The organism is Paenibacillus ilasis, assembly GCF_043195395.1.
In the GTDB taxonomy this organism is placed as follows: domain Bacteria; phylum Bacillota; class Bacilli; order Paenibacillales; family Paenibacillaceae; genus Paenibacillus_AQ; species Paenibacillus_AQ lautus.
This window is the reverse complement of sequence record NZ_JBHDJG010000001.1, coordinates 793,178-908,520: the sequence shown is the minus strand read 5'-3', so window position 1 is coordinate 908,520 and position 115,343 is coordinate 793,178. Positions and strand designations below refer to the sequence as shown.

The 115,343-nt window shown below is 51.4% G+C and carries 93 protein-coding genes and 1 pseudogene (1 of these 94 cut by a window edge); 29 read left to right on the top strand and 65 right to left on the bottom strand.

Annotation, left to right across the window (positions count from 1 at the left end; genetic code table 11):
• Positions 1 to 105 precede the first annotated feature (105 nt).
• Both ACETK5_RS04355 and ACETK5_RS04350 read right to left on the bottom strand, forming a co-directional pair.
• Positions 106 to 1,137: a Gfo/Idh/MocA family protein gene (locus tag ACETK5_RS04355; RefSeq protein ID WP_394054367.1), complete on the bottom strand. Its 1,032-nt coding sequence runs from the start codon at positions 1,135 to 1,137 to the stop codon at positions 106 to 108.
• A 23-nt stretch (positions 1,138 to 1,160) separates the two neighbouring features.
• Complete coding sequence (locus ACETK5_RS04350; protein WP_127591604.1) at positions 1,161 to 2,048, bottom strand: sugar phosphate isomerase/epimerase family protein; 888 nt, start codon at positions 2,046 to 2,048, stop codon at positions 1,161 to 1,163.
• A 219-nt stretch (positions 2,049 to 2,267) separates the two neighbouring features.
• Between ACETK5_RS04350 and ACETK5_RS04345 the strand changes: the two genes are divergently transcribed.
• The gene (locus tag ACETK5_RS04345; protein ID WP_394054366.1) at positions 2,268 to 3,173 is read left to right on the top strand and encodes a helix-turn-helix transcriptional regulator; all 906 of its coding nucleotides are present in this window, start codon (positions 2,268 to 2,270) and stop codon (positions 3,171 to 3,173) included.
• Here ACETK5_RS04345 and ACETK5_RS04340 read toward each other — a convergent pair.
• The 22 genes from ACETK5_RS04340 to ACETK5_RS04235 all read right to left on the bottom strand — a co-directional run bounded on the left by ACETK5_RS04340 (position 3,159) and on the right by ACETK5_RS04235 (position 36,558).
• On the bottom strand, positions 3,159 to 4,364 hold the full coding sequence (locus ACETK5_RS04340; protein WP_394054365.1) for an aminotransferase class I/II-fold pyridoxal phosphate-dependent enzyme: 1,206 nt from the start codon (positions 4,362 to 4,364) through the stop codon (positions 3,159 to 3,161). The two genes, ACETK5_RS04345 and ACETK5_RS04340, sit on opposite strands and share 15 nt — an antisense overlap.
• A 6-nt stretch (positions 4,365 to 4,370) precedes the next feature.
• Entirely contained in the window at positions 4,371 to 5,288 is a 918-nt protein-coding gene (locus ACETK5_RS04335; protein ID WP_394054364.1) for a D-alanine--D-alanine ligase, read from the bottom strand.
• Positions 5,289 to 5,607: 319 nt separating this feature from the next.
• Positions 5,608 to 7,062, bottom strand: coding sequence for an aminotransferase-like domain-containing protein (locus tag ACETK5_RS04330; protein ID WP_394054363.1), 1,455 nt, complete (start codon positions 7,060 to 7,062; stop codon positions 5,608 to 5,610).
• Positions 7,063 to 7,437: 375 nt separating this feature from the next.
• Positions 7,438 to 9,102, bottom strand: coding sequence for a DUF4091 domain-containing protein (locus ACETK5_RS04325; protein WP_394054362.1), 1,665 nt, complete (start codon positions 9,100 to 9,102; stop codon positions 7,438 to 7,440).
• A 191-nt stretch (positions 9,103 to 9,293) separates the two neighbouring features.
• Positions 9,294 to 10,718: an alpha-L-fucosidase gene (locus ACETK5_RS04320; RefSeq protein ID WP_394054361.1), complete on the bottom strand. Its 1,425-nt coding sequence runs from the start codon at positions 10,716 to 10,718 to the stop codon at positions 9,294 to 9,296.
• Positions 10,719 to 10,738: 20 nt separating this feature from the next.
• Positions 10,739 to 12,367: an ABC transporter substrate-binding protein gene (locus ACETK5_RS04315; protein ID WP_394054360.1), complete on the bottom strand. Its 1,629-nt coding sequence runs from the start codon at positions 12,365 to 12,367 to the stop codon at positions 10,739 to 10,741.
• Between the two features lie 138 nt (positions 12,368 to 12,505).
• Positions 12,506 to 13,402: a carbohydrate ABC transporter permease gene (locus tag ACETK5_RS04310; RefSeq protein WP_100538546.1), complete on the bottom strand. Its 897-nt coding sequence runs from the start codon at positions 13,400 to 13,402 to the stop codon at positions 12,506 to 12,508.
• Positions 13,403 to 13,412: 10 nt separating this feature from the next.
• Positions 13,413 to 14,384 (bottom strand): ABC transporter permease, encoded by a 972-nt coding sequence (locus ACETK5_RS04305; protein ID WP_394057324.1) that lies wholly within the window; start codon positions 14,382 to 14,384, stop codon positions 13,413 to 13,415.
• Between the two features lie 264 nt (positions 14,385 to 14,648).
• A complete protein-coding gene (locus ACETK5_RS04300) occupies positions 14,649 to 16,895 on the bottom strand; it encodes a helix-turn-helix domain-containing protein (RefSeq protein ID WP_394054359.1) in 2,247 nt (748 codons plus the stop codon).
• A gap of 225 nt (positions 16,896 to 17,120) precedes the next feature.
• The gene (locus ACETK5_RS04295) at positions 17,121 to 17,630 is read right to left on the bottom strand and encodes a DUF4188 domain-containing protein (RefSeq protein WP_100538549.1); all 510 of its coding nucleotides are present in this window, start codon (positions 17,628 to 17,630) and stop codon (positions 17,121 to 17,123) included.
• Between the two features lie 6 nt (positions 17,631 to 17,636).
• Positions 17,637 to 18,278, bottom strand: a complete 642-nt coding sequence (locus tag ACETK5_RS04290) for a TetR/AcrR family transcriptional regulator (RefSeq protein ID WP_326092620.1) — start codon at positions 18,276 to 18,278, stop codon at positions 17,637 to 17,639.
• A gap of 167 nt (positions 18,279 to 18,445) precedes the next feature.
• Positions 18,446 to 19,618 carry a glycoside hydrolase family 88 protein gene (locus ACETK5_RS04285; RefSeq protein ID WP_394054358.1) on the bottom strand — a complete coding sequence of 391 codons (1,173 nt, stop codon included), beginning with the start codon at positions 19,616 to 19,618 and terminating at the stop codon, positions 18,446 to 18,448.
• 36 nt (positions 19,619 to 19,654) lie between these two features.
• Positions 19,655 to 22,021, bottom strand: coding sequence for a helix-turn-helix domain-containing protein (locus tag ACETK5_RS04280; protein ID WP_394054357.1), 2,367 nt, complete (start codon positions 22,019 to 22,021; stop codon positions 19,655 to 19,657).
• Between the two features lie 154 nt (positions 22,022 to 22,175).
• Positions 22,176 to 23,876, bottom strand: a complete 1,701-nt coding sequence (locus tag ACETK5_RS04275; RefSeq protein WP_394054356.1) for an alpha-L-fucosidase — start codon at positions 23,874 to 23,876, stop codon at positions 22,176 to 22,178.
• 10 nt (positions 23,877 to 23,886) lie between these two features.
• Positions 23,887 to 24,765 (bottom strand): carbohydrate ABC transporter permease, encoded by an 879-nt coding sequence (locus ACETK5_RS04270; RefSeq protein WP_326113786.1) that lies wholly within the window; start codon positions 24,763 to 24,765, stop codon positions 23,887 to 23,889.
• A gap of 15 nt (positions 24,766 to 24,780) precedes the next feature.
• Positions 24,781 to 25,728 carry an ABC transporter permease gene (locus tag ACETK5_RS04265; protein WP_100538555.1) on the bottom strand — a complete coding sequence of 316 codons (948 nt, stop codon included), beginning with the start codon at positions 25,726 to 25,728 and terminating at the stop codon, positions 24,781 to 24,783.
• Between the two features lie 80 nt (positions 25,729 to 25,808).
• Positions 25,809 to 27,416, bottom strand: coding sequence for a type 2 periplasmic-binding domain-containing protein (locus tag ACETK5_RS04260; RefSeq protein WP_394054355.1), 1,608 nt, complete (start codon positions 27,414 to 27,416; stop codon positions 25,809 to 25,811).
• Between the two features lie 231 nt (positions 27,417 to 27,647).
• Positions 27,648 to 30,947, bottom strand: coding sequence for a M60 family metallopeptidase (locus tag ACETK5_RS04255; RefSeq protein WP_394054354.1), 3,300 nt, complete (start codon positions 30,945 to 30,947; stop codon positions 27,648 to 27,650).
• A gap of 165 nt (positions 30,948 to 31,112) precedes the next feature.
• Positions 31,113 to 31,682, bottom strand: a complete 570-nt coding sequence (locus tag ACETK5_RS04250) for a helix-turn-helix domain-containing protein (protein WP_100538557.1) — start codon at positions 31,680 to 31,682, stop codon at positions 31,113 to 31,115.
• Positions 31,683 to 31,715: 33 nt separating this feature from the next.
• On the bottom strand, positions 31,716 to 32,684 hold the full coding sequence (locus tag ACETK5_RS04245; protein WP_100538558.1) for an NAD-dependent epimerase/dehydratase family protein: 969 nt from the start codon (positions 32,682 to 32,684) through the stop codon (positions 31,716 to 31,718).
• 16 nt (positions 32,685 to 32,700) lie between these two features.
• Complete coding sequence (locus ACETK5_RS04240; protein ID WP_394054353.1) at positions 32,701 to 33,891, bottom strand: glycine C-acetyltransferase; 1,191 nt, start codon at positions 33,889 to 33,891, stop codon at positions 32,701 to 32,703.
• 165 nt (positions 33,892 to 34,056) lie between these two features.
• Positions 34,057 to 36,558, bottom strand: coding sequence for a M60 family metallopeptidase (locus ACETK5_RS04235; RefSeq protein ID WP_394054352.1), 2,502 nt, complete (start codon positions 36,556 to 36,558; stop codon positions 34,057 to 34,059).
• Between the two features lie 198 nt (positions 36,559 to 36,756).
• Between ACETK5_RS04235 and ACETK5_RS04230 the strand changes: the two genes are divergently transcribed.
• The gene (locus tag ACETK5_RS04230) at positions 36,757 to 37,590 is read left to right on the top strand and encodes a helix-turn-helix transcriptional regulator (protein WP_394054351.1); all 834 of its coding nucleotides are present in this window, start codon (positions 36,757 to 36,759) and stop codon (positions 37,588 to 37,590) included.
• A gap of 262 nt (positions 37,591 to 37,852) precedes the next feature.
• Here ACETK5_RS04230 and ACETK5_RS04225 read toward each other — a convergent pair whose 3' ends face one another.
• Positions 37,853 to 38,755 carry a LysR family transcriptional regulator gene (locus tag ACETK5_RS04225; RefSeq protein WP_119847051.1) on the bottom strand — a complete coding sequence of 301 codons (903 nt, stop codon included), beginning with the start codon at positions 38,753 to 38,755 and terminating at the stop codon, positions 37,853 to 37,855.
• A gap of 183 nt (positions 38,756 to 38,938) precedes the next feature.
• Between ACETK5_RS04225 and ACETK5_RS04220 the strand changes: the two genes are divergently transcribed.
• The gene (locus ACETK5_RS04220; RefSeq protein ID WP_394054350.1) at positions 38,939 to 40,474 is read left to right on the top strand and encodes a methyl-accepting chemotaxis protein; all 1,536 of its coding nucleotides are present in this window, start codon (positions 38,939 to 38,941) and stop codon (positions 40,472 to 40,474) included.
• Between the two features lie 86 nt (positions 40,475 to 40,560).
• On the opposite strand, the gene ACETK5_RS04215 is transcribed toward ACETK5_RS04220, so the two are convergent.
• From ACETK5_RS04215 to uvrA, 3 genes are all read right to left on the bottom strand, one after another.
• The gene (locus tag ACETK5_RS04215) at positions 40,561 to 40,950 is read right to left on the bottom strand and encodes a tautomerase family protein (RefSeq protein ID WP_394054349.1); all 390 of its coding nucleotides are present in this window, start codon (positions 40,948 to 40,950) and stop codon (positions 40,561 to 40,563) included.
• Positions 40,951 to 41,047: 97 nt separating this feature from the next.
• On the bottom strand, positions 41,048 to 42,811 hold the full coding sequence (locus ACETK5_RS04210) for an ABC transporter ATP-binding protein (protein ID WP_394054348.1): 1,764 nt from the start codon (positions 42,809 to 42,811) through the stop codon (positions 41,048 to 41,050).
• Between the two features lie 29 nt (positions 42,812 to 42,840).
• Complete coding sequence (gene uvrA, locus ACETK5_RS04205; protein ID WP_394054347.1) at positions 42,841 to 45,342, bottom strand: excinuclease ABC subunit UvrA; 2,502 nt, start codon at positions 45,340 to 45,342, stop codon at positions 42,841 to 42,843.
• Between the two features lie 295 nt (positions 45,343 to 45,637).
• On the opposite strand from uvrA, the gene ACETK5_RS04200 reads away from it, so the two are divergent.
• The 3 genes from ACETK5_RS04200 to ACETK5_RS04190 all read left to right on the top strand — a co-directional run bounded on the left by ACETK5_RS04200 (position 45,638) and on the right by ACETK5_RS04190 (position 48,163).
• Positions 45,638 to 46,264, top strand: coding sequence for a CGNR zinc finger domain-containing protein (locus ACETK5_RS04200; protein ID WP_394054346.1), 627 nt, complete (start codon positions 45,638 to 45,640; stop codon positions 46,262 to 46,264).
• Between the two features lie 204 nt (positions 46,265 to 46,468).
• Entirely contained in the window at positions 46,469 to 47,341 is an 873-nt protein-coding gene (locus ACETK5_RS04195) for an alpha/beta fold hydrolase (RefSeq protein ID WP_394054345.1), read from the top strand.
• A 120-nt stretch (positions 47,342 to 47,461) separates the two neighbouring features.
• Entirely contained in the window at positions 47,462 to 48,163 is a 702-nt protein-coding gene (locus ACETK5_RS04190; protein ID WP_394054344.1) for a MerR family transcriptional regulator, read from the top strand.
• A gap of 179 nt (positions 48,164 to 48,342) precedes the next feature.
• On the opposite strand, the gene ACETK5_RS04185 is transcribed toward ACETK5_RS04190, so the two are convergent.
• Together ACETK5_RS04185 and ACETK5_RS04180 are read right to left on the bottom strand one after the other, a co-directional pair.
• The gene (locus tag ACETK5_RS04185) at positions 48,343 to 49,254 is read right to left on the bottom strand and encodes a DUF4097 family beta strand repeat-containing protein (protein ID WP_394054343.1); all 912 of its coding nucleotides are present in this window, start codon (positions 49,252 to 49,254) and stop codon (positions 48,343 to 48,345) included.
• Positions 49,255 to 49,425: 171 nt separating this feature from the next.
• The gene (locus ACETK5_RS04180; RefSeq protein WP_394057322.1) at positions 49,426 to 50,346 is read right to left on the bottom strand and encodes an NADP-dependent oxidoreductase; all 921 of its coding nucleotides are present in this window, start codon (positions 50,344 to 50,346) and stop codon (positions 49,426 to 49,428) included.
• Between the two features lie 132 nt (positions 50,347 to 50,478).
• Between ACETK5_RS04180 and ACETK5_RS04175 the strand changes: the two genes are divergently transcribed.
• Positions 50,479 to 51,354 carry a LysR family transcriptional regulator gene (locus tag ACETK5_RS04175; RefSeq protein ID WP_100538572.1) on the top strand — a complete coding sequence of 292 codons (876 nt, stop codon included), beginning with the start codon at positions 50,479 to 50,481 and terminating at the stop codon, positions 51,352 to 51,354.
• A gap of 519 nt (positions 51,355 to 51,873) precedes the next feature.
• Here the strand turns inward: ACETK5_RS04175 and ACETK5_RS04170 are convergent.
• From ACETK5_RS04170 to ACETK5_RS04145, 6 genes and pseudogenes are all read right to left on the bottom strand, one after another.
• Complete coding sequence (locus ACETK5_RS04170) at positions 51,874 to 53,016, bottom strand: glycerate kinase (protein WP_326114687.1); 1,143 nt, start codon at positions 53,014 to 53,016, stop codon at positions 51,874 to 51,876.
• 60 nt (positions 53,017 to 53,076) lie between these two features.
• A complete protein-coding gene (locus tag ACETK5_RS04165; RefSeq protein ID WP_100538574.1) occupies positions 53,077 to 54,345 on the bottom strand; it encodes a GntP family permease in 1,269 nt (422 codons plus the stop codon).
• A gap of 156 nt (positions 54,346 to 54,501) precedes the next feature.
• Positions 54,502 to 55,662: a sugar diacid recognition domain-containing protein gene (locus tag ACETK5_RS04160; RefSeq protein ID WP_394054342.1), complete on the bottom strand. Its 1,161-nt coding sequence runs from the start codon at positions 55,660 to 55,662 to the stop codon at positions 54,502 to 54,504.
• A 430-nt stretch (positions 55,663 to 56,092) separates the two neighbouring features.
• The gene (locus ACETK5_RS04155; RefSeq protein WP_100538577.1) at positions 56,093 to 57,454 is read right to left on the bottom strand and encodes an ABC transporter substrate-binding protein; all 1,362 of its coding nucleotides are present in this window, start codon (positions 57,452 to 57,454) and stop codon (positions 56,093 to 56,095) included.
• A gap of 73 nt (positions 57,455 to 57,527) precedes the next feature.
• Positions 57,528 to 58,352 (bottom strand): carbohydrate ABC transporter permease, encoded by an 825-nt coding sequence (locus ACETK5_RS04150; RefSeq protein ID WP_326114682.1) that lies wholly within the window; start codon positions 58,350 to 58,352, stop codon positions 57,528 to 57,530.
• Positions 58,349 to 59,209: pseudogene (locus ACETK5_RS04145) on the bottom strand (carbohydrate ABC transporter permease); the annotation flags it as partial. The gene ACETK5_RS04150 and the pseudogene ACETK5_RS04145, both read right to left, overlap by 4 nt.
• A gap of 392 nt (positions 59,210 to 59,601) precedes the next feature.
• On the opposite strand from ACETK5_RS04145, the gene ACETK5_RS04140 reads away from it, so the two are divergent.
• Positions 59,602 to 60,204, top strand: coding sequence for a TetR/AcrR family transcriptional regulator (locus ACETK5_RS04140; RefSeq protein WP_394054341.1), 603 nt, complete (start codon positions 59,602 to 59,604; stop codon positions 60,202 to 60,204).
• A 158-nt stretch (positions 60,205 to 60,362) separates the two neighbouring features.
• The gene (locus tag ACETK5_RS04135) at positions 60,363 to 60,917 is read left to right on the top strand and encodes an HXXEE domain-containing protein (protein WP_394054340.1); all 555 of its coding nucleotides are present in this window, start codon (positions 60,363 to 60,365) and stop codon (positions 60,915 to 60,917) included.
• Between the two features lie 86 nt (positions 60,918 to 61,003).
• Here the strand turns inward: ACETK5_RS04135 and ACETK5_RS04130 are convergent, their stop codons facing one another.
• The 7 genes from ACETK5_RS04130 to ACETK5_RS04100 all read right to left on the bottom strand — a co-directional run bounded on the left by ACETK5_RS04130 (position 61,004) and on the right by ACETK5_RS04100 (position 67,776).
• Positions 61,004 to 61,666: a class II aldolase/adducin family protein gene (locus ACETK5_RS04130; RefSeq protein WP_394054339.1), complete on the bottom strand. Its 663-nt coding sequence runs from the start codon at positions 61,664 to 61,666 to the stop codon at positions 61,004 to 61,006.
• Positions 61,667 to 61,742: 76 nt separating this feature from the next.
• Positions 61,743 to 63,023 (bottom strand): TRAP transporter large permease, encoded by a 1,281-nt coding sequence (locus ACETK5_RS04125; protein WP_100538582.1) that lies wholly within the window; start codon positions 63,021 to 63,023, stop codon positions 61,743 to 61,745.
• Positions 63,023 to 63,523, bottom strand: a complete 501-nt coding sequence (locus ACETK5_RS04120; RefSeq protein WP_100538583.1) for a TRAP transporter small permease — start codon at positions 63,521 to 63,523, stop codon at positions 63,023 to 63,025. Before ACETK5_RS04120 ends, ACETK5_RS04125 begins: the two co-directional genes overlap by 1 nt.
• Positions 63,524 to 63,553: 30 nt before the next feature.
• Positions 63,554 to 64,540 carry a TRAP transporter substrate-binding protein gene (locus tag ACETK5_RS04115; protein ID WP_100538584.1) on the bottom strand — a complete coding sequence of 329 codons (987 nt, stop codon included), beginning with the start codon at positions 64,538 to 64,540 and terminating at the stop codon, positions 63,554 to 63,556.
• Positions 64,541 to 64,615: 75 nt separating this feature from the next.
• Positions 64,616 to 65,641, bottom strand: a complete 1,026-nt coding sequence (locus ACETK5_RS04110) for a zinc-dependent alcohol dehydrogenase (RefSeq protein ID WP_127591653.1) — start codon at positions 65,639 to 65,641, stop codon at positions 64,616 to 64,618.
• Between the two features lie 54 nt (positions 65,642 to 65,695).
• Positions 65,696 to 66,352 (bottom strand): GntR family transcriptional regulator, encoded by a 657-nt coding sequence (locus tag ACETK5_RS04105; RefSeq protein WP_100538586.1) that lies wholly within the window; start codon positions 66,350 to 66,352, stop codon positions 65,696 to 65,698.
• 35 nt (positions 66,353 to 66,387) lie between these two features.
• Positions 66,388 to 67,776 (bottom strand): four-carbon acid sugar kinase family protein, encoded by a 1,389-nt coding sequence (locus ACETK5_RS04100; protein ID WP_394054338.1) that lies wholly within the window; start codon positions 67,774 to 67,776, stop codon positions 66,388 to 66,390.
• Positions 67,777 to 68,017: 241 nt separating this feature from the next.
• Between ACETK5_RS04100 and ACETK5_RS04095 the strand changes: the two genes are divergently transcribed.
• From ACETK5_RS04095 to ACETK5_RS04080, 4 genes are all read left to right on the top strand, one after another.
• Positions 68,018 to 69,211: an oxalate decarboxylase family bicupin gene (locus ACETK5_RS04095; RefSeq protein ID WP_394054337.1), complete on the top strand. Its 1,194-nt coding sequence runs from the start codon at positions 68,018 to 68,020 to the stop codon at positions 69,209 to 69,211.
• A 190-nt stretch (positions 69,212 to 69,401) separates the two neighbouring features.
• Positions 69,402 to 69,854, top strand: a complete 453-nt coding sequence (locus ACETK5_RS04090) for a MarR family winged helix-turn-helix transcriptional regulator (protein WP_100538589.1) — start codon at positions 69,402 to 69,404, stop codon at positions 69,852 to 69,854.
• Positions 69,851 to 73,021: an MMPL family transporter gene (locus tag ACETK5_RS04085; RefSeq protein WP_394054336.1), complete on the top strand. Its 3,171-nt coding sequence runs from the start codon at positions 69,851 to 69,853 to the stop codon at positions 73,019 to 73,021. Before ACETK5_RS04090 ends, ACETK5_RS04085 begins: the two co-directional genes overlap by 4 nt.
• A 331-nt stretch (positions 73,022 to 73,352) precedes the next feature.
• Entirely contained in the window at positions 73,353 to 76,412 is a 3,060-nt protein-coding gene (locus ACETK5_RS04080) for a hybrid sensor histidine kinase/response regulator (RefSeq protein ID WP_394054335.1), read from the top strand.
• Between the two features lie 167 nt (positions 76,413 to 76,579).
• Here the strand turns inward: ACETK5_RS04080 and ACETK5_RS04075 are convergent, their stop codons facing one another.
• Positions 76,580 to 77,260, bottom strand: coding sequence for an O-methyltransferase (locus ACETK5_RS04075; protein ID WP_394054334.1), 681 nt, complete (start codon positions 77,258 to 77,260; stop codon positions 76,580 to 76,582).
• A 130-nt stretch (positions 77,261 to 77,390) separates the two neighbouring features.
• On the opposite strand from ACETK5_RS04075, the gene ACETK5_RS04070 reads away from it, so the two are divergent.
• Positions 77,391 to 78,278, top strand: coding sequence for a LysR family transcriptional regulator (locus tag ACETK5_RS04070; RefSeq protein WP_394054333.1), 888 nt, complete (start codon positions 77,391 to 77,393; stop codon positions 78,276 to 78,278).
• Between the two features lie 162 nt (positions 78,279 to 78,440).
• Here the strand turns inward: ACETK5_RS04070 and ACETK5_RS04065 are convergent, their stop codons facing one another.
• The 5 genes from ACETK5_RS04065 to ACETK5_RS04045 form a co-directional block, all read right to left on the bottom strand.
• Positions 78,441 to 79,370 carry a carbohydrate ABC transporter permease gene (locus ACETK5_RS04065; RefSeq protein ID WP_100538594.1) on the bottom strand — a complete coding sequence of 310 codons (930 nt, stop codon included), beginning with the start codon at positions 79,368 to 79,370 and terminating at the stop codon, positions 78,441 to 78,443.
• Positions 79,370 to 80,281 carry an ABC transporter permease gene (locus ACETK5_RS04060; protein ID WP_100538595.1) on the bottom strand — a complete coding sequence of 304 codons (912 nt, stop codon included), beginning with the start codon at positions 80,279 to 80,281 and terminating at the stop codon, positions 79,370 to 79,372. Before ACETK5_RS04060 ends, ACETK5_RS04065 begins: the two co-directional genes overlap by 1 nt.
• 10 nt (positions 80,282 to 80,291) lie before the next feature.
• Entirely contained in the window at positions 80,292 to 81,911 is a 1,620-nt protein-coding gene (locus tag ACETK5_RS04055) for an ABC transporter substrate-binding protein (protein WP_100538596.1), read from the bottom strand.
• Positions 81,912 to 82,240: 329 nt separating this feature from the next.
• The gene (locus ACETK5_RS04050; RefSeq protein ID WP_100538597.1) at positions 82,241 to 84,514 is read right to left on the bottom strand and encodes a helix-turn-helix domain-containing protein; all 2,274 of its coding nucleotides are present in this window, start codon (positions 84,512 to 84,514) and stop codon (positions 82,241 to 82,243) included.
• A gap of 146 nt (positions 84,515 to 84,660) precedes the next feature.
• The gene (locus ACETK5_RS04045; RefSeq protein ID WP_100538598.1) at positions 84,661 to 85,005 is read right to left on the bottom strand and encodes a winged helix-turn-helix transcriptional regulator; all 345 of its coding nucleotides are present in this window, start codon (positions 85,003 to 85,005) and stop codon (positions 84,661 to 84,663) included.
• A 200-nt stretch (positions 85,006 to 85,205) separates the two neighbouring features.
• Here ACETK5_RS04045 and ACETK5_RS04040 point away from each other — a divergent pair, with 200 nt between their 5' ends.
• Both ACETK5_RS04040 and ACETK5_RS04035 read left to right on the top strand, forming a co-directional pair.
• Positions 85,206 to 86,381 carry an MFS transporter gene (locus tag ACETK5_RS04040; protein WP_100538599.1) on the top strand — a complete coding sequence of 392 codons (1,176 nt, stop codon included), beginning with the start codon at positions 85,206 to 85,208 and terminating at the stop codon, positions 86,379 to 86,381.
• Between the two features lie 156 nt (positions 86,382 to 86,537).
• Positions 86,538 to 87,428 carry a cupin domain-containing protein gene (locus tag ACETK5_RS04035; protein ID WP_394054332.1) on the top strand — a complete coding sequence of 297 codons (891 nt, stop codon included), beginning with the start codon at positions 86,538 to 86,540 and terminating at the stop codon, positions 87,426 to 87,428.
• Between the two features lie 90 nt (positions 87,429 to 87,518).
• On the opposite strand, the gene ACETK5_RS04030 is transcribed toward ACETK5_RS04035, so the two are convergent.
• The 4 genes from ACETK5_RS04030 to ACETK5_RS04015 are packed head-to-tail and all read right to left on the bottom strand — an operon-like array spanning position 87,519 to position 92,148.
• Positions 87,519 to 88,172, bottom strand: coding sequence for a metallophosphoesterase (locus ACETK5_RS04030; RefSeq protein ID WP_100538601.1), 654 nt, complete (start codon positions 88,170 to 88,172; stop codon positions 87,519 to 87,521).
• Positions 88,169 to 89,248, bottom strand: a complete 1,080-nt coding sequence (locus ACETK5_RS04025; RefSeq protein WP_100538602.1) for an ABC transporter ATP-binding protein — start codon at positions 89,246 to 89,248, stop codon at positions 88,169 to 88,171. The genes ACETK5_RS04030 and ACETK5_RS04025 overlap by 4 nt, the downstream gene beginning before the upstream one ends.
• 53 nt (positions 89,249 to 89,301) lie before the next feature.
• Positions 89,302 to 91,014 carry an ABC transporter permease gene (locus ACETK5_RS04020; RefSeq protein WP_100538603.1) on the bottom strand — a complete coding sequence of 571 codons (1,713 nt, stop codon included), beginning with the start codon at positions 91,012 to 91,014 and terminating at the stop codon, positions 89,302 to 89,304.
• A gap of 9 nt (positions 91,015 to 91,023) precedes the next feature.
• The gene (locus ACETK5_RS04015; protein WP_100538604.1) at positions 91,024 to 92,148 is read right to left on the bottom strand and encodes an extracellular solute-binding protein; all 1,125 of its coding nucleotides are present in this window, start codon (positions 92,146 to 92,148) and stop codon (positions 91,024 to 91,026) included.
• Positions 92,149 to 92,310: 162 nt separating this feature from the next.
• On the opposite strand from ACETK5_RS04015, the gene ACETK5_RS04010 reads away from it, so the two are divergent.
• Both ACETK5_RS04010 and ACETK5_RS04005 read left to right on the top strand, forming a co-directional pair.
• The gene (locus ACETK5_RS04010; protein WP_394054331.1) at positions 92,311 to 93,240 is read left to right on the top strand and encodes a LysR family transcriptional regulator; all 930 of its coding nucleotides are present in this window, start codon (positions 92,311 to 92,313) and stop codon (positions 93,238 to 93,240) included.
• 95 nt (positions 93,241 to 93,335) lie between these two features.
• Positions 93,336 to 94,697, top strand: a complete 1,362-nt coding sequence (locus ACETK5_RS04005) for a dipeptidase (protein WP_100538605.1) — start codon at positions 93,336 to 93,338, stop codon at positions 94,695 to 94,697.
• A 317-nt stretch (positions 94,698 to 95,014) separates the two neighbouring features.
• On the opposite strand, the gene ACETK5_RS04000 is transcribed toward ACETK5_RS04005, so the two are convergent.
• Positions 95,015 to 95,224: a hypothetical protein gene (locus ACETK5_RS04000; RefSeq protein WP_394054330.1), complete on the bottom strand. Its 210-nt coding sequence runs from the start codon at positions 95,222 to 95,224 to the stop codon at positions 95,015 to 95,017.
• 561 nt (positions 95,225 to 95,785) lie between these two features.
• Between ACETK5_RS04000 and ACETK5_RS03995 the strand changes: the two genes are divergently transcribed.
• Positions 95,786 to 96,925, top strand: coding sequence for a zinc-dependent alcohol dehydrogenase (locus ACETK5_RS03995; protein ID WP_394054329.1), 1,140 nt, complete (start codon positions 95,786 to 95,788; stop codon positions 96,923 to 96,925).
• A gap of 237 nt (positions 96,926 to 97,162) precedes the next feature.
• Here ACETK5_RS03995 and ACETK5_RS03990 read toward each other — a convergent pair whose 3' ends face one another.
• Positions 97,163 to 97,534, bottom strand: a complete 372-nt coding sequence (locus ACETK5_RS03990) for a hypothetical protein (RefSeq protein WP_100538607.1) — start codon at positions 97,532 to 97,534, stop codon at positions 97,163 to 97,165.
• A gap of 89 nt (positions 97,535 to 97,623) precedes the next feature.
• Positions 97,624 to 98,544 carry an aminoglycoside phosphotransferase family protein gene (locus ACETK5_RS03985; protein WP_326119195.1) on the bottom strand — a complete coding sequence of 307 codons (921 nt, stop codon included), beginning with the start codon at positions 98,542 to 98,544 and terminating at the stop codon, positions 97,624 to 97,626.
• 213 nt (positions 98,545 to 98,757) lie between these two features.
• Between ACETK5_RS03985 and ACETK5_RS03980 the strand changes: the two genes are divergently transcribed.
• From ACETK5_RS03980 to ACETK5_RS03970, 3 genes are all read left to right on the top strand, one after another.
• Entirely contained in the window at positions 98,758 to 99,255 is a 498-nt protein-coding gene (locus tag ACETK5_RS03980; RefSeq protein WP_326114646.1) for a DinB family protein, read from the top strand.
• A gap of 62 nt (positions 99,256 to 99,317) precedes the next feature.
• Positions 99,318 to 100,310, top strand: coding sequence for a helix-turn-helix transcriptional regulator (locus ACETK5_RS03975; RefSeq protein WP_326114644.1), 993 nt, complete (start codon positions 99,318 to 99,320; stop codon positions 100,308 to 100,310).
• Positions 100,311 to 100,315: 5 nt separating this feature from the next.
• Positions 100,316 to 100,618, top strand: coding sequence for a putative quinol monooxygenase (locus ACETK5_RS03970; RefSeq protein WP_100538611.1), 303 nt, complete (start codon positions 100,316 to 100,318; stop codon positions 100,616 to 100,618).
• Between the two features lie 64 nt (positions 100,619 to 100,682).
• Here the strand turns inward: ACETK5_RS03970 and ACETK5_RS03965 are convergent, their stop codons facing one another.
• Positions 100,683 to 101,510 carry an AraC family transcriptional regulator gene (locus tag ACETK5_RS03965; protein WP_100538612.1) on the bottom strand — a complete coding sequence of 276 codons (828 nt, stop codon included), beginning with the start codon at positions 101,508 to 101,510 and terminating at the stop codon, positions 100,683 to 100,685.
• Between the two features lie 119 nt (positions 101,511 to 101,629).
• Here ACETK5_RS03965 and ACETK5_RS03960 point away from each other — a divergent pair, with 119 nt between their 5' ends.
• The 3 genes from ACETK5_RS03960 to ACETK5_RS03950 all read left to right on the top strand — a co-directional run bounded on the left by ACETK5_RS03960 (position 101,630) and on the right by ACETK5_RS03950 (position 104,879).
• Positions 101,630 to 102,979: an alpha-L-fucosidase gene (locus ACETK5_RS03960; RefSeq protein ID WP_100538613.1), complete on the top strand. Its 1,350-nt coding sequence runs from the start codon at positions 101,630 to 101,632 to the stop codon at positions 102,977 to 102,979.
• A gap of 227 nt (positions 102,980 to 103,206) precedes the next feature.
• Positions 103,207 to 104,094, top strand: a complete 888-nt coding sequence (locus ACETK5_RS03955; RefSeq protein WP_326114642.1) for an ATP-binding cassette domain-containing protein — start codon at positions 103,207 to 103,209, stop codon at positions 104,092 to 104,094.
• On the top strand, positions 104,091 to 104,879 hold the full coding sequence (locus ACETK5_RS03950) for an ABC transporter permease (protein ID WP_326092566.1): 789 nt from the start codon (positions 104,091 to 104,093) through the stop codon (positions 104,877 to 104,879). Before ACETK5_RS03955 ends, ACETK5_RS03950 begins: the two co-directional genes overlap by 4 nt.
• Before the next feature lie 436 nt (positions 104,880 to 105,315).
• Here ACETK5_RS03950 and ACETK5_RS03945 read toward each other — a convergent pair whose 3' ends face one another.
• The 4 genes from ACETK5_RS03945 to ACETK5_RS03930 all read right to left on the bottom strand — a co-directional run bounded on the left by ACETK5_RS03945 (position 105,316) and on the right by ACETK5_RS03930 (position 107,955).
• Complete coding sequence (locus tag ACETK5_RS03945; RefSeq protein WP_100538616.1) at positions 105,316 to 106,113, bottom strand: TetR/AcrR family transcriptional regulator; 798 nt, start codon at positions 106,111 to 106,113, stop codon at positions 105,316 to 105,318.
• Positions 106,114 to 106,257: 144 nt separating this feature from the next.
• Positions 106,258 to 106,617, bottom strand: coding sequence for a VOC family protein (locus tag ACETK5_RS03940; RefSeq protein ID WP_394054328.1), 360 nt, complete (start codon positions 106,615 to 106,617; stop codon positions 106,258 to 106,260).
• A 271-nt stretch (positions 106,618 to 106,888) separates the two neighbouring features.
• Complete coding sequence (locus ACETK5_RS03935) at positions 106,889 to 107,626, bottom strand: SDR family oxidoreductase (protein ID WP_394054327.1); 738 nt, start codon at positions 107,624 to 107,626, stop codon at positions 106,889 to 106,891.
• A gap of 65 nt (positions 107,627 to 107,691) precedes the next feature.
• Positions 107,692 to 107,955 carry an Atu4866 domain-containing protein gene (locus tag ACETK5_RS03930; protein WP_100539491.1) on the bottom strand — a complete coding sequence of 88 codons (264 nt, stop codon included), beginning with the start codon at positions 107,953 to 107,955 and terminating at the stop codon, positions 107,692 to 107,694.
• A gap of 198 nt (positions 107,956 to 108,153) precedes the next feature.
• Here ACETK5_RS03930 and ACETK5_RS03925 point away from each other — a divergent pair, with 198 nt between their 5' ends.
• The gene (locus tag ACETK5_RS03925) at positions 108,154 to 109,083 is read left to right on the top strand and encodes an AraC family transcriptional regulator (protein WP_100538619.1); all 930 of its coding nucleotides are present in this window, start codon (positions 108,154 to 108,156) and stop codon (positions 109,081 to 109,083) included.
• A gap of 107 nt (positions 109,084 to 109,190) precedes the next feature.
• On the opposite strand, the gene ACETK5_RS03920 is transcribed toward ACETK5_RS03925, so the two are convergent.
• From ACETK5_RS03920 to ACETK5_RS03910, 3 genes are all read right to left on the bottom strand, one after another.
• Complete coding sequence (locus ACETK5_RS03920; protein WP_098748258.1) at positions 109,191 to 110,024, bottom strand: carbohydrate ABC transporter permease; 834 nt, start codon at positions 110,022 to 110,024, stop codon at positions 109,191 to 109,193.
• A 16-nt stretch (positions 110,025 to 110,040) separates the two neighbouring features.
• Positions 110,041 to 110,931, bottom strand: coding sequence for a carbohydrate ABC transporter permease (locus ACETK5_RS03915; protein WP_100538620.1), 891 nt, complete (start codon positions 110,929 to 110,931; stop codon positions 110,041 to 110,043).
• A gap of 98 nt (positions 110,932 to 111,029) precedes the next feature.
• Complete coding sequence (locus tag ACETK5_RS03910; protein ID WP_394054326.1) at positions 111,030 to 112,430, bottom strand: ABC transporter substrate-binding protein; 1,401 nt, start codon at positions 112,428 to 112,430, stop codon at positions 111,030 to 111,032.
• Between the two features lie 402 nt (positions 112,431 to 112,832).
• Between ACETK5_RS03910 and ACETK5_RS03905 the strand changes: the two genes are divergently transcribed.
• From ACETK5_RS03905 to ACETK5_RS03895, 3 genes are all read left to right on the top strand, one after another.
• Entirely contained in the window at positions 112,833 to 113,318 is a 486-nt protein-coding gene (locus tag ACETK5_RS03905) for an anthrone oxygenase family protein (protein ID WP_100538622.1), read from the top strand.
• A gap of 284 nt (positions 113,319 to 113,602) precedes the next feature.
• On the top strand, positions 113,603 to 114,289 hold the full coding sequence (locus ACETK5_RS03900; RefSeq protein WP_394054325.1) for a G1 family glutamic endopeptidase: 687 nt from the start codon (positions 113,603 to 113,605) through the stop codon (positions 114,287 to 114,289).
• 83 nt (positions 114,290 to 114,372) lie between these two features.
• On the top strand, positions 114,373 to 115,260 hold the full coding sequence (locus tag ACETK5_RS03895; RefSeq protein ID WP_394054324.1) for a DUF2268 domain-containing putative Zn-dependent protease: 888 nt from the start codon (positions 114,373 to 114,375) through the stop codon (positions 115,258 to 115,260).
• Positions 115,261 to 115,334: 74 nt separating this feature from the next.
• Here ACETK5_RS03895 and ACETK5_RS03890 read toward each other — a convergent pair whose 3' ends face one another.
• Positions 115,335 to 115,343 carry the end of an amidohydrolase gene (locus ACETK5_RS03890; protein WP_100538625.1) on the bottom strand. It continues 1,218 nt past the right edge of the window, so 9 of the gene's 1,227 nt are visible here — the last part of the coding sequence; its start codon lies beyond the right edge, outside the window — the gene reads right to left on this strand; the stop codon is at positions 115,335 to 115,337.

Below are 115,343 nucleotides of genomic sequence, written 5' to 3'. Positions count from 1 at the left end.
GGCTATTGCTTGATACGCAGCCGTGACTCATTAACGAAACAAGGCCAATCAGGCTATTCCCTGATTGGCCTTGTTTCTATTGGTTTTACTCTAAAGTAAGTAAAATTAAGAGACCACCTGTTTCCCCGATACGGCCTCCAAAGCGCCGTTCGCTCTCGCGGAACGAATCTCGGCTTCAATAATTTCTAGCGATCCGGCAGCGCTTTCTGGCGTACATACCGTTACCGGCTCTCCTTGTGCTACATGCTCAATGAAATACCGGAGTTCACGGTAATAGCCAGAATCCCCGGACAGCTCAGCCGTAAAGCCTGGAGCGTCTTCAGGATACACCATCAGTTCATTATTCTCGAACACCAGCGTAGCCTCCTCGAAATTCACCCGATATCCCATATAAAAACCGTGTTCGCCGTGCAGTGTCCAATCCGCATGAGCGTTAATCACTTTGCCATCCGGGAAACTGTAGTGGGTGGATACGATATCGTACGAGCTCCCTTTAATCATCGTTTTGGCGAATGTTGATACCCGCTCCGGTTTGCCCATAAGCCAATGGATCATATCCACGTCATGCACATGCATGTCCGTGATACAGCCACCGCTCTTGTCTCCTTCCAGGAACCAGCCTTGAGGCGGCTCCGATCCCCGGAAGAATTCGCCTGCAACGATGCTTCCATAACGGCCGTCCTCCACGCATTCTTTTAAATATTCATAGGCTGGCCAAAAACGCAGGCATTGTCCGATCATGAGCGTTTTTCCTGCGCGCTCGGCTGTTTTCACCATGCGCCAGGCTTCCTCGGAGCTGCCTGCGACAGGTTTCTCGCACATGACGTGAATGCCCCGCTCTAACAGCATGCAGGACATGTCCGCATGCAAATAAGTCGGCAGGCATACATCCACAATATCCAGCTCTTCATGCTCCAGCATTTTGTCCACATGGTCATAAAGATGATAGGGCTCCAGGTCGTATACATCCCGTTCGGTCGCCATATTGCCGTTGGCTTTGCTGTCCTTAAGCTCATCGATACGCAGGTCGCAAATCGCCACCAGCTGGATGTCCGCACCCTCTTCGGCTAGTCGAACATAATTGTCAAAATGCATGCGGCCCATGAAACCAAATCCCAAAATTCCGATTTTCAGCATCCTTATTCCCTCCGTATCCCTTATTATGATTGGCCTTGATGCTCGCGTGCATCTGGCTTGCGCAAAGATGGCGTACGCCCAAGAATCGCATCCATTGCATTGGATGTATTAAATATGATCTGCTCCGAATAGTGGGTATACGCCGGGATCATCTCTGCCGTAACATAGTTGTCATAGCCGATCAAACGCAGCGCTTCAACGACGGCCGGATAATTAACGTCCCCTGCCAACAGATCGACAAAACCGTGCAGCCCGCCTGCCTGTCTGCGGTAATCTTTGAAATGGACTTTTTTGATCCGCTCACCCAAAATCCGAATCCAGTGCTCCGGATAACCGTTATTCACAACATTGCCTACGTCGAAATAGGAGCCGACATATTCGGAACCGATCTCATCGATGAAGGTCCGCAATTCCAGTGGTGACAGCAGGAATTTATTCCATACATTCTCGATCGCGATGGCAACGCCGGCGCTTTCCGCGTAAGGAACCAGCTTGCGAATGGATTCTTGAGCCCGCTCATAGGCATATTCGTAATCGATGACGGCTGAACCAGGAACAAAATCGACCCCGACCGCCCCTGGGATCACAAGTATGGCATCCACTCCGAAAGCAGACGCAAGTTCCAGCTGCTTTTTGCAAATATCCATGGCCTTCTCACGGACAGCCGGATCATCACTTGTCATCGGATATTCCCAATACAAACCTGTCGCCAAACCCGCGATATCCAGGTCCGCTTCTTTCAGCTGTGCCGTTATGGCCTGTACTTCTTTATCGCCAGCCTGCAGCCCGAGCTCCCCTGTTTGGTTTAGTGACAATTCGATTCCTTCAAACCCGGCTTCTTTTGCCAATCGGATGCAGTCGGAGATGGAAGCATCTCCCGGGAACGACCAGATATTAATCCCTTTCTTCATCGTGAATCCCTCCTAAAATCAATAGGTTGATGTTGTAACACTCGTTTTCTGAAACGCATCATTTGACTTTTTCCGTCAAGTTGTAAATAAACCTTTAGGATGTAATAATACTAATATAATAAATAAATTTTCCGCCAATTGATTTAGATAGAAAAGTGATTATTTGGACAAATCCGTTCTATTTACCATCTCTTAAAAACTTTTGGGAGTGAGCATACAATGGTCGATATGGACCTCGATTTTCCGATACAACGCGAAGCGCCTTTTCGCGAATGGTCACCCTGCATTCACTATGCGCAGTTTCAACGCATGGCAACGGGATCACTCCCGCAGCGCAGGTTATACGATTTTGAGCTGCTCTATGTATACCAAGGGGAAGCCGCTACAACGATGTACGGGAACCGCTATCGCATCGAGGCCGGTCAGCTGATTTTTCTGCCGTCCGGTGTTTACCACCAGAATGAGGTGGTTTCCCATCCTGACGCGCGGTTTCTGGGGATTCATTTTGATTTTTTTGATGAGCTGGACATTCAGACCGAAGCGGACATGATTGTGAATGAAGCCGTGCTGGATACGGATAAATTCGCGCATGAAGCGGTGTCCTCCGAATTTCCCCCACTCTCTTCCCGTGTCATCTACACGCCACCATTGCCTTGTGTTCAGATGATGGAACGAATCGTGGAGGAATTTACCCTGCGTCCCGCCGGCTATGAGCTTGCTTGCAAAGGGCTGATGCTGGATGTGCTGGTGCAACTGCTTCGGACGCATCCTTCCCAGGCCTTGACGGAAACGTCACCGCACGATGCCAAATTGATTGAACTGATGTCTCAAATCGAAAAAACTCCAGCCAAAGACTGGAGCAACAAAGTGATTGCGGAGCATTTGATGTTAAGCCCGGATCATACCGCCAAATTGTTTAAACGCTTTGCCGGGATGCCGCCAAGTGAATTCGTGCAAACCGTTCGTCACCGGGAAGCACGTCGGCTTCTCCGGGAATCCGACATCTCGATCGAGGCGGTTGGCGAAGGGGTCGGATACCCGGATATTCATTATTTTAGCCGAATCTTCCGCAGACTGGAGGGGATTACCGCTACCGATTACCGCAAACTCTCAAGAATTCTGTAAGGTGGGCAGACCATGGTCAGCACCTACATGCGTTCGAAGCCAGCGATCCATTCGATCGAGTGCTTCGCTCAATTGATCGGACGAAGTTGCATACGAGCAGCGAATAAAGCCTTCGCCCCCGGCGCCAAACACATGACCGGGTACAACGGCGACCTTTGCCTCCCGAAGCAATCGCTCCGCAAACTGCTGCGAGCCCAGACCCGTTCCGGTTATGCTGGGGAAAGCGTAGAAAGCACCCTGAGGATCGCGGCAGCCTAGGCCGATATCGGTCAGACCTTGCACAAACATCCTTCTGCGTTCATCATAAGCCCGCTTCATTACGTCCCGATCCTCGAGTCCATTCCTTAAACATTCGAGAGCCGCAATCTGCCCCATGATAGGTGCGCAGAGTGCAGTATATTGATGAATCTTGACCATAGCGCTCACCAGTTGGGAATCGCCGCAGAGGTATCCGACCCGCCAGCCCGTCATGGCAAAGGCTTTGGAAAATCCGCCGATGACGATGGTGCGCTCCCGCATTCGAGGCAGCGAAGCAATGCTGGTATGCGTGCGGCCATAGGTAAGTTCGGCATACATCTCGTCTGAGATCACCACCAAATTGTGCGTAACCGCAAGACGTGCAATCGGAAGCCAATCCTCATAGGTCATAACGGCGCCTGTCGGATTGCTCGGAAAGTTAACAACGATCGCTTTCGTCCGGGGTGTAATCACCTTCTGCAGCGCGTCCGCCGTCAATTTGAAGTCATGCTCTGCGGAGAGCTCCAGTTCGACGACAGTTCCTCCGTTCAATTGCACAAGAGGAGCATAAGCGACATATCCCGGCACGGGAATAATAATTTCATCCCCCGGCGAGATGAGCGCCCGCAGCGTAAGGTCAATCGCTTCGCTGCCGCCAACCGTGACCAGTATCTCGCTCGTCGGTTCATATTGCAGCTGGAATCCGGCAACCAGATATTCCGCAATCCCTTCCCTTAGCTCCGTTAGCCCTTCATTCGGCGTATACATCGTGCGGCCATGCTCCAGAGCTCGTTTGCAAGCCTCAATCGCACACGAGGGCGTCACAAAATCCGGTTCACCCACGCCGAGAGAAATGACGTCACCATCCGCTTCCGCAGCATTAAAAAATTGCCGGATGCCGGAAGGCGGCATGACTTGCACCGTTGATGTTAGAAAGCTGCTCGTTGTATTCATATGCTTCTACTCCTTGCCTTCGCTTTTTCGTTCCGATAATGAAGTTTCAATAATGGCATCCAGAAGTCCGCTGAACGAATAACCCGCCGCTTCCGCGCTTCTTGGCAGCAGACTGTTCTTCGTTAAACCCGGGAGCGTGTTGACCTCCAAAATATAAGGAGTATCGTCCTTCAGGATGATATCGATCCGGGCGTACACCCTGCACTTCAGCGCCTTATAGCATTGAAGCGCAGCCGCGCGCACTCGCTGCTGAAGTTCAAAGGGAAGCTCTATCACTTGCTCATCCGCTTCGCCATCTTCGTATTTGGATGTATAATCGAAAAACTCGGATTTCGGCTTGATGGACACAATCGGGAGCATCTCGCCATTCAAGACCGGGCAAGTAATCTCTTCTCCCTCGATCAGTTGCTCGATCATCACGGAGCGGTCCCACCGCAATGCCTCTTCAACCGCGGATGCTAGGGCATTCGCATCACGCACGATCCGAGTGCCGACGCTGGACCCGCCTGCGTTCGGCTTCACCACGACAGGAAAACCGAGTCCCTCCACGTCGGCGGCGGCCAGCTCCTCCATACTGTTGACCATGATCCAATCGGCTGTAGTCAATCCCTCGTACCGCAGCAGCTTCTTGCTCAGGTCTTTATCCATGCAGACACTGCTGGAGAGAACGCCGCTTCCGGTATACGGAATGCCCAGGGAGTCGAGGGTGCCTTGCACCGTCCCATCTTCCCCGTATTGTCCGTGCAGGGCAAGCAAAGCGATATCGATGCCTTCGGTTTTGCTGATCAGCTCGCGTTTATCGTTAATCTCGATCGGATAGACCTCGTAGCGGCTTTTATCCAGATGAGCCATCATCTCTTTGCCGGTCATTAGCGAAACTTCCCGCTCGGATGATACGCCTCCCATGATGACGCCAACCTTCATGATGCAGACCTCCTAAAAATAAGCTAAACTCTTACCGTTTGATTACCTTAAAAAAGCTCGATTTGTAAGCAGAAACTACCTTTTGTAAGCTAATCATCACTACACATGCGGATTATTCTTCCGATCTCTGTTGCCCTCAGATTTCTACTGATTTGATTATTCGTAGTTGAAATCCGACGGCAAAGGAGAACGCTCCGCTTCTCCAGAATAATTCCGCCTTCTTCGTTGAAGTCAGAAGATCTTTTTCTCAAAGAAGCATTCCTTGGATGCTAATCATCACTCCGCGCGGATTATTCTTCCGACCTCTGTTGCAGTCCGATTACATTAGCTTCCTTGCCGCCTCGCCGATGATCCGAATCCCCTGCTCGATGTTCTCGTCGGAGACGCGGGAGAATCCGAGACGCATGGTGTGATGGCCCCCGCCATCGGTATAGAAAATGTCACCTGGCGTGAACACCACGCCCTGGGCGGAGCAGGCTTCCAGCAGCTTGCGGGTTCGGAATTCGGGACCGAATTCGACGAACAGGTGAAGCCCGCCGTCGCCGGACAACCTTTCCATCGGGATCCACTCCTCGCAGCAGCGGATCGCAAGCTCATATTTTCGCTTGTACTCGGCCTTCGCCCTCTTTAAATATTTCTCGAAGTTGCCGTTGTACAAATATTGAAAGAGCAGGGATTGATCCAGGGTCGATGTGTGAATGCTGCGGGCACGTTTCACGCTCTCCAAATAATGAATCAGGGTCTTGTCGGCAAGCACCCAGCCCACTCGCAGGCCGGGAAACAGGATCTTGGAGAAGCTGCCCAAATAGATCACGCTGTTGTTCTCGCCGCCTGCACATGCAACGAGCGGCGCGATGTGCGAGCCCGAATAGCGCAGCTCTTCGTTGAAACCATCTTCGATAACGGGAATCTCGTGCTCATTCAGCAGCCGCAGCGCTTCCAGCCTCTTCTGGTGGGACATCACGATTCCTGTAGGATTATGATAGGAAGGCACGAGGTAGGCCATGTCGTACGTCCGCTCCGACAGCTCGCGCGCGAGCTCTGTCAGGCTGATGCCGTCATGCTCCATCTCAACGCCGGTAATGGCGTACCCGTGCATTTTAAAATTTTTAATGGCTGTATGATGGGTGGGATTCTCGCACAGGATGCGGCCATGCCCTTTGTTCAAGGCCGATAACACCAGACTTAAGCCTTCCGTAAAACCGCTGGTGATCAGCATATCCTTACCCTCCATATTCACGCCCTTGTTCTCCATGTAACGGAGAAGGTAATCAATAAGCGGTTTATAGCCCTTGGCGTAACCATAGTTTAGAAGTACATCGCCTTCAAGCGACATCCGGTCCAGGAATGCACGCTTGACATTTTGCAGGTCGAACAGCTTCTCATCGGGAGCGATGCTTGTAAAAGATATAGAGCCCTTCTCGGCTCGAATACCGTGCTTCATCAGATCATGCGCTTCCGCAAGCCTGGCGTATTCGTTCAGACGAGGACCCCAGTCCAGCCGTTTGCCTTCGGGCTGCAGCGAAGCTCCGCTGATCGAAGGGGTAACAAAGTGCCCCTGCCCTTTGACCGCATAGATGTAGCCTTCGTCCTCCAAATCCGAGTACGCGCTCAGCACCGTATTGCGGCCCACTCGAAACAGCGCGCTTAGCTCACGCGTGGAGGGAAGCTTCTGATCGACTTGCAGCGCGCCGGTCGTCATCAAGCGCTTCATGTAATCTTTGACTTGAATATAGGCCGGCCGGTCATTCGCCAACTTGAAATCCAAATACATCGTCCGTTCCCCCTTGCTCTTATGATGGCATATTTTCGGAGATACCACTAGAACCACGGCAGACCTCTTTCGCCTCGGGCGTGGTTTACCCGGTAACGGCTAAACGTTCCCAGTACCCCAAACATCTTATCTCTATGATCGGTCTACCCTTGACATCGGTATACTTTAGAAACATGCCATCTTCCCTAACCATGGAACCATAAGTGAACTCGCCTAAGCAAGTATGCATCCTGGAAGAAACCATCCGGGCGAGGAAAAAGCAGCCGTTATGCAAATCAAAAACTGCCCCACCTTCTCTAAAGAAGATGGGGCAGTTTTACGGATGATTCATGCGGCCTAAATCGCCTGATTAGTCTAAATAAGCTGCCAGCCCGCTTACTTCACAACCAAACTTTCCTTAATCTTATCGTTGATCCACTTCCGCTTCGACAGCAGCCATTCCTGATCCCTCGGGTACGTCTTGAAGGTGATCGGCTCTTCGAGCCCTTCCTCCAGCGCCTGCAGCACAGCCTCCCTGCCGATCTGTGTCTCCAGCAGTTGAAGCGCTCTCAAATCTTGAAGCGCTTCCTGGAATACCTTCAGCCGAATGGATTCAATCGGTCCTTCTTCACCAGGGTATACCACAAAAGCATCCCCGGAAGGAAAACCGCAATCCGCATCCGTCACCTTGAACGGATCAATGGCGCGTTTCGAGTATTGCGAATTCCAAAAGTTATACCCCCAATGGAGAAATCCCTCGATATTAAACTTATACAGCTGAATCCCGATGATCCGGTTTCTTGCCGAAGGCAAATTGAAGAAACGGTTGGACACTTCCTTGTACTGGGAACAGCAATAATAGGTCCACAGTGGCGTTACCTGTTGATCCAGAAAAGGCTCAATGTGATTGCTGGCCGGAATCGGACGCTTCACCAGCCCCTGCTCATAGAACGAAATATCGGAGAGCGCGTCAATGATCGGGTAATCCGGCAGCAGCTCGTTCATCAACCGGCTTGCATGACCGTAAGCCTCCAGATGGGACTCGGATGGCTCATCGGATACATGGAAATAACAGCGCTGCTCAAGTCCCCGGCTTTCAATCCAACCGGTGAGGGCCGGTATGAATTGCCGGATGAAGGCATGATACGCTTCTCCGGTTGCATCCGTCTCCCATCCGAACAGCTTCTCAGGCTTTCCGTTCACGTTAGCGATAATCTTCGGCGCATGCCCGGCTCCCCACTGGGTGAAAAGATGCGAGAATTCCAGGTACTGAATCCCATTAGAATTACACAGGTCTGCCCAGCGGTCCAGCTTATCAAACCCAAACGCATACGTTCCATCCTGGGTAACAGCCACGTCAACCAGCTGCACCGTTGGCCGTTCTCCGCCCACTTCCGTATCCAGCGGAGGCGTAAACAATGGGGTCAGGATCATATTGATGCCATGCTGAGCGGCGGTCCGCATAAATTGACCGATTAACGTCCAGTGCCGTTCACTAAAAATCTCCACCTCGTAGTAGTTCGCCAAGCAATCGGCATGAAACCATTCCGTATGAATCAGCGTCTGGTCCGGCAAGGTTGCCGGAATCACCTCCAGTGTAAATACCTCTTCCCCAAGCGACTCCCCCGATTCCGCTTCAAAACGAAGCCGGATTTCATATGTACCGCCCTTAATCTCACCCTCAGGCTGTACCGTAATCCATAAACTTCTCCACTGGTTCGGGCATCCGGTTACAACAGACTCTGATGCCAAAGGCAGCAACGGGTCCGGATACAGCCCGGGAGCAGCTCTTAAGATAAACTCGTCATGATCATGGTACGTGGGCAGCTCCGATGGAACCAGGCCTACAGAACGGACGGTAATCCGTTCGCTCAACGCGGATTGCAGATGAACCCGGATGTTTTTCAACAAGCGATTGGAACGGTAAGCAACTTGAAACGAGAACGTCTCATTGCCAAACGAAGACCCTTTGTCATACGAGGCTTGGGACAGTTCTTCATCGGCAAATACTTTGGTCAAAGAGCTCAACAGCCGGGTCTCAAAAGATACGGAATGGCTCATGCAGGTTACATCCTCTCTACAATGAAATGGGGTGCTTTCACGTACATCTTACACTAATCTGGGTGGAACGGAAGGTAAAATTTACGTTTTCGAAAAAAAGGAGCCACCGCCCTTTTGCGATGGCCGCCTTATCATGGCATTCCATAGCGGAATTCCATACCGGATATCCGCCAGATGTTAGAATGCTCCCATCAATCCTTCGAGCTCCGGTATACTTCAAAGCCCGACAGGCGCGGACACCATCTCGATTCCAAAATGGTAAGCCGGATATATTGAGTCCGCACAGCGGGAAAACGGCAGATGCGTTTGCGCCCGATCACCGTCCCGGATTGGATTGCGTGCCAGTTCCCATTTTCCATATATTCAAGCTCGAAGCGCTCGATCCGCTGCCCGTACCGGTATTCAGCCAATACGATATGATCGAAATCGATCGCTTGCCCGAGGTCCAACTCAATCACGGCGTATTCCGTACCCTCCTCGGGACTCCAATACGTATTCTTGCTGCCATCGACCATATTTCGTGCATCCGATCCGGCTTTCGTCTCGGATGCCGTAATATCCGCACCGGCAGCCAGATTGGTATCAAACGTTGTTCGAATGGCGTCCCCGAGTTCCTGCAGACGCTGCAGATCGAACTCATGAACCAATCCGCGGGTATCCGGCGGAATATTGAGCAGAAAAGTGGCATTGCCGCCAACCGAGCCGTAGTAAATATGCAGTAATTCCTCCAGTGACCGGACCTTATCGTCTTCGGACGCATGATAGAACCAGCCGGGACGGATCGAGGTATTGACTTCGGCCGGATACCATACCAGCTCCTTCTCGCCCTGAATGACGCTCCGGCTGCCAAGATCCTCTTCACTCGATTCATAGCGGCGCGCAAACGCCCGGTCATCGGTTTGCTGCGACTTTTCCTGGATCGCTTCATTCTGGCGCAGCGACGCAGGAACGACGCTCCACTCCGACTCCCTGCAATGCCCCGCCTCATTCCCGCACCAGCGAATATCCGGTCCGCATACCGAAATGGCGGCATTCGGCTGCAATTCCCGAATCAGGGCATAGTACGCTTCCCAATCGTATTCCTGACGCTTGCCGTTCGGGCCTTCGCCGCAGGCTCCGTCAAACCAGACGCAGAATATCTCGCCGTAGCCGGTCAGCAATTCTCTTAATTGGTTCAGGAAAAATTGATTATACCTCGGCGAATCGCCATATGACGGTTCATGCCGGTCCCACGGGGATAAGTAGATGCCAAACTTGATCCCCGCTCTCCTGCAGGCATCGGCAACCTCCTTCACCACATCCCCAAGCCCGTTTCTCCAAGGGCTGCTCTTCACGGAGTGCTCCGTATATTGACTCGGCCATAAACAGAAGCCGTCATGATGCTTGCAGGTCAGGATCAAGCCGCGCATCCCGGCGCTGACACAAGCGCTGACCCATTGATCCGCATCCAGCTGCGCCGGATTGAACAGCGCAGGATCTTCTTTTCCCGTGCCCCATTCCATATCCGTGAACGTATTGATGGTAAAATGAAAGAATGCGTAGAACTCCATCTCCTGGACGGCTAATTGACGTTCGGAGGGCTTAATATTGGCAGCGTATTCAATGAAATTGTGCAAGCGATAAACCTCCTATACCTCTATCCTTGGTTGTCTAATGCTTTCTGATGAATCTCCAGATACTTATCCAGCTGCAGTCCCTTAAATCCGCTGACATAGGCATCCCAATCCTTCTCGATGTCCTTGCTGCCGGTTACAAATTGTGCCAGATTCGATTTCACGTAATCCTGAATCGTCTTCTGAATCTGTGCGATGAAGGTGGCGTCTTTCGGATCGATGAACACATCCGTCGGGTACACCAACTCCGGTTTGGCAAAAGGCTCGTATTTCTTCGCAGCCAGCCACAAGCGATACTCATAAGCTCCGTTGCCAAGCGGATCTTCCGGAGCGACAAAGGATTCCCGGAGGGAGTTCACCATCAGCATCGTTCCAAGCTGCCACCAGGTTACGTCAAGTGATCCCTCGGGTACATCCCGCTTCAACGCTTCGTATGCGGCCGGCTCGCCATTGTAATCAAGCGCACCGGACTCCGCCTTCCGCCATCCATCTCCTTCAAAGCCCCAGGAGGTCATCACGGTGCCTTCTTCGGAGAACAGGTAATCCGCCAGCTTGATTGCCGCGATCCGCTGCCCCTCCGTCGCTTTGTTCGTAATGACAAACGATCCATCCCCTGCTCCGACGCTATAACCTGCAAGCTGCACGCCATTCGGTCCTTTCAGCGGGGGTACGACATCATATTCCTTATGGCGGGGCTTGGCATCGGTTGGTTCCAGCACGCTGCTGATCAGCGCATAACCAACGGCGCCGACCACATTGTCCGCTTTGTTGCCGAGCTGCTTGACGGCATCGCCGTTTTGGGTAAACGCTCCTTTGTCGATCAGACCTTCGCTGTACAGCTTGTTGAGATATTTTAAACCTTCCTTCCACTCGGACTCAGCCGCGGACAAAATCACCTTGCCATCCTTCACGCTTAAATAAGTCGTGCCATTGTTATATATAAAAGCATTCATCAAAAAGGCATCAACTCCTCCTCCCCACACATCGAGCGAAGTGGTCATCGGAATTTCGTCGGCCTTTCCATTGCCGTTCGGATCCTGCTCCTTAAAGGCTTTCAACACTTCATAGAACTCATCGGTTGTGGTTGGCATCTCTAGACCTAACTTCTCAAGCCAGGTTGTATTGATCCACATCCGCTGTCCATACGTACAGTGCAGGCACTCATTCACCTTCGGAAGCGCATAAATATTGCCGTCCGGCGCGGTCATCGCCGATTTTAAATAGGAGACTTCCTCCATCGCCTTTTTAATGTTAGGTGCATGCTTGTCGATTAACTCATTCAAGGGGATAAAGGCCCCTTGCATACCGTACTTGATCTGATCCGCCTTGGATATGCCGGCATTCATAATGAGCGCCGGATAGTCTCCGCTGGCCAGCATCAGCAGTTTCTTGTCGTTGAATACCGCGTCGGGCGTCGTATTCCATTTGAACGTAATCCCCAGCTTCTCTTCGATATGCTGGGAGAACGGATTGACATCGAGGCTCTCGATGCCGGCGGACTGAGGAGCGAATACCGATAGTTCAACAGGTGCCCCTGACTCCGGAGGGCTTGCCGGACCTTCAGTTCCTGTTTCACTTGTCTTGCCGCAAGCGGATAGAGCCAGTACTGCCACGAGAACCAGACTTAAACCTAATCCAGTGAACCTTTTCAAATCAATTCCTCCCTAATATGGAATACCTGCCCGTACTTCGTAAGCGAAACCGTATTTTTGCATATACCCCCTATATGTCCGAACATCGGAAATACCCTATTCTATAATGCCGGCCCCACCTCCTTCACGAAATAGGAATCACCCTTTCAAGGATCCGATCATTACGCCTTTGACAAAATATTTCTGCACAAACGGGTAAATGATCAATACCGGGGCGCTTGCCACCACGATCAGCGAATACTTCAGCAAATCCTTCAGCCCTTCGCGGACCAGCAGCTCATTCACGTTGGTCACCATCTCGGCGCTGACGGAATTCAGGATCAGAATATCCCTCAGGAAGATCTGAAGCGGAAACAGGCTGCTGTCCTTCAAATAAATCAGGGCATTGAAATAGGAGTTCCAATGGCCGACGGCATACATCAGCCCGAGCACGGCCAGAATGGGCTTCGAAAGCGGAAGGACGATTTTAAGGAAAAAGGTAATGTCGCTGCTCCCATCCATTTCCGCCGCTTCGGCCAGTTCATCGGGGATCGTCGTCTGAAAAAAAGTCCGGGCGATGATGACCTGGAATACAGCTAGCGCACCCGGTATAATCATGGCCCAGCGCGTGTCGAGCATGCCGAGCGACTTCACGAGCAAATAGTTCGGTATGAGCCCACCGTCAAAAAACATTGTGAACACCAGCAGCATCATAATGATGTTGCGAACGTAAAACGTTTTGCGGGCGAGCGGATAGGCAAGCATCACCGTGAATGCAACGTTTACGATCGTGCCGACAACGGCATAGAACAGCGAGTTGCCAAACCCGATCAGAATGTTGGAATTCTGGAACACCGCTTTGTAGCCGATCAAGGTCACATCCACCGGCCACAGCCACACTTTGCCCGAGGACACCGCACCCGGGGAGCTGAAGGATGCGCTTACAATATGGAGCAGCGGAAACAGAATGACGATCAGAACGACGGATAAAAACAAATACACGATTCCAAGGAAAATCCGGTCTGCAGCGGACTCCCGTACGGTTGACCTGCTCATGCGATTCCTCCTACCATAGACTTGTGGATGAGACTTTTCGGGATACGTAATTGACGATAACCAACAGAATGAAATTGATGATGGAATTGAACAGGCCGATGGCGGCAGAGAAGCTGAAATTTGCTCCGAGCAGACCGACCTTGTACACATAGGTGGAGATGACCTCGGACGTGTTCTGATTGAGCGGGTTTTGCATGAGATAAATTTTCTCAAAGCCCAGGCTCATCAGGTTCCCCAGATTTAATATGAGCAAAATGACGATGACCGGAAACAAGCTGGGGATATCGATATTGATGATTTTTTGAAGCCGGGTTGCCCCGTCCACTCTTGCCGCCTCGTACAGATCGGGATTGACTCCAGCCAAGGCCGCAATATAGATGATGGCGCCGTAACCGGTGAACTGCCACACATCGGACCAGACATAAATCGACTTGAACAGTTCCGGCACGCCAAGGAAATCAACGGTCTCAAGCCCGAGCGCCCGGAACAGATTGCTCATCAGCCCCGTATTGGGCGAGAGGTTCACGATCAGAATCGAAACGATGACCACCGTTGAAATGAAGTACGGCGCGTATGTCACCATCTGGACGGTTTTCTTGAAGCGGCCGTTCCTGATCTCATTCAGTGCCAGCGCCAACAGAATGGGTGCAGGGAAACCGACCAGCAGGCCGTACAGGGAAATTTCTAGCGTGTTGCGGACATACTGCCAGAAGAACGGAGCATCGAATAATTGCCGGAAATAATCGAATCCTACCCAGGGACTGCCGAATATCCCCTGTACGACGTTGTATTCCTTGAATGCAATCAAAACGCCGAACATCGGAACGTATTTGAAGAGGATGATGTAGACTAACGGGAAGAACACGAGCAGGTAGAACTGCCAGTGCTTCATCAGCTTCTTCCTCGTTCGGTTCATGGGCTTGTTCGGTGGTAGATTCGTTGGTGCCTGTGCATCTGCAGGTACTGGGATTGCGCTGCTCATACGAGCCAATGGGGTCACCCTCCTTCGCTTTGTGTTGATCCCAAGTCTAGAGCGGACGGCTGCATCCGATCAATAAACAAGATTCTCCGAATCAACGTATTTCCGCGGGCAAGGTGTAATTTTAGGGCTGCCAGGCCGTGAGGCCGATAAACCTTTTTCCGTCGCTAAACCAATCTCCGCTTACAGCAAAAAGGCCCGCGGGACGGTTCATCCGCAGGACTCTCTACTTGGTTCATGTAGGCATGGATGGGCTCAGAACGGTTGTTAGTTCCCGTAATTCTGCTGCCTAAAAACAGCTTGCTCACGGTAATCCCCCGGCGACATTCCCATCAGCTTTTTAAACATCCGGCCAAACGAAATGACATTGGAATACCCGACTTCGGTGGCGATATCCTGTACGGGCAGCAAGGTTTCTTCCAGTAGTCTCCGGGCGTGGTTCATCCGCAGCTCAATTAAATAATCCACGAATTTCTGGCCGGTTTCCTCCCGGAACAGCTTGCTCAGCGTCTTCCAGTTCATATTGAAGCGTTCGCTTAAATAGTTAAGGGACAGATCCGGGTTGCTCGAGTTTTGTTCCATAAACCTCCGCACCTTCAGAATCGTGTCCGCATGGTTTCTGCCCTCCATGAGAGCAAGCATGCTCTCGAACAGCTTGGATAAAGCTTCGCCAAAGTCCTGTTCCAGCTGCTCCAGCGTATCGGACGATTGAAGGGCATTCCGTAAGGCAGGTTGTCCCTCTGTCAGCCACAAATCCTGAAATTCTTTTGCCATGCATGACATTTCCCGTCCCAACGAGTACACCATGTAATCCGCCAGGTTCACCACGCCGTCCCGGTCCAGCATGTTTTGTCCGATGTTATGGATGAGGGTGTTGTACTTCTCCTGCCAATCCTTATTGACGAGTCGGAACGATTGGGCCATCGAACGAATGAGGTTCAGAAAATCGAATGCATGGCCCCTCTCCTCCCCGGATACTTGGGCGTAATGAATGATTCGGTTCTCGCCGAGGATCATTTTGTATTTCAATGCGGTGAGTGCCTGCTCATAGGATTCCGGGATCTCCGTGTATCGCTCCGCTTTCTCCCCTATGCCCACGGTTATGGTCAGCTTCAGATGCTCCTCCACCCACTGGCGTGCTTGCTCCAGCAGCGTGGCTACATGCTGATTCGGATTCTGGTCTTCCGCCGCCGCGAGAACTCCGAGCTTCGAGGCTGAGATCCATTCCGTCCAAAGCATCGTATCCTGCCCGGCTGCGATTTCTTGAACGACGCTTTTTAAGGCAAATTTGATCAAATACTGGTCCTGCTGCGGGTACTGCTCGCAAAACAATGGATATTTATCGATTTCGATGACATTGACGATCTGGGATGTGGACAAGTCCGGCAGTCCCATGGCATCGCGCTGCTCATTCCACTGCTCCATATGGGATGGGTACTGCCCCTCCATCAGCTGCTGGAACAGGTACGCTTTGCGCAGCAGCAAATCCTCACGATGCTGCTGCTGAAAGCTGCTCGCCTGTTCCAGCATGCTTTCCAGTGCCGATTCGATAAATGCGAACTCATCCTGTTTACTGTTATGGATCAGCGCGCTCGTTTTGGACTGCGAATAGTTATGAATCCGGGATACAATGGCTTCAATTGGTTTATAGTTTCGGCGTGTAACCAATACGATCCAGACGACCCCGGCAACGCACATGAGCAAGCCGACGATAAACCAGACATTGTACAGCTGGCTGACGATACCAACCACTCTGCCTTGGGTTAGTCCTCCCTCATATACCCACCCGGTATATGGCGACACCGCTTGGGAGACAAGCTCCCCGCTTTCGACTATTGAGGTGTCGGGGATCATGGACCGCCCCTGCGTATCCTTCATATGAATGAAACTAACATCGGGATTAACCATGCCCTGAATCATGTTATGTATGGCGTCCACCTTGATGTTGACGGCAATAACGCCTTTGCCATGGGTAACGAAGGGCGCATCTCGTACCAGGGTTACCACATGCTGCATGCTATTGAAGCTGAATTCCCGGAAATTCCGTACAGTACTCCATTTGGCCTCACTATTGACCTGGCCCAAATAAGGCTTAAGAAAGTCATAATCCGCATAATCCTGTAAGTTAAATGAGGACGAAGTACTCAGGACGAACTCATCCTGGGTCCGCACGAGCACCATGGAATCGACCAGTGGATTGGACACCTTGAACTGCTTCATGGCCTTCACCGCCTGCATGTTCAAATAGACGTTGTCCTGATCCTCTTGATTGAAAAATCCCGACATATCGGGGTTGAACAGCAATTCCTGCACCAGCATCTGATCGATAGCCTTCAGCGAATTATCCACCGATCGCATCGCCTGCTGAATCATCGTCTCATTGGCCTGAATCGCCCCCTTCCGCGACTGCTCACCGAGCATTTGAAAAAAGACAAAAAACACAAAGGAAATCACGATAAAGAAGACCGGCATATACGATAAAAGCTGACGGTAAAACCATGCTTTTCTTCCCATAGGCATCCCCCTAAAGCGAACTAATTCCTTATCTCATCGCCGATTTGAAGTAATATCATCATAGAAGAATAAACGGGGATTACCAACCCTTTTTTGGAGCGTGGAAGAAAAACATGTCTAAAGCCTCACGACTTTCACAGCATTTACCCCGCCCATGACCTATGGTAATTATCCTTTGTCATAAGCTGCGGCAGCAGAGGGAGATCAACCGACTATAGACCGGAACTACGGATTTGGAGGAGTCGGCACTGCCGGTTCTCCCTCGCGGCCAAGCCGCCGGCTTGCCGTTTCCCTGCGTCCCGTCGCGGGGACATGGGCTCCCGCTTTTGCCAAACCGAACCTCGGCATATTGTTGTATAGACATTCATATTGTCCTTCCGGAACCAAATAGGTTTCGTGGAATATCCCTACGTCCCCTCCCGTTCCAATCTTGCGGTTGAAATCCCGCCATGCCTTCAGGTGATTGGCTCCGTGACGGGCATAATGCTCCAGGTGTTCGAAACTCCTCCAATATTGAATAAGAGTGAGTCCCTTGCCGGAAAAATGATAGGTACCGTCCATGAAGCCAAGCTCCTCCTTGTTCCGGTACAGCTCCTGAAGCATCGGGGACATGGCATTCATGACAGGCAGCCACTTATGGACCGCCCACCACTTGTTAATCCGAAACCCGATCACGAATACAACGAAGGATCCTTCCATGTGTGCGGTATATCGACCTGGAATGACTTTGCTCATACCTGTTCACTCCTCTTCCTTTATTTCTAGCAGACCAAGATGCGTTTCGTAAAAGCGACCGATTTCGGTTGAATTGTATAATTGCGCCGTCAGAAACGCGCCATAAAAAATGGTGAAACAGATCTGTACGGCTTGCTCCAAGGTAAGAGCTTGGTTCAGCCTCCCGGCTTGATCTTCTTCCTTCATGAACTGCTGGAATAAAGCATACATGTTGGGCGATTGGCTCCCCGCTTCTTCGTGACCGGGAAAAAGCAGCGATACTTCGGCAGGGCTCAGCTCCGGCATGCAGGGCTGCATGTTCTGCTCCGCGAGAAAGGAGATCAGGCTCGGCATCATGCCCGGCCTCACTTGATGCTCCTTAGCCACTTGGGACAACAGATGCCGGAACGCCTGAAACCCTTTTTTCCCTTCCGTGTCGATCTCGATAACCCGCTCAGTCAGCCATACCCGCATAAAATAAATCAGCAGATCCTCTTTGCGTTGATAAAACTTAAAAAAAGTGACTTTTGATATTTCGGCTCGCCTGCAAATGTCCTCCAGCATAACCTGGCTGAACATCCGGTCCTTCATTAACGATAGTGCCGCCTCATACAGTGCGATTTTGTTCTTAGCTTTCTTTAATTCCCTTAATGAGATATCCGGATCCATTGTGTTAGCACCTCTTTAAAGTTAACTTATGTAAATAAATTAACACAAGTTAATTTATTTTGTCAACATAACCAAACAGACAGACAAAACACCCCTAACATCAGCCACGCTGATGCAGGGGTACCGCATACATTCACTTTTGTCTTTTGAATATGAATCCTCTTCATTTACCAGTACATATCCCAATCTTTATAGACCCTTACCAAAGCTTCAAAATAGAAATAGTCCCCCCAAATGCAGCATTCGTCGATTCCGTTGCCGAGCGGCTTTCCGTACACCGCATGCTGCAGAATGCCGTTGGATCCTGGGAGCGATACCGTCGTATAGCGATCGCTTAATGCCCCCAAAACGCGCAGTGCCGCGTTCTCGTACGTACGGCGCCGCGGGTGTGAGAGCGGCAAATGCTTTGCCAGTTCCAGCATTCCGCATACCGAAATGGCGGCGGCCGAGCTGTCTCTCTCTTCCAGCCCTTCGGTGAATATCAAATCCCAATAACACACATAATCCTCAGGCAGCCGATTCAAAAAGTAATTCGTTACCCGCTCCGCATCATGCAGCAGCGATTCTTCCTTCATATATGCATAACTGAGCGGTAAACCATAAATGGCCCAGGCCTGACCGCGGGACCAGCACGAATGATCCGAATATCCTTGGGACGTTTGCCCAAACCTTGGTTCTCCGCTCTCGACATCCATATAATACGTGTGATACGTTGAGGAATCCTCACGGATCAAATAACGAGCGGATTGCTGTGCATGGCTTATGGCGGCACGACGATACTCCGGTTTGCGGGTTTCCTCCGTCGCCCAATAGAGCAAAGGCAAATTCATGCAGCAGTCGATGATCATTCGGCCGCGCTGTGACGGTTGGTCCAACTTACCCCAAGCCTGAATGATACCGGCTTTCTCGAAATACCGCTCCATTAATAGGTCTGCTGCGGCCAAGGCAATCCGTCTCGCTTCTGTATTCCCGGTCAGCTTATATGCGGCAACGCAGGACAATGAATACAAAAATCCCAGATCATGCGTCTCCGTGGCGATTCGTTTCTCCACGCGCTCCTTATAGCTGTGGAGCTGAAGCTCCGCAGTCGACCGGTACTTGGCATCTCCCGTGACTTCATAAGCCAGCCACAGCATTCCGGTCCAGAATGACGAGGTCCATTCCGTGTTGCCGATTGTCTCGTAGATATTATTGCGGCTGGCAGGGGACGGAAACCGATTGGAGAACATGTCTAAATTCTGATCGATCCGATGAAGAACGAATTCGATGGCGGCTTCGGTCCTTTGCTGCGTCCATGTCGTTACCTCGCCGTATTTTAAAGGTTCCTGAATCGCTTCCATTTCTGATTGGCCACTCCTCTCTCGCGTTCAACATTATTATCCGCTAGCGCTCGCCCGATATTTGCCGGGGGTGACCCCCTCTAACTTCTTGAAGGCCCGGATGAACACAACATCATTGGTATAGCCAACCAGTTGGGCCAACTGCGCATTGGTCAGTTCCGATTGCTCCATCAATGTCTTCGCTTTCTCAATCCTCGCGCGGGTAATATAGTCGGTGATATTGCATCGATTCATCTTCTTAAAGAAACTCGAGATATATTGAGGCGTCATGCCGAAATGATCGGCAATCATACCGAGTCCTAAATTATAGTCGGTTAAATTCCGATCGATGAATGCCATAATATCCCGTTGCAGCTGGATACTATGATCGCTGTGCTCCGTATGAAAGAGACGGGTCAGCTTTTCATACAAACGTTTCGTCTCAGCCTGCATTTCATCACTTGTGGCACAACCGAATATATGCTTTACAGGGTCAAAGTTCGGGCCCAGCAGGCTTTCATGATCCGTGTTCGTCAAATTCAGTATTTTCAGAAATGTGCTTATGATATTGAAGAACAAGCATCTGCCCAGTTCAGGGGTCATGCCCGCCGAGTTAAAATTCATCGTATAAATATTGTCCAGCAGCTTAGCGACGTTCTCCTTGTCTCCGCCTCTCACATGGTTGACAAGCTGCGTCTCGAATTCGATCGGATAGTAATAATGATGCTTAATGTCCCGCACATGACCGAAGTGAATGATGGAATTTCTTCCGCTGAACATTCGGTAATCCAGAGCGGCCATGGCTTCGAGATAAGCACTGCCGATTGTTCCGTTTCCTGTGTGTATGCTGCTAACGGCAATCGTCACGGAAATATGGAAACGATCCTCCAGTACCCGGAGAAATCGTTCGGCAAATTCATGAAGGAAGAGCTGAGCCTCCCCGCTCTCAACTGGATGGAAATTGACCAGGAACGCTACCCGGTCGCGTTCCATATCGACGGCGAATCCCTGGTGGCCCGAATTCGCAATGTCCGTGCCGATATTCGAGACAATAAACCGGATTTGCGTCCAATCTTGCTCCGATGGTTCCGGCGACAGCCTTGTAATATCCACTGCCTGAACGATGATGACTGCAAACATATCGGACCGGAAGTGGATGCCCATGGTCGTTAAAGACGGCCCTCCCTCCTTCCCTGCATGATCCGGATCGATGTAACCGCGAATGAGCCTTGACAGAAAATCGGCTCGGATGACGGGGCTTTGCCGGAACAATCGCTCCCTCAGATCCCGCTCCTCTACAAATGATCCTTCGATCGTTTGCAATATGAAATCATATTCGTTGGTGGCTGGTTTACCCTGAATGGGCTTTCCCTGGAGAATGGCATCAACCACGCGTTTAATGGGGCTATACTGGCGGTACCCAAACCAACATGCGACGCCTGCTCCTGCGAGAAGTGATGCGATAAACACCGACAAAGCCATTCTTTTCAGCTGCGTCACTCGCTCCATGAGACTATCCATCGGCATGACGGACACGTAATGCCAGCCCGCCTCCTTGGATTCCGTAAATGTTATCATGCTGTCCGTACCGTTCAGCATTTCTTTAAACAATCCCGATGGTCCGGCAAGCCTTTCCGTCACCTGTTCGGACAGTTCCGTGCCCGAGGAGCTTGCGATGACTCTGTGTTCCCCGTCGACTATATAAATCTCGCTGTCATTTGCGGACTCGATTTGCCGGAACATCTCCTGAACCTGCTGCCCATCGATCATGATAACGAGCGTTCCCCGGATATCGGACACATCATGGACCGGAAGTGATTGCGCGTAGGTGATCACGTCCGCCGGGTTGCCGTTACCTTGGTTCGGACTCTGCAGCAGCACATCGGAGGGCAGGAATGACATGTTGTGGTAGCGGCCAAGCATGCTCTGCTTCCAAGTTTCAAAATCCATATTTTCAAATCGGTAATACTTGTCGTAGAAGGCTCTTGCATCGGTTCGCATGCCTGGCTTCAAGATGACGTCTCCCGACTGCAGGTGAACATAGAAATCCTTTACGAATCCGCTTACAAATGTTTGATAACGGTTCAGGTAATCGCGGACGAACTCCACCTGACGATACGATTCCCCTTGATCATGCCGATCAAGGTTCAGCAGATTAGCCAGCTTGGGGTTAAACATGATTTGCTTCGCCAATATATCCACTTCTTTGAGCTTGCTGTCCATGGAAAGCCGCAGCTGCTCCAGCATCGCCGAATTTGAACGCTCCGCATTGTTTTCCATCACGTTTTCCACCCGTTCATACAGAAACAGTCCAACGGTCATTGGCAGCAAAAGTATGAACATATACGAAACGATCATGGTTTTCAAGACACGTCCCCGGCTGCTTTTGCGCTTGCCGGGCAGAAGGCTGGGTATCGAGATCATGACGCATTCCTCCAAGAAAATGTATGGAAACCTATCATCTTGAATCCTTCGCCAAACTGCCTTCCTAACCCTTTAAAATCCGATCACAAAAGATAAGTGCAAACCTCCCGTTTGACGGCATACGTGAAGCCTATAGGCTGGGTACAGCAAGGTTCTACACCTGAACCAATCGCACCGAACGAAGCTTCACGGACGCCGCCTGCCAAATTTCCGGTCCGTTCGGCTTGGGCTTGGCAAGCTTCGTCGATAACGTCAACGCATAAGTGCCCGGTTGCTCAATCACGATGCGACCGATCGACGAGTGAACCTCGGTATACGGATGCTGACAGGATATGGAGTCGCTGACGACCACATCCTCTTTGGGAACGCAAGCTGCCGTCTGCCCTGCTGCCCGGACGGTAACTTCATGGTCATATTCTTTTTCCCAGACGGCACCGGATTTTTTGAAATTAACGAGCACGACTTCAAACACGCCGGGCGATGCTGCCTTAAAGGTCCACCGGGCCTCGTTCATCCCGCTGCCTGTCGTTATTTCCGATAGTACCAAATCCAGTTTAATGGCGTCCTGTGCCTGTTGAATAAATCCCCGGTCTACATCAAGCCCGCCTTCGACCTCCAATGCGACAACCGACACATAATCTTCCGGGGGAAGGTCCGGCAGCCGGATCCGCATCCCATAATGATCCGTTTCCAGGTGATAGCTCTGCTCCACAGGGAGGCCACTGGCGTTCCCGTCCGCCAGCAGGTAAGCTTTTTTAACTTTGTTTTTCACTCCGTTCAATACCAGTTCTTCAGCAGGCCAATAGTGATTGAATACATGAAGGTAAACCATCTCCCCTTTCACCGTAACGGCCCCCCATTCCAGTTCATAGGGGAACGGGCTTGCACTGGTGCCGTATACCGCCTCGCCATTTCGCTCAAGCCAGGCACCCACTTCCTCCAGACGTTCAACCGACTTTGACGGAATCACGCCTGTTTCTGTCGGACCGACATTGAGCAGCAGATTCCCGCCCTTGCTGACGATGTGCACCAGCTTGCGGATTAAAGCATCCGCCGATTTCCATACTTGATCCTTGGTGCTGTACCCCCACGATTGGTTAAGGGTCATCGGCGTTTCCCACTCCCTGGTTTCCTCGCCATGCATCGGGATTTCGTTATCTCCCTTGGATTGATAATCCCCGAAATCAGGCCAATGGCTCACTCTGCTGTTGATCAGGCATTCGGGCTGAAGCTCGCGGATCATGCTCACGATAGCTTCACTTTCCTTCTTCGACAATCCCCCGGACGTGTCGAACCAGAGCAGGCCGATTGGGCCGTATTCCGTCAGCAGCTCGCATATTTGCCCCTTCGCTTTATGGTTCCAATAGCTGAAGAACGCTTTTTTCTCCAGCTCGTAGTCCCATAGATTGTTGTACGTGTCATGGATCGCGTGCGGATGATGCCAATCAATCACATGGGAATAATAAAAGCAGAGCCGGATTCCTTCCACCCTGCAGGCTTCGGATAATTCCTTCAAGGGATCTCGGCCGAATGGAGAAGCGTCGACGATATTAAACGGATCCGTCCGTGAATGGTACATGGCGAAACCGTCGTGATGCTTGGCCGTGATGACGATATATTTCATGCCGGCCCTTTTAGCGCAAGCCACCCATGCCTTGGCATCAAACTGTTCCGGATTGAATTCCGCGGCAAGTTTCTCGTATTCCTTGACCGGAATTTTGGAGAAGTACATGACCCACTCCCCTTGCCCCAGCAGAGAATAAACGCCCCAGTGGATGAACATGCCGAATTTGGCCTCCTTCCACCACTGCATCCGGTTCTTTCTTTCCAATGCGGTTTCCAATGAGTCCGTCATCGCTCTCCTCCTATTCCTTAATGGCGCCGATCAAAACGCCCTTGACGAAATATTTTTGCAAAAACGGATACAGCAGCAGAATGGGCAATGTCGATACGATAATCGTCGCATATTTAATTGTATCCGCGATAGCGATCCGGTCTCCCGAGGCTTCCGTCATCATGCTGTCGGTTGTATTGGTAATCAGGATTTCGCGCAGCACGAGCTGAAGCGGGAACAACTCCCGGTCCCTTAAGTAGATGAGCGCGCCGAAATACGAATTCCAGTGCCCCACGGCATACCATAAAACCATGACCGCGATGACGGGCATGGACAGTGGAATGATGATCCGGAACAGAATAATCAGATCGCTTGCACCGTCGATTTTCGCCGATTCCTCAAGACTTATCGGGACGGACTGAAAGGCGGTCCGCATAATGATCATATTAAACGTCCCGATCATCCCCGGGATAAGCATCGCCCAGATCGTGTTCAGCATCCCTAGATTATTGATCAGCAGATAAGTCGGAATCAGGCCGCCTCCGAAAAACATGGTGATGACGATCAGCATCATCAGTAGGTTTTTGAAGTACAAATTTCTGCGGGACAGCACATACGCGCCGATAGCGGTAGCCACCAGATTGATGACCGTGCCTACAGCGACGTAGATCAGCGTGTTGCGGTAACCCGTCGTAATCATCGGATTTTCAAACACCGCCTTATAGGCGTCGAAATTGATATGGAGCGGCATCAACAGCAGCCCGCGGTGCTGGGCCAGGGAAGCGGGATCGCTGACCGAAGCGAAGGCAACATATACGAATGGGTATAGGGTGACGAAACACAGGCTTATCATGATCAGCGCGTTGAAGCAGGTGAATATTTTTTCTCCGGCGGATAATTTGTTTGCCATGACCGACGCCCCTTTCTACCAAAGTTTATGTTCGCTGACCCGCTTGCTGATCGAGTTTGCCAGAACCAGCAAGATAAAGCTGACCACCGAGTTAAATAATCCGACGGCGGTCGTAAAGCCGTAATCCGTCTCCAGAACCCCTCTCCGGTATACAAAGGTCGAGATCACGTCCGCCGTTTCATAGGTAAGAGGGCTGTACATCAGCAGCACCTTCTCGCTGCCCACACTGAGCATGGAGCCCATATTGAGAATAAAAATGATGATGATGGTCGGCAGCATGCCCGGCAGCGTGATGTGCAGCATCTGCTTCCAGCGCCCTGCCCCGTCCATCTTGGCTGCCTCGTACAAGGTCGGATCGATGGTGGCGATCGCCGCCAGATAAATGATCGATCCCCAGCCCACGCCCTGCCAAATGCCGGAGCCGACATATAGGGGCCGGAACCAGCCCGCTTCACTCATGAACGGGATCGATTCTATACCGAAAAAGCCCAGGAGCTGATTAATCAAGCCGTCTCTTGCGAGAAAATCGAACATGATGCCGGTCACGACGACGATGGATACGAAATGCGGCAAATAGGATATCGTCTGGACCGTACGCTTAAACAGGCGGCTGCGGATTTCGTTCAGCAGCAAGGCCAGGATTATCGGTGCCGGAAACGCAAAGATGAGCTCGTAAACATTAATCAGCACAGTATTGCGCAGAAGGCGTTCGAAATAATAGCTGTCGAAGAAATTGCGGAAATGCTCAAAGCCAATCCACTGGCTTCCCCAAATGCCGTCAGCGATGCTGAAGTCTTTGAAAGCCATCAGCAGGCCGTACATGGGGCCGTAGTGGAAGACGGCATAGTACAGAATGACGGGTATCGCTAGTATGTAAACGAATTTGTTCCGTCTCAAATCTTTAACAATCGTTGACCATTTCCCTTTGCGATGCTCAAGGAGATAATCCTGCGCAGCAGACAATCGAATCCCTCCCTCCAAAAATAAATTGCACGCCAAGAGCGGCTGAGACAGAAGGAATGTTTCCGCCGCTCCAGGGCGATCTACCGTTGTCCGTAACGCTCCAAGGCTTTCTGCTGTATTTCAAGCGCTTCTTTCAGCCCCATGCCTTCAATCGTTTTAACGTACTTATCAAATTGATCCAAAGGCTCGGCACCCATAACGAACTTCAAATACATCTCGTCCTTGTATGTGTTGATATCCGTCATAATGGAGGCATAGCGGCTGCTCTCGGATTGGGTCGGCGTTGTGCGTGGCATTTTCTTCTCCATGGTCGGCTCGGCCCAGATGATCTTGGATTCCAGCTGATCCGGCTCGGTGGTATATTGTTCATCAAACCGAATATCGAGCATGAACGGTCCGCTGAAAGTGGCGCGGTTATGCTTGGACATGGACTGGATCAGCGGCAGCCCGGCCTTGTCGTTCAACACTTCCGGCTTAAACACCGGCTTGCCGTCCTCCATCGTGTAGCTGACGCCCTCTTTTCCGAAGTTGAACAACAGGGTGCCTTCCTCGGAATATCCGTAATCCAGCCACTTGACGGTTTCGATCGGGTTTTTGTTGCTGGTCGTTATCGCCGCCCCGACCCCGGTAAATGCGTGGTCTTTATAACCCCAAATCTGCTTGTCGCCTTTGTTCATCACAGGGTAAGGGGCTGCCACCAGCCTAAAGCTCGGATCCTTATCCTTCATCAGCGTTCCATACTTGCCGATCCCACTGCCTGTGTATAGAATGGCGGAGCCGATCTGCCCGCCGGTGATCTTCGCCTCCAGCATTTTCGCATCGGTCGTGGCAAAGTCCGGATCAAGCAGTCCCTCCTTATACCACTGGTTCATGAGCATTAAAAACTCCTTGAATCTCGGATCCGTCGGACCGTATTTTACTTCCCCGTCTTCTTGGTAAAATCCGGCATTGATTCCCCATGCGCCGAGAAATGCTGTCGTTGTATCGACATCGCCCTTTGCCAGATACAGCGGAATCTCATCCGCCTCACCATTGCCGTTCGGATCCTGCTCCTTAAATGCCTTCAGCACGGCGTACCATTCATCGATGGTGGTTGGCATCGAAAGTCCAAGCTTATCAAGCCAATCCTGCCGGATCGTCGGTCCCAGAAATACCTTGAGCCTGTCGTCGGTGCGCAGGAAAGGGAACGCGTATATGCTGCCGTCATCGGTCATGATTTCTTTTTTCCATTCCGGATTATCCTCAAGCACCTTTTTAAAATTCGGGGCATATTGATCGATCAAATCGTTGAGTTTAATAATTTTGCCGTCCTTGATCGCCTTCTCCGGTCCGCCAGGGTAGCCGGCCCATGAATACTCGATCACGTCCGGAAGCTTATCCGAGGTCATCATGAGGTTGAACTGCTCCGTAGCCTGCTGGCCCTGCGGCGGATGCTGAAAATCCACCTTCACGCTGGTTACCTTCTCCAGTTCCTTATACGCCTCGATATCGTTGTAACTTTTCATCGTGGCGGATACCTGACTGACCATCTGCACCCAATAATTTAATTGGGATAAAACCGGCGGGGATTCCGGGTCTTCGGTCGCCACCGGTGGATTCTTGGCCGGGCCGCCGCATCCTGCCGCTGTTATAGCCATGGTGGCGGCAAGCAAAACGATCCAGAATACTTTAAACCTGTTGACCTTCATTATCATTTGCCTCCCTTTTCATTTGCTTGTTTGCGTGAACTTCTGGTTTGTTAAGCACCACCTTACTGAACATTTTGGCGATTGAACACTGCCGTGTTTTCTAATTGTGCAATATATTTTTAAGGCAGTACATTGTCTATATTTAATCTTGGCCTGATTAATTTAATGATGGATGATCATTACAGAAATGAAGGACAGCCGAAACGGCCGCCCTTTCATCAATGTAAGCTGCTAGGTAGCCGAGCTGCGGCTTCGGATGAAGTCAATGTCTCCAAGAAGAAGCTCCGCGAAGCCTGCATCGATATGCTTGCCCTGCTGTGCTTTGATGGCGTGCTCCAGCGAAGTCAGCGCATCTTCGGCGGCTTCGCTTCCGGCCGGGTGCTGCTGGAAATCCGCGATTTTGGCCAATAAGCTTTGGGAGATGCCATGGTTGTCGATCCAGCCCTTCTCTTCCCCTGCTCTCACGATATCGTCGAGCTGTTGCTGATCGACAACGACTTCGAATGGGTATTCGCGAGCCGTGATATTCCCGGCTGCATCTTCGGCCGTAATCCGAAGAGTGTGCGGTCCGGCCGTTAGCGTTAACGGGTCTCTAACCAGCGTTTCTGCAGCTTCCTTGCCATCCAGTTCCACGATGACGCCGGATACACCGCTTAATGAGTCCGTGATTTGAGGTGAGATGGTGAACCGCTCGGTCTGGTATACGGACTGGGTCACGTTTGCCCTAATTTCCGGCCCGGTCCGGTCGATCTTCACCGTTTTGGAAGCCTCGTCGCTTGTCACGCCCGACATCGCGGCCGCCCGGGCATGTATCGTTGTCTCGCCTTCCGCTTCTACAAGTATGGGAGCCGTGTAATCCGTCCATTTGCCCTCGGATCCAATCTTGTACTGGCTTCGCATGCCCGCCGCTTCGGCTTCCGCTGTCATGGCAACGGTGAGCTTCACCGATTCACGGTTCCATTCGGCTTCCATGTCGGCCTTGATCTCGGGAGGAGCGTTCAGCGTATGCGTCTCCCGAAGCCGCCACACCTCCTGCGAAGGCATCGGGAGATTCAGGGCGTCAACGCGGGAACGAACTTCTTCTTTGGAATACGGCAGCGCCCATTGGTCAAAGAACTCCGTCAGATTCTCACCTGCGATGGTGGATGCCATGATCACAAACGTATCGATCTCCTCTTGGTTCGTCGCAGGCAGCTGCGATGCTGGCAGCTCCCGGTACGCCTTATGAAGCTCAGCGTAGAAATCCCACCCGTAAGCTAGCGACAGCTGACGGAACATCACGAGATAACCGAAGAGATCCAGCTGGCCCGAGCTGCCGAACGACTTGTTTGGTATGTCGCTTTCGATATAATCAAATGCGCGGTCGTAGAAGTCCTTTCCTTCCGCGTTCCGAATCAATAAGTTGCTGCTGTTGCCGAATTTTTCTTGGACATATAAAGAATAAATATTAACGGTAATTTCGCCCGTTACGTTCCAGTTCCAAGCTCCTTGCTGATATTCGTGGCCGGTCTCGTGCCAGAAGCCCCATCCACCTTGCGTTACGCGGGATATGTCAACGGCATGACCCGCGGAAGGATCAATGTGGAACATGATGGGATAACCGGCATGCATATAACCCGCGCTAATCTGTCGATCCGCAACATAACGGAACGGAAGGTCTATACTCTTATGCGGCAGCGGTTGATTCGGGGAAAGCCCTGCAACTTCCTCTGTATAGTCCACGATCGCGTCCCACTTCTCCAGTAATTGCTGCGGATCTCCAAGCTGCCTGATATACTCTGACGGAAGCGTCAAGATCACTCTGCGTCCCTGCAGTTCGGCCCAGGGAGCAGGATAATCACGAACAGCGTTCTCCCATTGATCGGGAGAGGTCTCTCCAAGGATATAATACGGCGCTTGAACCCCGCCGCTGATTTCAATATTCGTCTCAACACCAGGCTGCGGCTTGGTCGGAATCAGGTAAATCAGACCGCCATACGGGCTGCGAATCCGATTTTCACCCGGAAGAAGCGATTTTCGCTGCGTTATGACCGGAGGTCTTTCCCATTCTGTTTTACTTGTCAAATTGTCCGTGTGTGCCCCAACCTGCACATCCAGATGCTGCGTGCCTTCAGGGACCTGAACCGTCACCCATTCCCCGGCCGGCGCGTATATCCCCGTGCTGATCCAATTCTTTGGAACCGTGCCTTGACGTAAATAGTCAAAGGTTGAATAATCAAAATTCACGTGAACGGATTGTCCCGTCACTCGCGGGGCGTCCGTCGGAACGGCTCCAGGAAATTGATCGGCATAAGGGGATTTGGGTGCCGTCAGATCATTGCCGATCCGCCCTAATTGAAAAGCTAACAATGCACTGGTATAGGGCGCCTTGGATCGATCCAGCGGAAACGTAAGCTGGGACTCCAAATCGCTGGCATCCTGCTCGATCACGGCATACAGCGGACTTTGAGGGGTGATGCTGCTGACGGTTCCACCGGTCACCGAAGCGATGACCTGCAGCTTCTTATCTGCGCCGGCGCCCGGCCGCCCGACGTTCACCTGATCTGGCAACAGCGTTCCTGCCTCAATCGCTTCAGCCTGCTCCAGCAGCTTTAGCGAGTGATAATTGGCGGATTGCTCTGGCGTCAATTTAGGCAAAGTTTCCGTTCGAGTCGATGCCGTATTGTTCATCAGACCAAGACCCATCCGGTTCAAAAGGCGCTGTACCGGGAAATCCTCACTGAGCCTGCCCGAGCGGCCCTGATATTCATTCCCGAGAAAGACATGCGGATACTGCTCCATCACCCATCCCTTTAAGGGGACTACGACATGACCACCCTGCGCGACGTAATCCTCGAGGACGTCGATCTCACTATCCTTCAGCGTGCCGTCAACATAAGCTACGGGGTAGCGGGACGGATCCAAATGCTCAGGCGTGAATTGCTCCAACCGGACCAGATCGATCGGCACATCGGTTTCGATGGTATAATTCTTCCACGTTGCCGACAACATGGGTAATCGGCCCTTGCCTTCCAATGCCTCCTGATAGGTCAACGTCTCGGAATCCTCGGTCAGCCACAGGAGGATGTTACGGGCCACCGTCTTCCGCTCATCGGTAATATCGGGGGTAAACTTGAAATAAGAATCGTCGCCTGCAACAACGACTTTGCCTTTTCCGTAACGGGCAGCCGCAAGAATTGGCGTCGTGTCGGGGTTGACCGCCAGAACGAAGGCTTGATCTCCGATGGCGGCAACCCCCCCGTTATACGTGGCCGATACCGTCGGATAACCGGACAAATCCTTGTAAATAACATCCAGATCCTGTTGGGTCGCCATATTCGCGGCCGTGTTTGAGTCTAATAAATGAACATCAGCCTGCTCTGTCATACCATTGGCCGCCATCAGTGTCGTTCCTGCTGGCGGAACGGCCACAAGCGCGCACGCAACTGCCAATAACAGCTTCAACCACTTTTTGGTGTGGAAACCCATAGTCAACCGTTCAACTCCTTTGTCAATGATTTTGTAATCACAATGAGAAACGAATAATTTCAATTCCACCTCCCCCTGCGGCCTCTTCTCCCACGTCCTAAATATAAAACGGCCGCCCGGAACACCATACAGTCGATTTTTAAGATCGGGCTGTATTTTCTCCGGGCGGCACTAACTTTTCTTAATATTCGGTTGACGGTAATCAAACGGTATAACTGTTTCTAATGATCAGCCCCTGGCTGCGGCATCCGCATAGAAAATAATCGTGTAAAATTTCGTTGTCTCGTTGCCAGGGTTCACGTACCGATGGGGCCGGTTAGCCGAGAAATGCACGGAGCTTCCGGCAGGCACGGTGTAGCTTTCGTCTTCGCGCCAGAGCTCCAGCTCCCCCTGATGTACAAAAATATACTCCTCAACGCCATCATTATGAGCTTCAGATCCGTGATCGCAGCCCGGATCCATCATAACCATGTAGGACTCAAATTTAGTGCGCAGGTTGTAGGAGAACAAAGGGTATACCCGGTACGCGCCTTCGGCCTCGTGAAAAGGCTCCACGTCCTCCGGTGATACCACGGTTACTTCGGTTTCCGCCTCTTCGATGAGCGTGGTGAATGAAATGCCGAGGCCGCTAACGATGCGCCATAATACGGAGATCGTCGGGTTGGAATCCCCCCGCTCGATCTGTCCCAGCATGGCTTTGCTTACACCGGTCAACTCGGCTACGTTATCGAGGCTGAGGCCCCGTGATTTGCGGATGGCTTGCAGATTTCTCCCTACCTTTTTATGAATGGGTTCCAAGTGTAACCATATCCTCCTTCTGAAACTAAGCCGTTAACTGATCTTGCTCTGATCCGCTTGCGGCTTCTCCATAAGCTTTGACACCATATCATCGGTCATATGGTTCAAATCATATTGTACATCAAATCCCCATTCTTCGCGTGCTGCAGTTGCATCGATGGAATCCGGCCATTCATTCGCAATCGCTTGACGGACAGGATCCACGTTATAGTCGAGGCTGAAATCCGGTATGTGCCGGCGGATGCTGGCCGCAATCCCCTCAGGATCAACGCTCATTGCCGTGACATTAAAGGCATTACGGTGCTTCAGCTTGGACGGATCCGCTTCCATCAATGTCATGATGGCGGAAATCGCATCCGGCATGTACATCATATCAAGGTAGGTCCCTTTATCAATATAAGAAGTGTAGCTGCCATTGCGGATGGCGTCTACATACATCTCAACCGCATAATCTGTCGTTCCCCCGCCTGGAGGCGCGGAGTGGGAGATCAGCCCGGGAAAGCGCAATCCGCGGGTATCCACTCCGAATTTATGGTAATAGTAGTCACACAACAGCTCACCGGAAACCTTGCTGACTCCATACATCGTTAACGGGCGCTGCAGCGTGTCTTGCGGCGTTGCTCTTTTCGGGGTGTCCGCTCCGAATGCCGCGATGGAGCTCGGCGTAAAGAACTGGCAGGATAATGCCCGTGCCGTCTCGAGCGCGCTTAACAAACCGCCCATGTTCAGGTTCCACGCCAGGGCCGGATTGGATTCTGCCTTGGCGGACAACAGGGCTGCAAGGTGGATAATCGTATCCGCCCGGTGCTCTTTGGCTGCTTCGTGGAAAGCGTGGTGGTCGGTTACATCCAGTATTCTGAACGGTCCTGATTGCAACGTTTCATGCTGTATTTGGCGAATGTCCGTTGCGAGAACCGCTTCTTCGCCGTATATCTTCCGCAATTTTGCCACCAGGTCTGAGCCAATCTGACCGAGCGCACCGGTTACCATAATTCGTTTCATCACTTGTGCCCCCTTATTAGATCAGACCCAGCTCGCGTCCGATGGTTTCATATGCGGAAAGTGCGCGATCCAGCATCTCCTTCGTATGGATGGCGGTTGGCATATTCCGAACTCTTCCCGTGCCTTTTGGCACCGTCGGGAATACAATCGATTTGGCATACACGCCTTCTTCGTACAATCTGGTGCTGAATTTCTGGGTGGTAGCTTCATCTCCAATGATGCAAGGCGTAATCGGAGTTTCCGTACGGCCGACAGAATAGCCAAGATTTTTGAGCCCTTCCTGCAGGTATTTCGTGTTCGCCCACAGCTTCTCTTGAAGGTCCTTACTGTTCCGCAGGATGTCGATAGCCGTGATGCAAGCGGCTACGGTGCCTGGAGGCAGCGCCGTGGAGAACAGGAACGGCCGGCTGCGGACCTTGAGCCAATCCACCAGATCCTGGGATCCGGCAACATAACCGCCGACGGCTCCAACCGCCTTGGACAGCGTGCCGATCTGAATATCTACCCGCTCCGATAAACCGAAGTGCTTCACCGTACCCGCACCGTTTCCAAGTACACCCGATCCATGCGCGTCATCTACATAAGTGATCAAATCATAGGTTTCGGCAATCTCCACGATTTCGGGGAGCTTCGCAATATCGCCGTCCATCGAGAACACGCCGTCGGTAATAACCATAATTTTGTTATATAAACCGGATTCTCTCGCTTCTTTCGCTTTCGAACGCAAATCGTCCATGTCCGAATGGTTAAAACGAATAACCTTCGCCTTGGTCAATCGGCAGCCGTCAATAATGGATGCATGGTTTAATTCATCCGACAAAATCGCATCCCCGGCACCCATCACCGCCGAGATCGCCGCCATATTGCAATTGAAACCGGACTGATACGTCAGCACCGCTTCGGTTCCCTTGAACTGCGCAAGCTTCTCCTCAAGCTCTACATGAAGTGCAAGCGTTCCGTTGATGGAGCGAACAGCGCCGCTTCCGGTCCCGAAATCGGTCGTAGCCCGGATGGCCGCTTCTTTCAATCGCTCATCATTCGCCAGTCCGAGATAGTTGTTGGAAGATAAATTCACGAATTCACGACCCTGAATGGTAATAAGCGGGCCATTCGGACTTTCAAGAGGCTGGATGGTATTATAGAGCCCTTGCTGCTTGAGTTCCGTTAGATTATCCTGTAAGAAAGCGCTTAACGATTGACTGGACATATGAAATTCCTCCCGTGGATCCGAAGTATCTTAACGTACATATCATTTACCATTCCATTGTATGCAAAAAGTCACATGCATGCAATATCCTGCACAAAAATATGTTATATTGCATAAACAAAAAAGCCATGCTTCCTCAATCGAGAAAGCATGGCTTCTTCATGGTTATTCTCTTAACGTCCAAATATCGGTTTGCGGCTTAGGCAAATTCAATGAGGCAATCCTTGCTTTTCCGTCTTCCGTCAGACCTATTGCCCATTTGTCGAAAAATTCAGTCAGGTCCTCTCCAGCCGTTTGAGAAGCTATGACGGCAAAAGTATCGACCGTGCCTTGAATTTCATCGCGAGATAATTCGCGGTATTTCTCGAATATCCGGGTATAGAATTCCCAGCCGTAAGCAAGCTGAAGCTGCTTGAACATCACCAGTCTTTCATAATTGCCGATTTGGCCGTATTTTTTTGCCGGATCATGACGTTCTACAAATTCGATTCCCCGGTCATAATAATTCTTGCCGTCATTCCCGATTTTCAATAGTTCGGAGGCATTCCCGTACTTCTCTTGGGTGTAAAGTGAGAACAGGTTAACGGTCACTTCCCCGACATCGCTCCAGGTCCATGTCCGCTGCTGGTATTCATGCCCAAGTTCATGCCAGAATCCCCAAGCGCTTGTTTTTACATAATGGACATCCAGCAGGTTGGCCGCATAACTGAACGGCATCATGATCGGATATCCCGCATGCATTGCCCCCGATGAGATCTGTCCGTCGGCGACGTAACGGCGATTCAATTGATGGGCGGTATGAGGCATCGCCCTGTCCGGATCAAGACCTACCAGTTCATCATAACTGTCGTAGATTTCGTCCCAGGTCCGCATCAACTCCTCCGGGTCGGTTACTTGGCGAATCAAATCCGAGGGGACCGTCAGGATAATACGCTCGCCTTGAAGCTCTGCAAAAGGGACGGCAACCGGCCCGGTGCGAATTCTCTCCCATTCCTCAAGCGTAGTCTTGCCAAGCACGTAATACGGTGCTTCCGCCGCCCCGCTGATCTTGACGGTTGCCCGGAAATCATCCTTCGCCTTTAGGGGAATGAGATATATGAAGCCACCATATGGGCTGTTAACTTGATGGATGCCCGGGGTCAGCTTCTGGTGGTTTACGATAAGCGGAACTCGTCCCCACTTGCCGGATCCTCTCAAATCGTCATCATGCGAACCGATTTGAACCGTTAAATGCTCCACGCCTTCCGGTACTTCAAGCGTAATCACTTTACCGGGGGGTGCATACAATCCGGTACTGATCCAGTTTTTCGACGGAAGGGCGTGCGTGTACATCGTGTTGGGGAAATCAAAGTCGACCTCGACTTCCCGGTCGTTCACGATGACTGCTTCCTCCGAAACTACTCCCGGAAATGCGTCGGCATACGGAGATTTCTCGTTGGCCGGATCTAAGGTAAAATGACTGAAGCGGAAGTTATGCAGCGCATTCGTATAGGGCTGCTGAAATTTTTGGATCGGGAACACGGCGGGCGGCAGGCTGCCGGCCTCCGTATCTGCCCAAGCGTACAGCGGGGATTCGCTGGATAGTGTTTCGAGTGTCTCGTTTAGTATATGGTAGAGCCGCTCCTGTTTTTTGTTCGCAGGGGTGCCCGGCGGGCCGATATCGATTTGATCGTAAGTGATCGTTCCCTCTTCCACTTCCTTGCCTTGAGCAAGCCGTGTCTTGATATGATGTTTGTTGGCTTGCTCATAGGTCAATGCCGATTCGCCCACACTAGACTCCGAGCCTCGGTTCATCAGCGTCAGCCCGGCCCGGTTAAGCAGCTTTTGAATCGCAAAATCACGGCTCAGTCTGGCTCCCCTCAGATTACCGACCTGAAGCACGATTTCCTCAGGGGTATCACGCGTTATTCCCTCGATGCCGCTCAGGTTATCCGCCACGACAATGCCGCCGCCTAACCTTAGATATTGATCCAGCGCTTCCAGATCCTTTTCCTTCATCATTGGGTCTACATAGGCTGCCGCATATTTTTGCGGATTCAGGTTTACGGAATCCCAACTGTCGATTTTCACCAATTCAATGGGCAAATCCGGGTTTACCGTAAGCCCGGCGGAGGTCGTTATCAATCGAACCTTCTTCCCAGATTTCTTCAATGCATCTTCATAGCGGTTCGTATAATCGTTTCCTTGACCTTGATTCGTGGTGGCATCTTCCGTCAGCCACCATAAAATATTCCGGGCCAGTTTACCGGCAGTATCCCCCGCCGACTCAGTCAGATTGAAATACTCCTTGCTCCCCGCGACAACGATACGCCCTTTGCCGTAACGGGCTGCCGAAATCGTTGGAATATAATCGGGCACGTTGATATTGAATGCCGTATCCCCTACTGCAGCAACACCGCCGCCAGCGAAATATGGAATCGCTTGCAAATCCTTATAAAATATGCTGAAATCGTTCTTAAGTACGTCCAGTGGCGTTCCTGCCGACCAAGCGGAATCAGTCGCTCCGGATGATTCAATTTCGGGCATCCCGGCGGTATTTGCCATAGCAGGATCCGTCACCGTCCGTTTACTGATCTCCGCAGGTTCGGCAGATGCAATGGATGCGGTCATTAATAATATCGCGGACCCGATTACTGCGTATTTCTTAATCCGTTTCATCATCATCATTCCTTAACGATTCCTCCTCGATTTCCTTTGATATCCTGATGGAATGGCAGATCAGCCATAAGCTTTGAATTCATTTCCTCCCCCTTGATATGTCATGGAATGCGATTTCTCATTTAGCTTAATGAATGCCGCTCGGATTTGAAATGCATAAAAAACACATCAATGTATCCAAAATACACAACCGGTAGGGGGCAGCCAATGGATATTAACCACCTGAAGTTGATTCAGAACTACCTGGCTAACGCGAATCTTCGCTTATCCATTGCCAAGGTTGATAAAGTGTCCCAGAACTGGCGCTTCTTTAATATGAGGCCGTCCTATAACGCCCTTTATTTTATAAGGGAAGGGGAAGGCTGGATTAAGATCGACGAACAAGAATATCATCCCTCCCCCGGGCAAATCGTGCTCATGCCAGCCGGATCGCTTCATTCCATCTCTGTCGTGGGCGACAATACCTACAGGAAGTTCTGGTGCCATTTTACCGCCAAGGTGGACACGCTGAACTTGTTTCAGCTGATTCATCTTCCCCACGTGCTGGATGTGCCGGACGAGTCATATATGGAGCTGTTATTCAAGGAACTGATCGATGCCTATCGGAGCAGCGCCTGGACCGCCCCACTGCAAAGGAACGAAATACTGATGAAGCTTGTCCGACATTATCTTGACATCGTTCCCGAGGGCCAAATCTCGCTGTCCATGCTGCCCGACATGCAGAAGCTGAACACGGTATTCCAGTATATCGAGGAGCATATCAACGATAACGTCAGCGTGGAACAGCTGGCAGGACTTATCCATTATAATCCCAACTATTTCATCCGCTTCTTCAAATCCAAAATGAAGATGACACCTGTGCAGTATATTATTAAAGTCAGGATCGAGAAGACAAAAGGTCTACTGATGACCACGGATTTGACGCTGGAGGAAATTGGGAGGAAGGTGGGAATGGAGGTCCATTATTTATGCCGGGTATTCAAGCAGTCCACCAACATGTCGCCGGGGGAATTCCGTAACCAGATCATGTCCAACCGCTAATAAAAATCCCCCTGAGCGGGTTATCGGAATCCTTTTCCGATACCTCCCAGGGGGGATATGAGGGATGACTATTTGATTACGAGTTCCAAATCTCAGGGGTCACCGTTCTTTTGGATGCATTCTCTACTGCTCTACTCATCTATGGTTCCTCTCCCTCACCGAAAAAAAATTTCTCTGTAAGAAGGGTATCCATACTGCTGTCGTCGTACAGTAACTCTTATAAACTATAGCTAACTATAGCTGGAAGCTATACCCATCAAAATCAGGTGGATATCGCTTCATGCAGCGCCTCGACATAAGCGGCAGCAAGCTTGGATAGGGTCGCATTCTTATGGCTGATCCATCCGACGTTGATTGTCTCATCGCATGCGAGCGGAACCGGAATAATCTCGTTCCCGTTCAGGTCAGCGCTCAGCACCCCGGTTGAAATCGTATAGCCATTCAGACCAATCAGCAGATTGAACAGGGTCGCGCGGTCATTGACCCGGATGCTTTTTTTATGGGACAGCGTGCTGAGGATTTCCTCAGAGAAGTGGAACGAATTGTATTCCCCTTGCTCAAATGACAAATACGGATAATTCTGAAGCTCGTCAATGGTCACGATGGACTGCTTGGCCAACGGATTTTTGATGCTGATAAAAATATGCGGTCTGGCCGTAAACAAGCTGGTAAACTGCAGTCCTGCATCCTTCAACAGCTTGTTGATCACCTTGGCATTAAATTCATTGAGGTACAGAATGCCGATTTCGCTGCGCAGGGTCTTGACATCCTGGATGATTTCATAAGTCTTCGTCTCCCGCAATGCCAGCTCATATTCATCCTGTCCGTATTCCTGAACCAGCTTCACGAAGGCATTAACCGCAAAGGCATAGTGCTGTGTGGATACCGAAAAATGCTGCGGAGAAGGCTTCGCGTTCAGATAACGCCCCTCCAGTAGTTCGGCCTGCTCTACCACCTGTCGTGCATATCCTAGAAACTCCGCGCCCTCTTTGGACAATGATATGCCTTTGTTGGTCCGCTCGAATATCGTAATGCGGAGCTCCTCTTCCAGATCCTTGATCGCGTTGGACAGGCTGGGCTGAGAAATGAACAAGCGTTTGGCCGCCTCATTCATCGAGCCTCGATTGGCTACTTCAATGGCGTATTTCAGCTGCTGTAAGGTCAAGAATATCCCCCTCTTTAATTTTGAATTCAGATACCGATAAATAAATCGTATAGAACCATTTTTCATATTTTAAAATTATATATCTCGATTTGAAGGAAAACGCTAACTCCTGTCAAATACGGTAGGATATATCGAGGTTTTTATGTCATTATATCGAAAGATAAGGAGCGCGATAAACTTTTTATGCTGAAACAAAAGAACAAGCTTATGAATTCAGTCTCACTGGCCGTCATGGTTATTGCCGGCATCGTACATCTGCTCGCCCGGAAATTTCATCTGTTTGATCACACCATGCATGCACATGGCATGCTCACATCATCCGAGATGGAGAGTCAGTTCGGCCCCACATTGTATATGCTGCTTGCCCTCCCTATTGTTCTACTGGCAATAACTTTGGCCATCTATGCAAGACGTTCGGATCATCCGATGATTCCGTACTTACACACGCTCATCCTTACGCTTGGAAGCGTTTCGATGATTGCCGGCGCAGGCGGTCACGTCGAATTTCACTTTTCCATCTTTATGGTTGTTGCTGCATTATCCTATTATAAAGATATAAGACTTATCATATTGATGACGGCTATATTTGCCATACACCATTTGCTTGGCTATCTGGTCATTCCTGAACTTGTGTTCGGAACAACCAGTTACTCGCTCACCATGCTTCTCATACATGCCTTATTCCTGATCTTCACATCGGCAGCAACCAGCTGGCAAATTCTCAGCACACTGAAGATCGAAACATTATTAAAAGAGGAGCAGCATCAACAGCGTGCCGCGATCATTGAGGAGATCACATCGAAATTGTCGCAGACCTCCCTCCAATTGAATGACACGGCGCTGCAGCTAAGCAGTCAATCAGGGCACAGCACAGAGATCAGCAAGCATCTTGGCGGAGTTGTTCAGCAAGTAGCCGCCGGAGCACATCATCAGTTACATGTTATGAAAGCGAATACCGCCGCCATTGGCGATATTGCCGTAGGAATCCGGCATGTGGCAGCTTCGGCAACAGAAGCCGCAGCTGCATCCGAAGAATCCGCCAGACAAGCAGAGTTCGGCAGTCATATGATCGGTAATATCGTATCCGAGATCAGAAATACCGGTCAATCCGTCACTAGATCGCAAGAGGCGGTAAATACGTTAAACCACCATATTGCCCGGATCGGACATATATTGCAGGTGGTTCAAAGTATTGCAAGCCAGACGAATTTGCTGGCATTAAACGCTTCCATCGAGTCGGCAAGAGCCGGCGAGGCCGGTAGAGGGTTCGCGATTGTAGCGGGTGAAATCCGCAAGCTCGCCGAGCAATCCTCCGCCTCCGTTGAGGAAATCACGGAGCTGATCCGGACTATACATAGAGAAACCGCCGATCTGTTAGGCAGCATCGGCCAAGTGGACCACAACATGAACACCGGGTTGCAGGTTGTAGATCAGGCGAAGGCTTCATTCGAAGTAATCTATCATGCCGTAAAGCAGGTAGCGCTCCAAATGCAAGAAATCTCCGCATCCACACAGCAGTTAAATACGGGTTCCGACCAAATGAATCAGTCCATTCAAGATATGACCCAGTTTACAAGTGAAACGGCGGAGCATACTCATGAAATCGTCGAAGCGTTCCGGGGACATTTTGAATCCATTAAGCAAGTCTCGGATGCAGCCGACATCATGACCAAGCTGGTTGCCGATTTAAATCTTATTATTGAACGTTTGAAGGAGTGAAAGTGGGGAGTCCTGCATTCTCCATAACCATAAAATGGGACAGTCGCTTGGACTGTCCCTTAAGCACTTCGCGCTTCCTGGATGCTCTAGATATTCACCTTATAACCCAGAGCTAATTCATCACCGGGCAACCCCCGGATTCCCCAGTTGTGCTGCGGCGTTTCGAAAATCGTAATCTCCACATCCTGGGAAGAAACATGCAGCGTATGCTGAATCCGCTCGAACAGCAATCGAATCAGCTGTTTCTTAGCCTCCACCGTCCGGCCTTCAAATATGCTGATCTCGATCACCGTGTAACGATCCGTTCTCCCGTCAGGGAAGCGGAAATCCTCCCGACTCATGGGGAAAAAACGATGAAATTTCTTATCCGCCGGATGTTCAAATGCGTCTACCACGCACGAATGTATCACTTCCGACAGCTGCTCCTTCACCGGGTTCAGCTGCTCCCGGACGCCGTAAATTTTGATCTGCGCCATGCTCTGCTCATCTCCTCTAATCTCATCTAAACTAAAGGCTATGTCACTTTGTCGTTATATTCGTTTCAGGCAGTAAATAATCCTTCCCGCCCCGTACCTATTCCCCGGTCTGGAACTGCTTCTTCGCCCACTCGACATAGGATGGATGGTTACGGATCAATTCCTCATGCGTCCCGCTTCCCGTAATTTGTCCTTTTTCAAGCACAATGATCTGATCGGCCTCGACCACGGTGGATAACCGGTGGGCAATGACCACGGTCGTGCGTTCCACCATCAGATTGTTCAGCGCCTTCTGCACTTCGTGCTCGGAGTCGCTGTCTAGGCTTGCCGTCGCTTCATCCAGAAGCAGGATGTCCGGCTTCCGCAGCAAAGCCCTTGCAATCGCGACCCGTTGGCGCTGACCTCCGGATAACTGGATGCCCCGCTCGCCAACCTCCGTGTCGTACCCCCTCGGCAGAGCTTCGATAAACCCTTCCGCGTAGGCGAGCCTCGCTGCTTCCGCAATCTCCTCGTCGGAGACCGGCTCCTCCCGTCCATAAACGATATTGTCCCGAATCGTTCCGGTCATGAGCGGGCTGTCCTGGGACACATATCCGAGCTTTCGCCGCCAGGACTCCAGCGTATAATCACGGATCGCTTCCGAGCCAAAGTAAATCTCCCCGCCGGATGGCGTGTAGAACCGCTCAATCAAGGAAAACACGGTGGTTTTGCCGCTACCGCTGGGTCCTACCAGCGCGGTGACCTTCTTGGCAGGTATCGAAAAGGATACCTCGGACAGAATGGTCTCGCCTTCATGGTAAGCAAACGTCACCTCTTTAAATGCAACGTCCCGATGCCCTTCCGGTGCAGTACGCACGGCACGATCGTCGCTCTCCGGCTCATATTCGAGGATAAGCCGCAATCTCTCGGTTGCCGCCATCACCTTCTGGAGCTGGGAATAGAACGTGGCAAACTGGCTGAAAGGAAACATGATCTGGAACAGAAGCAGGATAAACGATACCAGCTCGCCTGCGCTGAGCGCGCCGGAAGAGACGCGAACGCCGCCGTATCCGATGATGACCACCAGCAGCACAACCATGACCATCGACATCAACGGAATCAGGACCGAGTTGATCCTGGCTTCCTTCATGCCAAAACGATACAGGCTGTCCATATCCTCGTACCCGCTTTTCTCCTCCCTCCGTTCTGCGTTGGAGGCTTTCACCAGGCGGATCTCGCCGATCACCTGGGTCAGCATGGCGGACAGCTGGGCCAGCTGTCCATACATACTGATGGAGATTTTGTACATTTTTCCGCCGATGGGCATTAATATGCCGAACCCGACCGGAACGGCAATCAGGATAATGAGGGTCATCCGCCAATCCAAGTAAAACAATATGGCAACCGCCCCCAAAACGGTCAATAGATTCGAACAAAAAGCAATCAAATGATCCGTGATCAGCGTCTTCACTTCGTTCGTATCGTTGGTCACCCGACTCATCGTTTCTGCCGAGCGATGCTTGTCAAAGAACGGAACCGGCAAAGCCAGCACCTTGGTCCAAAGCCGTTTGCGAATTTTGTTGACCGTCTGGTTCCCGACATAGGCAAGCATATAATAGGAAAGTCCGCTCGCCACAGCCTCCAGCAGGAACAGAACGGCCAGAAAGCCGACCATGCGAATATTAAACGCATCTGCGGCGAAATTATCGATGAGCTGGCCGGTGATGAGCGGGACGATAAGTCCCGTCACCGCCCCGACCAAACTTAATACGATCGCCAGAAAGAGCACCAGCTTCGGAATGCCCGAAGAACGCAGCAGCTTGATAAAATATCGAACCGTGGTTTTTGTTACCTTGCCTTTCTCATCTACGGCTTGCTCCATTCAAACTTCCTCCCTTCTCGTTCAACCCGTCACATATAGATTTCTTTGATAAAGCGGCCGGTAAACGAGGCTTCCACTGCAGCCACTTCTTCGGGCGTTCCTGTCGCCACCAGGGATCCGCCGGCTGCTCCCCCGCCAGGCCCGATATCGATGATCCAATCGGAATTCCAGATCAAATCCAGATTGTGTTCAACCAAAATCACAGTGTTCCCCGCGTCCACCAAGCGGTTCAACAGAACGAGCAGCTGCCGGACATCTCCCGGGTGAAGCCCGGTTGAAGGTTCATCCAACAAATACAGCGTGTGATTCTTCGTTTTTTTGCTCAGTTCCTTGGCCAATTTAATCCGCTGCCCCTCACCGCCGGATAAAGTACTCACCGATTGCCCCCACTTCAAATACCCCAGTCCGACATCGCAGAGCAGTTGGGTCAATTCCATGATTTTCGGTCGATCCTCCAGACTCGACAGACTTTCCTCAATGGTCATATCCAAAATGTCGGAGATGGTGTAACCGTTATAGGTCACGCGCAGAACCTCTTCCTTAAACCGCTTGCCCTTGCAATCCGGACAACGTACTTCCAGCTCCGGAAGGAAGTGCATATGCACGGACACGACGCCAAGGCCTTGGCATGTCTCGCATCGCCCACCTTGCGTGTTAAAGGAAAAGTGCTTGGCCGTCAATTGACTTTCCTTGGCTTCCGGCAAGCTGGCGTACCAGTTTCTGATATGGGTGTAAACATCGGTATACGTAGCAATGTTGGAGCGCTGCATTCGGGATACCGGTGATTGGTCAACCGTAATCAGCTGCCCTACCGATTCCCAACCTGTGATGGCCTTGCAGCCGATTGGAGTTGATTGATCACTTCCGGATTCCGCCAGAAGATCAAACAAAAGCGTGGATTTACCAGATCCCGATACACCTGTCACCGATATGAGACAGCCGAGCGGGAAAGAGGTCGTGATATGTTTCAGATTTCTTAAATGTGCATCCTTGATCGTCAGCAGGCTTCCGTTTCCAGCCCTGCGTCGACTCGGTGCCGTGAGCATCGTGTTATCCCGGAAGTAGGATCCGGTCACGGACTGGGGATTATGGATCAATTCCTCCAGCGTTCCTTGACCGACAACCGTACCGCCCATCGTTCCCGCACCCGGTCCGATATCAATGATATGGTCAGCGGCCCGCATCACTTCTTCGTCATGCTCGATGACGAGCACCGTGTTGCCCAAATCTCTCAGTTGTTTCAGAACCTGGATGAGTCCCCTGGTATCTGTGGGATGCAGTCCCGTTGTCGGTTCGTCCAAAATGTAAAGCACCCCCGTGAGGCCTGATCCCAGAATCGATGCGAGCCGAAGCCTCTGGGCTTCTCCGCCTGACATGGTGACGACCTGCCTCTCCATGGACATGTAACCCAATCCGACATCCATAATACGTTGTAGTCTGACGACGGAATCATGAATGAGCGGTTCCACAATCATTAATTGGTCCGCCGTCAGCTTCTTCAGCAGTGCCTCCATCCAGTTCAAGGCTTCCCCGATCGACCAGGCGTTGACTTCGTTAATGGAGACGCCCTCTATCCGGACGCGGCGGCTGTCCTCCTTGAGCTTCGTTCCGTGGCAGTCCGGACAGACATGCTCATGAAACAGGGAGGCTTCCCCGGACTCGCTCCCCTTCTCCCGGTACCTTCTCCATATTCCGGTAACTACACCCTCGTACTTGCCTTGTCCTACGGACTTCGGCGGCTTCATCTCAGGAAAATGCCGGCTGAACTGCTCGCTCTCAACGCCGAAATACAGGAGATCACGCTGAACCTCGTCATAATCCCGAAGCGGCATGAACTCATCGAATGCGAACCCGTAATACTTGGCTGCCGCTTTCAGAATGCTGGTGTTATAATCGGTAAGAGCGCTGTACCACGTTGCCACCCCGCCGTCTCTTAGGCTTAATTCCGGACGGAACACGGCATCCATGTTCAGACTCACCGTTTGACCGAGTCCGCTGCATGTTACGCATGCGCCTTCCGGCTTGTTAAAGGAAAAATGCGACATCGTCAATTTTTCGAGACCATGGCCGCATCGCCTACAATGAACCGTCTCGTGGGAATCGCTGATCTCTTCCTCATCCGCCAGTCCGTGATAGGCTTCTCCATCCACATGAGGTATCACCGTATCGCCACAGGACGGACAGGTACGTTCACCAAGCTTGGCAAACAGAATTCGAAGCAGCGTGTAGATATCCGTCACCGTTCCGATGGTGGATCTTGGATTCCGGTTCGTAATGTGCTGTCCCACGCTGATCGACGGGGAAAGTCCTTCAATCGAATCCACCTTCGGCTTGCTGACCGAGTCCGACACCATGCCCATGGATTCCATGTACTGCCGCTGGCACTCCCGCTGCAGTGTATCCATTGCGAGCGTCGACTTCCCGGAGCCGGACGGCCCTGTCATGACAACCAGTTTGTACTTCGGGATTTCAAGCGAAACATTCTTCAGGTTGTTCTCCCGGGCACCGCGAATCTTAATCGTTCCTTCCATTTCCAAACCTCCTAAAGTTTTGTGGAGCTGAGCTTCATTGAGAACGAATACTCTTTCATTTTGGAACCTTAGCTCCAATACTTCATTTTACAAACCCATCTTACAACATTGATGCAAGTACAAAATCCCAAACATAAAAAGGTTGATCTATCGCCGCTTTCGATATCAAAAGCCGTCACGGAGCTTTAAGGTTTATGTATAATGTTTGGTGCCGTTTCATTTGTGTATGAACAGCATTGACTATATAATGGGCTACAAATAAGTACTTATCGTATGTTCTGAGGAGAGCGGACCTATGCCGAAAAAAATCGCACCCGAATTTTATTTTATTGGCAACCATCCCGTACTGGATTTCGTCAATACCAAGATTGCTGTCAACGGTCAGCCGCTGGATTTGCTGGATACATTCGATTCTTTACTGGATTGGATGGTGAAGGCGAACCTGCTGTCGGAGGTGGAACGCAACCTGCGCAAGGCGGTATATAACGGCAACGAGGAGGAAGCCGGAATCGTGGAAGCCGCCAGATTGCTACGCGACCACCTCTATCATCTGATTCAGCCGGGCAGTGTGAACGAAACCTCAACGGAGGCCAGTCTGCAGTATGTCAATGGGCTGCTGAAGGAGCAAATCCTTCGCACAACGCTTGTGGCGGAAGGGAACGCGTACAGCCGAAAAAGCCGGATGCTTTTTCGCAAGCCGCTGGATCTGTTGACCCCGGTTGCCGCAGCTGCCGTTGATTTTTTAACCACCCATGACCTGAAATTGGTGAAAAAATGCGAAAATCCGGCGTGTGTGCTTCGCTTTTACGACAATAGCAAAAATAGCACAAGGCGCTGGTGCAGCCCCAAAACATGCGGGAACCGCATGAAGGTCGCTGCCTATCTGGAGCGTCAGAAACAGCAGCAAACGAAGGAATCTTAGATAAACCATCTAAGATTCCTTTTTTAATACCCAAAACAACACTTTAAAGGTTAATAATTAGAATATATAATACCTTTAAATCATTTATGGTGGTTAATAAATCCACAGGGGGTGTTTTTTTCTTATCATTCCGACCAGTCAAAAGGATCTACATAGCAAACGCATCATAAAAAATCGTAGGTTATTCAAGGAGGCGTTTATCGAGTGGAACACAAAATCCAGTATCGCACGGCTCAAATCGAAGGTTTGGACATTTTTTACCGTGAGGCGGGGGCTCCCGGCTCGCCTGTTGTCCTGCTGCTGCATGGTTTCCCGACTTCCAGCCATATGTATCGTCAATTGATTCCGGCCCTTGCCGATCAGTACCATGTAATTGCGCCTGATTATCCGGGATTTGGTTACAGCAGCGCACCAGACCATGATCAGTTCCGGTACAGCTTTGACCATTTCAGTCAGCTCATCGAAGAATTGCTGGCCCAATTAAATATTCGGAGCTTCTACATGTACTTGATGGACTATGGTGCACCCGTCGGGTTCCGGATTGCGGCGCGACATCCCGAGCGAATCCGAGGCCTGATCATTCAGAACGGGAACGCCTATGAGGAGGGGCTCGAAGAATTCTGGAATCCCATCCAAGCATATTGGGAGGACTCCGTGAATCCGGATAAACGCGAGGCCCTGCGCTGGTTAACCAGCATCCAGGCAACGAAGTGGCAATATACGCATGGCGTCCATGATACCTCCCTTATTAGCCCGGACACCTACACGCTGGATCAAGCGCTGCTGGACCGCCCCGGCAACCAGGAGATACAACTTGATTTGTTCTTGGATTACGGATCAAATCCTCCATTGTACCCGGCTTGGCAGCAGTATTTCCGGGATGCGCAGCCACCAACGCTTATTGTATGGGGACAAGGTGACCACATCTTCCCTGAGAACGGGGCCCATCCGTATCTGCGTGATCTGCCCGAGGCCGAGCTTCACATCCTGAAGGATGCCGGGCATTTTGCGTTGGAGTCACATGGACCGGAAATCATCCAATACATTCGCGCATTTTTGGAACGACAATCATCATGACATAGATCAAGACGAGGATCCGCCATTTTCCCGGCAGGCTTTTCATTGAGCCATGCTTCATGATACAATCCCCCAGAAAAAAGGATTCAGGCAGATCCGCATGTGGCAAGGGGGACCATCATGGGTATCAGACCGATTGATATCGCCAAGAAACTGGGGGTTACCACAAGTGCGCTCAAGCACTATGAAAAATGGGGAATTGTCCCTCCTGCGAAGCGTGCTCCGAACGGTTACCGGATATATACCGAGGAGCATGCCGCTTACTTTGAATGCATCAGAGCCATGTTTCCCGGTTTCGGCGTAGACGTTACAAAGCAAGTGATGATCAAACTGCAGGAGAACGAGCTGGATGAAGCACTGTGGATCGTAAGCGAGGTCCAGGCCAATCTGCAGCAGGATAAAATCCTCGCGGAGCGGACCATCCGCATTCTGGAAACCGAGCAGCTTGACGTTGTCGATGCCCGTGGCCGGAAAAGAGAGTTGACTATCGGGGAGGTTGCGGCAGAGACCGGCGTTCCTACCTCGGCCATCCGCCACTGGGAGAAGGAAGGCGTCCTTAATCTGCCCCGGGATCAGGATAACGGCTACCGAAGGTTCGATGGCGCGCAGATCCGTCAGATCATGATCATTCGGATTCTTCGCTCGGCTAATTACCCGCTGGAAGTCATCAAAGATGTACTGCATGAACTCGAGCATCATCAAGTTCATAATGCCAGACGGGTGCTCAAGGACACGCTTGTATACCTCAACTACCGCAACCATAACCAAATACGCGGCGTGCACTATCTATATCAGCTGTGCCAAGTATTGAAGTTAATGTAAGCCCCATTTCCAATTCGCGCTATGGTCTACACATACAAAAAAAACAAACACGAAAGCTCCGTCCGTGTTTGTTTTTTTGTATATTTATTGATCCTTGATAACCTTATGTACTAGAGGGATTTGAAGAGTTTCCCCCGATTATTCCAAGCGATTAGCTCGTTATGGAGTCTGGCATGTTCTTAGCTGTCATGTGCCGTTTGTGGATTAACTTTGATGGAACCGACGGAGGTAGTCAGGGATATTTTCGCTCCGCCGCCGTTTACATCGCTCTGCCCCCGGCTTGCGCCTGTAATCTGTCCCAGCTCGGTCTGCGTATCCAGCGTATATTTCATGGACGGCGCAAACGTAGCCGTGATGCTGCCTGCCGATGTGGTGGCCGTCAGCGTGCTGTCCTTATCGATCTGCTCTAGATCCAGCTTCACGCTGCCCGCTTCGGATACGATCTTGGAATTGCCCGTGATTTCGGTTTTACCGAGCCAAATTTCCCCGGCTCCCAACTGAAGTTCAAAAACTCCCTTCAATTCGTTCAGCCGAATCTTTCCAACATCATTCTTGATGCGGATATGGTGCAGGTCTTCCGGTACTTCGATCACATAATCAATCATGAATCCGGAATCGCCAAATTGCTTCTGCGACCAATCCCATAGACTCTTGCTGGAGTCCTCCCTAGGGTGCGTTCTTAATTCCAGCGTACCGTCGTTGAGCGTAAAAGAAGTGGCCGCCTGCTCCGTAACTTGGGTACGAATATTGTCATTCTTGAAGAAGCTTTCGTTAAACCATACGGTGGTTTTTACTTTGATCTCATTACCGGGTACAGCGATGAGCTCAATATTGCCTACGGCATGGTCGATGGCCAGTCCCTCGGCTGCTCCCGCTTCCTGAGCCGTCGTCAACTCGAACTCTTTCCCTTCCCGCTTTACTTGATCACTGATAGCCAGCGCTGAATCGCCGGCAATATTTCCGACCTGCGCTAGTTTATCAAGCTCCTGATTTAATGCTTCCTCCGCATTATTGGCGGCATCGCATCCCACCAGTACGGCAAATATCAACAGCGATGAGATTTTCACTGCCATCATACTCTGTTTTCTCATAAAAACCTCCACGTCCATTCCTCTTTATGTATATGTCCATTATATCGTGAAGGAAAAAGTTAACACGCTGCCACGGACCAGTTTCTTCCTGGACCTTAGTCTGGGACCCCCCCTCCGTCTTTTGTATGACGCTGCGCGTACGAATCATTCCTCCAACATCATGCGCGGTTCTCATGGCTGGTCTATTCGCAGCACGACCTTCCCCCGAACATGGCCGGACTCCACGATACGATGCGCTTCTGCCGCTTCGCTCAGCGAAAACGTCCGGGACACATGGATCTTCAGTTCCCCTTGTTCATATAATTGAACCAGTTCGGCCAATCGATCCTTGGATCGCTGACTGCGGATCGCGCGAACGCCCAATTCCTCTACCCGATCGAAGGCTACAATCGTGCCGATGCGGCTCCGGTCGCCGACAAGCTCCACCGAAGCCCGCAGCGCTTCTTCCCCGGCGGCATCCAGCGCTGCACTCACTCCCTCGGGGGCTGCAGCCTTGACCCGGTCTACAAGACCTGGGCCATAAACAACAGGAACAGCACCCAGTGAACGAAGATAGTCATGATTTCGCTCGCTTGCCGTTCCGATGACCCGGGCTCCCCAGGCACGAGCGATTTGGACGGCAAAAGAACCGACGCCACCCGCTGCCGCATGAATCAAAACCGTATCCCCGTGACCGACCCCTAACGTCCCAAGTGCCGTATGAGCGGTTTGCCCCGATGCGGTCAAGACACCGGCTTCTTCCCAAGGCATGGAATCCGGTTTGCGTACCACTTGATCTGTGCCGACCACTACATACTCAGCGTAGCAGGCGAGTACAGACCAGCCAATGACGTCCTCTCCAACCGCAAAGCCGGTGACTCCCTCACCTACCTGATCTATCGTTCCGGCGAACTCGTTACCGAGGATTTGCGGCATCCGCAATGTCACGCCGGGCGGTGCCCAGCCGCTCCCCCTGATTCCGCAGTCGGCCGGCTGTACGCCAGCTGTCTTGACGCTAACTCTTACCTGGCCGCTACCGGCCTGAGGATCTTCAAATTCCAAGACACGCAGGACATCCGGCGGTCCAATCGTACGAAACGCAGCGGCTCTCATATCGATCATCCTTTCATGAATCCCTTGATCTTCTTTCTGAGATCATTCTATAATCATCGATAGATAATAAAAAATACAAAATTGTCTATGTATATATATACTGGAGTATATAAGCAAGGGCGGTGGACCGTAATGGAAATGTTACAGCTGAAGTATTTTGTAACCGTAGCAAGACTTGAACATATGACCAAAGCTGCAGAGGAGCTCCATATTGCTCAGCCGGCGCTCAGCAAGACCATTTCCAGACTCGAAGAGGATCTGGGCGCTCCGTTATTTGAACGCCAAGGCCGGCAAATCCGTCTCAATCCGTATGGCAAAGCATTTTTGGCAAAAGCCAAAGCAGCGCTGCAGCTGCTGGAAGAAGGACGGCGGGAAGTCGAGGATCTGGCGGGACTGGAGCATGGGCGCATTCATATGGCCTTATCCAACATGGAACAGCTCCGTGAGCCTTTAAGATTGTTTCTAAGCAAACATCCGAAAGTCAACTTTCATATCATCCAGTCTTCGATGGAGGATATGGTTCAGACCATTGAACATAATGAGGTTGATTTCTTTCTCACTTCCATGCCCATCCGGCACCCGGATATACGCAGTTTGCCTTTGCTCGTCGAAAAGGTGTTCTTAGCCGTTCCCCCTACCCACCGCTTAGCCGGAAAAAATCAAATTCACTTAAGCGAGGCTGCAGGAGAATCGTTTGTCGGTTATAAAGAAGGCCATCCGTATCAGAAGATGAATAATGAGTTTTGCAAACAAGCCGGTTTTCAGCCGAAGATCGTCTGCGAGGTGGAGGATCCCGGAACCATAGCCGATTTGGTCCGTTCCGGATTTGGCGTGGCTTTAATCGGTGAATGCAGAAGCGGCGAGGAATTAAAGCTGACGAAGCTAAGCATTCAGGAGCCTCTGGCCCGCCGCATATTCCAAATTGCATGGCTGGAATCCAGGTACTTGTCCAAGGCCGCGATTTCGTTCCGTGATTTCCTTGTGGAGTATTACGCAGAATCACGGTAAGGGGTCACAAATAACCCCGTTATGGGGACAAAGGGGGTCCCCCCGAAATTTCTTAGATCTTGCGGGAGGACCCCTGCTTGCTGTTAGAAGACACTCCGTGTACGAATCGTTCCTACCATCGCAGTTGCCCCCACATTTCTTGGAATGGTTCTGGGTAAAGACGAACTGTGGGGGTAATGGCGAACACTGACGCTTGTCCGGAATCCTTTTGTCCTCTCCGCTACGCCGTGCAGATTTCTTACTTTTTTAGACGCAAAGAAACCGTTTTTCGGTAAAATGGAGGTGCTATCCAAACGATTAATGGATTTGGAGGAAAATATCCCTCGTCAAAGACAGAAATGGCGGTACAGGGCTGACCTCCCTGGAACCGCCATTCCTTTATTTTTTGCTGTTTTTTCATCCACTGAGCCGTCTCATCGAGTAAGCAGACTTACTAATGGGACGGCCCCTTAGCAACAGGATTGCCAATCAAATCCTATACTCGAATTCCATCATGCCCGTCTCTAATCGTCATCTTATTCAAGCCAACTTGCTACCGCATTTTAACGTCATCGCCATATTGCGCACTGTACGCTCCATATTGGCGGCGGCTTGTCTTATCGCATCGTCCAGGCTGCATACGCCGGGCACGATCGTGAACACCATATCGATGCCATGTTCAAGCACCGCTTCATGCCCGTCCGCAAGCGAGCCCGCGATGCCGATGACCGGCACTCCGTACCGCTTGGCCGTCTTGGCCACGCCCATCGGCGTTTTGCCGTAAATCGTCTGTCCGTCGATGCGGCCTTCTCCCGTAATGACGAGATCCGCATCCTTCACATGCGAAGCCAGCCCCGTCGCTTCGATAACAATATCCACGCCCCGCTTCAACTCAGCGGCCAAAAAAGCGAGCATACCGGCGCCAAGCCCTCCGGCTGCGCCAGCGCCGGGAATCTGGGCCACGTCGCGGCCCAAGCATGCTTGAATCATCGCCGCATAATGGGCGAGATTGCCGTCAAGCTGCTGTACCATGGCCGGATCGGCGCCTTTTTGGGGGCCAAATACGGCCGAGGCGCCGCGCTCTCCGGTCAGCGGGTTATCCACATCGCACGCGGCCACGAAGGCAACCTGCTTCAGCCGCGGATCGGCTCCGCCCGTATCGATGCGGGCAATGCGATGCAGCTCTCCGCCGCCATGGCCAATTTCCGAGCCATGAGCGTCAAGCAGCCGCACCCCGATCGCCTGCGCCATGCCGGCGCCGCCGTCGTTCGTGGCGCTGCCGCCCAAGCCGAGAATAATCGTGCTGACGCCTTCGTTCAGCGCCGACGTAATCAGCTCGCCGGTGCCCCGCGTCGTCGTCGCGAGCGGATTGCGCTGCTCTGGCGGCACAAGCGCTAGTCCCGAGGCGGCCGCCATTTCGATAATCGCGGTCTTTCCGTCACCAAGTATGCCGTAGAACGCGGTCACGGGGGTGCCAAGCGGTCCCGTCACTTCGCGGTGAACCAATCGTCCACCTGTCGCATCCACCAAAGACTGCACCGTGCCCTCCCCGCCGTCAGCCATCGGCACATTGACGATATCCGCTTCGGGATATACGGCGCGCATTCCCTTCTCTATGGCATGACATGCCTCTAATGCGGATAAACTCTCTTTAAATGAATCTGGAGCAATTACAACCTTCATTCTCTCCACTCCCTCTCCATCAGTCTAAACCAACTGCCTGAACCATCATTTTGCCGCAGATTACAAGAACCAGCCGAACACGCCGAACACCAGTGTCGATACGGCGGCCAGAACGAGACCGATTGCGGTCTCATACGGAATAAGACGCAGCCGCTCCTTCATCGCCATATTGACGCTTCCGCCCGTTGCGTGGAAGAAGCTGCCGTGCGGCATATGGTCAAAGACGGTCGCCCCGGCGTGAATCATCGCCGCAGCCCCCAGGGAAGCAACGCCAAGCCCCATAATCGTCGAGCCGAACACCGAGCTGGCAACCGCGGTACCGGCTGTTGTCGAAGCGGTGGCCAAGGACATGAACGCGCCGCTGATCGGCGCAAGCAAGTAAGCCGGCAAGCCGGAGGTGGCCAGACTGTCGATGATGACATCCTTCAATTGCGAATTCGATATAATGCCTGCCAACGTCCCCGTGCCGAGCAGCATGATAGCCACGCCCGACATTTTGCCCAAGCCCGATACCGCAAATTGATTGATCTGCTTGATGCGGCCCATGCACAAGGCGCCAACGAGGCCGCCGACCGGCAGCGCGATAACCGGATCGATGACGATGCCGGCCAGCGGGCGCAGTGCCAACAGCACAATCGCCGTGATCGGAGCCATCATCGCCGCCAGGAAGCTCGGAAGCTGCTGAGCGCCGTCGTCTACGCTTTCCTGGCCCGTGATCTTCGTTCCCTTTTTGGACAGGCGCTTCGCGATCAGATAAGTGGCAAAAAGCCCAAGGACAGCCGGTATGATTCCTGCCATCATCATCGATGTCAGTGGAATATTGAATGCCTCTGCCGCCGAGATGGCGTTCGGATTCGGCGACATAATGTTGCCGGCCTTCCCACCGCCGATCATGGCAAGCAATATCGCCATGCGGGACAAGTCGGCGCGCTGCGCAATCGCGATCGCAATCGGCGCCACCGTAATGACCGCGACGTCGATAAATACGCCGACCGCCGTCAGTACCATCGTCGCGAACGCCAGCGCAAACAGCGCACGCGTCTCGCCGACCTTGCGGACCAACGTTTCGGCAATCGTCTTCGCGCCGCCCGATTCAATCAGGACGCCGGCAAGCACGCCGGCTGCCAGGATGCGCAGCACGGCCGGAATCATGCCCTTCGCGCCCTCCATCATCAAATTCACCGAATCAACCAGCCCGATTCCGCCGACGACCCCCCCGGCAAGTGCCCCAATCATCATGCCATAGGCCGGAGGGACTTTACGCAATATAAGCACAATCGCCACAACCAATGCCGTCAAAGCACCAAGTACAGTTACAGATACGTCCATAGTCAAGGCCCCCTAATGTGTTGTCTCCATTCGTTATACTATAACTGTACCTGTAATGTGAAAGCGCTTCATCATGCATAAAAATGAAATAAAGCGCTTTATAGAACATGTTTTTTGTTCAAATGCACAAATCATGCATGTTCCTTCCAGACGCCGTCACTCTCCGGCTTCCTCTCTTCTTAGCGCGCTTAGCCAGCGGGCCGTCATCAGCGTATATAAATCGCGAAAATGCTTCGGGTCTTTGCCGGTCGCCTCATGAATGCGCTGCAGCCGGTAGCGAAGCGTATTCCGATGAATCGACAGCCGCTCGGCGATGCGCTGCTGCTCGCCGTTCTCATCATAATAGGCCACCAGCGTCTGCTGCAGTTCCCCGCTCTTATCCTCCTGCGCGAATCGCCACCATAGCCGCTTCAGCTCTTCCACCACCCACGAGGGCGTAACGTTCGCTGCCACGGTCTCATTCGGCATATCTTCACTGTAGTATACCGTCTGCTCCGGGAATATCGCCTGGCCTGCCCGCATCGTATCTTGCGCGGAACGGTAAGACGCGATTAAGCCGTCGATGCCGGAATACGCCTTGCCAACCGCAATGCGGAGCGGTGCAATCCGCTTCTCCTCCAGCAGCCTGCGAATGTGGCGGATGCCTTCGCATATATCGGTGTTCGGCTCCCGCGGATGGAGATGGGGCTTATACAACACGATTTGGCGCGTATTGCGAATGGCGATCAGGTCGATGGCGGGCCGACCCTCCAATATTTCAACCACCTGCTTGAGCGTAGACAATGAATTCGCGTCCTGCGCACCGGTCAGCTCCATAATGCATGCAACCCGCGCCTTATCCGGATGGAAGCCAATCCGTTCCGCCTGGAGGCGCAGCATGGCGTTATCCTTGCCGTCCGCATGAATGACGGACTGAAGGAAATCCTCCTTCATCCGCTTATCCCATTGGGCTTTTTCCAGCAGATCTGCTTGCTCCAAGTACATTTCCGCCGTCATTTTCACCAGCTCGCCGTACTTGGTCACCTCGTTCGGATCGCCGGTAATGCCAATGACCCCAACAACTTCGCCCTGGAAGTGAATGGCCAGATTCGTTCCGGGCAGCACCCCTTGCAGCTTGCGCGCGCTTTCCTCGTCAATCTCGAAGCGACCTTTCCTCTCAATCGCAATGAGCGCCCCTTCATGCTTCTGATATAAGCGCGAGCGGTCGCCAGAACCGATAATCCGCCCCCGTTCATCCATGACGTTCACATTATAATGAATCACTTGCATCGTCCGCGTTACAATTTCTTGCGCCAATTCCTTCGTCAATCTGCTCATCTTGTCTATCCCCTGTCTATGTCCGCCACGATATGAAAAAACGCCCTCCATCCGATAAGCGCGATTAATCGCATTCATCCGGGATAGGGGCATTCAGTTTCGAATAACGTTATATACGCCCTAAATGTGAGTGTTAACACAAGAGGAAGGGAATTTCCTCACGAAGTAGCTGTTATTCGGTGAGGTACTCTAATTAACGGTTATTTTGTCTGAGTATACGCTTTCGCGTTTCTTTTGTAAACTCAAACACCACCAGTATAGCCTCAAGAGAACGTAGGTAATCATGATTCCGTCGCTTGCGGTTGAGGTGGGTTTCTATCTAACCTCAATGCCAATCAAATACCCGGGTATACACAGGTTGCCTTTACTCAATGAAGAGGTGTATCTCGCTGCTCCTCACCCACCGTTTAGCCCTGGCTCCACATCTATACTACTTCACGGTACGGTTATAATCCTGGATTTTGGTCGTAATTTCTTTCGCTGCGTCGTCCAAGGCCTGCTGTGGTGACTTTTTATTGTTCAGTACCTCCTCAATCGCACCTTCCACAATCTGTCTTGCCTCGGGGAATACGCCCATCACCGCCCCCTGGGTCGCTTTAACCAGCTTCGTCTGGTGCAGCTGATCAATGGCCGTTTGGAATTGCGGGAATTTCTTCAGATTCTCCTTCACGCTTTCTTCTTCATACGCCTTCGTGGTAATCGGGAAGTACCCGGTATTGATATGCCAGTATGCCTGCTCCGATGGGGAGGTTAAAAATTTAATAAACTCCCATGCCGCTTTTTGCTCTGCTTCAGGACGGCTGTTCATCATCCAGAGGCTTGCTCCGCCCACGATAACGCCGCCTTCTCCCGCTCCTTCCGGCTTCGGAAGGAAGCCTGTGCCTACTTCAAATTTGCCTTCCGCGCTATCCACAAGTCCCTTCAAGGCTGCGGTTGAGTCCAGGATCATGGCGACCTGACCGGCCGAAAAGGCCTTCTTGGAATCATCGGTTTTACGTCCCAGATTATTGGCTGCCTTGGAATCGATCAGATCCTTCCACCAAGTCAGCACCTTCACGCCAGGCTCGGTATTGACAAGCGACTCGGTCGCCAAATCGTCTCTGCCATTGCCGTTGTTCACATACTCCGCACCCTGATTGGCAAACAACTGCTCCATAAACCAGCCGTATATGGCAAAATTCGCTCCAACCGCCTTCCCTTTTTTCGATATCGTGTCTGCCGCGATTTTCAGTTCTTCAAACGTCTGGGGCGGACTTTCCGGATCGAGCCCTGCATCCTTGAACAGGTCTTTATTGTAATACAGTATCGGATTAGAGGAGTTGAAAGGCATGGAATACAGCTTATCCTCAAACGTATAATACCCGCTGATGTTAGGCTCTAGCTGCGACACATCCCACTGATCCGCATCGATGAACTCCTGCATGGGTGTAATTAGTTTGGAATCGATCATAAACCGGCTGCCGATCTCGTACATCTGGACCACGGACGGTCCCTCGTTTGTACCCATCGACGCCTTCAGTTTACTTAACAGGTCATCATAGGTTCCCTGATATACCGCCTCTACCTGCACCTTGTCCTGCGAAGCGTTAAAGTTAGCGACTAATTGATCAACCACCTTGGTTGTCGCGCCTCCCATCGCATGCCAGAACACCACTTTTTGAGTGCCGGCATCGGTCTTTGGTACGGGATCCCCCCCTTTTTCAGACTCCTCGCCCATGTTAATGTTACATGCGCTAAGCAGCAGCATGATCGCAGCTAACACGATACTAACCAGCCTCGTTCTTCTTTTCATCCGCGATTCCCTCCCCTTTCGTTCGTAAAATGTTTCCTATGATAAACCTGCCTATGACAGGCCAACCACCGCACTAACCTTTCAACGCACCAGCGGTAATTCCTCGCACCAATTGTTTAACGCCAAATGCCAGCAGCACAAAGGAAGGGATCAGCACTATGGTCACGCCGGCCAGAATCAGGTTCCATGACATCACCTCAGCATGCTGCAGCATAGCCACCCCGATCTGCACGGTTCGCATCGAGGCCTGGTTCGTGATCAAAAGCGGCCACAAGAAGTGATTCCAGTGCGTCAGAAAGGTATACACCGCCAAGGTAGCAATGGAAGACCGGGACAACGGCAGCACCATGGACAGATAACTGAGGATATGACCGCACCCGTCGATTTTCGCCGCATCAAACAGCTCACGCGGGAGCTGCAGAAAAAACTGGCGCAGCAAAAACACGCCAAAAGCCCCTGCCATAAACGGCACAATCAATCCCTGGTAGCTGTCCATCCAGCCCCAATCCTTAATAGTCAGATAATTGGGAATAATCGTGACTTCCCAAGGAATCATCATCGTTGACAAGAAAAGTCCGAACAGCAGTGTCTTGCCCTTAAAATTCAGAAATGCAAACGCATATGCGGCCAGACTCGATGTAATGACCTGACTGATCATGATGGCCGACGAGACGATGAAGCTGTTCAGAATAAAGCGAATAATCGGAAAGCCGGAGATGGCCTCCGTAAAATTGCCCAGATAAAAGCTCGACGGGAAGAGCGGCGGTGGAAAATTAGCGACCTCCTTCTCGGTCATAAAGGATGAGAACACCGTAAAGATGAGCGGATATAACACAATCAAAGACAGGAGGATGAGCAGCAGATAGGTGAACAGGGACGTGATTCCGCGCAGGGTCATTGGTAATGCACCTTCTTTTCCAGAACTTTAAACTGCAGCAGCGTAAGGAGCAGAATAATCGCAAACAGGATCAGTGCCTGTGCGCTGCCGATGCTAAACCGGAAATTGACGAAGGCATCCTGATAAATGGAGTAAACCATGACATTGGTGGAGTTGATCGGGCCACCCTTGGTCAGGATGTGAATTTGTCCGAATGCTTGAAATGCACCGATAACCGATACAATCAAAGCAAAGAAAATCGTGGGTGACAGCAGCGGCAGCACGATTTGGATAAAGGTCCGGATCGGCCCGGAGCCGTCCATTTTAGCGCTCTCGTATATTTCCTCCGGAACTCCCTGTAAACCGCTGGACAGCACAATAAACAGAAACCCCATGTTCATCCAGATCGTCATGATCGAGATCGAGATCAGAGCCCAGGAAGGATCGGTTAACCAAGGGATCGGCCCGAGATGAACGAGGCTTAGAAAATAGTTCAGCATGCCCGCCGTAGGATGAAACAGCAGGAACCATATAATCGAGCCGGTCCCGACGGAAATGACAATCGGCAATGAGAAGACAAACTGAAACACCTTCATCCCTCGCAGCTTGTTGTGGGTAATGGCGGCAAGAAACAGTGACCATATCAGGGAGGTGGGCACGGTAAACACAATAAACATCAGCGTTACGCCTAGATTCTTATAGAATGATTCGGTTGATAGAAGCCGGATAAAATTCTCCAACCATACAAATTCAACAACCTGACCCCGCGGATCCGTTATCGTCATGCTGAGATAAACCGATTTCAGCATCGGGTAGAACAGGAACATCATAAACAAGATGATGGAGGGTGCCAGAAATCCATAGGCTAAAGCATGCTCACCCTAGAGCCTTTTTCTTATCGCTGCGCTTTTAGGTTTCTTGCTGTGTAAAACGCTTTCATTATTAGACAACCGACATTCCCCTTTCTTCGAAAATTTCGCTCTGCCATTCGAGAAGACGCGAGGATTCGTAAAAAAGAGAACAAAAAAAACACATAAACTGCATGCCGAAAAACAGGCAAGCAATTGATGTGATTCTCCTCTTCTCCATCACATAGGCAGCATGCTTTATACAAATCCTCCCTTCATTATTATCAATAACAATGAAAATTTAGAACATTCCATGCCTTGATATTTCGAGGGTTGACAATACCTGGGAATCGATTATACTCTTGAGTAAACACTCAGTAAATTAAATTCATCATGTAATCAAAAAAGGAAGCCATCTGCCTATGCCTACAACAAGCAAACGAAATGCCAAGAAGGAACGGATATTGAACGCCGCTCTGAAGCTGTTCTCGCAGCAGGGATTTCATGCGACGACAACCAAAGAGATTGCTTCTGAAAGCGGCGTTGCCGAAGGGCTAATCTTCTACCACTTCGGAGATAAGCGGAAGCTGCTGCTCTACCTCGTGAACAATTTTTCCTTTGTTGCGCAGCTTCAAGAGGATGCGGGTGAACTGTCGAAGCTTCCTGCGGAGGAAGCCCTGTTTCAATACGGCTTAGCGTACCTCGGGTTCCTCAGGACGAACATGGATTATCTGATGCTCATTTGGTCACCTGAACTCATAAGGGATGCCGAGGTATCCAATGAGGTGTCCCGGCTGATCGAAGGTTTTGGGACCACAGGCAGCAGCATACTCAAACAGGCGGCGGGATCGAAGGATCAACCGGAACAAACGATTCAGGTTGCGATGATGATGCAGACCTCCTCCATCCTGGTCTATTGCATGCTCCATTCCCGTTTCGGGCAGGAAGCGCTCCCGCTCGGGGACGAATCCTATATTCGCGAGCTCGTCCGGCTGCTGATGCACGGTTTTAATGAAGAATCCTAAGTCGCGATGTTCATCTCAGGAAGGATCGAATAGAAAAGCTGATCGCAGAACAGAAAGATCCTCTCTGCATCAGCTTCTTTTGTCCACTGAATTTGAGTGTTTACTCAATTTATATCCGTATCGCTAATATTGTTAGATGGAAGGGAGAAATGAGGATCATGCTGTCCATCATGCCAGATTGGAGTTTCGCCATGATGTTGTGGCTGCTGCCGGTTGTATTTTTCATTCACGATGGAGAAGAGATCGCCACGATGGAATGGTGGCTAAGGAAGAACAAGAATAACCCCAGGGTCTCCCCATTCTCGCCTGTTTCCATTCCATGGGATAAACACATTACCCTGCAATTCACATTTGCCGTCCTGCTGATCGGCTTCATTCTCACAAGCGTAACGGCCTTTACAGCTCTTAACTTCGAAAGCAGCAGCCCATTCAATGCGCTGTTCGCGGGCTTTGTTACGGTGTTCCTGCTGGATGGCGTGAAACACGTGGGAGCATCGATCGCCCTGTGGGCATACACCCCGGGTGTCATTACTGCCGCCATCCTTGAAATTCCGTACGGGATATATGCGCTCTATCGCCTGCTTCATGCAGACATCATCAATATGACTTCACTCGCCCTCGGAACCATCATCGCCCTGCCGATCACCCTGGTGCTGGTATGGACGGGTCTCACGCTTGGAAAACGTATTGCACCTTTCCGCCAAGACATGTAGAGCATTCCTTCCATGTTCCGACAATAAAAAAATGCTTCCGGACTTCTTCATCCGGAAGCATGCTTCTTCTCACTCTTTCGCGAATCCTACAAGCTCCAATCGCGCCTAGGCTTATAACCTGCCTTCTCCAGGAATTCCCGCTCCGTCTCCGGACCAAGACCCTGAATACCCACCTTGGCGCTCATCGACGTAATCAGCATCCGGCTGGCCACTTCCAACGTTTGCAGGGCCATCCGCGCTTCGCGAATGGTCGTATCGTACACAACCACGCCATGGTTCTCCAGCAGCAGCACATTGGCGAGCTTGGCCTTATCCTGAACGCCCTCGCCCAGCGCGTCACTGCCCGGATGATAATAAGGCACCCGTTCGATTCGCTCCAGATAATACATGGTCTCTACGAACATGTTGGACGGGAGCTCCAGATCGGAGCAGGCAATAAGTGTTGTATAGAACGGAGAAGCATGGAGCACTGCGCCGATCTCCGGACGGCTCTCGTAAATCGCCCGATGCATCGGTGTTTCTTTGGACGGTTTGCGCCCCTCTGCTCCATATACATTTCCGGACAGATCACATTCGATCAGGTCCGATTCTTCCAGTTCGCCAAGGAAAGTCCCGCTGGCCGTAACCACATAACGGTCCCCTTCCGTTCTGGCGGAGATATTCCCCGCATTACCCCACGCGAGGTCATATTGCATCATATATTTGCCGGTATGCTGCAGTTCTTTTCTAATCGTTTCCGCGCTAGCCATGATATCTGCCTCCTGTATTTCAGCGTTTATTCTACTTCAAATTTAACCACTCATTTGACGAGCTCGACCCGTACTGCTATTTACCGCCTAACAAGTTCGGCAGGAACATCGACAATTGCGGAAGATACGTGATCAGCAACAGGTCAATGATCAACACAATATAGAACGGCACCATCCCCTTTGTGATCTGATCCAGTCGGATCTTCGCGATCTGGGCCGATATGAACAGATTGATGCCGAGCGGCGGCGTGCACATCCCGATTGCCAGGTTGACGATCATAATGATACCGAAATGCGTCGGGTCAATCCCGAATTCAGCTGCTACCGGCGCCAGCAGAGGGGCCAGGATGATGATCGACGCATTGGATTCCATGAACATGCCCACGATGAGCAGGAACACGTTGACCAGCAGCAGGAACACAATCGGATTATCGGATATGTTCACGAAGAAACCTGCAACCGCCTGCGGAATTCCTTCACGCGTCATGATCCAGCTGAACAACCCGGCGCTTGCAATGATGAACATGATCACGGATGTTGTTATCGTGGATTGCGTCAGAATGTTAATCAGCTTGGAGAATTTAATCTCTTTATATACGAATACGCCGACAATGAATGCGTACGCTACGGCAACGCCGGCAGCCTCGGTCGGCGTAAAGATACCGCCGTAAATTCCGCCAAGAATAATGATCGGCATCAGGACGGCCCAGAAGGATTCCTTAAAGGCCTGCCATACTTCTGTCGGCGTCTTTCTCTTCTCGCGAGCATAGCCTTTTCGTTTCGCAATAATATAAACGGCAATCATAAGCGATAAACCAATCATAATTCCCGGAATGAGACCCGCCATAAACAGATCGCCGATGGAAGTTTCGGCAGCTACCCCGTATAGAATCAACGGAATGCTCGGCGGAATGATAACCCCCAACTCACCGGACGTCGCTTGAAGGGCACCCGTAAAGTTCTTGTGATACCCCCGGGAGATCATGGCCGGAATCAGGATACTGCCCAGCGCCGCGGTTGCCGCGGCGGAAGAACCCGATATAGCGGCAAAAAACATCGAGGTTACAATCGTTACAAGTCCGAGTCCGCCAGGCAAATGGCCTGTAAGCGCATTCGCCAGGTTCACCAGTCGTCTTGAAATCCCGCCAAATTCCATCAAGGTACCCGCGAACACGAAGAACGGAATCGCCATGAGCGGGAATGAATCCGTTGACGTGAACGAGCGCTGTACGAGTACAAGGAGCGGCGTGCCGCCTTCCCACCAGATCGCTACCGCCGACGCCATCCCCATCGATACGGCAATTGGGACACTGATGGCGAAGAAAAGGATCAGACATCCGAATAGTACGATAGGCATTATAATCCTTCCTCCTTCGCTGGCGGTATGGTATCGGAAACGATCGTTTCCAGAATGACCGCTACCGCATTCATGATGAGCAGCACCGCTCCAATCGGAATAGCTGCATAAGGAACCGACATGCTAAGCCCCATCGCTGCTGACGATTGTACGGAGACCCGGCCCAGAATATCGATGCCCTGGACCAGCAAAAGAACGAAAAACACGATGCATATCGCCATGACGGTGATTCGAATCACCTTTCGGTTGACTTCACTCACCAGCTCCGGCAGCAGCTCGATCGCTACCAGCCGATGATGGCGCAGCGCCAGCGAGGAACCCAGGAATACAAGGTAAACCATCAAGTATCTGGCAAGCTCTTCGGACCAGTGAAGCGGATATCCGACAATCCGGTATATAATCTGCATGATAATCAGGATGGACATGACACCCAGGATCATGGCCACTGCGATGCCCACGAGTTTGTTGAGCGTATCGATCGCTTTTAATGTCTGCCGCATGGCTTATCCCCCCTCTTGAAGAAAAAATAGTTATGGCGTGTTGATGATTTTGTCGTACAGCTCTCTTCCGTACATGTTGGCAAAGCGTTCATGCACCGATTTGGCTGCCGCCTCGAACGGTCCCTTATCCACTTCCACAAACTCCGTACCGAATTCCTTAAGCTCATTGATGATCTGCTCTTCTTGTTCAAAGACCAGCTGATTCTCGTATTCCGTCGCTTCCTTGGCCGCTTCTTCAATAGCCTGCCGCTGAGACTCATTCAAGCGTTGATACGTCACTTCGCTCATCGCGAGCATCACGTAACCGTATACATGATCGGTCATCATCATATATTTCTGCACTTCCTGAATCTTGGAGCTGGCCGTAAAAGCAACCGGATTCTCCTGCGCGTCAATAACCCCGGTTTGCAGCGATGAATAGACTTCGCCAAAGGCCATCGGCGTCGGCGTCGCGCCCATCGCTTCCCAAGCCGCAATGGAAGCCGGAATTTCCGGCACGCGGATTTTCAAACCGCGCAGATCGCTTGGCGTTTCAATCTTCTTGTTGGCGGTCAGCTCGCGCGGGGTTCTCATCCAGAACTCCAGACCGCGGACCTCGGCATTGTCGAGCAAGCTCTGCTTCAGTTCATCGCCGACATCCCCATAGAGCACATTCTCCAAATGCTGCTTGTCCCGGAACAAATACGGCAGCTCCAAGATGGCATAAGGACTGTAGAAATTCGATAACACGCCCGCCGGCAGCGCAAAATCCACCGATCCGATCTGCATCCCTTCGATCAGGTCACGGTCATTCCCGAGCATCGAGCTGGCATACACCTCTACCTCGATCTCGCCGCCCGTTTTTTCCTTCACCAATTCCGCAAATTTGAGCGCGCCCAGATGCCACGGATCGGATTCGCCCGTAATATGACCGAGCCTCAGCTTCATCGGGCCCTCATCCGTATTCGGCTTCGTCATAAATAAAGCGCTTACAATGAGCAGTGCAGCCACCATGACAACTGCGAGTCTTTTCCACATTTGTCGTTCCCCCAATCTGATATGAAGTTCCTGCAGCCTCCGCCGCTAGAAGCAGAAGCTGCGGGGAAATGTTGATTATGAAAAGGTGACGATGACCTTCAGGGACGAATCTTCCTTCTTGTCTACCAGGCGGAACCCTTCCGCTGCATCTTCATAAGACAGTCGGTGGGATATGACGGCTTTGACGTCCACCGCTCCGCTGGCTAATAAATCGATGGCCGATATGGTATCCTCGCGCGTATACGTCATGCAGCCCACGATTTCCTTCTCGGTTTGCTGCAGATTCACGATATCGAAGGTTTGCGTGCCATGGAACATCGCTATCGTTACGCAGCGGCCGCCTTTGCGAAGCAAGGCAAGGGCATCATCCACGATCCCGGGAACCCCGGCTGCAATCAGCACCTTATCAAATTCGCCATCGATTTCCGACTTGGCTTCCTCGGTCCAACGTTCCTTGCCGCGGATGTTTAAGGTGTGAGTAGCCCCCATCTCCTTCGCCGATTCAAGCGCATAATCCATGACGTCCGTCACCATGAGCGTTGTAGCGCCGGCAGCCTTCGCAGCCGTCATGGCGAGCAGCCCGATCGGTCCGGCACCGAGAATGGCGACCTTGTCTCCGACTTCGATCCCGGCTTTGCGTACCGCATGGACCCCTACCGCGAAGGGCTCAACCAGCACGCCCAGCTCATGGTCCAGCTGATCCGGCAGTTTGAAGACGCATGCTTCCGGCGCCGCAAAATACTCCGCCATCGAACCGTACCAGCCCTTCAGGCCCGGTGCTCCCCGCTCCGCGCAGTAATTCGTTCTACCCGTCAGGCAGTAATCGCATTTGCCGCAGCCGACCTGGGGCTCCACGGTTACCCGATCGCCGATCCGGAAGGATGTGACGTCCTTGCCCACCTTCACGATTTCGCCGGACACTTCGTGGCCGATAATGACAGGCGGCTTCCGAAACAGGTGCAGTCCTTTGTAGGTATGAATATCCGAGCCGCAAATGCCGGCTGCTTTTACCTGGATCAGCACCTCACCTGCCCCGATCTCCGGTATGTCCACGTCTTTAACGACAACTTTGTACGCATCCTCCACATATACAGCCTTCATTGTCTCTCCCCCTTGATGTAATTCAAAATCGCGGTGTGATCCCGTATCTCTCTGTTATATAAATAGCGCTTGCTTTGATTCCTGCAGATGCTTGCGCATCACGTCGGCGCTGCTCTCCTTGCCGGTTTTCAAGGCTTCATAGATCTTCCAGTGATCCTCCAGGAACTTCTCCATCCGGTGCGGATCCTTCCGCAGATGCCGCCGGGTGATTCGCTGAAGATGATCATGGTAGTTCAGCAGCACCCGGTGGATTTCCTGATTGCCCGTGCACTCGCATATGATCAGGTGGAAATCATGGTCGGCCTGGGCGAAATTCTTGACGTCGAGCCGGCTGACGATATCGGCAGTTTCGGCTAAATTGCTCTCCAGCTCCTGCTCCTGCTCCGGCGTCAGTCTGGATTCGACCTGCTGGCAGTTGAACGTCTCCAGCGCGATCCGAAGATCGTAGATATCCACGATCCGGTTCACGGATAAATCATTGATGATAATGCCCTGCTTCGAGGAGACCGTGACAAAGCCCTCAGCTTCCAGCCGCGTCAACGCTGCTTTAATCGGCGTCTTGCTCATCCCCAGCAGCTCAATCAATTCCCGCTCGGACAAGAATCGTCCCGGCTCAAACTTCTCGTTCAGAATGCTTTCCTTGATTTCATTGTAGGCCACGTCTTTTAACAGAAGAGAAGAAGTGGTCCCTTTGCTTTTATCCATCATCATTCGTTGATTCTCCTATCTTGGCTATTGATCCCGTGCTATTGATCCGGTTCAGGGAATCCGGCATCCCGTACTTTGATAAAATAATCCGGCGATCCCAGCTGCCCGCCCTTGAGGGCTAATTCCAGACCGTCAAGGCCGGCGTCATCCGAATATACCCTGCACAGCGGAGCCCCGGGGGACACGTCCCATATCATCTCCAGCCCGTAGGCGCCCATTTCGCTGGTGACAAAACCGGAGGTATCTCCTCCAGCGACGACAATCCGGCGGAGCCTGGCTTGATCCATGACCCGCTTCGTTAACTTCCCGAGGCTTCTGCCGATAAACTCGCCCGCTTCGGCTCCGATCAGTCCCATGGCCTTCAGCCGCGTTCGCGTCTCACCGATCGCTTCATCCTCCGGGCCAAGCGCCGTATAGAGCACCACGCTTTGTCCCTCGGCGAGAATGTCTACAGCTTGCTGAACAAGTTCCGACTGGGCAGTATCATGGGTATCCTCGATCACGTCTGGCGTAATGCGAATGCCGCGGAACCCTGCAGCTATCGCCCGCTCAATCTGAAGCCGACTGACCGGCGAGGCACTCCCGGACACCACCAGAATCGTATCGGTAGGCCGGACCGGCGCTTTGGCCGTGCTATCCTCCAGCGAAGGGGAAGCAAGTCCAAGCTCATCCCAATGGGCGGCCAAGGCGTATTCGACGCCGGACGAACCGACAACGAATGCCCCCGCCCCTTCCGGCTTGTCCTGAATCAGCTGCCCGCAACGCTTGAGCCTGTCCTCATCCAGCGCATCGAACAGCAGAATTCCCGGCTTCTCTCCCAGTTTATCACGATAACGGCCAAGAACCGCATCCTGGTCTCCATCCAATTCGACAATATCCATCAAAGAAATCGTATCGGCCGTCTGCGCCGCCAGATGAAGACGCAGATCCGCCTCATGCATCGGCGTGGAAGGATGCTGCGACATGACGGGATGCCGGTCCAAGCGGTACACCGTATCCTGCATTTTCGCAAAATGCTGGCCGAACAGCGTATAGCGTCCTAAGCGGGGGGCTCCGACCAGCAGCGGAACCGTAACCTGATCGGGAAAATAGTTTCTTGCCACCCCGATTGCGCGGCCGATACTGCCAACCTCCGGTGAAGAATCGAAGGTGGAGCATGTCTTATAGTGAACGAGCGGCGCACCGCTCATGGACAGCTTCTCAAACACCGGCCGGAGCTCGGTCTCCATATCCTCCGGGGATTTGGCTCTGCTGGTACCCGCTACCCCTATGCAGCGCAGGCCTACAAACTTCTTAAGCCGATCAAGCGAAGGAGCTTCCAAAAACAGCACCGTGCGGTAACCGCTTCGGGCCAGCGCCTCCATCGCATCCGTCGAGCCCGTGAAATCATCGCCATAGAAAGCAAGCAGCAGCTCATTGTGGTTCATGCGTGTCCCTCCTGAATCTATGATAGATCTATCATAGATCTATTTGAGACTTATTGTATGTGCAGCGCTTTCAAATGTCAACTGTCTTATCGATTTGAAGTGAGATATGTCATTGCGAAACCCGCCATGGAATGACCTCGCATTCCTCAACATATTAGCCAAGCGCTGGCTCATAAACTTAATGGATAGCAGTTTAACCGGATAGGTTACGTAAAAACCATATGGAGGGAGATGCAGATTGATGGAGGATCAGAACCGGAACAGAGGAACTCATGACCGCATACCACAGCCGATACGCAGCGACGGAGCAGGCGGGCCGGACTATGGCCCTCGGGATGTGATGAGGGATATCGAGAATCCCGACATGCTTGTGCCACCGGCCACGGATGCGGGCTTGATGCCCAATCTGAAAATGTCGTTCTCCGACACGCATATGCAGTTGAATCATGGCGGCTGGTCGCGGGAGATTACCGTACGGGACCTGCCGATTGCTACCACGTTGGCGGGCGTCAATATGAGCCTCACGCCCGGCGGCGTTCGGGAGCTTCATTGGCATCAGCAGGCCGAGTGGGCCTATATGATCTGGGGCAGTGCAAGAATTACGGCAATGGATGCAAGCGGTAGAAATTTCATCGCGGATGTGGGGCCCGGCGATCTGTGGTATTTTCCTGCCGGTCTCCCCCACTCGATCCAGGGACTCGAGGAAGGCTGTGAATTCCTGCTGGTTTTTGACGACGGCCACTTCTCGGACCTGAACACCTTATCGATCTCCGACTGGTTTGCCCATACGCCCAAGGATGTGCTGTCCGCCAACTTCGGCGTTCCGGAGAACGCTTTTGACCTTATCCCGAAGGAACAGGTTTATATTTTTCAGGATCAGGTGCCAGGTTCGCTTGAAAGCCAGGAGGTCCAATCCCCTTACGGAACAGTGCCGCTGAGTTTCAAGCACCGGCTGCTGGCGCAAGAACCGATCATAACCCCTGGCGGAAGCGTAAGAATCGTGGATTCCAGCAATTTTCCGATCTCCAAAACCGTTGCAGCCGCGCTCGTTGAGATCAAACCGGGCGCCATGAGGGAGCTTCATTGGCATCCCAATCAGGATGAATGGCAGTATTACCTGGCCGGACAAGGACGCATGACCGTGTTTGCCGGCAATGGATCGGCGCGGACCTTTGATTACAGAGCCGGTGATGTGGGATATGTCCCCTTTGCCTTCGGCCACTACATACAGAACACGGGCACCGAATCCTTATGGTTTCTGGAAATGTTCAGAAGCGACCGGTTCGAGGATGTTTCCTTGAATCAATGGATGGCCTTGACCCCTCGGGACCTGGTCCAGGATAACCTGAGAGTCGGAACCGAAGTCACCGATGCTTTGCGCAAGGAAAAGTGGCCTGTCGTGAAATATCCGGGATATTCGTATTACCCGAGGTAAGTTCTAGCCTCCCCCTTTGATCGAGGACATTGCCTGTTCGATTAAACGTCATGCAGACCGGCCAAGAGGATTTTATTCCAAGGCCGTCTGCCTTTTCCGTCATACGGACATTTGACTTTTCTTTACTCCTGCCATATAGTTCATTAATGAAACTATTTCATACGTGAACTATTCGAAAGGAGAACTATTGTTGAACGACAAGGCAAAGCAATGGATCGACCGATATGTGGATGTCTACCTGCTGGTCACTCGGCGGATTAACGCCCAGATTCGGGAACATCTCGGTGAAGATCTGACCAATGACCAGTTTCAGGTTGTGCGCATCATCAACAGCATGGATCACTGTACTTCATCCCATCTGGCGGAAACGCTTGCCGTCGGCAAGAGCTCGATTACCGCTATCGTCAATCGTCTCGTGGATGCCGGCATTATTGACAGAACCCGGGACGAAGCAGATCGCAGGCTGGTTTATCTGACTTTAACGGAATACGGACATACGATTTTTGAATCTGCCCAGGAGCAGATGAGGGAGATCATCTCCCCTTACCTGCAGCATTTTGAAGAAAAAGATATCGAAATGTTTATCTCGATGTTCGAGAAACTGGGGCAATTGATGTTGGAATCAGGGGGGAGAAAGAATTGAAAGCCATACTGAAAGCAAGATGGGCCATTATCGTGCTGTGGCTGGCAGCCGCAGTCGTGCTGTTTTTGTTCGCGCCATCCATGTCGGACTTGGTGCGGGAGAAAGGGCAATTATCCGTACCGGACGGTTACACCTCTTCACGCGCTGCTGAAATTCTCAAGGAAGCCTCCGGCGGCGAGGGCGGGGAAACCCTGCACCAGGTTGCGCTCGTCTTCAATAAACCCGATGGGTTAAGCGAAACGGATAAGGAGAGCATACGGGAGGGCGTTCAAGCTTTAAATGACAATAAAGAAAGCCTCCATATCGATTCCATCAATGAACCGTTCACGCAAACGGAGCTGGAAGACACACTGATTGCCAAAGACGGCAAGACCATCATGGTCGCGCTTCAGGTCAGCGGAGGCCAGGAAGCGGTGAAAGAGCTGCCCGAGAAGGTCGATCAGGTGCTCGAAGGCGTTCAAGCGGATCATTACCTGACAAGCGAAGGACTCATAAATGAAGATACCATCGTCAGCTCGGAGGAAGGCCTGAAGAAAACGGAATATATTACAGTCGTCTTTATTCTCCTCATACTATTCGTTGTATTCCGTTCCTTCGTCGCACCGTTCGTGCCGCTGTTGACCGTAGGGCTCAGTTATATCGTGTCGCAGTCGGTTGTCTCTTTTCTCGTGGACCAGTTCAACTTCCCGATATCGACCTTTACCCAGATCTTTATGGTGGCCGTCATGTTCGGGATCGGGACCGACTACTGCATCCTGCTGATCAGCCGGTTTAAGGAAGAACTCACCACGTCGGAGGATACCAAGACGGCGATCATCGAGACTTACCGAAAAGCCGGCGGCACCGTGCTTTATTCCGGGCTTGCCGTATTTGTCGGCTTTGCAGCTATCGGGTTATCCAAATTCATTCTGTACAAATCCGCGGTTGCGGTTGCGATCGGCATCGCCGTTATGCTTCTTGCATTGGTTACAGTCGTGCCGTTCTTCATGGCGGTCCTTGGGAAGAAACTCTTCTGGCCGTCACGCGGCAAGCTGGAGCATAGCGAAAATAAGCTTTGGGGAGCGGCAGGTTCCTTCTCTCTTAAGCGTCCTTGGGCTGCGCTGCTTGTCGTAGCTGTTATCGTGGCCCCTTTCCTGGCTACGTACAGCGGCAAGCTGTCGTTTAACAGCCTGGAGGAAATCGGGCCAAGTTACGCTTCGGTTAAGGGCTTTAACATTATTTCGGACAGCTTCGGTCCCGGACAATCGCTGCCATCCACCATCGTGATCAAGAACGATGACCGGATGGATACGGCGGAATACATGGGACTCGCGGAAAAAATCAGCCGTGAAGTGGAAAAGGTGGATGGCGTGTCCAGCGTACGCGGGCTCTCCCGTCCAACCGGTGAGCAAATCAACGATTTCCTCATTCCAACTCAAGTCAAAACGTTAAATGAAGGATTGGGAGAGTCCAAAGACGGACTGACCCAGATTCAGAATGGACTATCCGAAGCAGGCAAGCAGCTCAGCGAGAATACGCCGAAGCTGAATGAAGCCGCAGCGGGAGCCAAAGAGCTGACTAAGGGAACCGCCGACCTCAAGGACGGCATCACGGAGCTTGGCCAAGGCCTCAGCGCCATTCAAAAAGGAATCCAGAGCGGCAGCGCAGGTGCAGGCGAACTCAAAACCGGACTTGCGCAGGCTGCGAAAAGCGCGAAAGAGTTAGCTGCAGCCCATGCCCAGCTTCTCCAAGGTTATAAACAGCTTGATACCGGATTAACAGCTCTTGACGGCGGCGTTGCCGGACTTAAAGAGCAGCTGGGCGGCGTTGCGGCCGCACTGAGCGGACTTGAAGGCTCCTTCACGGGATTGGAGAGCAGCCATCCGGAACTCGTTCAGGATACCGACTACCAAACCATTAAAGGTACCGTTACCCAAACGGCCGCAGGCACAGCCGAGCTGGCAGCAGGGTTAGGACAAATCTCCGAGCAGCTTAAAGGTGCGTCATCCGGCTTATCGGAAGCCAACGCCGGCTACGCTAAGGCAGCCGCCGGGCAAACGGCGCTTGCCGACGGTCTTCAGCAGCTCGTGGCCGGTATCGCCGAGCTTCAATCCGGCCTTTCGCAGGCAGCTAACGGGCAAGGACAGATCGTGAGCCAAATTCCTTCCATTACGGGCGGTCTGGACCAGCTGCAGGGCGGCCAAAAGCAGCTTGCCGACGGCTTTGGCGACCTAACCGGCCAGATCGGAGAGCTGACGGAAGGACTGAATTCCAGTGCGGACGGATTGAAACAAATTTCGGACGGACTGCATTCCGCTCAGGATTATCTGCAGCAGATCCAGGACGTTCAGGATGAAGAGCTCAGCGGGTTCTTCATTCCGCATGAAGCCCTTGAGAATGAAGAATTCCAGACGGTATTCGATACCTATCTCAGCGATGACCGCAAAGTGATGACGCTGGATGTGGTTCTGGCAACCAATCCGTACAGCGAAGAAGCGCTGGGCAGCGTCGAACAGATACAAGCGGCGGTGGATCGCGCAGTAAACGACACGAAATTGGAGAACGCCGAGGTTGCCATCAGCGGCATTACCAGCACGAACAACGATTTGCAGAACATATCGAATGAAGATTACTCGCGAACCGTAATTCTCATGCTGAGCGGAATCTTCATTATCCTGGTCGTGCTGCTGCGCTCCATCGTGATGCCGATCTATCTGATTGTCTCACTGCTCATCACGTACTTTACGGCTGTCGGCGTTACGGAGATGATCTTCGTTCACGGCTTCGGGTATTCCGGCATCACCTGGGCTACTCCGTTCTTCAGCTTTGTCATGCTGATCGCGCTTGGAGTGGATTATAGCATCTTCCTAATGGCGCGCTTCAACGAAAACAAGTCCTGGAATGTTCAGGATGCCATTCTGCATGCCATGCGCAACATGGGTACGGTCATCCTGTCTGCGGTGGTCATCCTTGGCGGTACCTTTGCGGCGATGTACCCGTCCGGCGTACTGTCCATGATGCAGATCGCCACGGTTGTCCTGGTTGGACTTGTGCTCTATGCACTCCTGTTCCTGCCATTCTTCGTACCGGTGATGGTCCGTATCTTTGGCCGGGCCAACTGGTGGCCGTTCACTCCCAAGGAGCAGGACGCAAAGGGCAGTCCATCCGGGCATGACGTAGAAATGTAGCCATTATAAAGAATGACCCAAATCTAATCATGATCACAATAACCGCCTTTTTCCTGATTCATGACAGGTAAAAGGCGGTTATTGTCTACCCGATTTCATTAAAGGTAACGGAACGCTTGTCCGTCATTACTTGGGGCTACTACCAAAGAGCCGAACGGATGCTTTTTGTAGGGGAATGCTATACGATCGTCACATTTTCTCGTATATTAAGAAGAAGAATTCTCAAATTTAAACATACAAAATCTAAAAGGAAACGTGAACCGTGCCGACACGATCTGCAAACCCTACCTTTCGCTTTCTAAATAAAAAGATGCTTCAGTATATACTGGCAATGACTGTTTTTCTGTCCGTGCTCCTCAGCATTCGATGGTATTGGATCGAGGCCTTCGTTCCTCCCCACCACCCGAAAGCCTCCCAAGGGGTCCTCGATTTGCGCACCTGGGACCTCATTCATTCCAAGTCCATAACATTGGACGGGGAATGGGAGTTCTATCCGGACGTGCTCGCCACAAAACAGGACCTGGACCATACTCATCCGCAGCATCGCTATGTGCAGGTTCCGGGAAATTGGCGGAGTCAAACGAAATCCGGGTCCGCCTATGGTACCGGAACCTATCGGCTTCGCATTCTGGTCGATCAACCCTTAACCGCTCCCCTATCGTTCTGGATCCAACAGATTCAGGCTTCGACCAGCGTGGAGATAAACGGCCTTAAGGTAGGGGAGATGGGCAGGACCGGAGAAGACGGCAAAGACACCTATTCACCGGCTCGAAGTCCCTTCGTTGTCGATTATATGCCCGCTCCCGCTGATCAAGAAATTGACTTGATCATTCGAGTTACCAACTTTGAGAATCCGTTCGCCGGCGGAATTGTAAAGTCCATCAAACTGGGATCGCATGAAGCTATCGGCGAAGAACGCGGACTTTCCATCGATTTTCAGCTCATTACATTCGTCGTGCTCATCCTTCACGGTTTGTATTCCTGTATCCTCTATATATTCAATCCGCGGGAATGGAAGCTTCTTGATTTTTTTCTGCTGCTTCTCACCGCATCCGTCACGATTGTAGTGTCAGATGACGATTTACTGCTGAAATGGCTGCCCATCAATTACGCTTGGGATCTTAAAATCTCCATCTTATCTTATTCTTGGCTATCTTTTTTCATATTGAAAATGGCCAGGAGCTTCACCTTAAAGACCCGTAATCGGTGGTTTACCGGTTATGGCATTTGCTTGCTCTTATATTCAGGATTTATTGCAATCGCACCTGCTTCGCTTATTTTCTGGACGGTGGAATTTAAAGTTTTTAGCATTTATTATTTATTGCCGATCACCATCTCGATTTATATGTTCGGGAGAATGGTGGCTGCCAGCCGGGATGACGCGATCTTTCTGCTCCTGGCAGCCAGCGGCATTTTCTCCAGCGTGATCTGGGGAGCGCTCATTAGATATCAGGAACTTCCAACCGTATACTACCCCGTGGATGTCATCGCGGCCATCATCGGTTTCTCAGCCTATTGGTTTAAGCGTTATTTCCGCAACGCCGATAAAATCGGCAAGCTTAACCTCCAATTGCAGAAAGCGGACAAAATGAAAGACCGGTTTCTGGCCCAAACGTCACATGAACTGCGTACGCCGCTGCACGGGATCATGAATATTGCCCAAAGCGTGTCCGACAGGGAACAGCATAATATGGACAATCGAAGTGCAGAGGATATGAAGCTCCTCATTAAGGTTGGGCGCCAGATGTCGCATTTGCTGAATGATCTACTGGACGCCGTAAGGCTGAGGGAAAAGCGAATCGTATTGCATGCCCAGCCGCTGTCCCTTCCCTCTATCGTAAATGGCGTTATCGATATCTTGAAGTATTTGGTCGAAGGAAAAGCCGTGCAGCTAAAAATGAATATCGACACATCCGAAGCCCTCCCTCTCGTTATGGCCGATGAAAAAAGGCTTGTGCAAATCCTCATGAATGTACTGCATAATGCGATAAAGCATACCGAGGAAGGAATCATTGCCGTAACGGCCAACGCCAAGAACGGGCACATGATCATTGAGGTAACGGATACGGGAACGGGAATGGATCAGGAAACACAGCAGCGGGTATTTCTGCCCTACGAACAAGGCGATCCCGGATACGGCGACACCAACGGCATAGGTTTGGGCCTTAGCATCAGCAGAGAATTGGTCGAGCTTCATGGCGGCTGGATGACGGTTCACTCCGAAATCGGAAGGGGTTCAACGTTTACCTTCACGCTTCCTTTGGCTGATTCGACTGACGTAGAGATGTCCCCCGATATATCGGCCGTTCGGTTCGAGGCCTATGAAGAAATGGCGGCAAGCCGGAACGACCTGAATGACCAGCCGCTCCAAACCGCAGAAGTCCCGTCAGCGGAAGAGCAGTTGAACATCCTAGCCGTTGACGATAACCTTGTAAATTTGCGAGTGCTTGCGAGTATATTGATGTCTGAACCTTACCACCTGCAATTAACAACTTCGGCGGGAGAAGCGCTGGAATTACTCGGAACGAAACCATGGGATTTGGTAATCGCAGATGTCATGATGCCGCAGATTTCCGGTTACGAGCTGACAAGGAAGATAAGAGAACGTTATTCCTCTTCCGAACTCCCTGTGCTTCTGCTGACGGCACGCAGCGAGCCCTCCGACATGTATGCGGGATTTCGGGCGGGTGCCAACGATTATGTCACGAAACCGGTGGATCCGATGGAGCTTAAATACCGCATCCAGTCGTTGATTACGCTGAAGCAGTCCGTGAACGAGCGTCTTCGTATGGAGGCCGCCTATCTGCAAGCGCAAATTCACCCGCATTTTTTGTTCAACACCTTGAATTCAATCCACGCTTTGAGTGAAATTGATGTGGAACGAATGCGAAAACTTAATGAGGCTTTTAGTTCATACCTGCAAATCAGCTTTCAATATCAAAACTCCGGCAAATTTGTCTCACTATCGGAAGAACTCGAACTTGTACGCGCATATTTGTATGTTGAGAAGGAGCGACATGGCAACAGGCTCCAGGTCAGATGGAACGTGGATCAGAATATGAACCTCCTGCTTCCTCCCTTAACGATTCAGCCTCTGGTCGAGAATGCGGTACAGCACGGTATTATGCAAATAGCCAAGGGCGGAACCGTACAAATTCGTATTGAACGTCAGCAATTTTCCACGCTGATTGTGGTCAAGGATGACGGCATGGGAATGAGCAGAGAAAAAGTACAGGAGTTGCTGGATGCTCCGCGAGAGGACAAAAGAGGAATCGGCCTCTACAACACGAATCGCAGGTTGATTCAGACGTATGGGAGCGGTCTTACCATTCAAAGCGAGGTCCATGAAGGGACAAGCGTGTCTTTTGTCATCCCGGATTCGGAGGAATAGCGTCTCTTAACAGAAAAAGGAGGGCATCCCGCCAGATCTAAGATCTTTGGGACACCCTCCCTTTTTTTTAAACATACTTGCGAATTCGATTGCCGAGTGCGGCTTTTTCCTTCTGCCATTAACTTATTACTCATCGCCGCAAACCGAAGATGCTTCAGTCTAGTAGCTCACGATACAACTCCGATATAAAATCCGTCATACCCCTTGCTTCCCACCGTTTGAATTGCCGTGCCGGAAATGGCGGAGTGGGCGGAGAGCAAATCCATGAATTTGCGGATACCGTGCACCCGGGGGTCTGTGCTGTGATGATCGATAACTTCTCCATCCCGGATCACATTATCGCTAATCATGACGGTGCCCGGCCGTGAGAACTGTAACGCCCACTTCAAATAATTGGGATTGCTGGGTTTATCGGCATCGATGAAGATCAGATCGAACGGCTCCACCTTCTCCTCGGCCAACTGCTCCAGCTGTTTCAGGGCATCGCCTACCCGGATTTCCACTCTATCCTCCAGTCCGGCCAATGCCACGTTGGATTTGGCAACCTCGGCATGATGCGGATCAAGCTCCAGTGAAATCAGCTGCCCGCCATCCCCAATCGCCCTAGCCATCCAGATCGTACTGTAACCTCCCAGTGTACCGATCTCCAAAATTCGTTTGGCTCCCTTGATCTGAACGATGACGTTCAGCAGCTTACCTTGAGCCTTGGATACATCAATTTCCGGCAATCCGGCCTCCCGATTTGCAGCTAACACCTTCTCCAGCACCTCATCATAAGGAATCAAATGTTCTGTGAGGTAATCGTCCACTTTTTCCCAAGTTGCAGCTGCAGCTTCCTTCTTTTTCATATCCGTTTCCTCCCTTATTCTCCATTTGGATCTTACAAAATCATTTTATGTGATTTATTGTTATAGATATAATATATATTTAAGCGGCTTACATAACTTGAATATATGAATGGATAGGAGTGCGCTTCTCATGAATTTACACGCATTACGGCTCTTTCACGTCATCGCCACAACGGGAAGTGTTACCCGTGCTGCCGAATTGTTAAATATAAGCCAACCCGCCATAACAGCCCAGGTAAAAAAATTCGAGAAGGAACTTTCCCTTACGCTGTTCAAACCACAAGGCAGGGGCATCGGATTGACGGAGGCCGGTGCCGAGCTCGTCCCGCTTGCCAAAAGACTCTTCTCTGTCGAGCAGCAGATTGAACAATTCTGTCTGGATTATCGCAGCGGTTCGAGGGGACAAATCCGGATGGCGGCAACTTATCTTCCTTCCCATTTTCTCCTGCCCGCCTGGCTGGCGAAATACAAGCAGCGGTACGAACAAGTAGAAATGAGCATAACCACCACGAATTCTAGCGATGCGCTTAAGCAGCTGTTACATATGGATGTCGATCTTGCGATATACGGCGGCGTGCCAGAGGAATCTCCGAATACGATACGGACCGAGGAGCTGTTCCGGGATGAGTTATGGTTTGTCGTATCCCCCGATCACCGTTACGCCAATCAACGCATCTCCCTGGATGAGATGATGAGAGAGCCTTTTGTTATGCGGGAGGAAGGCAGTTCAACGCGGGAGCGGTTATTTGCCTTATGTCGTACCCATAGCGCGCCTTCCCCGCGGATCACGCTGCAATTCAATGGTCTGCACGAAGCGATCACGGCCGTCATTGCCGGATACGGCGCAAACTTTGTATCCTCACTTGTCGTGCGGGAGTATGTGGAGCGCGGCGAACTGAGCCGGGTCTATGTCGATGGAATCGAGCTGCAAAATATCATTGCGGTCTGCACCCGCAAGCATGAATCGTTATCCGCTGCCGCCATGAACTTCGTGGATATGATCCGGAATCAGTCATAAGTTACCGTTACATTTCCCCTATACATATTGCCTGCCGGGCTTCTCGTATTCTGATGTGCCGTAATTCCAAAAGGGCTGTCCCGCCAAGATCCAGGATCTTTCGGGACAGCCCCCTTTTTTTGTCTACTCTTCTAAGCTTGATTCGTACATTCGCCGAACGCGTTACCCTTTAATGGAGCCGATCATGACGCCTTTCTCGAAATATTTTTGCATGAACGGATAAATGAGCAGAATCGGAAGCGTCGATACGATAATGACCCCGTACTTGATCTGATCGGCATAGCGCTGGGCATACCCTCCTGCATCCCCGCCTGTTCCTGCACCGCTCGAGAACACCTGGTTCGACAGCAGAATATCCCGCAGAACGATTTGCAGCGGCTGGAGCTTCGTGTCCCGGATGTAGATCAGCGCGGTGAAGAAGTCATTCCAATGCCCCACCAAATAATAGAGTCCGATGACGGATACCAAGGCTTTGGACAGCGGCAGTGCCACCTTGAAGAAAAAGGTGAAATGGGAGCAGCCGTCCATGACGGCCGCCTCATGCAGCTCCTGCGGCAGCGAGTTCTCAAAAAAGGTCCGCGCAATGATCAAATAGAACACATTCACGGAGAAGGGGAGTATAAACACCCAGATCGTGTTGGTCAGGCCAAGCCCCTTCATCAACAAATAGGTAGGAATCAGCCCGCCGTTAAAAAACATCGTGATCACGAAAATAAACATGATGATCCGTCTGGCGCGAAATTCCTTTCTCGACAGCACATAAGCCGCCGGAAGCGTAAACAGCATGTTAACCAAGGTGCCGAATACCGTGTAAAACAGCGTATTTCGGTACCCCGTCCAAATCCGCATATCCTTGAAAATCTCCTGGTAACCGAAAAAGCTGATGTTTTTAGGGATAAACATAACCTTCCCCGTAGAGACGAGTGTTGAGTCGCTGAACGAAGCAATGATGATAAAGTACAGCGGATAGGCGATCAGCAAAAAAATCAAACCGCACAGAAAACCCAATGTGACCTTAAACGCTATCTCCTTGCCGTTGATGCGCGTTCTGGTAAGTTCATGTTCCACAACCGTTTCTCCTTCCCCGATCATTAGAATAGGCTCGTTTCCGACATTCTCTTCGAGATCGTGTTCATCGCATACAAGAATACGAAATTGATGAGCGTGTTAAACAAACCGATGGCCGAAGCCAAGCTGAATTGATTGGAGATGATCCCGATTTTATAGACGTAGGTGGCAATGACCTCCGAGACGGGAAGGTTCAGCGAATTCTGCATCAGGAATATTTTCTCGAAGCCGGTCCCGAGGATATTCCCCATGCTGAGAATAAACAGGATGATGATGGTGGGTATGAGGGCGGGAATGTCGACATACCGGATCGTCTGCCATCGGCTGGCCCCATCGATTTTGGCAGCATCATACAGCTGGGGATCCACGGTGGACAAGGCTGCAAGATAGATAATGCTGTTCCAGCCGCAATGCTGCCATATGTCAGAGAGCACATACACCGGGATAAAAGTCGAGGTGGAGGCTAACAAATTGATATGTCCCAGCCCCACCGCCTTCATAAAGTGACCGACAACTCCGGTTTCGGAGGATAGCAGCACATTCAGCATGCCGACCAGCACGATAATGGATATGAAATGAGGCAGGTATACGGTGGTCTGCATCAGCTGCTTCATTTTTTTTCTGCGGATCTGGTTAAGGATGAGAGCTAATATAATCGGAGCCGGAAAGCCGAGCACGATCGTGGCCAGACTGATCAGAAACGTGTTTCGCATCAAATCCGTGAACAGGTAACTGTCGATGAATTGTTGAAAGTAGGCGAGCCCTCGCCACTCTCCGCCGGTCAGGCCTTGGCTGAAATCGTAATCCCGAAACGCAAGCTGGATGCCGTACATCGGGACATAGTTAAACAAGAGAATAACGGCAATCGCCGGAAAAATCATAATCCACAGCTGATAATCTCGTCTGAAGGTGTTCTGTCTTTTACGGAATTCCATATCCTCCCTCCTAGTTTTGATTCATGTAGTCATCATAATATTTCTGCATGATTTCCAAGTTCTGCTTCAGGCCTGCTTTCTCGCTCTCCTTGATGTACGCGTCCCATTCGGCTTCCACGCCGCCCTTGGTCACCCATTTGGCAAAGCTGGATTCCGCCAGATTCATCACGTTGGTGTTGTTCAGGCTCATGGCGTTATTGTCCATGGTGGAATATTTAATAAACATGCCGGGGAACACGTCCTTGTCGGGATCCACGTCTTCTAAAGCAGCCTCTAGCGGCTCCGATTGTCCCAGCACCTCCTGCATATCGGTGCCGAGCGTCAGCTTCAAGGAATCGGGAATATAAAATGCGCCGTTGTCCGCCATCGTTGAGGTCCATTTCCATGTGCCCGGATCCATCTTGGCATCGGCAGGAGGCAGAACGGCATATGTACCGTCTCCGTTATCTTTAATATTCGGACCGATGGATCCGAACAACACTTGCATACCCACCTCGGGAGCATAGAGCTCGTTGATGAATTTCATGGCCGCTTCCTTGTTCTTGGTCTTGGCGGACATCACGATATGGTTGGTTCCATAGTTCAGGGAGTAATGATCATAACTCCAGGACAGCTTCCCAGCATAATCTGCCGACACCTTCATCGGCGGCATGGAAGCATACTGCGGTGCCAGCTGTTCGCCGAAACGGTCGGAAGCCACCCATCCCCAAGTGAAGCCGACCTTGGCTGTGTCCCCTTCGCCGCGCGCAATGGATTGATATTTCGTATAATCATGGGTGAACACTTCCGGGTTAATCAGCCCGGCCTTGTACAGCTTGTTCAGGAACATGACCATCGTTTTGTACCGGTCATCGGTGAGGAAGTTCTTCACCTGTCCGTCCTCCACGAAATAACCCTGCCCGCTGCCGTCTGTCAGCGTGATGCCCATGCTGCCCAAGAGGACCGCAGGGTTAAAATATCCGCCGATGCCTCCCGGCCAATCCATCGGAATCTCGTCATTGGGATCGCCATTGCCGTTGGCATCCTTCTCTTTGAAGGCCACGAGCACTTCATACAGCTCATCCCATGTCGTCGGCATGCTCAGGCCGAGGTGATCCAGCCACTGCTGGTTAATGAATTGCCTGCTGGCGGAAGCCGGCCAGAACCGCTGGTATTTCGGAAGACCGTATATTTTGCCGTCCGACTGCGTTGCAATCACTTTGGTATCCGGTTTTTCATTAAACATGTTCTGTACGTTGGGTGCTTGATCAAGCATGCCGGACAGATCCTGGAAGAGCCCCTGGAACTGTGCAAAGTCGGCATCCGTAATGACGTTCGGCCCGATAAACAGATCGGGAATATCTCCGCTAGCCAGCATCGTCCCTTTCTTCTGTCCCCAGTCTGCGGTAATCTCCTGCCATTCGATGTCCACGCCCGCCGTTTCCTCAACCTTCTGCAGCCATTCCATTTCGGCCAGCGGCTTCGTGAGCGGGTGCTTGGTAATGATGGCGGTGAGCTTTACTTTGCTGCCGGTTTGCTCTCCGGGCGTCTCGGCCGATTCGTTCTGGTCGCCTCCTGCCCCGCTGCAGCCTGTTAACAACATGGCCGTGATGGCGACGAGCGAGATGAAAACGTTTACCCTTTTCTTCATTCCATTACCTCCTGGTTTGGTTTGTTGGTCTGGTCCATAGGAAATGCAGCCATGTCTTGGCCTTGCCTTGGGACACATATCACTCTAAACGGAGGGGAAGAGCCCCGTAAACGAACAGTTTTTTAAGCATCCTCATTTTTTGAAAGCGCTTATAATCAATCGATTGAAAGCGTATCCAGTTTGGCCCGCTGAAGGTAATTCAAATATTGTATATGTTCAAAAATTGAAGCTGCTTTGCTTAAAAAAGCGCCGGCACAGAAGCTTATAAAGAAAAAAGTTTATAAAAGACCGCTGTAAAGCTGCCTTAGTCGGCATCAGCGGTCTTCGTTTTATGCTTTATGTGTATTCCGATATTGTCCGGGTGTCGTGCCCACCATCTTTTTGAAGGAACGGATAAAACTCGAGGTGTTGGTGTACCCGACCTGTTGGGAGATGGCTTCAAGGGTCTCCTCGCTGTTCCGCAGAAGCTGAATGGATTTCTGGATGCGAAGCTGATCGATATACTCTTTGAAATTTTGCCCCATCGTTTTTTTGAAGTGATGGCTGAAGTTAGAGACCGACATATCAAAATAATCGGCCATCATCTGCAGCGAGCAGTTCGGATCCATTCCTTTCTCCGCAATGAGGGACAGAATCTCTTCCTGCGATGCCGAACGGGACACGGGGAGCGTTTCGCTGATCATGTCGCACAGCTTGGCACAACTCTCCCTGATAATTCCGATCATCTGCTCCAGCGTATAACGGTGGTTAAATGCCGCCTCGGTTAGCCGAAGCAGGCTCTGATCGTCATGACGGAACCGCTGGAGGCCGTTGAAGATGACGGTAACCGTATTGAGGTACACGCTCCGTATCATATGCGGCGGCAGGCTGTCATTGCTTAAATAACCGATCAATCGCTCCGCCAAAGAGGCCAGCATGGCCGCATCGTTCTTGAGGATCGCAAGTTCGAGGGATTGCAGGATTTCGGCAAAATAGGATACGGCTCCGGTTTGGGGGACCTCGAGGTTGTCAAAAATCAGCACGGTCGCTGTCTTCCGGATGCGCAGAAACTCCGCCGTGCGGAGCGCCTGCAGGTAGGAGAGATGGAGGTCCACCGGCAATTGAGCTGCGCTAGGCTTGCCAATCCCAATCACCGTTCGCCGGCCCGTATACTCCAATATTTCATCTTGCATCCGTTCCAGACAGGATTTGAGGGGGAAATTCTCCTCATGGGAGCACACCAGAATCAATTCCTGTTGATAGATGCTTTTAAAGAAATAGCCTTGGACATCATCCGGCAGCCGTCCTTCATAGTTCCGGCAGTAATCCAGTATCTTCTCTATCCCTTCTCCATCCGCTTCGCAGCATAGTACGGCAACCGTGAAGTAATCATGATGAAACCGGATACCGACCTTTCCTGCTTCCCGTTCAAAATCATCCCAGGCTGCAATATGCCCGCTCACCAGCTCAAACAGCAGGTTATCCCGCATAATCGGCAAAGATCCCTTCATATGCTCGTCCAGCTTGCTGTTGGCCAGCGAAAGCTCCTCCAACGTATATTTGATCGTATCGATTTCATTCATGTGTTTCCGCTCCCGCGGTTCAAAAACTTGAACGGCGAGATCAACCAAACGGCGGATCGGCTGGTAGTTCTTCCGGATGGATACGTAGATGATGAACATTTCAAGCAGCAGAATCAGCCCGACCAGGATGGCCGTATTCAGCTGAATCGTCCGAATGCCCTGCAGGGACTCAGTTACCGGCAGCAGACTCACATATTTCCAGCCATTCTTATCCGAAACGGAGAACGACACCAGATAGTCCGTTCCGCTGATTTGGTAAATGCCCGAAGAGGATGCTGACTCTTCCCCTATGCCGTGCACAAGATTCCTGAAATCATCGGAGGATTGGTATGACGTATCATTGGAGGATACCAATCGCCTTCCCTGGCCGTCAAACACATAAAAATCACCGCTATAGGTTTCCGAAACGGACTTCATCATCCGGACAATCGTATCCTCCCTGACCATGATCATGACGGCTCCGGGAGAATTCGAGCCTCCTACCGGCAGCGGCTGTACGAAGGTCAGCATTCTGACCCGGTTATTGCCGGGCACAACCACATTCTCCACAGGCCTGACGATAGGAGAATTAAGATCATTCAGGGTCTGGATCATATCTTCATGCGCCCAGTTTTCATAATAGTAACCGACGCCCGGAATGGAAAGGTCGTCCAGACTGTATGCGCTTCCAGTTTTGGAAAACAAATAACCGATGTTCTTCACATACAGCAAGGTGTTGTAAATAAACGCATCGGTTGCATTGTATTTTTTCATCTCATTGGCAATAAGCACCCGCTGGTAGTCGCTTTCCTCCGCCTTATACATCTTGAATTCCCGGTTCTGCACCAGTTCAAACGGCAGATTGTACACATACCTTGTAAACGTATCCATCGATGTCATGAACTGCTCCGTAATATGCGCATTCCAGTCCATTTCCTTCTCTTTCACCACTTCTGCCGAATACGGATAGTAATAACACAGGATGACAATCACGGGAAACATCAGCACAAGCAAATAGGAAATCAACAATTTTGTCAGCAGGTTAATCTTATGGATTCGCAAGCGGCGACCACCTCCCTGTCCTTCATACCCAATCTGAAAATGTTATCTATAAGAATACGTAATTTTCAAAAAAAAGAAAACTCATTTCCTGTTATAAACCTTGGGAAATGAGTTTTCTGATATGTGTACTATTTTTGTGGCAGCAGTCAAGAGGATTGCTCCACGCCCCATTTTTCGGCCCACTTCTCCATCTCCTGCAAAGAATCCAGGAAGTCCAGCCCTTTCTCGGTCAATGAATACTCCACGGAGACCGGAACGGTAGGGAATACCTCGCGTCTTACGATCCCGCTGCCTTCCAAATGCCGGAGCACATCCGTTAAGGATTGCGTCTTGATGATGGCTGCATCCCGATGAAGCTGATTAAACCGTTTCGGTCCTTGAGCTAATTGCGCGATGACGAGAAACGCCCATTTGGCTCCAAGAATTTGCAGCACCGAGCAGATATGATTGAACGCTGGCTTTTCCTGAAAGTCTTCTCTTATCGGTTCCACTGCCTCACCCCACCACTAACTAATCGTAAGTTAGTCAAAATGATTGGATAATATCCAAATACTTTGCCTTCTTACATAATATATGCGCGCTACTTATAATACAAACACAAAGAGATTTCAAGTTATACCAACCCGCTTGCAACATGTGCTAGCCATGATCGCAGAGGGTATTGATCTCCTATCGAGAGGATGAATTAGATATGAATCGATTTACGATATATTTATTGGCGCTTGGGGTTTTTCTTACCGCCACCTCGGAACTGGTCGTCTCGGGTATTCTGTATGCGATCGCTGACGACCTTCATATTTCCTTGGCCTTTGCCGGCCAGCTGATTACCGCTTTCTCGCTGGCTTTTGCGATCGGGACACCGTTTCTGGTCTCGCTGACCGCTCGGATGAACCGTAAAAAAGTACTGCTCGGCTCGCTTCTGCTGTTCATTGCCGGCAGTCTGGTTTCCTATTTCAGCACCGAGGTATGGATGCTCATGGCCTCCCGTGTCATCCTTGGTGTTAGCTCAGGCGTCTATCTCGTTGCCGCAATGGGGACCGCAGCCAAAATGGTGTCCCCGGATAAGTTGGGCCGTGCCATCGGCACCATCGTGCTGGGTTTCAGCAGCGCCATGGTGCTGGGCGTTCCGATTGGAATATGGATCACAAATCTGCTGAACTGGCAATCCATCTTTTTGCTGCTGGCTCTGCTCAGTCTGGTGGTCGCCTTTGTCCTGATTAGACTCCTGCCGGATGTTGAAGGGGACGCACCTATTCCCTTTCACCAGCAATTCAAAGTGCTGGGGAGCGTGGTCATCGTGAGCGCACTGCTGCTCACGTTCTTCCGGGAATCGGGTAACTCGGTACTGTTCACGTATGTTACGCCATTTATCCAGGATATTTTCCATATGGGGCCGTCAGGCATCAGCATCATTATGCTCGGCTTTGGACTCTTTGGAGCAATTGGCTCCAGGCTCGGCGGATATGGGGTCGACCGGTTTGGGCCTGCGAAAGTGATTACCCTCAGCACGCTCATTCATATCGCGGTATTCGCGCTTCTTCCGCTGCTCGCCGGCCAATCGTTCATAGGGCTCGTGCTGATGGGAATCATGGTGCTGTCCATGTTTGCGGCGGGTCCGGCCGTTCAGAGTTATTTTATCCAGCAGGCTCCGGGCTCTTCCAATCTGATTCTCAGCCTAAACACCTCCATTGTGCATCTCGGGTTAGCCGCAGGCGCGGGTGCAGGAGGCTTCATGGTGAATACAACGTCCACGCTTCAATATCATCCATGGCTCGGTGGATTTGTGCTCGCGCTCGGCCTGGTTGCAGGACTGGTCAGCTTCTCGGCTGGTCGGAAGTCCCCGATTTCCATACCGAAATCGGCCTGACCTCGCCTGCCCACCATAGGATTTAAGCGCAAGCCGCCCTGCCAGCGGGCGGCTTGCATCTGCTGATTCATAAAATGGGCTCACGGATGTTTGCCCATGGGCATAACGTGTGTTATGGGTCAACGCCTATTACATTATGAAGGGCAGGAATCAATAGTGGCGGTCTCTTATATGGATTTCACTTCTCCCTCCGTTCGGTATACTTACGATATGAGCAATAACCCTTTTTTCAAAAAAGATAGTCAGAATTACATTAATTCTCTCTCCGTAAAAGAATTAAACACGCTTGGCAACGCTTCCCTGCTGGATATATATCTCAGTACCGGAAACGTAGTGGAGCCGCATATCCATCAGAATGCAACGGAGCTGGTCTATGTCGTTTCCGGCTCAGCCATCGTCTCCCTTATCAATCCGTTTACGAAGGAGCTGCTGAACTTCACGGTAACGCCGGGTCAGGTTGCGCTTGTGCCCCAAGGCTGGTGGCATTATGAAATGGCGACGGTTGACAACACGCACCTGATCGCGGTCTTTGACGCGCCGGTGCCTGAATTCATTGGAGGTTCGGATCTTTTGAGATTGACGCCGGCCAGCGTGTTCGCTCACACCTACTGCCTAGATGAAGCCAAAGTCAAAGAGACCTTGGCGCCGATCACCGACACGGTTGTCATCGGGCCGCCCAAAAACTGCCGGCAGCAAGGGCAAGTGCAAGGACAGATGAAACATCAGCCTCATGCGTCTCATCATAATCAGCACTATTATCATCAAGAAGGCACTGTGAACCGTGATTATGAGCTGCTACAACAACAGCAGCAGCAATTCCAGCAACAGCAGCAGCAGCAGTTGTTCCAGCAGCAGTTCCAGGCTCAGGATCAACCGCAGCATGGAACGTATGCTGCTGAACCACAGCGACTACCAACTCAAGAACAAGTGCAGTTCCGTTCGCAGCAGCAATTACAAGAACAACAGCGTCAGCAGTTCATTCAACAACAGCAGCAGTTGCCATTCCTGCAGCGCCAGCTCATTGGAAATGGCTGGGATCAATTCTGATCAACCCTCTGGTGATGAGTCCTCCATAGAAATACGCAGCATCACGATTCAACAGCGATGCTGCGTATTTCTTGTTTATATGGAAGTATATTATTTAGGAAGACCGGATGCTCCCGTTATTTTCATCTTCCGGCACGTAATGTTCTCAGGCCGCATAACCGATATGGACCACTGTATACCCGAGGTCAGATTAATCAGACTTAAATAATATCCGTGTCCTGCGCCGGTATCGATACCCAGCTTACCGTCGCCATACCAGAGCTCCTCTGGCGGTACACCCAACCGAAACGTAGAAGTATGACCAAACACAATCATCTTATCCAACCATCGGGGGGACAGAAGAAACGGCTCGCGAATTTCCGTTAATTCTTCCGGGCTCTGAGCATGAAGCGGAATTCCGGGCCGAATGCCTGCATGCACAAACAAGAATTGATTATACTCGGTCCATAGCGGCATTGTTGTTATGAACTGCTGATACTTCTTGAGCCTGGGAGCCGCAAGCCCTGCTTGTTCCGGTCGGTGATGCAGCCATTTGCGTTCGTTATTACCCTGCAGCGCAATAGCACCGGAATCTCGCAGTTCCTCCACATAATCCAGTGTCCCTGCTGAATCCGGTCCCTTATTTACATAATCCCCAAGCAAGAACAAGCGGTCCACCTCCGGATCATAATGTACATGCCGCAGGAGAGTTTCAAGCAGATAACCGTAACCATGGACATCCGAAACCGCGTACACCTCGCTCATGGGGCTAACATACTGCTGTCTGCATAGATCATGGTTTGATCCGGAGACAGTCGTATCAACAATTCGCTTCCGGCATCCACGCTGCAATCATGGAATAAATGAATGGGCTGCTGATCTGCCGTTTCCACAATGACTCTCCACCTTGTTCCTTCGTATACCGTCTGCACCACCGTCACCTTCAGCAGGCTCCCTTCCTGCGAAGCTTCGCCGCGCCAAATCCGGATGGATTCAGGATGGACCATCATCACGGCCCTGCCGTCTCCCTTATCCACGCCGATGCGGAGCCCGGCTATCGGACTCCCGGCAAGCATGGCCATAGGCTGTCCATCCTGGGTCAGTTTGGCTTCCAGCTGATTATGGTAGCCCATGAGCTGCGCAACCCAAGGGCTTGCCGGTCTCTCAAACAACACCCTCGGCTCTCCGAATTGGTCAATTCCTCCATCCCGTAAAATCAGGATTCGATCAGCGACCGTAAATGCCTCCATACGATCATGCGTCACATACAGGGTAGCGATGGATAATTCGCCGAGCAATCTGGCTAATTCACCGCGCATATCCGTTCTAAGTTTGACATCCAGATTAGACAACGGTTCATCCATTAATATCAGCTTTGGCTCTGTTGCCAACGCTCTCGCTATGCCTACTCGCTGCTGCTGACCACCAGACAGTTGGGCCGGCAGGCGGTCCAATAAGCCTTCCAGCTTCAGAAGCGACTGGAGTCGATCTAATGTATTCGCTCTGTCTTTAGTGTCTAACTTTCGGCGTTTCATCCCATACTCCATATTTTGCTTCACCGTCATATGCGGCCAAAGGGCATAATCTTGAAACACCATATTAATGGGCCGGTTCTCCGGGGGAATATAGTGTCTCCCCCGTTCAACGGTGACCCCCGCCATCTCTACCTCGCCTGAATCTATGCCCTGCAGTCCGGCAACCATCTGCAGCAGCGTCGATTTTCCGCAGCCGGATGGACCGAGAATGCAAATGCGCTCCCCTTCCCTCACTTCAAACGTGATCGGCTTCAAGACTTGCTGCGAGCCGAATGACTTCGATACGCCCTTTACCTTTAAGATCATTCCACTCTCCATCCTTTCTAAGTTGGATCACGTCTATCGATACCCATTGCCGTCTACCGCATTCTATTGCCATCCAGCCATCGAAATACAAGACGTCCCGCAGCTTGAAGCAGTACGATGATGAGCACCACGGTGCCGCAGCTTACAACGGTAGCAGCCGTAGCATAGCCGTAGCGCGAGAATTCAAAAGCTCTGTCGATAACCAGTGGCATCAGTGAATAATTAGCCGGTTTCAGCATCGAGGCCAGGGCCAAATCAAACACGCTGGTTCCAAACGAAGCCAGGATCGCGATAAGCAAAGACTGACGCACCATGGGCAGTACGATATCCCGCATCCGTTCGAATATGCTCGCCCCTTGGATAGCGGCTGCCTTCAGCATCGTGCCGGACAAATTGCCGAACGCTCCAAGCTGGACCCTGACTGCGTAGGGGATGGCACCGGCTATACCCGCAATCACGAGCAGCGAGGGGGTTCCGTATAAATGGAGTCCTAAAGGCTCCAGCCATTTCTGATTCCATATGAAAATATAGCCAATCCCGAGCACAACGCCGGGGACCGCGAGGGATATGATGGAGAACAGCTGAAGCATGGGCTTTAGCCTAGACTCCGTGAAGGTCAGCATGTAGGCAACAACAAACCCGATCAGCATGCTAAACAATGCGGCTGCGGCTGCAATTGCGAGTGAATGATACATTCCTTCCAGATAACCGAGCAGCCGGTGATCCCCAGCCTGTCCTGCAAATAATTCACGATAATGATCCAGCGTGAAATTGCCCGGATTCAGGCCTCCGCCTGCCTGTTTCAGCAGAGATACCGCTGCACTCGTCCCAATCGGAATCCCGAGACTCAGGAAAAGAAAAACCGTAATGGACAGATTGTACATCCAGGCAAACCGCGGTTTAACCTTCTCCATTTTGACTGCTCTCGCATTCAGAAAGTCGAATCTGGATTTACGGAGGGTCACCATCAGCAAAGTCATCGCCAGCACCAGGATCAATACCAGGTAGAATGCCAGCACTCCCGCCATATCAAAACGTACAGGTGACTGGTAAATGGCCGAGTAAATGGAGTAGGTCAGCGTCGGGAATTTATACACAGTTGCCAATGCGGCAGGCAGCCCGAAATCGCCGATCGAATCCATAAAGACCAGGGTCCAGCCCGCAACATAAGAAGGGAGTGCCAGTGGCAATTCGACGGTTCTCCATACGGTGAAAGGCCTCGCGCCGTTCAGCCTGGCTGCATAACCGAACTGCCTTATATTCCACTCCGAAGCTGCCATAATAGCCAAGTAAGCTAACGGGAATTTGCTTAGGGACATGACAAACACAAGTCCGGCAGGCTGAAATATAAATGAGGTGACCCATGTCAGCCCCAGCCACTGATGAACCAGTCCATCCGCACTGGCAAACAATACCCAGCCCTGTGCAATCATGAACGATGGCGCGATCAGCAGAACCCACGCCGTCATATCCAGCAATCTTGCTGTTGCAAAGTTCCATCTTGCCCGGATGGTAGCAAGTACGCCTCCAAGGATCGTACCGAACGTAGCCGTCCCCAGCGCTAATGTGACTGAATTCAGGAGGGATTGTTTCCACAGAGGTCGATGAAATATGTCTCCGATCAAGCCCAAGCTGCTGGACTGGATCTGACCGAAAAAGAGTCCAGGGAAAATCACGTTGATTAGCACGGCAAGCAGCGGCAGAAAAATAAAAACAAACAGGAGGAGGGTTACCCCGCCTCCATAGCGAGCTTCCGAAGTATTCATGTTATGTGCCTACCTTACGTTTTGATCCGCAAACCAAGTCTTGATCTCAACCTCATGCTCTGAGGCCCACTTCGCAGAAGGCAGCATAAAGGCTCCGTTCGGTTCACGTTCACTTCGCGTTGACACACCTTCAGCGAGCGGCGTAAAGAAGCTGTCCGTTGAATCCTGATTCGTTAACATCTGCTGTGTCTCGGGTTTTAGCATATATTCCACAAACGCCTTGGCCGCTGCCGGGTTCTTGGTATGTTTGCTGATCGTTACAACACGCAAGCTGCCTGGCGCACCCTCGCGCGGCCATATCACCTCAATAGGCTCACCTGCAAGCTTCAGTTCATAAGCATTGTGCTCCTGGAGTGCCGCAACCTCGATTTCTCCGCTTAACAATGCTTTTCCGACCGGACCATTCTTGGGGTAGACATGCAGCTCCTTCTTAAAACGCTGCTCATATTTCTGCTCTGCCGCTTCGACACCCCATTGCTCAAAAAAAGCAGATACAAGCGGATAGGCAGGCGCTGCTACGGCCGGATCTGCATGACCCACAGGGCCGTCATAGGCAAAAAATTGCTCCCAGGTCGTCGGTGCCTTCTCCGGCGTTACCAGCGTTGTGTTATAAGCGATGACCCCGGCCGCATGAATGCCGACAGGAAAGTATGAAAAATCTTTGGGCACATAACTCCTTCCGTTTTCGGACAGATTCCCCAGATTCTCAGGCTCCCAGTCAGTCATCAGGAAATCGCGATCTGCCAAATTGCGCACCGAGCCGTGCCCATCCATCATCAGGACGTCCCACTGCGGGTTACCCTGCTCGGCTTCTATTTTGGCCAATGCTTCTCCCCCGCCGTAATGCACGGCTTCTATCTTGAAGCCTGTCTCTTCCATAAACTTCGGAGCAATGAAATCTACAAAATCATTTCCGTATAAGTAGATCGTTTCTCCGGTATCCTCTGCGTCGTCGCTGTTCAAGGATACGTCCGACTGTCCGGCGGTACTTCCGCTTCCGCTGGTAATAGGTCCGGTCGTTTCCTGAGATCGAACCGTTTGCTGTCCATCCGATTGCGCGCAAGCCGACAACATCATCATCAACGCAGTTAATGCAATGAATATCCCGTGTTTAAAGCCTCTTTTTTGGTTCATGTCACCCTCCTGTTTCTGATTTCCTTCTTGGTTCCATTTCAGCATAACGCGCCAAATTCAATTAAAAATTATCGCTGCGTTAACAAAGAGTTAAATAATATCTATCAAATGTTAGATAAGATTAAGAGTATCAATGATGAAATGGAAAGAGAGGATAGCAACATGAACTTACAGCAATTAAAAGTATTTGTGCTTACCGTGGAGTTGAGGAAGCTGTACCTTGTGGCTCAGAAGCTGGGCATTACCCAGCCAACCGTCACCTTCCATTTAAACAAGCTGCAGGAAGAGCTTGGCCTTGCCCTGTTTCACACCAAGTCCTACCATGTCATCAAGCTTACGGAAGCCGGTCAAGCCTTTTATCATTACGCATCGCAGATCCATTCCCTGTCTGAGGAAGCTTCATCAACCATGGATGTCTTCCGCGGAACCGCTGCAGGAGTACTCGCCATTGGCAGCACCCATACTCCCGCTACCTACCTGTTACCGCCGTTTCTGCAACAGTTGAAACTTAATTATCCGGGATTGTCCATCCAGTTGGATGTCCGACCGGCAGCTTATATCATCGAGAAAGTCAAAAAATACGAGCTCGATGTAGGCATCATATCGAACACGCAAATAGATGAGCCGGAATTTATCGTACAGCCGCTGGTCCATGATGATCTGGTGCTTATATTTGCCCCGGATCATCCCTTCGCCAGCATAAGTGATTTAATTCCGAGCGATCTGGTCGAACATCCCTTTGTTTCGCATGAACCAGGCTCCATCAGCAGACAGCTTATTGACCGCTGGGCTGACAAACATCATATCCACCTTCAAATATCATTGGAAATCTCGGGAACCGAAGCACTGAAAGCAGCCGTTCGGCACCGTCTGGGGTATGGCATGATCGCAGAAGCTGCCATACAAGAAGAACTGGCAGAGGGGAAACTCCAATCACGACCTATTCCGTCCTGGCTGCCCGAGCGCCGGATTTATGCCGTTCGCCACCGCAATAAGCTGATCAGTCCCGCGCTGCGGATGTTCTGGAGAAACCTTTTGGACAATTTTGCATCACAACAGCCGGAAGAGAGTCATGACACGATTCAAGATTAATCCCGCTATATTTCGTATTCTTCGAAAAACGGTTAGAATAGTAAGGTACGGCATCTATCGAATGCCAATGTATATTGAAGGAGGATCCCTATATCATGAGCGTTGATTATAAAGCGTATTTCGCTGAACACCGCGAAACCCATCTGAATGAGTTGAAGGAATGGTTGTCCATTCCGAGCATTTCGGCCCTGTCCGAGCATAAAGGCGATGTGGCAAAGGCTGCCGAGTGGCTCGCAGGCAAGCTGACCGAAGCGGGACTTGAGCATGTGGAAGTTCATCAAACGGCAGGACACCCTATTATTACGGCAGACTATTTGCATGCCGAAGGCAAACCGACCGTGCTCGTCTACGGCCACTATGACGTACAGCCTGTAGATCCGCTTCATCTGTGGGAAACGCCGCCCTTTGAGCCGGCTATCCGCAACGGTAAATTGTATGCACGCGGAGCAACGGATGACAAAGGCCAGCTGTTCCTGCATGTCAAAGCCGTTGAAGCCATTTTGAAGCAAGAGAAAGAGCTTCCGGTCAACATCAAGTTCTGCATTGAAGGCGAAGAAGAGGTGTCCAGCCCGAACCTCCCGCTCTACCTTGACAACCATAAGGACAAGCTGGCTGCTGACGCCATCGTGATCTCGGATACGTCCCTGCTCGCACCTGGCAAACCGGCCATTTCTACAGGCCTTCGCGGATTATGCTCCCTGGAGTTGTCTCTGGAAACAGCTAATACCGACCTTCATTCCGGTACATATGGCGGCGGGGTACCCAACGCCCTGCATGCCCTCGTCTCCCTGCTCTCCTCGCTTCATGACGAGCAAGGCCGCGTCGCCGTAAAAGGCTTCTATGACGGCGTGCTCGAGCTGTCGCCTGAGATGCGCGAGGAATTTGCCAAGCAGGAATTCGACGAGGATAAGCTGAAGCAGGATCTCGGCCTCGATTCCCTGTACGGTGAGGAAGGGTTCTCCTTCGTTGAACGCGTGGGAGCGCGTCCGACCCTTGAGCTGAACGGCGTATATGGAGGGTTCCAAGGAGAAGGCAGCAAGACGGTCATTCCGAGGGAGGCCCATGCCAAAATTACGTGCCGTCTGGTAGCAGACCAGGATCCGCAAGCCGTGCTCGACGCGATTGAAGCCCACTTGCATGCCCACACTCCCGTCGGATCGAAGATTACCTTTAAGCCGAAGGAAAAAGCATTCGCCTTTAACATCGATCCATCCCATCCGATGCTGCAAAAAGCCGCGGACGCGTTCGAGCATGTCTACGGCACGCGTGCCCTCTTTACGAAGGATGGCGGGTCCATCCCGATCGTGGAGAAGCTGTCCAGCACGCTCGATGCACCTGCCGTCATGATGGGCTTTGGCTTGCCGGACGAGAATCTGCATGCTCCGAACGAGCATTTTAATTTGGAGAATTTCGATCAAGGCTTGCTGACGATCGTAGAGTATTTGAAGCTCGTGTAACTTTTGACACCCAGCACAGTCCGTAGAGTAAAAGTAATATTCTAAAAAAAGAACGCGTATGGCGGGAGAACCGACTCCCTGCCAATACGCGTTCTTTGGTTTGTATGAAAAACCCCTTATTACGCCATTCATAAGCTTATCCTTGGGGGCGGCTTGATGACCGAAGAAAATGGCCATGTTGGCCTGCAGCTTCGATTAATCGGATAATTAGCCATGGGCATGTCCTTACAAACAAACATATGCTGTGAACATCGCAGATTTTTGGGTCGCGGGTCCTTCCCAGGGAGTGTGCCCCTATGCGGGCTCCAAACTTGTGGCTAGATCCCCAAGCAAACAGCTGCATCCCCAAACATACGGCTGTGATCCCCAAACAAACAGCTGCCATCCCAAACATACGGCTGTGATCCCCAAACAAACAGCTGCCATCCCAAACAAACAGCTGCCATCCCAAGCAAACAGCTGACATCCCCAAACAAACAGCTGACATCCCCAACATACAGCTGCATCCCCAACCTTACAGCTGCCATCCCCAACATACAGCTGCATCCCCAAACAAACAGCTGCGAACGGACCACAGATCTGTTATTTGCCACGATTTAGGCCAATCTCATATGGTAACGGACACCCAGTCCGCTATTCAACCTTTTCGCTGCGGAAAAACGGACTTTTTAAGCATATAACGAACCTCATGTCCGCTAGAATCGAAGTTTAGCTCTTATCGGATCAAATAACGTCCGCTGAGTCCGGTGAATCCGAAATTACATTTGACACGCTGTCCACTCCCCCTTCTCGCTCGTTAATATCAGCAGCTCATTATTTGCTTCGTTTTGTATATCGCGATCTTGCGAGCTAAGATTCTCCAAATAACGATTAGCCTCATTGGTCATTGCTCTAAGCCCCTCCATTTATGGTATCAGCAGTAATCATATCACCGTGATTGTCCTATGGTTCAGCATTAGCCTTTCTTCTTCCACAAACTATGTTGTTGCGCTAGCAGCGCATATGCATTCATAGCGATGGGGATGTTAATAAAAGTGCATATCGGGTATTAACAAGATAACATCTGTACATCGCTGAGGAGGGAACGTATGAGAGCAGTCACATTTCAAGGCGCAAAAGACATTCAGGTCAAACACGTGGAGGATCCGTCCATTCAGACCCAGGATGATATTATCGTCCGCATCACCTCTACGGCTATTTGCGGTTCCGATCTTCATATATACCTAGGGGCGATGCCTACGACTAAAGATTACGTGATCGGCCATGAGCCTATGGGGATCGTAGAAGAGGTCGGAGCTAACGTAACCCGCGTGAAAAAAGGCGACCGCGTCGTTCTTCCGTTCAATGTTTCTTGCGGCCACTGCTACTATTGCAATCACGATATGGAGAGTCAGTGCGACAATTCCAATGGCAACCCGGATGTCCATACCGGAGGTTACATGGGTTTAACTGAACGCTATGGCAACTATCCTGGCGGGCAGGCTGAATATTTGCGCGTACCGTACGGGAACTTTATGCCGTTTGTCATCCCCGAGTCATGCGAATTGGAGGATGAGGCGCTTCTCTTCTTGTCCGACGTTCTGCCCACGGCCTATTGGAGCGTGGAGAATGCCGGCGTGAAGCCAGGCGATACCGTCACGGTGCTCGGCTGTGGACCGGTCGGTCTGATGACCCAGAAATTCGCCTGGATGAAGGGGGCTAAACGGGTAATCGCCGTGGACCGCCTTCCTTACCGGCTGCAAAAAGCAAAGCGAATGAACAACGTTGAGATCTACAATTTTGAAGACTATGATGATATGGGCTCGTACATCCGCGAGATCACCAAGGGCGGCACGGATATTGTGATCGACTGCGTCGGCATGGACGGGAAGAAGTCAACCATGGAAGCCATCGGTCAAAAGCTGAAGCTCCAGGGCGGAACGTTAAGCGCAATTGATATTGCCATCGATGCCGTTCGCAAATTCGGCACCGTTCAGCTGACCGGCGTATACGGCTCATTGTACAACATGTTCCCGCTGGGCCATATTTTTGAACGGAACATTACCCTTACCATGGGACAAGCCCCCGTCATCCATTATATGCCGGAACTGTTCAAGAAGATCACCGCCGGGGAATTTGATCCAACCGAGATTGTATCCCACCGGCTTCCACTGGAACAAGCAAGCGATGCCTATCGGATATTTAGCGATCATGAAGAAGACTGCACCAAGGTGGTTCTGAAGCCGTAGCGTCAATTCACAGCGACAAGAATAAACCAAGCATCTCCTCTCACAACCTTGGGATTGGATAGGAAGTGCTTGGTTTTTTGTGTCCCGTTTCATGGAAATTAGTGATTTTGTGTCCCGGTTCATGAAACTTAGTGAGTGAGCTAAAATCTTCCGGATGCGTGTTGGAGGTTTCGACATAACCTCAAGTCTCAAGGGATGCGTGTCTTCAACGGCAAACACATACGCCGGGTCGCACGCCTATTCGGTTGCTTTTCTGGGATTCACCCGAATGATCGTCCCGCATGGATCGGATATCCAGTAGCCCTGCGAGTTCTCGTAAACCTCCACCTCATCCCTGCGATCCACCTGACGCTCTCTCAAATAGGAAGCGGCCGCCTCGGGATGATCCGTAGTGACCTCTAACCAGACATCCTGCTGAGCATAGTGAGTCATGCAATCCAGCCATAAATTGTTGGGGCCGTGCTGAAAGAGGTGTGAACCATCCTTGAAGCCCAAATAAGGTAGCTGCAAAACCTCTTTGTAAAAATGCACCGTTTCCTCATACTTGTACTTCGGAATTTTAAGGGCAATATTGTTTCCGCCGACAAACCGAATATCCGCTGATGACATGAGTACAAACCTCCGTCTGTTTTTTTTATTATCGTATCATGCTGTGGCTTCAATAAATTCTTCTAGATTGCTATCCTGTCAATGATAGGCTAAGACGACCTCGGCATCGGTTTATACCAGTTTGGTATATGCGTCTGAAACCCCTCATACCAGTTCAGTACCTCTTGCGCCTGATTCAGCATAACCTCCACTTCCTGCTCTCCGAAGGGAATCGCCCAATGAATCGAGGAAATCTGATTGCTCGCGATATAAAGTGCCATTAATCTGAAGAATGAATCCGGTACCTCTCCACCTTGGAAATATCCGTGAATACGACCGGATGCAAACCACGGGCTAATTACGGCATCCCATGTAATCCGGTTAAACTCCTCCCAAGGATCACCGGAATCCGCCCGGTTGAAATCGATGATGCCCAGTTCACCTTCTGGAGTAACCACCATATTGCCGATATGATAATCCCCATGCTGAAAAGCACAGGGCCGCTCCTCAAGCAAATAGCGATGCTCCTCCATATAACGAATCATGTTGTCCGCACCTGCGAGTCGGATGCCACAGCTCCCATAATTTTTGATGTACCTATCCATCTTGGAATGATAATAAACCGCCCACGTATCAAACCCGCTTTCAGCCGGAATTCGATGCATTTCGCTTAAATATCTGCCTGCCTGAACGCCAAGCCGGTACTGCTCCTCAGAATCCAGCAAAGGAATCACATCCCTTGCATCTTCTCCCGGAACCCATGTGAACAGGGAAAATACTTGCCTGCCCTCATGGCAGACGCCAAAATCAATCGGGCGGGACATTCGCATTTCGATAGGATCCAGCTTTTTTACCGCTTCAAACTCCCACCGCTTTCGCTCATATTGAGAGATATCGGATAATCGAAGGAGCCACTCCTGGCCTTCCGTATCCTGAACATAGTATTTACGATCTGCCGACCAGCCCTTGGCAACCGTTTGAACGGTCAGCCATTGATCTGCCCCCGGGATTTCGCGAATCGTGTCCTGCATGCTGCACACCCCCTATATTCGATATCCGGCACGATCTTTAAATCTCATACATTATAAATGAAGAGGGTTCTATAGACCATGCAGATAATTTCCGGCTAAACACGGAAATACATAAATTCTTCTTCTCCCCATAATCACTGACCGTAATTGTCAGGAATGATGTAATATACTCGACTTACAGCATCCATCCTAATATAAAGCGAGGGTTTACACATGAACATGAGCATAGAGGATTTTACGACTGAATGGTTAAAAGAGGCCCGGATCACGGAACAAGTCATGGACGCATTAACCGATGATTCGCTCAAAACCGCCATGACGGATCAGCATCGCACGCTCGGTCAACTGGCCTGGCATTTGGTCATGTCGGTTCAGTACATGACCATGCTCGGTCTACAATTTGAAGGCCCGTCCCGCGAGCAGGAAATCCCGGATTCCGCCGCCGAGATTCAGAACAGCTACCGCCGGATCCGGCATGCCTTTCTGAGTGCCGTGAAATCACAATGGAGCGAGGATGATCTTCGCGCTACCCGTGAATTCGACGGAGAGCCTTGGACCAATGCGGCATTCCTGCATTTTACCCTGGTTCATCAAGCGCATCACCGCGGACAGATGACGGTGCTGATGAGACAAGCCGGCCTGCGAATTCCCGAGCTCTACGGTCCGACCTACGATTCCTGGATCGATAAGGGCATGGACCCGCTCGTGTAAAAAGGATACAATTTACTCGAAGTAACATCGGGGATTCTCCCCATCTGGAAGGAGCATTCTTTATGTCTAAAGCGGATAATATGCTGTCGATCCTGTGGATGCTCCGCTCGGGCAAAAAGATGACCGCACAGCAAATCGCCGATGAACTGGAAATCCATGTTCGAACGGTGTACCGCTGCATCGATTCGTTATGCGCCAGCGGCGCGCCCATCATCGCCGATTCCGGGCCGAACGGCGGCTTTCGGATCCTCGGACAGTTTGCCGAATCCCCACTGATGTTTGATGCAGAAGAGCAGAAGGCATTGGTGCATGCTTCGATCTTTGCCAAAGAAAGCGGCTATCCGTTTACCGACGCGCTGCAGCGGGCGATTGACAAGCTGAAGCTGTATACGAACGAAGAGCAGCTTTCTCAGATCGAACGGCACAGCGGCGGCGTCTCAGTGTTGCAGCCTCCTGTCCATAAGGGGCTGCGGCCGCTGCTTCAGACGCTTGAAAGTGCCGCGGCGCACGGGCAAACCCTGAAAATGACGTATTCGAAGGGCAGGGAAGGCGCCAGCATTACCCGAAACTTTGACCCCTACGGCATCATCCACTGGAAGGGTCAATGGTATGCCGCCGGCTTCTGCCATCTGCGTCAAGAGATTCGCAATTTCCGCGTGGATCGGATCATTGGGCTGGAGCCGACAGAACATGTATTTGAACGGCCCGCTGATTTTTCGGCCAAGGATGTACTGCTTGGCAGTCTGCTGCCCGATCAAGGCAGCCATGAACGGCTGGTCCATGTCGTCATCCAAGGCCACGAGCATGTTCTGAATGAATTAAGTCAGCATTGGTTATTTGGACATACGCTTGTGAAACGCTGTGATGGAGAAGCTCATTTCCGACTGGATACGTCTTCGCTGACGTCCTATGTTCCCTATTTTCTTCTCCCTTATGGCAAATCTTTAACCATTCTGGAGCCCGCTTCTCTTGTTCTGAAACTGTCAGAAATCACGACAAGCATGGCGCTCCATTACGAACGCATGTTAAGCGACATGACCAAAAAGGAAGGGTGAACCCGATGGAGAAATTTGCGATGTACGGAAAGTTGATCGCCCATCCCGGCAAACGGGATGAACTTGCAGAGATCCTGCTCGAAGCAGCAGCGATGCTTAGCGATAACAAAGATTGTGAACTCTATATCGTCAACGTTTCGGACAGCGATCCGAATGCCGTATGGGTCACGGAATTGTGGAGCAGCCAAGACGCGCATGCCGCTTCATTGCAGGGAGCCGATACGTCCGAGCTGCTCCAGCGCGGACGGCCGCTGATCGCCGGCGCGGAGCCGCTCAAGCTTAAACCGCTTGGAGGAAAAGGTTTTTAGATATTGCTGGTCTGAAGAAAAGAGGCTTTCCCCGAATCGAATTTCTGAGATAGCCTCTTTTTTGCTATATATTGTTCCGGTATTCCGAGGGGCTGTAACCAACCTCTTTACGAAACGTTTTCGAGAAATAGTTCGCCGATTCAAAGCCGGTTGCGTCCGCAATTTCTTTGATGCTCAGAGGGGTCGTTCTCAGCATGAGTTTGGCCTGCTCCATCCGCTTAAGGCTTAAATATTTCTGCGGCGTGATCCCGAAATGCCGCTTGAAGTACTTAATAAAATAATTCGGATGCAAATGCAGCGTCCCCGCCATCTGCTCCAGCGTAATCTCCTCATGCAGGTGATTCTTAATGTACTGCTGCACTTTGTGGAGCCTGCCCATATCTTCCATTTTGTCCTTATGAATCTGCGGGTGCTGGTGTTCGAACACTCGGGACAGGATGTCCAGCATCACCGACTTTTCCCGCAAACGCGCGGCGATGGTATCGGAGCGATGCGCATCGACCAGCTGCTGGAATAATGCCGGCATCTCTGCGTTCCCCGACAAATCATAGCAATAGGGAACGTTCAGCCAGGAAAATACATCGGAATCGCCTACGGTCGCCGAGAAGTGCGACCAGTATTTAAGATAGGGGCGGCCGCTGATGACAGAGTAGGATTGCCTGGTCCGTGCCGGCATCAGAACCAATTGACCCGGAACGGGATACAGCTCCTCATCGCCGATTTTCACCCATCCTTCCCCATCCAGGATAAAATAGAGCTTGTTGTAAGACACGGTGTAGTCGAATTCCTTCCACTCCGGCCAGCACTGCGTTCTTTCGGCCTCCCAGATCTGAACCTGCATGTTCAGGAGCATCTGCTGAATGGCTTCATGTTCATTTCGTTCATTCTTCATCTTCGATTATCCTCTAAAGTTATTATAATACCCGTCAGAGTTAAGTAATTATCTATTCATACTAACACATTCTTGTTAAAATCAAACTCGACAATTCCAAGAATCGGAGGTTTGAATCCATGACAACGACTACCACTCCAACCAATCAAGTCATCCAGGAACGAAACCAGCGTGTGAAATGGTTCCAGAACGACCGTTTCGGCATGTTCATCCACTGGGGGCTCTACTCGATCCCAGCTAGAGGCGAATGGCTCCGAAGCTCGGAACAGATGAGCATCGAAGACTATCAGACCTATTTCGATGAATTTGATCCCGTTGACTATAATCCGCGGGAGTGGGCCAAAGCGGCCAAAAAAGCAGGCATGAAATATGCGGTGCTTACGGCCAAGCACCATGACGGATTCTGTTTGTTCGACAGCAAGCTGACGGAATATAAATCAACGAATACCAAAGCCGGGCGGGACCTCGTGCAGGAGTTTCTGGAAGCTTTCCGCGAAGAAGGCCTTAAAGTCGGCCTCTACTTCTCGCTGATCGACTGGTACCATGAGGACTATCCGGCCTATGGAGACCGTATTCACCCCATGCGCGCGAACGAAGCCTTCAAGCGCGATCCTAAAAACTTCGACCGATACCTGGATTACATGCACGGGCAGGTCCGAGAGCTGCTGACAGGCTACGGCAAGCTCGATATTATGTGGTTTGACTTCTCCTATGGCAACATGCGCGGCGAAGTGTGGCGCGCCACCGAGCTGATGAAGATGATCCGCGAGCTGCAGCCGCACATTCTCATCGACAACCGGCTCGAAGGCAGCGGCGAGAGCGGAGGCAGCATCTATACTACCGATCCTTCCGTTTACAGTGGAGATTTCGCTTCACCTGAACAAATCATTCCGCCGCACGGCGTCGTGGATCAGACAGGTGCCCCGATCCCGTGGGAAGCCTGCATCACGCTGAATAACAACTGGGGGTATGCAGCCGCCGACCGCAATTACAAATCGGCAACCACGATCATCCGCAAGCTGGTGGAATGCGTCAGCAAGAACGGCAACATGCTGCTGAATGTTGGACCAGACGCTAGAGGCGTCATCCCGAGGGAGAGCCTCGACGTGCTGGAGGAAATCGGTGACTGGATGAGCAAGAACGGCGACAGCATCTATGGCTGCGCGGCCGCTGATTATCCGAAGCCGGATTGGGGTCGGTACACCCAAAAAGGCAATAAGCTGTATGCCCACGTCTTTGAGGAGTCCATCGGACCGATCAATCTCATCGGCATGGCCGACAAGGTGAAGAAGGCCCGTCTGCTCGCGGACGGATACGAATTGTTCCTCAGCCGCCCATGGAGCGCAGCGGAATTCATCGAGGACGCATTTGTGAATTTCGCGCGGCCTGAACACTTCACCTATCCGCTCCCCGACAAACGCAATACCGTCATTGAACTGGAGCTTTATGACGAATCCGATCGTTCGTAACGATAAGATCGCATATACCATGAACTAATTCCTATAAGAGCCTGACTTGATGTTTTGTTACATCGCGTCAGGCTCTTTTTTATGCCCCGGCACCCCTATCCTCCTGGATCATCAAACCATTCCAAACGCAAAAAAATCGTATTGCACAATAACTGTTTATGCTATATACTAATTATCAATTAAACTGTTTATTATATATACAATTAATTAAAGGAGATGTTCTGACAATGAGTAACTATGCTGTTGAGATTCGGCAACTTCGCAAAAGCTTTGGGCACCAAACCGTGCTGGACGGGATCGACCTGAGCGTGCCGCAAGGAAACGTATTTGCTCTTCTGGGTCCTAATGGGGCCGGCAAAACAACCCTGATCAACATCCTGTCCACATTGGTGACGCCCGATGCAGGCAGCGTGAGGATTAACGGATTTGATCTCCGCCATCACAAGCAGGATGTGCAGCAGTCCATCAGTCTGACCGGCCAATTCGCTGCCGTTGACGAAGTATTGACCGCGGAAGAGAACCTGCGGATGATATGCAGGCTGTCCGGTCTATCTGCAGCGGAAGCGCGCCTGCGAACCGCCGAACTGCTCGAACAATTCGATCTCACTGCTGCTGCCGCCAAGCGCGTGAAGACGTATTCGGGCGGGATGAAGAGACGGCTTGATCTTGCGATCAGCCTTGTCGTGCCGCGGCCCGTGCTGTTCCTGGATGAACCGACCACGGGACTGGATACACGCAGCCGCCGTACCCTGTGGGATATCATTCTGCAATTGAAGAGCCAGGGCATCACCATACTGCTGACCACCCAGTATTTGGAGGAAGCGGATCAGCTCGCGGATCGGATCGCGGTCCTGGATGGCGGGCGAGTCGTTGCTGAGGGAAGCCCGGCCGAGCTGAAGGCCCGGGTCGGAGGAGAAGTGCTGGAGCTCCGTAACGAACACGAAGAGGTGATTCACAGGATTCCGACAAGCGGCAGCATCGGGGACGTCGCGCAGACGCTTCAAGAGTTCACTCGCCTGATACCGAATGAGACGCGCGTAAGTCTTCATAGACCGAATATGGATGATGTATTCCTGTCGCTAACCGACAAGAAATTGGAGGAAATCATATCATGAGAGCAACAGCTTCGAATACAAAAACAACGTCCTTCGCGGTCACCCAGACCGTCTTTATCGGTCGCAGCTTGCGTCACAGCATCCGGAACGCGGAGGCGATGATTACGGCAATGATGCTGCCGATCATGTTGATGCTGCTGTTCACCTATGTATTTGGCGGCGCCATTGATCCCAGCGGACAGTATGTAGACTACGTGGTGCCGGGAATCATTCTGCTATGCGCAGGTTTCGGATCGTCCAGCACGGCCGTCGATGTCTCCCAAGATATGACCAATGGCATCATTGACCGCTTCCGGACGATGCCCATTCAAAGCATGAGTGTCATTACAGGACATGTGGTAGCCAGCCTTGCCCGAAACATGCTGGCGACTGGCGTCGTTATCGCTGTGGCTCTGCTCGTTGGATTCAGGCCTTCAGCCGGACTTCTGGATTGGATTCTCGCCATCGGCTTGATCGCGCTCTTTATCTTTGCTTTCACCTGGCTTTATGCCGCCATCGGCCTCGTTGCAGGCAGTCCGGCAGCGGCCAGCAGCTATGGATTCGCCCTGCTCTTCCTCCCCTACCTCTCCAGCGCCTTCGTTCCTACGGAGACGATGCCGACATGGCTGCAAGGGGTCGCAAGCAATCAACCGATCACGCCGGTGATCGAGTCCATTCGTGGGTTGCTGACGGGAGGTTCCATCCAGGGTCATATCGGCTGGGCAATAGGATGGTGTCTGTTCATCCTTATCGGCTCCATGGTATGGAGCATGTGGACCTTTAAGAGAAAAGCTGGGCGACGCTAAATATGCATAGGGGGCGACAGCTATCCAAGGATGCCCCGGACCATGCACCGTGCGCATATTGGAGCAGTGCGCACGATGTAGCATTGCTTTTTTAAGAGCCACTCTGGACATGGCATCTGCCTTCCAGCGGATGTCATGTCCGTCCCGGAACGATATCTACCAAACCCGACGCTTGTTAAAACATCCGCTTTGGCCTAATCAACCAGCAAAAAAAAACCGATCCTCATGCGAGGATCGGTTTTTTTACCCAGCTGCGGCGCGCTTTTACGGCACTCTCTTACGGCAAGCTCTTACTCCACACTCTTACTGCACTTTCTTACTGTACACTCTTACTCCACACTCTTACTGCACGCTCTTATCTGCATGCTCTTACGGCACTTTCTTATTGCACTCTCTTATCCACCACGACCTGTAACTGTAACTTAGGCCGATATCATTACTTGTCCGACTTTCCCGGCTGTGTCTTGGTCTGGAGATAATGATCAATGCCGTCCAGAATGCGTTCTAACCCGAAATCAATGTCATTGCCAATCGGATTCACTTCCTCGTTGTCTTCCGTATAGACCCCCGACATCACAACCGGATACAGGAACGGAAACCGATCCGGCTTCATAAGCTGTTTCAGCGCTGCCGTATAATCGATTCCACTGAACTGTTCCGGGGTGGAGCCTGCCTGTATGGCGCGGTCCATATCCCGCTGCATCATGCCGCTTGATCTAGCGTAATTGCTTAACAAGAGAATCAAAGACATCCGCTCATAATCATTCAGCGGCAGATCCGTCATGAATCGCAGACCCCAATCGATAAATCGCAGATTGTTCGGCGTAATGGGAATACCCGTAATCGGAATGTCTCCAAACCAGGGGTGATCCCGGAATACCTGCATCGTCGATTTGACGTAGACCCGCATATTCTCGCGCCAGTCGGCAGAATCTTCCGGCGGAATGGGAATATCGCACGCGGCGTTCTGCATCAGCAGCAAAAGGTCGTCCTTACTGGAAATGTACCGGTACAGCGACATGGCGGTAAAACCCAAGGAGGACGCGATTCGATTCATGGAGACAGCGGAAAGCCCTTCTTTATCGGCGATCTCGATAGCCGTCTCCACAATTTGCGACAGGCTCATCTCCCGTTTCGGTCCCCGCTGCGGCGGCTTTACCAATCCCCAGCTAAGAGCCGCCCCCCTGGGCAGCTTGGATCCAATATCCGAATCCATACTCTCATCGTTTGACATAAACAGTGTATCCTTTCTGCATCCTAGCTTCTGATGGCAACTGCTAATTGTTTATATTATAAACAGTATATCACATGTGTTCACCCTTATGAACCAGGTAGAATATGAGCACGCATGCGAGGATACGGACTTGACACCAAACATTTAATCATGTGACAGATGCATCAAAATGTTGACCAGCTTCCCGAACGGATCGCGGACAAAAAAGCGTCTTACTCCCCAAGGCTCATCAACCGGTCCATATTCAATGGAAAAGTCTGCCCCCCTCATCGCATCCAGCACAGTCTCTAGCTCATCCACTTCGATCGACAGATCCGGGACGGGCGTGCCGCCGCCTCCCTCGGAAGCAAAGCTGATCTGTATGCTCATCCTCTCCTGCGAGCCATAAGTGGTGATCCAGCCATGATCCATTAACATATCCAGACCCAGCACATCTTGATAAAACGTCTTGGCTGCGGCGACATCCTTCGTTGCGACATTTGCGACAATGCGTTTAACTCCCAACTTATACTCCTCCATTCATCACGCTAAAAATATCATTACATCTACGTTATACACACCCTCATGTAGCTACACGACTAAAGTATAACAAATCCTTCCAACAAAAAAAGCTGTTGAGATTTAATTCAACAGCTTTTTCGTTAGCTCCCTGATGCAGTTGTTGTTCCCTTCCCTCATGCAGAAGCCTGACGGCTTGTGCTCAGACCTTAGCTTTTTCGGTAACATGAACCAACGCTCCATAGGGGGTTGTTCTCATCATGGACGTATCCTTGAATTAAGCGGAACTCGAGGTCGGCCTGATGATGATTTCATTCACGTCGACTTCCGGCGGCTGCTCGATGGCGTATAAAATCGCTTGTGCAATCGAAGTCGCCGGGATGGATATTCTTCGATATTCCTTCATGACCTGTCTGGCCGTATCATCGGATATGCTGTCGGCCAGCTCCGAATCCGTCACGCCCGGCGATATTTGCGTGACCCGAATACCGCTGCCGACCTCCTGGCGCAGGCCCTCCGAGATTGCGCGAACCGCATGCTTGGTGGCACAATAAACGGCTGCGGTTGGCGATACTTCGTACGCACCAATGGAAGCGATATTGATAAATTGGCCAAAGCCCTGCTTCTGCATCACCGGCAGCCCTGCTGCGATACCATGGAGGACGCCGCGGATGTTCACATCGATCATCCGGTTCCACTCGTCCACCTTCAAGGCCTCCAAGGGTGATAGAGGCATGACCCCGGCATTGTTGAGCATGACATCCATCCGCCCGAACTGGCTTACCGCCAAGTCGATGAAAGATTCCATTTGATCGAGATGAGCCACATTCAGCGATTGGTAAACCGCTGAGCCGCCTTCCCCATTCAAATCGGAAGCAAGCTTCTCCAGCCGGTCCGTTCTTCTTGCCCCAAGAACCACATGGGCGCCATGATGAGCCAGCAACCGGGCTGCCGCTTCGCCGATCCCGCTGCTCGCGCCTGTAATGGCCACGACTTTTCCTTTTACGTTAGACATACAACTCTCCTCCTGATCCTGTTCTGAACTTCCAAGCCAAGCCGTCTTCTGCTATAAACGCACGGTCAGTTTTCCCGATACAATACCATCCCTGCATGATAGAGAACGCCGTCCCGAAAATCACCGTCAGCCGTAAATCCGGTGTCATCCACATATTCGATATGATCGCCTTGAATGAAATAGCGGCCTTGATAGGCGCTTTTGCGCCGACCCCGTGCTTCATCATAACGACCGTTCGGCAGCAGCTCGTGGCGGATATATCCGTCCTTGGTCACCCACATGCCTGCATAGGGATGCTGCACCCCATTCGCGTTAAGAGCTGGATCCATTGCATATACCCCCATTCCTCTTATCTGATCCTCTTGAATTTCATGAATAACCGTCCTGTCTTCAACCATCGAGGATATTCTTATTATGCGTTCATACAGCATTCATTCGGTAGCCGAATCCACCACGATTCTTGCCTATTCCTACAAACTTGATTAAGATTAAATCAGATACCATCGGAGGAGGTTTATCGAACCGGGATGTTAGATCATGAAGGAATCAGTCTGCAGAACGAACTTGCAGGATACATAGAAAAATACACGGGTACTGACGGTACGCATGCTACGGCTATAGCCGATCTATCTTTTATACGGGCATCCAATGAGTCGGAAATGATTCACTCGATTCATGAGCCCGCACTGTGCATCGTGATTCAAGGCAGAAAACTAATCATGCTGGCACAGGAATGCTATTTTTACGACCCGTCCAGTTATCTTGTCGTCTCGCTGCAATTGCCCTTATCCGGCCAAGTGATTCAAGCATCACCGGAGAAGCCCTACCTGTGCCTTCGGCTGGATTTGGATCGACATCAGATCTTCGATTTACTCAAATCCTGCCAAGGGACTCCTCCTAAGAAATCCGATTCCAAAAAAGCCCTGTTTGTCAGCCCGATGAATCAAGCGCTGCTGGATGCCGTCGTCCGACTCGTACGCCTTCTGGATACGCCAAAGGATATTCCCGTCCTTGCTCCTCTGATCACGAAGGAAATTCTTTATCGAATCCTTCAAGAAGAACAAGGCCAATCCCTGAAACAGTTTGCCGTCAGCGGCAGTCATGCGCAGCGAATCGCGGCAGCGGCCCAGTTGATCGAGCAGCATTATAATCAGCCCTTACACATCGCTAACCTGTCCGCAGCCGTCAATATGAGCCCTTCTTCGCTTCATCATCACTTCAAGGAAATCACCGCCATGAGCCCGCTTCAATATCAAAAACAAATCCGATTGCAAGAGGCCCGCCGGCTCCTGCTCTCGGAAACATCCGAAGCCGCGGATGCCGGCTTTCAGGTCGGCTATGAGAGCCCCACTCAGTTCAACAGGGAATATGCCCGCATGTTCGGTTTGCCTCCGATCCGAGATATCAAGCGTCTTCGCGATTCATTGGACCTCGGTCCCAGGCAGGGCCATGCTTGATTGGGACAATACAGCTCACGGTAAAGATTTCGCCAAACACAAAAAAACGGCATGGCTGCCGTTTTTTCTACTTTGGGCACCCGATGCCCTGCATTCTTTTATTTTTCCTATCCCTTCGTTCCGCCCTGCAGCCCGAAGCCCTTGGACATGAATTGCTGGGAGAGAATGTACATGATGATCGCCGGGATGGCGTACAGCACCGAGAAGGCGGCCAGGCTGCCGTAATCGACCATGCCATACTGCCCGAAGAACTGATAGAGCTTCAGGGAAGCCGGGAATTTCTCAGGCGACTGCAGCAGGATATACGGGACGAAGAAATTGCCCCAACTGCCCGAGAAGGTAAATATCGCCACCGTACAAATACCCGGAACCATCAGCGGTGCCACGACCTTGCGCATTCCCGTAAACACCGAAGCCCCGTCCACCCAGGCGGCTTCCTCCAGATCGCTCGGCACGGAATCCATGAAATTCTTCATCATCCAAATCCCGTATGGCATGGACGACGCTACATAGAACAAGATGACGCCCAAAATATTGTCATACAGCTTCAGCCCCAGGAACAGCTGGTAAACAGGCACCATCACAGCCGTAATCGGGAGCGATGTCATAAACAGAATGGTCAGCATAAAGGGTTTCTTATATTTCATCTGATAACGGGATAGCGGATAAGCTGCAAGCAGCGCCAGAAGAACAACCAATACGGCTTGGCCAAGCGACATCACCAGACCAATCAGGTAAGCACGCTGGTTCTCGCTGCTGGTCATCACCTCGACATAGTTTGCGCCGGTAACCTTGCTGGGCATCTTCAGCGATTGCATCGCATTCGGATCGACGGAAGCCACGAGCACCCAAAGCAGCGGCAGCACAAAGCATATGCCGATCCCCGTAAGGATCGCGTACGGCAGAATACGATAGATTAATTTACGTTGTTTGGCATTCATATGATCTCACCTCTGGTTACTCTTTCATCGACCTGATATACAGCAGGCTTAAGACAATCCCGATCAACAGCAGCAGCAGCGAAATGGCGGTTCCATAGCCTAATTGATAGTTTACAAACGCCTGATTGTACATAAAGATCGGCAGGGTTGTCGTGGAGTTGCCCGGACCGCCTCCGGTCATCGCATAGATGAGCCCGAACACCCCGAGCGTCTGTAAAGTAACCAGCATCATGTTCGTTGTAATGGTGCTTTTGATGTAAGGGAGGATGATGCGCGTGAAGATTTTCCACTTGGAGGCTCCATCCACCACCGCCGCTTCCTCGATTTCGTTAGGCACGTCATCCAGCGCTGCTTGAAATACCAGCATCGAGAAAGCCGTGCCGTGCCAAATATTCGCAAGAATGATCGTCAGCATCGGGACGGTAAACAACCAGGTCACTTCCGAAAATCCAAAAAAAGTGATAATTGCATTGAGCGTGCCCTCATCCCCGAAAAAGCTGTACAGGCAAAGGGCGCATACAATCTCGGGCGTCACCCAGCCCGCCAGCACAATCGTTCCAATCACCCGCCGAAACGTCTTGTTCCGCTGCTTCATCAGCAGCGCGATTAGAAATCCCAGCACCTGCTGCCCGATCACCGCCGAGCCGATGAGGAAAACCAGCGTGTTCCAGATACTGATTCGAACCGTGGGGTCCTGGAACATCCGGGTATAGTTGTCAAGGCCGATAAACTTGAGCTCCCTCGCCGCTTCGCCGGTTAACGCCAGATTGGTGAAGGAATAGAAGAACGTTAACAGGATGGGATATATAAAAAACACGAGCATAATCGCGATTGAAGGCAGCAAAAAAAAGAGCCAGGTATACGTTTTTCTTCGTTTCGGGTAAACGTCCACGGACAGACTGCTCATGTGTGGTTCTCCTTCCATACGGATGATCTGAAAAACCGCTTGCCCAAGCCTCCGCGATGAATGGAGTGCTTGAGCAAGCTGGTTTTGCTTATAGCCGATTATTTCTCCACGATATGATCCGCTCCGACAATGCGGGTGACGTCCTGCGCATATTTATTCATGGCATCCGCAGGCGACGTTCCCGTTGCCACGGACTCCACCATCGTCTGGATTTGAGTCGACACTTCCGGATACTTCTCCTGCGCCGGTCTGAACTCTGCGTTCTGCAGGTATTCGGTCGCGATTTCGTTGAACGGCATTTTCGTATATTCCGGATCCTTGGCAACATCGGCACGTACCGTGATATTCCCCGAGGACATGACAAGCTTCTGAGTATTTTCCTTGTTTAGCGCATACTTGATAAATTCCCAAGCCTCGTCTTTATTCTTGGAGTTGCTTGGAATCGACAGCGCCCACCCTCCGGCCAATGTAATCGAACCAGGGTCCTGCCCTTGGCTGGTCGGCATCGGTGCGAAGCCAAGCACATCTTTGTATTCAGGCCATGGCGCCGCACCTGATTCCATATAGTTGCCCGTAATCCAGGAGCCATCAAGTGAAATGGCCAGCTTGCCCTGCGGCAGGTATTCGCGGGAAGCCGTATTGCCTGCCTGGCCATTCAATACTTTGGAGAGCGGCGGTCCGAGCTTCTCTTTATTGACCGTCTCGACAAAAGTCAGCGCATCCAGAATGCCCTGGCTTTTCGTAATCCATTTGCCGCTGGCATCGTCATACAGTCTTTCGCCTGTTCCATAAAGCAGCATTTCGTAGGTTTGCATGGAGGTTGCTTCGCCTGTAGCCTTGCCCATGTTCATCCAGATCGGCACAACGTCAGGCGCCTTCTCCTTGATCGTGCGCGCAGCGCTTAAGACCTCTTCCCAATTCTTAGGCTGCCAATCCTCCGGAAGACCCGCTTGTTTGAAAATGTCCTTGTTGTACCAGAGTCCCCTGGAATCCGTATTGTACGGAACGCCATATACCTTGCCATCGCTGGCGGTGACCCCCTTCTTCATCGCTTCGATAAAGGAACCGTTGCCCCAGTCTTCCCACGCGGCCAATTTATCGTCAAGCGGCTCCAGATAACCTGCGCTGGCATCAGAGTTGAGGATAAAGGTATCCTCTGTCACAATATCCGGCGCCGTATCTTTAGACTTGAGCGCCAAGGCCACCTTGGCAAAATAATCGCCTTCCGATGCCTGAATCGGTGTCGGCTTAATCTCTACACTTTTATCGGGGTAACTGGCCGATACTTCCTTAAGCCATTTATAGAACGCTCCGTTCTCGCCGATTCCGTCATCCCGAAACGTAACGGTAATGATTTTCTTAGCCGTTTCTCCATCCTTTCCCGGCTCCGGATCACCGGTATCGGCCGGCGTTCCCTTCCCCCCGGTACAACCGAATAACAAAGAAACGCTTAATAAAGCCGTCGTTACTAGCCAAAATCCCCTCTTACGTGACTTCATACGGATCCCTCCTTTTGGCTGCAGCATATTTGATATATTATCCAAAATTTGTATACGCTTACGAGAGCGTATATATAACTCTATTTTGAAAATAGTGTGGATATTCTGAACTTTTTTTCGTTGAAAGGAGGCCACTCGATATGAAAGCAACGTGCAGCGGCCATTCCTTCGGCATTTTCTCTTCATATTCTTTATTTTCATAACGGGCGACATAACAAACTAATTACCAGAAATAGAAAATATTAATATATATTTCTGAGTCTATAGATTGATTATGAAGTCTCTGCATGTTTAGGTCTTTACTTTTGCTGGAAATCCTATTATATTTGTATGTACAAACAATTAAATGAACTTGCTGGAACCATACCCGTAATAACCTATGACATTGGAGGTATACCATCCATGAGTGACCGCTTGATTTTTTTGTTGGCTTTATTCTCGGTAACTGGATCAGGACTCATAGCCGGGCTGTTCTTCGCTTTCTCGTCTTTTATAATGACAGCGCTGGCCCGGATTCCGAACGAACAGGGGATCAACGCCATGCAGTCCATCAATGCAACCATACTCAACCCGACGTTCGGTGCACTGTTTACAGGTACTGCCCTAACGAGTATTGTCCTTGCAGTCCTATCCCTCATGCGCTGGGGGGAACCGGGCTCGTTATACTTGCTTACCGCCAGCCTGCTCTATTTAGCAGGATTCCTCGTAACGATGGCGTTCAACGTCCCGCTAAATGACGCACTGGCCGCCGTTGACCCGGGAAGCAGTGCCGGAGGCGAGGTGTGGAACAACTACCTGAAACGCTGGTTGCCCTGGAATCATGTACGAACCATCACTTCTTTAGGGGCGATGATCCTGTTTGTTTTTGCGCTAAGGCATCTTAACTAGCATGCGATAATGAAGTGTCGATGACCCATAAGCCTTAAACGCCTGTTCATCGTTCCACACAAGTTATGAAATGCCGATTCTAAACTTGCGCCCGTCGCTTGATCCTCGATGATAACCGAAACATCGTCGTTCTCTTCCACGGACGATTGGGTTTGCTGCAGGGAGGGCTTCACGAAGGAACAACGTTCCTCAAAGCCGTGCAATAACTTTCTAACAGATCACCCATACCAACTCTACCGATTCTTCATTAGATATACTATCAATCTAGTAAAGGCGGTGGAGATATGGGGATTCTCACGATAGATCAGTGGAATCACACATGCCAACTTGACACTTCAGCCAAGCCGCGTCGTAACATCGGATGGATATCAAGCAATTGGAGCGGATACAGCATCACTGGAAAAAAAGGGGCTTTCAAACGGATCTCCGCCAAATGGAATGTGCCGTTTGTTCGTCCAAGCCGCGGGGCGTCCTACTCCTCGGCATGGATCGGCATTGACGGATTCGGCAACAGCAATCTGATACAGACCGGAACGGGTCATGAATTCATAGACGGCAAGGCTTATTATTATGCTTGGTGGGAGATTCTCCCCGCCTCGGTTACGATCATTCCGCTGCCCATTCAGCCGGGCGACCGTATGCTTGCCAGCATCATCAAGCGCAGCGGCTCGAACTGGTTGATCTGTCTTCGAAACGTATCCCGGAACTGGACCTTTCGCACATTGCAGCGGTACAATGGTCCACAGACCTCGGCGGAATGGATCGTCGAAGCGCCGCAGGTCAATGGGGCTCTTGCGACCATGGCACGATTATCCCCCGTCGCCTTCTCCTGCTGCCGCGTCAATGGGAAAAGCCCCAAACTCACGGCGGATGATGGGGGCATTATGCTTCAGAATCTAAGCGTCACCTCCATTCCTTCTAATCCGAACAAGGCAGGAGACGGTTTCATTGTCAAAAGCGTTCGTCAATAAGGGGCTTGACCTTCACGCAGCGTAAAGGATTATCCTCATGATAATACGGAGCAGCCATGCTCCGGTTAGAGGAGGAAATCAACATGCAATTGATCGCTATCGATACACTAACCCATCAACAACAAGCTTTGAAATCTGAGCCTGAGCTGCGGAGCTCCGCATATGAGCAGCTTGTGAATCAGCCGCTTCAGCCGTTTATGGACACGATACGTAAGCGTATGCCTCAAGGGCAGGACGATTACGATATGACGCAGCTGCTGGGATTATACCGCTTGGCCGCTCATCCTGAAGAGGCGCTCCAGGCTTTGTCCCGACTTGAACAAGCCGGCTCCTGGAGCCGGTGCAAGGAAGCCGTGATGAAGGCTTATACTGCATTGAAACCGCAAGCTCACGGCATTGAGCTGGGGGAATTGCTCTTCACCCTGGCGCTCGGTGATCATGAGCGGTTCGGCCCGCATCCCGGATATACAGGCTCAGGGGGAACGCCGGGGCAAATCATGGTTGTTGTGTGGCCGAACGATTATAATCTGCCAAGGCTCGCAGCCATTACGGCACATGAATTCCATCATAACGTCCGGCTCTCTTACGAGCCATGGAGCGCAGAGACAACGGTCGCTCAATACCTTGTGCTGGAAGGACTCGCCGAAGCTTTTGCCGCCGAGATGTACGGGGAGGATCACTTGGGACCCTGGGTTCATTCCCTGGACGAGGACCAGCACAGCGAGCTCCTGCCGCGCTACCGGAAAGCGCTGCACATAACCGGGTTCAATGAGATACGAGGTTACATGTTCGGGGATCTGGAAGGGGACTTTTACGGGTTCACGAAGATGGGCATTCCGCCTTATGCGGGTTACGCCATCGGCTATCGGATCGTAACCGAATATTTGAGGCAGAGCGGTAAATCCGTGGTGGAGGCTACTTATGTTCCCTGGAAGGAAATCATAGCGGAGTCTCCCTACTTCAGGGAATAACAACTCCGTAGCCCATTAACCAACAACAGCCGCTGCACACCGGAAAAGCCCGGCATGCAGCGGCTGTTTCTATATCATGCTTC

Bases quoted from the DNA above. Each gene is read 5' to 3' on its own strand.
- ACETK5_RS04005 (WP_100538605.1), top strand. From the start codon at position 93,336: ATGAGCGTTGATTATAAAGCGTATTTCGCTGAACACCGCGAAACCCAT.
- ACETK5_RS04105 (WP_100538586.1), bottom strand. From the start codon at position 66,352: ATGATGATGGATAAAAGCAAAGGGACCACTTCTTCTCTTCTGTTAAAA.
- ACETK5_RS04065 (WP_100538594.1), bottom strand. From the start codon at position 79,370: ATGATCGGGGAAGGAGAAACGGTTGTGGAACATGAACTTACCAGAACG.
- ACETK5_RS04240 (WP_394054353.1), bottom strand. From the start codon at position 33,891: ATGTCCAGTCAATCGTTAAGCGCTTTCTTACAGGATAATCTAACGGAA.
- ACETK5_RS04180 (WP_394057322.1), bottom strand. From the start codon at position 50,346: ATGAGAGCCGCTGCGTTTCGTACGATTGGACCGCCGGATGTCCTGCGT.
- ACETK5_RS04030 (WP_100538601.1), bottom strand. From the start codon at position 88,172: ATGAGCGAGGTGTACGCGGTTTCGGATGTCCATGGTTACGGTTATCTG.
- ACETK5_RS03945 (WP_100538616.1), bottom strand. From the start codon at position 106,113: ATGTCAAACGATGAGAGTATGGATTCGGATATTGGATCCAAGCTGCCC.
- ACETK5_RS04015 (WP_100538604.1), bottom strand. From the start codon at position 92,148: ATGAACCAAAAAAGAGGCTTTAAACACGGGATATTCATTGCATTAACT.
- ACETK5_RS04230 (WP_394054351.1), top strand. From the start codon at position 36,757: ATGGATATTAACCACCTGAAGTTGATTCAGAACTACCTGGCTAACGCG.
- ACETK5_RS03910 (WP_394054326.1), bottom strand. From the start codon at position 112,430: ATGAAGTCACGTAAGAGGGGATTTTGGCTAGTAACGACGGCTTTATTA.
- ACETK5_RS04060 (WP_100538595.1), bottom strand. From the start codon at position 80,281: ATGGAATTCCGTAAAAGACAGAACACCTTCAGACGAGATTATCAGCTG.
- ACETK5_RS03930 (WP_100539491.1), bottom strand. From the start codon at position 107,955: ATGGATCCAGCTCTTAACGCGAATGGGGTGCAGCATCCCTATGCAGGC.
- ACETK5_RS03965 (WP_100538612.1), bottom strand. From the start codon at position 101,510: ATGAAGAATGAACGAAATGAACATGAAGCCATTCAGCAGATGCTCCTG.
- ACETK5_RS03905 (WP_100538622.1), top strand. From the start codon at position 112,833: ATGAGTGACCGCTTGATTTTTTTGTTGGCTTTATTCTCGGTAACTGGA.
- ACETK5_RS04040 (WP_100538599.1), top strand. From the start codon at position 85,206: ATGAATCGATTTACGATATATTTATTGGCGCTTGGGGTTTTTCTTACC.
- ACETK5_RS04120 (WP_100538583.1), bottom strand. From the start codon at position 63,523: ATGCGGCAGACATTAAAAGCGATCGATACGCTCAACAAACTCGTGGGC.
- ACETK5_RS04280 (WP_394054357.1), bottom strand. From the start codon at position 22,021: ATGATCTCGATACCCAGCCTTCTGCCCGGCAAGCGCAAAAGCAGCCGG.
- ACETK5_RS04210 (WP_394054348.1), bottom strand. From the start codon at position 42,811: ATGGAGCAAGCCGTAGATGAGAAAGGCAAGGTAACAAAAACCACGGTT.
- ACETK5_RS03975 (WP_326114644.1), top strand. From the start codon at position 99,318: ATGTCTAAAGCGGATAATATGCTGTCGATCCTGTGGATGCTCCGCTCG.
- ACETK5_RS04075 (WP_394054334.1), bottom strand. From the start codon at position 77,260: ATGAAAAAGAAGGAAGCTGCAGCTGCAACTTGGGAAAAAGTGGACGAT.
- ACETK5_RS04235 (WP_394054352.1), bottom strand. From the start codon at position 36,558: ATGATGATGATGAAACGGATTAAGAAATACGCAGTAATCGGGTCCGCG.
- ACETK5_RS04270 (WP_326113786.1), bottom strand. From the start codon at position 24,765: ATGGCAAACAAATTATCCGCCGGAGAAAAAATATTCACCTGCTTCAAC.
- ACETK5_RS04335 (WP_394054364.1), bottom strand. From the start codon at position 5,288: ATGAAGGTTGGCGTCATCATGGGAGGCGTATCATCCGAGCGGGAAGTT.
- ACETK5_RS04300 (WP_394054359.1), bottom strand. From the start codon at position 16,895: ATGGGAAGAAAAGCATGGTTTTACCGTCAGCTTTTATCGTATATGCCG.
- ACETK5_RS04215 (WP_394054349.1), bottom strand. From the start codon at position 40,950: ATGGCGCAGATCAAAATTTACGGCGTCCGGGAGCAGCTGAACCCGGTG.
- ACETK5_RS04025 (WP_100538602.1), bottom strand. From the start codon at position 89,248: ATGATCTTAAAGGTAAAGGGCGTATCGAAGTCATTCGGCTCGCAGCAA.
- ACETK5_RS04080 (WP_394054335.1), top strand. From the start codon at position 73,353: ATGACTGTTTTTCTGTCCGTGCTCCTCAGCATTCGATGGTATTGGATC.
- ACETK5_RS03970 (WP_100538611.1), top strand. From the start codon at position 100,316: ATGGAGAAATTTGCGATGTACGGAAAGTTGATCGCCCATCCCGGCAAA.
- ACETK5_RS03990 (WP_100538607.1), bottom strand. From the start codon at position 97,534: ATGTCATCAGCGGATATTCGGTTTGTCGGCGGAAACAATATTGCCCTT.
- uvrA (WP_394054347.1), bottom strand. From the start codon at position 45,342: ATGGAAGGAACGATTAAGATTCGCGGTGCCCGGGAGAACAACCTGAAG.
- ACETK5_RS03960 (WP_100538613.1), top strand. From the start codon at position 101,630: ATGACAACGACTACCACTCCAACCAATCAAGTCATCCAGGAACGAAAC.
- ACETK5_RS04160 (WP_394054342.1), bottom strand. From the start codon at position 55,662: ATGAGCAGATTGACGAAGGAATTGGCGCAAGAAATTGTAACGCGGACG.
- ACETK5_RS04115 (WP_100538584.1), bottom strand. From the start codon at position 64,540: ATGTGGAAAAGACTCGCAGTTGTCATGGTGGCTGCACTGCTCATTGTA.
- ACETK5_RS04340 (WP_394054365.1), bottom strand. From the start codon at position 4,364: ATGAATACAACGAGCAGCTTTCTAACATCAACGGTGCAAGTCATGCCG.
- ACETK5_RS04010 (WP_394054331.1), top strand. From the start codon at position 92,311: ATGAACTTACAGCAATTAAAAGTATTTGTGCTTACCGTGGAGTTGAGG.
- ACETK5_RS04170 (WP_326114687.1), bottom strand. From the start codon at position 53,016: ATGAAGGTTGTAATTGCTCCAGATTCATTTAAAGAGAGTTTATCCGCA.
- ACETK5_RS04200 (WP_394054346.1), top strand. From the start codon at position 45,638: ATGCCGAAAAAAATCGCACCCGAATTTTATTTTATTGGCAACCATCCC.
- ACETK5_RS04350 (WP_127591604.1), bottom strand. From the start codon at position 2,048: ATGAAGAAAGGGATTAATATCTGGTCGTTCCCGGGAGATGCTTCCATC.
- ACETK5_RS04070 (WP_394054333.1), top strand. From the start codon at position 77,391: ATGAATTTACACGCATTACGGCTCTTTCACGTCATCGCCACAACGGGA.
- ACETK5_RS03895 (WP_394054324.1), top strand. From the start codon at position 114,373: ATGCAATTGATCGCTATCGATACACTAACCCATCAACAACAAGCTTTG.
- ACETK5_RS04130 (WP_394054339.1), bottom strand. From the start codon at position 61,666: ATGGCTAGCGCGGAAACGATTAGAAAAGAACTGCAGCATACCGGCAAA.
- ACETK5_RS04110 (WP_127591653.1), bottom strand. From the start codon at position 65,641: ATGAAGGCTGTATATGTGGAGGATGCGTACAAAGTTGTCGTTAAAGAC.
- ACETK5_RS03935 (WP_394054327.1), bottom strand. From the start codon at position 107,626: ATGTCTAACGTAAAAGGAAAAGTCGTGGCCATTACAGGCGCGAGCAGC.
- ACETK5_RS04155 (WP_100538577.1), bottom strand. From the start codon at position 57,454: ATGAAAAGAAGAACGAGGCTGGTTAGTATCGTGTTAGCTGCGATCATG.
- ACETK5_RS04140 (WP_394054341.1), top strand. From the start codon at position 59,602: ATGCCTACAACAAGCAAACGAAATGCCAAGAAGGAACGGATATTGAAC.
- ACETK5_RS04185 (WP_394054343.1), bottom strand. From the start codon at position 49,254: ATGAGAAAACAGAGTATGATGGCAGTGAAAATCTCATCGCTGTTGATA.
- ACETK5_RS04055 (WP_100538596.1), bottom strand. From the start codon at position 81,911: ATGAAGAAAAGGGTAAACGTTTTCATCTCGCTCGTCGCCATCACGGCC.
- ACETK5_RS03995 (WP_394054329.1), top strand. From the start codon at position 95,786: ATGAGAGCAGTCACATTTCAAGGCGCAAAAGACATTCAGGTCAAACAC.
- ACETK5_RS03920 (WP_098748258.1), bottom strand. From the start codon at position 110,024: ATGAATGCCAAACAACGTAAATTAATCTATCGTATTCTGCCGTACGCG.
- ACETK5_RS04150 (WP_326114682.1), bottom strand. From the start codon at position 58,352: ATGACCCTGCGCGGAATCACGTCCCTGTTCACCTATCTGCTGCTCATC.
- ACETK5_RS04275 (WP_394054356.1), bottom strand. From the start codon at position 23,876: ATGACGGACTCATTGGAAACCGCATTGGAAAGAAAGAACCGGATGCAG.
- ACETK5_RS04325 (WP_394054362.1), bottom strand. From the start codon at position 9,102: ATGAGCCATTCCGTATCTTTTGAGACCCGGCTGTTGAGCTCTTTGACC.
- ACETK5_RS04020 (WP_100538603.1), bottom strand. From the start codon at position 91,014: ATGAATACTTCGGAAGCTCGCTATGGAGGCGGGGTAACCCTCCTCCTG.
- ACETK5_RS04290 (WP_326092620.1), bottom strand. From the start codon at position 18,278: ATGGATCCGGATATCTCATTAAGGGAATTAAAGAAAGCTAAGAACAAA.
- ACETK5_RS04220 (WP_394054350.1), top strand. From the start codon at position 38,939: ATGCTGAAACAAAAGAACAAGCTTATGAATTCAGTCTCACTGGCCGTC.
- ACETK5_RS04245 (WP_100538558.1), bottom strand. From the start codon at position 32,684: ATGAAACGAATTATGGTAACCGGTGCGCTCGGTCAGATTGGCTCAGAC.
- ACETK5_RS04190 (WP_394054344.1), top strand. From the start codon at position 47,462: ATGGGTATCAGACCGATTGATATCGCCAAGAAACTGGGGGTTACCACA.
- ACETK5_RS04355 (WP_394054367.1), bottom strand. From the start codon at position 1,137: ATGCTGAAAATCGGAATTTTGGGATTTGGTTTCATGGGCCGCATGCAT.
- ACETK5_RS04000 (WP_394054330.1), bottom strand. From the start codon at position 95,224: ATGGCAGCTGTAAGGTTGGGGATGCAGCTGTATGTTGGGGATGTCAGC.
- ACETK5_RS04260 (WP_394054355.1), bottom strand. From the start codon at position 27,416: ATGAAGGTCAACAGGTTTAAAGTATTCTGGATCGTTTTGCTTGCCGCC.
- ACETK5_RS04125 (WP_100538582.1), bottom strand. From the start codon at position 63,023: ATGCCTATCGTACTATTCGGATGTCTGATCCTTTTCTTCGCCATCAGT.
- ACETK5_RS04175 (WP_100538572.1), top strand. From the start codon at position 50,479: ATGGAAATGTTACAGCTGAAGTATTTTGTAACCGTAGCAAGACTTGAA.
- ACETK5_RS03915 (WP_100538620.1), bottom strand. From the start codon at position 110,931: ATGAGCAGTCTGTCCGTGGACGTTTACCCGAAACGAAGAAAAACGTAT.
- ACETK5_RS04330 (WP_394054363.1), bottom strand. From the start codon at position 7,062: ATGTATTTGGATTTCAAGTTGGCGAATGACCGGCCGGCCTATATTCAA.
- ACETK5_RS04285 (WP_394054358.1), bottom strand. From the start codon at position 19,618: ATGGAAGCGATTCAGGAACCTTTAAAATACGGCGAGGTAACGACATGG.
- ACETK5_RS03900 (WP_394054325.1), top strand. From the start codon at position 113,603: ATGGGGATTCTCACGATAGATCAGTGGAATCACACATGCCAACTTGAC.
- ACETK5_RS04135 (WP_394054340.1), top strand. From the start codon at position 60,363: ATGCTGTCCATCATGCCAGATTGGAGTTTCGCCATGATGTTGTGGCTG.
- ACETK5_RS04295 (WP_100538549.1), bottom strand. From the start codon at position 17,630: ATGAGCAAAGTCATTCCAGGTCGATATACCGCACACATGGAAGGATCC.
- ACETK5_RS03980 (WP_326114646.1), top strand. From the start codon at position 98,758: ATGAACATGAGCATAGAGGATTTTACGACTGAATGGTTAAAAGAGGCC.
- ACETK5_RS03925 (WP_100538619.1), top strand. From the start codon at position 108,154: ATGTTAGATCATGAAGGAATCAGTCTGCAGAACGAACTTGCAGGATAC.
- ACETK5_RS04095 (WP_394054337.1), top strand. From the start codon at position 68,018: ATGGAGGATCAGAACCGGAACAGAGGAACTCATGACCGCATACCACAG.
- ACETK5_RS04100 (WP_394054338.1), bottom strand. From the start codon at position 67,776: ATGAACCACAATGAGCTGCTGCTTGCTTTCTATGGCGATGATTTCACG.
- ACETK5_RS03950 (WP_326092566.1), top strand. From the start codon at position 104,091: ATGAGAGCAACAGCTTCGAATACAAAAACAACGTCCTTCGCGGTCACC.
- ACETK5_RS03955 (WP_326114642.1), top strand. From the start codon at position 103,207: ATGAGTAACTATGCTGTTGAGATTCGGCAACTTCGCAAAAGCTTTGGG.
- ACETK5_RS04165 (WP_100538574.1), bottom strand. From the start codon at position 54,345: ATGGACGTATCTGTAACTGTACTTGGTGCTTTGACGGCATTGGTTGTG.
- ACETK5_RS04310 (WP_100538546.1), bottom strand. From the start codon at position 13,402: ATGAGCAGGTCAACCGTACGGGAGTCCGCTGCAGACCGGATTTTCCTT.
- ACETK5_RS04345 (WP_394054366.1), top strand. From the start codon at position 2,268: ATGGTCGATATGGACCTCGATTTTCCGATACAACGCGAAGCGCCTTTT.
- ACETK5_RS03985 (WP_326119195.1), bottom strand. From the start codon at position 98,544: ATGCAGGACACGATTCGCGAAATCCCGGGGGCAGATCAATGGCTGACC.
- ACETK5_RS04305 (WP_394057324.1), bottom strand. From the start codon at position 14,384: ATGAGCAGCGCAATCCCAGTACCTGCAGATGCACAGGCACCAACGAAT.